Annotated in this window: 105 protein-coding genes (2 of these 105 cut by a window edge); 38 read left to right on the top strand and 67 right to left on the bottom strand. The window is 57.2% G+C overall.

Features of this window, described 5'->3' with window-relative positions:
* From B3X29_RS16610 to B3X29_RS16595, 4 genes are all read left to right on the top strand, one after another.
* Positions 1-1311, top strand: the 3' portion of a protein-coding gene (locus tag B3X29_RS16610; protein WP_159340226.1) for an ABC transporter ATP-binding protein. The gene continues 594 nt to the left of window position 1, outside the view; the window shows 1311 of its 1905 coding nt (coding positions 595-1905); its start codon lies beyond the left edge, outside the window; it ends in the stop codon at positions 1309-1311.
* Positions 1312-1425: 114 nt separating this feature from the next.
* Positions 1426-2442 (top strand): hydrolase, encoded by a 1017-nt coding sequence (locus tag B3X29_RS16605; protein WP_103177281.1) that lies wholly within the window; start codon positions 1426-1428, stop codon positions 2440-2442.
* Between the two features lie 2 nt (positions 2443-2444).
* Positions 2445-2663: a YheU family protein gene (locus tag B3X29_RS16600; protein ID WP_103177282.1), complete on the top strand. Its 219-nt coding sequence runs from the start codon at positions 2445-2447 to the stop codon at positions 2661-2663.
* A 30-nt stretch (positions 2664-2693) separates the two neighbouring features.
* Positions 2694-3563 carry a phosphoribulokinase gene (locus B3X29_RS16595; protein ID WP_103177283.1) on the top strand — a complete coding sequence of 290 codons (870 nt, stop codon included), beginning with the start codon at positions 2694-2696 and terminating at the stop codon, positions 3561-3563.
* Between the two features lie 49 nt (positions 3564-3612).
* On the opposite strand, the gene B3X29_RS16590 is transcribed toward B3X29_RS16595, so the two are convergent.
* Positions 3613-4017 carry an OsmC family protein gene (locus B3X29_RS16590; RefSeq protein WP_103824831.1) on the bottom strand — a complete coding sequence of 135 codons (405 nt, stop codon included), beginning with the start codon at positions 4015-4017 and terminating at the stop codon, positions 3613-3615.
* A gap of 310 nt (positions 4018-4327) precedes the next feature.
* On the opposite strand from B3X29_RS16590, the gene crp reads away from it, so the two are divergent.
* Together crp and B3X29_RS16580 are read left to right on the top strand one after the other, a co-directional pair.
* Positions 4328-4960, top strand: coding sequence for a cAMP-activated global transcriptional regulator CRP (crp, locus tag B3X29_RS16585; protein WP_000242758.1), 633 nt, complete (start codon positions 4328-4330; stop codon positions 4958-4960).
* A 57-nt stretch (positions 4961-5017) separates the two neighbouring features.
* Positions 5018-7105, top strand: coding sequence for a YccS/YhfK family putative transporter (locus tag B3X29_RS16580; protein ID WP_159340230.1), 2088 nt, complete (start codon positions 5018-5020; stop codon positions 7103-7105).
* A gap of 76 nt (positions 7106-7181) precedes the next feature.
* Here B3X29_RS16580 and argD read toward each other — a convergent pair whose 3' ends face one another.
* The 5 genes from argD to ppiA form a co-directional block, all read right to left on the bottom strand.
* Positions 7182-8402: a bifunctional acetylornithine/succinyldiaminopimelate transaminase gene (argD, locus tag B3X29_RS16575; RefSeq protein WP_159340225.1), complete on the bottom strand. Its 1221-nt coding sequence runs from the start codon at positions 8400-8402 to the stop codon at positions 7182-7184.
* Between the two features lie 87 nt (positions 8403-8489).
* Entirely contained in the window at positions 8490-9053 is a 564-nt protein-coding gene (pabA, locus tag B3X29_RS16570) for an aminodeoxychorismate synthase component 2 (protein ID WP_156655299.1), read from the bottom strand.
* A gap of 30 nt (positions 9054-9083) precedes the next feature.
* Positions 9084-9686, bottom strand: coding sequence for a putative adenosine monophosphate-protein transferase Fic (locus tag B3X29_RS16565; protein ID WP_159340224.1), 603 nt, complete (start codon positions 9684-9686; stop codon positions 9084-9086).
* Complete coding sequence (locus tag B3X29_RS16560; RefSeq protein WP_103177289.1) at positions 9676-9843, bottom strand: YhfG family protein; 168 nt, start codon at positions 9841-9843, stop codon at positions 9676-9678. Before B3X29_RS16560 ends, B3X29_RS16565 begins: the two co-directional genes overlap by 11 nt.
* 108 nt (positions 9844-9951) lie before the next feature.
* Positions 9952-10524, bottom strand: coding sequence for a peptidylprolyl isomerase A (ppiA, locus tag B3X29_RS16555; RefSeq protein ID WP_159340223.1), 573 nt, complete (start codon positions 10522-10524; stop codon positions 9952-9954).
* 278 nt (positions 10525-10802) lie between these two features.
* Between ppiA and tsgA the strand changes: the two genes are divergently transcribed.
* Entirely contained in the window at positions 10803-11987 is a 1185-nt protein-coding gene (tsgA, locus tag B3X29_RS16550) for an MFS transporter TsgA (protein ID WP_103177291.1), read from the top strand.
* A 3-nt stretch (positions 11988-11990) separates the two neighbouring features.
* Here tsgA and B3X29_RS16545 read toward each other — a convergent pair whose 3' ends face one another.
* The gene (locus B3X29_RS16545) at positions 11991-13307 is read right to left on the bottom strand and encodes a cytosine deaminase (protein ID WP_156655301.1); all 1317 of its coding nucleotides are present in this window, start codon (positions 13305-13307) and stop codon (positions 11991-11993) included.
* A 240-nt stretch (positions 13308-13547) separates the two neighbouring features.
* Between B3X29_RS16545 and nirB the strand changes: the two genes are divergently transcribed.
* From nirB to B3X29_RS16520, 5 genes are all read left to right on the top strand, one after another.
* Entirely contained in the window at positions 13548-16091 is a 2544-nt protein-coding gene (gene nirB, locus B3X29_RS16540; RefSeq protein ID WP_103177293.1) for a nitrite reductase large subunit NirB, read from the top strand.
* The gene (nirD, locus tag B3X29_RS16535) at positions 16088-16414 is read left to right on the top strand and encodes a nitrite reductase small subunit NirD (protein WP_103177294.1); all 327 of its coding nucleotides are present in this window, start codon (positions 16088-16090) and stop codon (positions 16412-16414) included. Before nirB ends, nirD begins: the two co-directional genes overlap by 4 nt.
* A 159-nt stretch (positions 16415-16573) precedes the next feature.
* Positions 16574-17383: a nitrite transporter NirC gene (gene nirC / locus B3X29_RS16530; protein WP_103177295.1), complete on the top strand. Its 810-nt coding sequence runs from the start codon at positions 16574-16576 to the stop codon at positions 17381-17383.
* A gap of 11 nt (positions 17384-17394) precedes the next feature.
* Positions 17395-18768, top strand: a complete 1374-nt coding sequence (cysG, locus tag B3X29_RS16525) for a siroheme synthase CysG (RefSeq protein WP_103177296.1) — start codon at positions 17395-17397, stop codon at positions 18766-18768.
* A gap of 134 nt (positions 18769-18902) precedes the next feature.
* Positions 18903-19073, top strand: coding sequence for a YhfL family protein (locus tag B3X29_RS16520; protein WP_032614785.1), 171 nt, complete (start codon positions 18903-18905; stop codon positions 19071-19073).
* A gap of 92 nt (positions 19074-19165) precedes the next feature.
* On the opposite strand, the gene trpS is transcribed toward B3X29_RS16520, so the two are convergent.
* From trpS to B3X29_RS16460, 12 genes are all read right to left on the bottom strand, one after another.
* Complete coding sequence (trpS, locus tag B3X29_RS16515) at positions 19166-20170, bottom strand: tryptophan--tRNA ligase (protein ID WP_103177297.1); 1005 nt, start codon at positions 20168-20170, stop codon at positions 19166-19168.
* Positions 20163-20924 (bottom strand): phosphoglycolate phosphatase, encoded by a 762-nt coding sequence (gene gph / locus B3X29_RS16510; RefSeq protein WP_103177298.1) that lies wholly within the window; start codon positions 20922-20924, stop codon positions 20163-20165. Before gph ends, trpS begins: the two co-directional genes overlap by 8 nt.
* Entirely contained in the window at positions 20917-21594 is a 678-nt protein-coding gene (rpe, locus tag B3X29_RS16505) for a ribulose-phosphate 3-epimerase (protein ID WP_103824819.1), read from the bottom strand. Before rpe ends, gph begins: the two co-directional genes overlap by 8 nt.
* Before the next feature lie 41 nt (positions 21595-21635).
* Positions 21636-22448, bottom strand: a complete 813-nt coding sequence (gene dam / locus B3X29_RS16500) for an adenine-specific DNA-methyltransferase (RefSeq protein WP_103177300.1) — start codon at positions 22446-22448, stop codon at positions 21636-21638.
* A 67-nt stretch (positions 22449-22515) separates the two neighbouring features.
* On the bottom strand, positions 22516-23784 hold the full coding sequence (damX, locus tag B3X29_RS16495) for a cell division protein DamX (protein WP_103177301.1): 1269 nt from the start codon (positions 23782-23784) through the stop codon (positions 22516-22518).
* Between the two features lie 92 nt (positions 23785-23876).
* On the bottom strand, positions 23877-24965 hold the full coding sequence (gene aroB / locus B3X29_RS16490; RefSeq protein WP_103177302.1) for a 3-dehydroquinate synthase: 1089 nt from the start codon (positions 24963-24965) through the stop codon (positions 23877-23879).
* 58 nt (positions 24966-25023) lie between these two features.
* Positions 25024-25545, bottom strand: coding sequence for a shikimate kinase AroK (gene aroK / locus B3X29_RS16485; protein WP_003861630.1), 522 nt, complete (start codon positions 25543-25545; stop codon positions 25024-25026).
* Between the two features lie 296 nt (positions 25546-25841).
* Positions 25842-27077: a DNA uptake porin HofQ gene (gene hofQ / locus B3X29_RS16480; protein WP_103177303.1), complete on the bottom strand. Its 1236-nt coding sequence runs from the start codon at positions 27075-27077 to the stop codon at positions 25842-25844.
* On the bottom strand, positions 26992-27387 hold the full coding sequence (locus tag B3X29_RS16475; RefSeq protein WP_103177304.1) for a HofP DNA utilization family protein: 396 nt from the start codon (positions 27385-27387) through the stop codon (positions 26992-26994). Before B3X29_RS16475 ends, hofQ begins: the two co-directional genes overlap by 86 nt.
* The gene (locus B3X29_RS16470) at positions 27377-27838 is read right to left on the bottom strand and encodes a HofO (protein WP_103177305.1); all 462 of its coding nucleotides are present in this window, start codon (positions 27836-27838) and stop codon (positions 27377-27379) included. The genes B3X29_RS16475 and B3X29_RS16470 overlap by 11 nt, the downstream gene beginning before the upstream one ends.
* Positions 27822-28361 (bottom strand): PilN domain-containing protein, encoded by a 540-nt coding sequence (locus B3X29_RS16465; RefSeq protein WP_156655303.1) that lies wholly within the window; start codon positions 28359-28361, stop codon positions 27822-27824. The genes B3X29_RS16470 and B3X29_RS16465 overlap by 17 nt, the downstream gene beginning before the upstream one ends.
* Positions 28358-29146: a DNA utilization protein HofM gene (locus tag B3X29_RS16460; RefSeq protein WP_180209769.1), complete on the bottom strand. Its 789-nt coding sequence runs from the start codon at positions 29144-29146 to the stop codon at positions 28358-28360. The genes B3X29_RS16465 and B3X29_RS16460 overlap by 4 nt, the downstream gene beginning before the upstream one ends.
* Positions 29147-29266: 120 nt before the next feature.
* Between B3X29_RS16460 and mrcA the strand changes: the two genes are divergently transcribed.
* Positions 29267-31819, top strand: coding sequence for a peptidoglycan glycosyltransferase/peptidoglycan DD-transpeptidase MrcA (mrcA, locus tag B3X29_RS16455; RefSeq protein WP_290557599.1), 2553 nt, complete (start codon positions 29267-29269; stop codon positions 31817-31819).
* 37 nt (positions 31820-31856) lie between these two features.
* On the opposite strand, the gene nudE is transcribed toward mrcA, so the two are convergent.
* Positions 31857-32417 (bottom strand): ADP compounds hydrolase NudE, encoded by a 561-nt coding sequence (gene nudE / locus B3X29_RS16450; protein WP_039031517.1) that lies wholly within the window; start codon positions 32415-32417, stop codon positions 31857-31859.
* Positions 32418-32740: 323 nt separating this feature from the next.
* Here nudE and B3X29_RS16445 point away from each other — a divergent pair, with 323 nt between their 5' ends.
* The 5 genes from B3X29_RS16445 (at position 32741) to pckA (ending at position 38918) form a co-directional block, all read left to right on the top strand.
* Positions 32741-34876 (top strand): intracellular growth attenuator family protein, encoded by a 2136-nt coding sequence (locus tag B3X29_RS16445; protein WP_290557598.1) that lies wholly within the window; start codon positions 32741-32743, stop codon positions 34874-34876.
* Between the two features lie 63 nt (positions 34877-34939).
* Positions 34940-35623: a GMP/IMP nucleotidase gene (gene yrfG, locus B3X29_RS16440; RefSeq protein WP_159340220.1), complete on the top strand. Its 684-nt coding sequence runs from the start codon at positions 34940-34942 to the stop codon at positions 35621-35623.
* Positions 35620-36021: a ribosome-associated heat shock protein Hsp15 gene (gene hslR, locus B3X29_RS16435; RefSeq protein ID WP_103177311.1), complete on the top strand. Its 402-nt coding sequence runs from the start codon at positions 35620-35622 to the stop codon at positions 36019-36021. Before yrfG ends, hslR begins: the two co-directional genes overlap by 4 nt.
* Positions 36022-36044: 23 nt before the next feature.
* Positions 36045-36923, top strand: a complete 879-nt coding sequence (hslO, locus tag B3X29_RS16430; RefSeq protein ID WP_103177312.1) for an Hsp33 family molecular chaperone HslO — start codon at positions 36045-36047, stop codon at positions 36921-36923.
* 375 nt (positions 36924-37298) lie between these two features.
* Positions 37299-38918 (top strand): phosphoenolpyruvate carboxykinase (ATP), encoded by a 1620-nt coding sequence (gene pckA / locus B3X29_RS16425; protein ID WP_159340219.1) that lies wholly within the window; start codon positions 37299-37301, stop codon positions 38916-38918.
* Between the two features lie 60 nt (positions 38919-38978).
* On the opposite strand, the gene envZ is transcribed toward pckA, so the two are convergent.
* Both envZ and ompR read right to left on the bottom strand, forming a co-directional pair.
* Positions 38979-40340, bottom strand: coding sequence for a two-component system sensor histidine kinase EnvZ (envZ, locus tag B3X29_RS16420; protein WP_103177314.1), 1362 nt, complete (start codon positions 40338-40340; stop codon positions 38979-38981).
* The gene (ompR, locus tag B3X29_RS16415) at positions 40337-41056 is read right to left on the bottom strand and encodes a two-component system response regulator OmpR (protein WP_201304750.1); all 720 of its coding nucleotides are present in this window, start codon (positions 41054-41056) and stop codon (positions 40337-40339) included. Before ompR ends, envZ begins: the two co-directional genes overlap by 4 nt.
* Before the next feature lie 227 nt (positions 41057-41283).
* On the opposite strand from ompR, the gene greB reads away from it, so the two are divergent.
* The 5 genes from greB (at position 41284) to feoC (ending at position 47310) form a co-directional block, all read left to right on the top strand.
* Positions 41284-41757 carry a transcription elongation factor GreB gene (gene greB, locus B3X29_RS16410; RefSeq protein WP_103177315.1) on the top strand — a complete coding sequence of 158 codons (474 nt, stop codon included), beginning with the start codon at positions 41284-41286 and terminating at the stop codon, positions 41755-41757.
* An 87-nt stretch (positions 41758-41844) separates the two neighbouring features.
* Complete coding sequence (locus B3X29_RS16405) at positions 41845-44166, top strand: Tex family protein (RefSeq protein WP_156655305.1); 2322 nt, start codon at positions 41845-41847, stop codon at positions 44164-44166.
* Positions 44167-44488: 322 nt separating this feature from the next.
* Positions 44489-44716, top strand: coding sequence for a ferrous iron transporter A (feoA, locus tag B3X29_RS16400; RefSeq protein ID WP_103177317.1), 228 nt, complete (start codon positions 44489-44491; stop codon positions 44714-44716).
* A gap of 30 nt (positions 44717-44746) precedes the next feature.
* Positions 44747-47065, top strand: a complete 2319-nt coding sequence (gene feoB, locus B3X29_RS16395) for a Fe(2+) transporter permease subunit FeoB (RefSeq protein WP_103177318.1) — start codon at positions 44747-44749, stop codon at positions 47063-47065.
* Between the two features lie 8 nt (positions 47066-47073).
* Positions 47074-47310, top strand: coding sequence for a [Fe-S]-dependent transcriptional repressor FeoC (gene feoC, locus B3X29_RS16390; RefSeq protein WP_103177319.1), 237 nt, complete (start codon positions 47074-47076; stop codon positions 47308-47310).
* Between the two features lie 40 nt (positions 47311-47350).
* On the opposite strand, the gene B3X29_RS16385 is transcribed toward feoC, so the two are convergent.
* Both B3X29_RS16385 and bioH read right to left on the bottom strand, forming a co-directional pair.
* Positions 47351-47620 (bottom strand): YdgH/BhsA/McbA-like domain containing protein, encoded by a 270-nt coding sequence (locus tag B3X29_RS16385; protein WP_103177320.1) that lies wholly within the window; start codon positions 47618-47620, stop codon positions 47351-47353.
* 113 nt (positions 47621-47733) lie between these two features.
* Positions 47734-48507 carry a pimeloyl-ACP methyl ester esterase BioH gene (gene bioH, locus B3X29_RS16380; protein ID WP_156655307.1) on the bottom strand — a complete coding sequence of 258 codons (774 nt, stop codon included), beginning with the start codon at positions 48505-48507 and terminating at the stop codon, positions 47734-47736.
* Positions 48508-48543: 36 nt separating this feature from the next.
* Here bioH and gntX point away from each other — a divergent pair, with 36 nt between their 5' ends.
* The 3 genes from gntX (at position 48544) to gntT (ending at position 51487) form a co-directional block, all read left to right on the top strand.
* Positions 48544-49227 carry a DNA utilization protein GntX gene (gene gntX, locus B3X29_RS16375; protein WP_159340217.1) on the top strand — a complete coding sequence of 228 codons (684 nt, stop codon included), beginning with the start codon at positions 48544-48546 and terminating at the stop codon, positions 49225-49227.
* Between the two features lie 58 nt (positions 49228-49285).
* Positions 49286-49861, top strand: a complete 576-nt coding sequence (nfuA, locus tag B3X29_RS16370) for a Fe-S biogenesis protein NfuA (RefSeq protein WP_103177323.1) — start codon at positions 49286-49288, stop codon at positions 49859-49861.
* A 309-nt stretch (positions 49862-50170) separates the two neighbouring features.
* The gene (gntT, locus tag B3X29_RS16365) at positions 50171-51487 is read left to right on the top strand and encodes a gluconate transporter (RefSeq protein ID WP_103177324.1); all 1317 of its coding nucleotides are present in this window, start codon (positions 50171-50173) and stop codon (positions 51485-51487) included.
* 126 nt (positions 51488-51613) lie between these two features.
* Here gntT and malQ read toward each other — a convergent pair whose 3' ends face one another.
* Together malQ and malP are read right to left on the bottom strand one after the other, a co-directional pair.
* Positions 51614-53698 carry a 4-alpha-glucanotransferase gene (gene malQ / locus B3X29_RS16360; protein ID WP_103177325.1) on the bottom strand — a complete coding sequence of 695 codons (2085 nt, stop codon included), beginning with the start codon at positions 53696-53698 and terminating at the stop codon, positions 51614-51616.
* A 9-nt stretch (positions 53699-53707) separates the two neighbouring features.
* On the bottom strand, positions 53708-56101 hold the full coding sequence (gene malP, locus B3X29_RS16355) for a maltodextrin phosphorylase (protein WP_159340216.1): 2394 nt from the start codon (positions 56099-56101) through the stop codon (positions 53708-53710).
* Between the two features lie 584 nt (positions 56102-56685).
* Between malP and malT the strand changes: the two genes are divergently transcribed.
* Positions 56686-59391 (top strand): HTH-type transcriptional regulator MalT, encoded by a 2706-nt coding sequence (gene malT / locus B3X29_RS16350; RefSeq protein WP_103177327.1) that lies wholly within the window; start codon positions 56686-56688, stop codon positions 59389-59391.
* Positions 59392-59522: 131 nt separating this feature from the next.
* On the opposite strand, the gene B3X29_RS16345 is transcribed toward malT, so the two are convergent.
* Genes B3X29_RS16345 through glpE form a run of 3 tightly spaced genes read right to left on the bottom strand, consistent with a single transcriptional unit; the run spans position 59523 to position 61504 of the window.
* Positions 59523-60281 (bottom strand): DeoR/GlpR family transcriptional regulator, encoded by a 759-nt coding sequence (locus B3X29_RS16345; protein ID WP_103177328.1) that lies wholly within the window; start codon positions 60279-60281, stop codon positions 59523-59525.
* A gap of 18 nt (positions 60282-60299) precedes the next feature.
* On the bottom strand, positions 60300-61130 hold the full coding sequence (gene glpG, locus B3X29_RS16340) for a rhomboid family intramembrane serine protease GlpG (RefSeq protein ID WP_159340215.1): 831 nt from the start codon (positions 61128-61130) through the stop codon (positions 60300-60302).
* A 44-nt stretch (positions 61131-61174) separates the two neighbouring features.
* A complete protein-coding gene (gene glpE / locus B3X29_RS16335) occupies positions 61175-61504 on the bottom strand; it encodes a thiosulfate sulfurtransferase GlpE (protein WP_103177330.1) in 330 nt (109 codons plus the stop codon).
* A 205-nt stretch (positions 61505-61709) separates the two neighbouring features.
* Here glpE and glpD point away from each other — a divergent pair, with 205 nt between their 5' ends.
* Positions 61710-63218 carry a glycerol-3-phosphate dehydrogenase gene (glpD, locus tag B3X29_RS16330; RefSeq protein WP_159340214.1) on the top strand — a complete coding sequence of 503 codons (1509 nt, stop codon included), beginning with the start codon at positions 61710-61712 and terminating at the stop codon, positions 63216-63218.
* A 141-nt stretch (positions 63219-63359) separates the two neighbouring features.
* Here the strand turns inward: glpD and glgP are convergent, their stop codons facing one another.
* The 6 genes from glgP to asd form a co-directional block, all read right to left on the bottom strand.
* Positions 63360-65807 (bottom strand): glycogen phosphorylase, encoded by a 2448-nt coding sequence (gene glgP, locus B3X29_RS16325; protein WP_103177332.1) that lies wholly within the window; start codon positions 65805-65807, stop codon positions 63360-63362.
* Positions 65808-65826: 19 nt separating this feature from the next.
* Positions 65827-67260 carry a glycogen synthase GlgA gene (glgA, locus tag B3X29_RS16320; protein ID WP_103177333.1) on the bottom strand — a complete coding sequence of 478 codons (1434 nt, stop codon included), beginning with the start codon at positions 67258-67260 and terminating at the stop codon, positions 65827-65829.
* The gene (gene glgC, locus B3X29_RS16315; RefSeq protein WP_103177334.1) at positions 67260-68555 is read right to left on the bottom strand and encodes a glucose-1-phosphate adenylyltransferase; all 1296 of its coding nucleotides are present in this window, start codon (positions 68553-68555) and stop codon (positions 67260-67262) included. The genes glgA and glgC overlap by 1 nt, the downstream gene beginning before the upstream one ends.
* A gap of 18 nt (positions 68556-68573) precedes the next feature.
* On the bottom strand, positions 68574-70547 hold the full coding sequence (glgX, locus tag B3X29_RS16310; protein ID WP_159340213.1) for a glycogen debranching protein GlgX: 1974 nt from the start codon (positions 70545-70547) through the stop codon (positions 68574-68576).
* A complete protein-coding gene (glgB, locus tag B3X29_RS16305; protein WP_103177336.1) occupies positions 70544-72730 on the bottom strand; it encodes a 1,4-alpha-glucan branching enzyme in 2187 nt (728 codons plus the stop codon). Before glgB ends, glgX begins: the two co-directional genes overlap by 4 nt.
* 250 nt (positions 72731-72980) lie before the next feature.
* Positions 72981-74084, bottom strand: a complete 1104-nt coding sequence (asd, locus tag B3X29_RS16300; RefSeq protein ID WP_103177337.1) for an aspartate-semialdehyde dehydrogenase — start codon at positions 74082-74084, stop codon at positions 72981-72983.
* 177 nt (positions 74085-74261) lie between these two features.
* Here asd and yhgN point away from each other — a divergent pair, with 177 nt between their 5' ends.
* Complete coding sequence (gene yhgN, locus B3X29_RS16295) at positions 74262-74855, top strand: NAAT family transporter YhgN (RefSeq protein ID WP_103177338.1); 594 nt, start codon at positions 74262-74264, stop codon at positions 74853-74855.
* Positions 74856-75041: 186 nt separating this feature from the next.
* On the opposite strand, the gene B3X29_RS16290 is transcribed toward yhgN, so the two are convergent.
* From B3X29_RS16290 to B3X29_RS16265, 6 genes are all read right to left on the bottom strand, one after another.
* Positions 75042-75488: a hypothetical protein gene (locus B3X29_RS16290; protein WP_159340212.1), complete on the bottom strand. Its 447-nt coding sequence runs from the start codon at positions 75486-75488 to the stop codon at positions 75042-75044.
* Positions 75489-76617: 1129 nt separating this feature from the next.
* Positions 76618-77958, bottom strand: a complete 1341-nt coding sequence (gene gntU / locus B3X29_RS16285; protein ID WP_290557597.1) for a gluconate transporter — start codon at positions 77956-77958, stop codon at positions 76618-76620.
* A gap of 3 nt (positions 77959-77961) precedes the next feature.
* Positions 77962-78489 (bottom strand): gluconokinase, encoded by a 528-nt coding sequence (gene gntK / locus B3X29_RS16280; protein WP_103177341.1) that lies wholly within the window; start codon positions 78487-78489, stop codon positions 77962-77964.
* A gap of 126 nt (positions 78490-78615) precedes the next feature.
* Entirely contained in the window at positions 78616-79611 is a 996-nt protein-coding gene (gene gntR / locus B3X29_RS16275) for a gluconate operon transcriptional repressor GntR (RefSeq protein ID WP_103177342.1), read from the bottom strand.
* Positions 79612-79701: 90 nt separating this feature from the next.
* Entirely contained in the window at positions 79702-80397 is a 696-nt protein-coding gene (locus tag B3X29_RS16270; protein WP_103177343.1) for a pirin family protein, read from the bottom strand.
* Positions 80398-80520: 123 nt separating this feature from the next.
* The gene (locus B3X29_RS16265) at positions 80521-81558 is read right to left on the bottom strand and encodes an oxidoreductase (protein ID WP_159340211.1); all 1038 of its coding nucleotides are present in this window, start codon (positions 81556-81558) and stop codon (positions 80521-80523) included.
* A gap of 225 nt (positions 81559-81783) precedes the next feature.
* On the opposite strand from B3X29_RS16265, the gene B3X29_RS16260 reads away from it, so the two are divergent.
* Entirely contained in the window at positions 81784-82431 is a 648-nt protein-coding gene (locus B3X29_RS16260) for a bactofilin family protein (RefSeq protein WP_159340210.1), read from the top strand.
* 217 nt (positions 82432-82648) lie between these two features.
* Entirely contained in the window at positions 82649-83137 is a 489-nt protein-coding gene (gene yhhY / locus B3X29_RS16255) for an N-acetyltransferase (RefSeq protein ID WP_156655315.1), read from the top strand.
* A gap of 82 nt (positions 83138-83219) precedes the next feature.
* Here the strand turns inward: yhhY and ggt are convergent, their stop codons facing one another.
* Positions 83220-84965 carry a gamma-glutamyltransferase gene (gene ggt / locus B3X29_RS16250; RefSeq protein ID WP_197431827.1) on the bottom strand — a complete coding sequence of 582 codons (1746 nt, stop codon included), beginning with the start codon at positions 84963-84965 and terminating at the stop codon, positions 83220-83222.
* A gap of 122 nt (positions 84966-85087) precedes the next feature.
* On the opposite strand from ggt, the gene B3X29_RS16245 reads away from it, so the two are divergent.
* Positions 85088-85468, top strand: coding sequence for a DUF2756 family protein (locus B3X29_RS16245; protein ID WP_103180999.1), 381 nt, complete (start codon positions 85088-85090; stop codon positions 85466-85468).
* Here the strand turns inward: B3X29_RS16245 and ugpQ are convergent.
* The 10 genes from ugpQ to livK form a co-directional block, all read right to left on the bottom strand.
* A complete protein-coding gene (gene ugpQ / locus B3X29_RS16240) occupies positions 85465-86205 on the bottom strand; it encodes a glycerophosphodiester phosphodiesterase (RefSeq protein ID WP_156655317.1) in 741 nt (246 codons plus the stop codon). The genes B3X29_RS16245 and ugpQ overlap by 4 nt on opposite strands.
* On the bottom strand, positions 86202-87272 hold the full coding sequence (locus B3X29_RS16235) for a sn-glycerol-3-phosphate import ATP-binding protein UgpC (protein WP_103177348.1): 1071 nt from the start codon (positions 87270-87272) through the stop codon (positions 86202-86204). The genes ugpQ and B3X29_RS16235 overlap by 4 nt, the downstream gene beginning before the upstream one ends.
* Before the next feature lies 1 nt (position 87273).
* Positions 87274-88119 (bottom strand): sn-glycerol-3-phosphate ABC transporter permease UgpE, encoded by an 846-nt coding sequence (ugpE, locus tag B3X29_RS16230; protein ID WP_159340209.1) that lies wholly within the window; start codon positions 88117-88119, stop codon positions 87274-87276.
* The gene (ugpA, locus tag B3X29_RS16225; protein ID WP_103177350.1) at positions 88116-89003 is read right to left on the bottom strand and encodes a sn-glycerol-3-phosphate ABC transporter permease UgpA; all 888 of its coding nucleotides are present in this window, start codon (positions 89001-89003) and stop codon (positions 88116-88118) included. The genes ugpE and ugpA overlap by 4 nt, the downstream gene beginning before the upstream one ends.
* 98 nt (positions 89004-89101) lie before the next feature.
* On the bottom strand, positions 89102-90418 hold the full coding sequence (ugpB, locus tag B3X29_RS16220) for a sn-glycerol-3-phosphate ABC transporter substrate-binding protein UgpB (RefSeq protein WP_103177351.1): 1317 nt from the start codon (positions 90416-90418) through the stop codon (positions 89102-89104).
* A 244-nt stretch (positions 90419-90662) separates the two neighbouring features.
* The gene (gene livF / locus B3X29_RS16215) at positions 90663-91376 is read right to left on the bottom strand and encodes a high-affinity branched-chain amino acid ABC transporter ATP-binding protein LivF (RefSeq protein ID WP_103177352.1); all 714 of its coding nucleotides are present in this window, start codon (positions 91374-91376) and stop codon (positions 90663-90665) included.
* Position 91377: 1 nt separating this feature from the next.
* Positions 91378-92145 carry a high-affinity branched-chain amino acid ABC transporter ATP-binding protein LivG gene (gene livG, locus B3X29_RS16210; protein ID WP_039032512.1) on the bottom strand — a complete coding sequence of 256 codons (768 nt, stop codon included), beginning with the start codon at positions 92143-92145 and terminating at the stop codon, positions 91378-91380.
* On the bottom strand, positions 92142-93419 hold the full coding sequence (gene livM, locus B3X29_RS16205) for a branched chain amino acid ABC transporter permease LivM (protein WP_103177354.1): 1278 nt from the start codon (positions 93417-93419) through the stop codon (positions 92142-92144). The genes livG and livM overlap by 4 nt, the downstream gene beginning before the upstream one ends.
* A complete protein-coding gene (gene livH / locus B3X29_RS16200) occupies positions 93416-94342 on the bottom strand; it encodes a high-affinity branched-chain amino acid ABC transporter permease LivH (protein WP_013099131.1) in 927 nt (308 codons plus the stop codon). Before livH ends, livM begins: the two co-directional genes overlap by 4 nt.
* 47 nt (positions 94343-94389) lie before the next feature.
* Positions 94390-95499 (bottom strand): high-affinity branched-chain amino acid ABC transporter substrate-binding protein LivK, encoded by a 1110-nt coding sequence (gene livK, locus B3X29_RS16195; RefSeq protein ID WP_103177355.1) that lies wholly within the window; start codon positions 95497-95499, stop codon positions 94390-94392.
* Between the two features lie 423 nt (positions 95500-95922).
* Between livK and panM the strand changes: the two genes are divergently transcribed.
* Complete coding sequence (gene panM / locus B3X29_RS16190; RefSeq protein ID WP_103177356.1) at positions 95923-96315, top strand: aspartate 1-decarboxylase autocleavage activator PanM; 393 nt, start codon at positions 95923-95925, stop codon at positions 96313-96315.
* Between the two features lie 8 nt (positions 96316-96323).
* Here panM and B3X29_RS16185 read toward each other — a convergent pair whose 3' ends face one another.
* From B3X29_RS16185 to ftsY, 10 genes are all read right to left on the bottom strand, one after another.
* Positions 96324-97034: a GntR family transcriptional regulator gene (locus B3X29_RS16185; RefSeq protein ID WP_103177357.1), complete on the bottom strand. Its 711-nt coding sequence runs from the start codon at positions 97032-97034 to the stop codon at positions 96324-96326.
* 65 nt (positions 97035-97099) lie between these two features.
* Positions 97100-97951, bottom strand: coding sequence for a hypothetical protein (locus tag B3X29_RS16180; RefSeq protein ID WP_159340208.1), 852 nt, complete (start codon positions 97949-97951; stop codon positions 97100-97102).
* A gap of 4 nt (positions 97952-97955) precedes the next feature.
* Positions 97956-98990 carry an oxidoreductase gene (locus B3X29_RS16175; protein ID WP_103177359.1) on the bottom strand — a complete coding sequence of 345 codons (1035 nt, stop codon included), beginning with the start codon at positions 98988-98990 and terminating at the stop codon, positions 97956-97958.
* Positions 98991-98999: 9 nt separating this feature from the next.
* Complete coding sequence (locus B3X29_RS16170) at positions 99000-100700, bottom strand: PTS transporter subunit EIIC (protein ID WP_159340207.1); 1701 nt, start codon at positions 100698-100700, stop codon at positions 99000-99002.
* On the bottom strand, positions 100697-100870 hold the full coding sequence (locus tag B3X29_RS16165; protein WP_139156308.1) for a PTS lactose/cellobiose transporter subunit IIA: 174 nt from the start codon (positions 100868-100870) through the stop codon (positions 100697-100699). The genes B3X29_RS16170 and B3X29_RS16165 overlap by 4 nt, the downstream gene beginning before the upstream one ends.
* Positions 100871-101368: 498 nt before the next feature.
* Complete coding sequence (locus B3X29_RS16160; RefSeq protein ID WP_103791337.1) at positions 101369-102466, bottom strand: branched-chain amino acid ABC transporter substrate-binding protein; 1098 nt, start codon at positions 102464-102466, stop codon at positions 101369-101371.
* Between the two features lie 297 nt (positions 102467-102763).
* A complete protein-coding gene (gene rpoH / locus B3X29_RS16155; RefSeq protein ID WP_032614938.1) occupies positions 102764-103621 on the bottom strand; it encodes an RNA polymerase sigma factor RpoH in 858 nt (285 codons plus the stop codon).
* A 253-nt stretch (positions 103622-103874) separates the two neighbouring features.
* The gene (gene ftsX / locus B3X29_RS16150) at positions 103875-104933 is read right to left on the bottom strand and encodes a permease-like cell division protein FtsX (RefSeq protein ID WP_103177362.1); all 1059 of its coding nucleotides are present in this window, start codon (positions 104931-104933) and stop codon (positions 103875-103877) included.
* The gene (ftsE, locus tag B3X29_RS16145; RefSeq protein WP_103177363.1) at positions 104926-105591 is read right to left on the bottom strand and encodes a cell division ATP-binding protein FtsE; all 666 of its coding nucleotides are present in this window, start codon (positions 105589-105591) and stop codon (positions 104926-104928) included. The genes ftsX and ftsE overlap by 8 nt, the downstream gene beginning before the upstream one ends.
* A 2-nt stretch (positions 105592-105593) precedes the next feature.
* A complete protein-coding gene (gene ftsY / locus B3X29_RS16140; protein WP_156655322.1) occupies positions 105594-107090 on the bottom strand; it encodes a signal recognition particle-docking protein FtsY in 1497 nt (498 codons plus the stop codon).
* Positions 107091-107227: 137 nt separating this feature from the next.
* Between ftsY and rsmD the strand changes: the two genes are divergently transcribed.
* Both rsmD and B3X29_RS16130 read left to right on the top strand, forming a co-directional pair.
* Positions 107228-107830 (top strand): 16S rRNA (guanine(966)-N(2))-methyltransferase, encoded by a 603-nt coding sequence (rsmD, locus tag B3X29_RS16135; RefSeq protein WP_103177365.1) that lies wholly within the window; start codon positions 107228-107230, stop codon positions 107828-107830.
* Positions 107814-108095 (top strand): DUF1145 family protein, encoded by a 282-nt coding sequence (locus B3X29_RS16130; RefSeq protein ID WP_103177366.1) that lies wholly within the window; start codon positions 107814-107816, stop codon positions 108093-108095. The genes rsmD and B3X29_RS16130 overlap by 17 nt, the downstream gene beginning before the upstream one ends.
* A gap of 63 nt (positions 108096-108158) precedes the next feature.
* Here B3X29_RS16130 and B3X29_RS16125 read toward each other — a convergent pair whose 3' ends face one another.
* Complete coding sequence (locus B3X29_RS16125) at positions 108159-108518, bottom strand: DUF2500 domain-containing protein (protein ID WP_103177367.1); 360 nt, start codon at positions 108516-108518, stop codon at positions 108159-108161.
* Positions 108519-108645: 127 nt separating this feature from the next.
* Between B3X29_RS16125 and B3X29_RS16120 the strand changes: the two genes are divergently transcribed.
* Together B3X29_RS16120 and zntA are read left to right on the top strand one after the other, a co-directional pair.
* Positions 108646-109272, top strand: a complete 627-nt coding sequence (locus B3X29_RS16120) for a lysoplasmalogenase (protein WP_103177368.1) — start codon at positions 108646-108648, stop codon at positions 109270-109272.
* 72 nt (positions 109273-109344) lie between these two features.
* Positions 109345-111531, top strand: a complete 2187-nt coding sequence (gene zntA, locus B3X29_RS16115) for a Zn(II)/Cd(II)/Pb(II) translocating P-type ATPase ZntA (protein WP_159340206.1) — start codon at positions 109345-109347, stop codon at positions 111529-111531.
* A gap of 81 nt (positions 111532-111612) precedes the next feature.
* On the opposite strand, the gene B3X29_RS16110 is transcribed toward zntA, so the two are convergent.
* The 4 genes from B3X29_RS16110 to tusA form a co-directional block, all read right to left on the bottom strand.
* The gene (locus tag B3X29_RS16110; RefSeq protein WP_103177370.1) at positions 111613-112899 is read right to left on the bottom strand and encodes a TRAP transporter large permease; all 1287 of its coding nucleotides are present in this window, start codon (positions 112897-112899) and stop codon (positions 111613-111615) included.
* Between the two features lie 10 nt (positions 112900-112909).
* Complete coding sequence (locus B3X29_RS16105; protein WP_103177371.1) at positions 112910-113419, bottom strand: TRAP transporter small permease; 510 nt, start codon at positions 113417-113419, stop codon at positions 112910-112912.
* A gap of 12 nt (positions 113420-113431) precedes the next feature.
* Complete coding sequence (locus tag B3X29_RS16100) at positions 113432-114403, bottom strand: TRAP transporter substrate-binding protein (protein ID WP_159340205.1); 972 nt, start codon at positions 114401-114403, stop codon at positions 113432-113434.
* A 259-nt stretch (positions 114404-114662) separates the two neighbouring features.
* Positions 114663-114905, bottom strand: a complete 243-nt coding sequence (tusA, locus tag B3X29_RS16095; RefSeq protein ID WP_103177373.1) for a sulfurtransferase TusA — start codon at positions 114903-114905, stop codon at positions 114663-114665.
* Between the two features lie 315 nt (positions 114906-115220).
* Between tusA and B3X29_RS16090 the strand changes: the two genes are divergently transcribed.
* A protein-coding gene (locus B3X29_RS16090) for a 7-cyano-7-deazaguanine/7-aminomethyl-7-deazaguanine transporter (protein ID WP_103177374.1) crosses the window boundary here: on the top strand, positions 115221-115343 show its 5' portion. It continues 543 nt past the right edge of the window; only the first 123 of its 666 coding nucleotides appear in the window; it begins with the start codon at positions 115221-115223; its stop codon lies beyond the right edge, outside the window.

The raw sequence follows: 115343 nt of genomic DNA, 5'->3' as shown, positions 1-115343 counted from the left end.
CTGATCCTGATCTCCCACGACCGTGACTTCCTTGACCCGGTGGTGGATAAAATTATTCATATCGAACAGGAAACGATGTTCGAGTACACCGGCAACTACAGTTCGTTTGAGCGCCAGCGCGCGGTACGCCTCTCCCAGCAGCAGGCGATGTACGAAAGCCAGCAGCAGCGCGTGGCGCACCTGCAGAGCTTTGTCGATCGCTTCAAGGCGAAAGCATCAAAAGCCAAACAGGCCCAGAGCCGCATTAAGATGCTGGAACGCATGGAGATGATCGCCCCGGCGCACGTCGACAACCCGTTCCACTTTAGCTTCCGCGCGCCGGAAAGCCTGCCCAACCCGCTGCTGAAAATGGAAAAGGTCAGCGCGGGCTATGGCGAGCGCATCATCCTGGACTCCATCAAACTCAACCTGGTGCCGGGTTCCCGCATCGGTCTGCTCGGGCGCAATGGCGCCGGTAAATCGACGCTGATTAAGCTGCTGGCGGGCGAGCTTACGCCGGTACGTGGCGATATTGGTCTGGCGAAGGGCATCAAGCTTGGCTACTTCGCTCAGCATCAGCTGGAATTTTTGCGCGCGGACGAATCGCCACTACAGCACCTGGCGCGTCTGGCCCCGCAGGAGATGGAGCAGAAGCTGCGGGATTATCTGGGCGGCTTCGGCTTCCAGGGCGATAAAGTGACCGAGAATACTGAGCGCTTCTCCGGCGGCGAAAAAGCGCGTCTGGTGCTGGCCCTCATCGTCTGGCAGCGCCCTAACCTGCTGCTGCTCGATGAACCGACTAACCACCTGGATCTGGACATGCGCCAGGCGCTGACCGAGGCGCTGATTGAGTTCGAAGGCGCGCTGGTGGTCGTTTCGCACGATCGTCACCTGATCCGCTCCACCACCGACGATCTCTACCTGGTGCACGACAGTAAAGTAGAGCCTTTCGACGGCGATCTGGAAGATTATCAGCAATGGCTGACGGACGTACAGAAGCAGGAAAACCAGCCGGAAGAAGCTGCGAAAGAGAACGCCAACAGCGCCCAGGCCCGTAAGGATCAGAAGCGTCGCGAAGCTGAACTGCGCACCCAAACCCAGCCGCTGCGTAAAGAGATCACCCGTCTGGAAAAAGAGATGGAGAAGCTCAACGCCACGCTGGCCACCGTGGAAGAGAAGCTGGGCGACAGCGGCCTGTATGACCAGACTCGTAAAGCCGAGCTAACCGAGTGCCTGCAGGTGCAGGCTAAAACCAAATCCAGCCTTGAGGAGTGCGAAATGGCCTGGCTGGAGGCGCAGGAGCAGCTCGAAGAGATGCTGCAGGCGGACTAATCCTTCCTGGCTTAGCAGGCGGCAACTCAACCGCCTGATAAGCCGCGATTAAACAAATGTAAAAAGTATCAGGCTGTATAGTAAAAGCAGACCACACAAATACTTCACAACCCTATGACACAAACAATCCCATCCGAATTTAACTTTACGCCCGACGAGAGCGCGACCTTTGTCCCCATGCGGGGCCTGTCGAATCGACACCTGCAGACCATGCTGCCGCGTCTTATCCGTCGTAAAGTGCGTTTTACCCCTTTCTGGCAGCGCCTTGACCTGCCGGATGATGACTTCGTTGACTTAGCCTGGAGCGAAGATCCGCTTCAGGCACAGCACAAACCCCGGCTGGTGGTCTTTCACGGTCTGGAGGGCAGCCTGCACAGCCCCTATGCTCATGGTCTGATTGAGGCGGCGAAAGCGCGCGGTTGGCTGGGCGTGGTAATGCATTTCAGAGGCTGTAGCGGCGAACCCAATCGCCAGAAACGCATCTATCACTCTGGCGAAACAGAAGATGGTACCTGGTTCCTGCGCTGGCTGGCAGAGACTCACGGCCCTGCCCCCACCGCTGCGGTAGGCTATTCGCTGGGGGGAAACATGCTGGCCTGCCTGCTGGCAAAAGAGGGGGACGCTATTCCGCTGGACGCCGCCGTTATCGTTTCTGCTCCGTTTATGCTGGAACAGTGCAGCTATCATATGGATAAGGGCTTTTCGCGCGTCTATCAGCACTACCTGCTTAACCTGCTGAAAGGCAACGCCTCACGTAAACTGAAAGCCTATCCGGGCTCGCTGCCGGTCAACCTGGAGCAGCTCAAGCGCATGCGACGCATTCGTGAATTTGACGATCTGATCACCGCGAAAATCCATGGCTTTGCCGATGCGATTGACTACTATCGCCAGTGCAGCGCCATGCCGTTGCTGAATCAAATCACCCGGCCTACGCTGATTATTCACGCGAAAGACGATCCGTTTATGGATCATCACTCGATTCCGGCGCCGGAACATTTACCGGCAAACGTAGAGTATCAACTGACCGAACATGGTGGGCACGTGGGCTTTATCAGCGGAACGCTGCGTAGACCGCAGATGTGGCTGGAGACACGTATCCCGGACTGGCTAACCCCCTATCTGGAAAAATAGACATGATCATTCCCTGGCAGGATCTGGCTCCCGAAACGCTGGATAATCTGATTGAAAGCTTTGTGTTACGCGAAGGCACCGATTATGGTGAAGAGGAACGTTCGCTTGAGCAGAAGGTCGCTGATATCAGGCGCCAGCTGCAAAGCGGTGAGGTGCTGGTCGTATGGTCCGAGTTGCACGAAACTGTCAACATCATGCCTCGCAATCAATTTCGCGGTTAACCGCGACATCTTTCCACTCAGGGAGTTGCTATGTCCGCCAGACATCCGGTTATCGCCGTCACAGGGTCGAGTGGTGCAGGTACCACCACCACCAGCCTCGCCTTTCGTAAGATCTTCTCGCAACTGCATCTGCGTGCCGCGGAGGTCGAAGGCGACAGCTTTCACCGCTACACCCGCCCTGAGATGGATATGGCCATCCGCAAGGCCCGTGATTTAGGCAAACATATCAGCTACTTTGGCCCCGATGCTAACGACTTTGGCCTGCTGGAGCAGACCTTCGCAGAGTACGGGCGAAGCGGCACGGGCCAGTCGCGCAAATACCTGCATACCTATGACGAAGCGGTACCGTGGAACCAGGTTCCGGGCACCTTTACGCCCTGGCAGCCGCTGCCAGAACCCACCGACGTGCTGTTTTATGAAGGTCTGCACGGCGGGGTCGTCACGCCGCACCATGACGTGGCGCGCCATGTCGATCTGCTGGTGGGCGTCGTACCCATTGTAAACCTGGAGTGGATCCAGAAGCTGACGCGGGATACCAGCGAACGCGGCCATTCCCGAGAAGCGGTGATGGATTCGGTGGTTCGCTCCATGGAAGATTACATTAACTTCCTCACGCCGCAGTTTTCCCGCACCCATATTAATTTCCAGCGCGTCCCGACTGTGGACACCTCTAACCCCTTTGCCGCAAAAGCGATCCCGTCGCTGGATGAGAGCTTTGTGGTGATCCATTTCCGCAATCTGGACAATATCGATTACCCCTGGCTGCTGGCGATGCTGCAGGGCTCGTTTATCTCGCACATGAATACGCTGGTGGTCCCGGGCGGGAAGATGGGACTGGCGATGGAGTTGATCATGACGCCGCTGGTACAGCGGTTAATGGAAGGGAAGAAGATCGATTGAGGCTTGTAGGCCGGGCAAACGAAGTGCCGCCCGGCGTTTGATCCGGGACTTACGCCTCGATCACTTCATACGAATGGGTAATATTGACCGCTTTTTCCAGCATCAGCGCCACGGAGCAGTACTTCTCCGCAGAGAGATCCACCGCGCGGGAGACCGCAGCATCTTTCAACGCTTTGCCAGTGACCACGAAATGAAGGTTGATATGGGTAAAGAGACGCGGCGCTTCATCCCGGCGCTCTGAGGTCAGTTTCACTTCGCAGTCGGTCACATCGTGACGCCCTTTTTGCAGAATCGAGACCACGTCGATAGCGCTGCATCCCCCTGCCGCCATCAGAACCACTTCCATCGGGCTGGGTGCTTTATCACCGGAGTTGCCATCCATCAGAATCTGGTGCCCCGAGGCGGACTCACCGAGGAACGTTAACCCTTCAACCCATTTCACACGTGCTTGCATTTTAACTCACTCCAGGCTTGCATTTTTTCTGTCAGATTACGCGCCAGTAACAATTCTGGCAAAGGAAGTCGACCTGCATCAAGCTGAAGCGAGACACCAGGAGACACGCGGCAAAACCTATGCTAAAACAGTCGTGATGCTACAGTAATACATTGACGTTGCACATGTATGCAGAGGACATCACACATTACAGGCTGCTAATTATTGTGACAGCCAGATCCCCAGGTAAGGGGAAGAATTCGATTGCAACCCCAGAGCGAAGGTAGAAAGCCTGACTCTGGAGACAGCTTATAACAGAGGATAACAGCGCATGGTGCTTGGCAAACCGCAAACAGACCCGACTCTCGAATGGTTCTTGTCTCATTGCCACATTCATAAGTACCCATCGAAGAGCACGCTGATTCACCAGGGTGAAAAAGCGGAAACGTTGTATTACATCGTCAAAGGCTCAGTGGCAGTGCTGATCAAAGATGAAGAAGGCAAAGAGATGATCCTCTCTTACCTGAATCAGGGAGACTTTATCGGTGAACTGGGCCTGTTTGAAGAAGGTCAGGAGCGTAGCGCCTGGGTCCGGGCAAAAACTGCGTGTGAAGTGGCTGAGATCTCTTATAAGAAATTCCGCCAGCTGATCCAGGTTAACCCGGATATCCTGATGCGCCTCTCTTCGCAGATGGCTCGCCGTCTGCAGGTCACCTCTGAGAAAGTGGGTAACCTCGCCTTCCTGGACGTGACGGGCCGTATCGCTCAGACGCTGCTGAACCTGGCGAAACAGCCAGACGCCATGACCCACCCGGACGGTATGCAAATTAAAATTACCCGTCAGGAGATCGGTCAGATCGTCGGTTGTTCCCGTGAGACAGTGGGTCGTATTCTGAAAATGCTGGAAGATCAGAACCTGATTTCCGCCCACGGTAAAACCATCGTGGTTTACGGAACACGTTAATTCCGCTCAGACGGCGTGGCATCGCATGATGACACGCCGTTTTTGTCTCTCTCACCCATGTGGCGCAGGCTCATTTATCACCCGGAAGTTAACTACGCACTACGGCAAACCCTGGTGTTGTGTCTCCCTGTGGCTGTGGGGTTAGTACTCGGTTATCTGCAATACGGCCTTCTGTTTTCTCTTGTTCCCGCCTGCTGCAACATTGCGGGTCTCGACACGCCCCATAAACGCTTTTTTAAACGCCTGATAATTGGCGGCTGCCTGTTTGCTGGCTGTAGTCTGGCGGTACAATTGCTGCTGGCGCGTGATATTCCGCTGCCCCTCATTCTGACCGCACTGGCGATGACGTTAGGGGTCACGGCGGAGATCAGCGCCCTCCACGCCCGCCTGCTGCCCGCCTCGCTGATTGCGGCCATCTTTACCCTGAGCCTGGCGGGGAATTTACCGATCTGGGCGCCGCTGCTGATCTACGCCCTGGGGACACTCTGGTACGGGCTGTTTAACTGGTTCTGGTTCTGGCTGTGGCGGGAGCAGCCGCTGCGTGAATCCCTGAGCGTACTCTACCGCCAGCTGGCTGATTACTGTGAAGCCAAATATACCCTGCTGACCCAGCACACCGACCCGGAAAAATCGCTGCCGCCGCTGCTGGCGCGCCAGCAGAAGGTGGTGGACCTGATTAGTCAGTGTTACCAGCAACTGCATATGCTGGCGGCGAACAGGAATCATGAATACAAGCGGCTGCTGCGTATCTTCCAGGTGGGGCTGGATCTGCAGGAGCATATCTCCGTTAGCCTGCATCATCCGCAAGAGGTGCAAAAGCTGGTCGAGCGCAGCCACGCTGAAGCGGTGATCCGCTGGAACGCGCAGACCGTCGCCGCCCGGCTGCGGGTACTGGCCGACGATATTCTCTATCACCGCTATCCCACCCGCTTTAACATGGACAAACAGCTCGGCGCGCTGGAGAAAATTGCCCGCCAGCATGCGGATAACCCGGTCGGCCAGTTCGCCGCCTGGCACTTCAGCCGTATTGCCCGCGTGCTTCGCACCCAACGCCCGCTCTACCCGCGTGACCTGATGGCGGATAAGCAGAAGCGCCTGCCGCTGATCCCCGCCCTGAGAAGCTATCTGTCGCTAAAGTCTGCCGCCCTGCGTAATGCGGCACGTATCAGCGTCATGCTGAGTATCGCCAGCCTGATGGGTATGGCGCTGCACCTGCCTAAGCCTTACTGGATCTTAATGACCGTTCTGCTGGTGACGCAAAACGGCTACAGCGCCACGCGGGTGCGCATCCTCCACCGGGCAGGCGGCACGATGGCGGGGCTGATTATTGCGGGGATCACCCTGCACCTTCACGTCCCGGAAGGCTATACCCTGACGGGTATGCTGCTGGTAACGCTGGTGAGTTACCTCATCATCCGTAAGAACTACGGCTGGGCGACGGTGGGCTTTACGCTGACCGCGGTCTACACCCTGCAACTGATTACGCTCAATGGTGAGCAGTTTATTATCGCCCGGCTGGCAGATACGCTGATTGGCTGCCTGATTGCCTTTGGCGGCATGGTGTGGCTGTGGCCGCAGTGGCAGAGCGGATTGCTGCGACAGAACGCCCACGACGCGCTGGAGGCCGACCAGGAGGCCATCCGCCTGATCCTCAGCGACGATCCGCAACCCACGCCGCTGGCCTGGCAGCGCATGAAGGTCAACCAGGCGCATAATGCCCTGTTCAACTCCCTCAACCAGGCGATGCAGGAGCCGGGCTTCAATTCGGCCTATCTGGCGGATATGAAACTGTGGGTGACGCACAGCCAGTTTATCGTCGAGCATATCAACGCAATGACGACCCTGGCGCGGGAGCATACGATGCTGACGCCAGACCTGGCGCAGCGTTATTTGCAGTCGTGTGAAATCGGCCTTCAGCGCTGCCAGCAGCGCCTGGAGTATGATGAGCCGGGTGAGAGTGGGGACAGCAATATTCTGGAAGCGCCAGAGACGCTGACGCACGGCCCGATGAGCACGCTGGAACAGCATCTGCAGCGCATTCTGGGGCATCTGAATACTATGCACACCATTTCGTCGGTGGCCTGGCGCCAGCGTCCACATCATGGCATCTGGTTGATCCGGCGTTTGAAACGCACACCGTATTAAACGCCGGGTGGCGCTGCGCTTACCCGGCCTACGGTCTTGTAGGCCCGTGCAAGCGTAGCGCCGCCGGGCTACACAGCTACTGCTGAACCACCCGCTTCACCGCCTGCGCAAAGCGGGTCATCCCCTCTTCGATATCCTGGCTTTCCACCAGCAGCGACGGCGCAAAGCGCATCACGTCCGGCCCGGCGTTGAGCACCATCGTCCCTTCGCTGGCGGCGGCGTAGAGAAAATCGCGCGCCCGGCCTTTGTACTGCGGCTTCAGTTCGGCACCAATCAACAGTCCCATGCCACGGATATCACTGAAGACATCGTACTGCGCATCGATCTGCTGGAGATGCTTCACAAACTGCTCGCGCTTCGTATTGACGCCGCTCAGCACTTCCGGGGTATTGATGATATCGAACGCCGCTCCGGCAACCGCGCACGCCAGCGGGTTGCCGCCATAGGTCGAGCCGTGAGAGCCCACGTGGAATGCCGATGCGATATCCTGCGTGGTGAGCACGGCGCTCACCGGGAAGCCACCCCCGAGCGCTTTGGCGCTGGTCAGGATGTCCGGCGTCACGCCGTAGTGCATATAAGCAAAGAGATCCCCAGTACGGCCCATGCCGCTCTGCACTTCGTCAAAGACCAGCAGGGCCTGGTGCTGATCGCACAGATCGCGTAGCCCCTGCAGGAATTCTGGCGTTGCCGCCATCACGCCGCCTTCACCCTGGATCGGCTCAACCACCACCGCGCAGGTGTGATCGTCCATCACCGCTTTTACCGCATGCAGATCGTTAAACGGCACGTGGATGATGTCGGCCGGTTTCGGGCCAAAACCATCGGAATATTTTGGCTGACCGCCCACGGTCACGGTAAACAGCGAACGGCCATGAAACGCATTGTGGAAGGCGATGATTTTGGTTTTAAACGGGCTGTGGCGGGTGGAGGCGTAATAACGGGCCAGCTTGAAAGCGGTTTCGTTGGCTTCGGTGCCGGAGTTCATAAACAGCACACGCTCGGCAAAGGTAGCCTCGATGATTTTGCGCCCGAGACGTAGCGCAGGTTCGTTGGTAAAGACGTTGCTGGTGTGCCACAGGGTTTCGCCCTGGGTTTTCAGCGCCTCGACCAGCGCCGGGTGGCAGTGACCTAACGCCGTCACCGCAATGCCGCCCGCAAAATCAATGTACTCTTTGCCCTGCTGATCCCAGACGCGGCTGCCTTTCCCCTTCACCGGGATAAACTCAGCCGGTGCATAAACTGGCAGTATCACTTCATCGAATGTTGCGCGCGTAATTGCAGATTGTTCAGTTGCCATGTAACCCCACCCTTTTTTAAGTACAAAGCAGAAGTGAAAATATAATCACGAAATATGCTTAAAAAATCACTTTATGGCAACTAAAAATCAACGATTGAGGAAATTAGCCAGCAGCTGGTGGCCCTGTTCGCTGAGAATGCTTTCGGGGTGGAACTGCACCCCTTCCAGATCCCATTCACGGTGACGGATACCCATGATCTCCTGCGTTTCGCTCCAGGCGGTGACCTCAAAGCAGTCGGGTAAGGTGGGCGGATCGATAATCAGTGAGTGATAGCGGGTGACGGTAAGGGGGTTGTTCAGACCGCAGAAAACTCCGACGCCGTTGTGCGTCACCGGGGAGGTTTTGCCATGCATCACTTTCGCTGCCCGCACAATGGTGGCGCCAAAGACCTGGGCGATGGCCTGATGCCCGAGGCAGACGCCCAGAATCGGCACTTCACCGGCATAGCGCTGGATCACCGCCAGCGAGATGCCAGACTCATCCGGCGTGCAGGGGCCGGGGGAGATAACGATTTTTTGCGGATTGAGCGTGGCGACATCCTCCAGCGAGAGTGCGTCGTTGCGCCGGACCACCACCTCCGCCCCCAGCTCGCAAAAATACTGGTACAGGTTCCAGGTGAAGGAATCGTAGTTATCAATCAGCAGAATCATGGCGGCTCCTGAAAAAATGGCCGCCCTATTCTACTCAATTTCCCCGGCTTCGCTTACCACTTTACTGAAGATTGCGTTCAACGCGCTCAGATCCCCCATCGCACCGCTCTGGTTGGCCTGCGCCCACTCTTCCGGATCGATATCGCGCCAGTCAAGCTGGTAGCCCGCATGGATCGCCAGCTGCTCAAAGAAGATGCGCTGAACAATACCGTTGCCGATGCGGAACGGATGCAGAACGTTGATCTCGCAATAGTAGTGGCTGAGGCGGTTAATGAACTCCTCTCTCTCCAGCCCAACGAGATAGCCCTCCTCCTCCAGATCCTGCATCAGGGCGTTGCCCTCTTTTTCGATGTAGGCGAAGTGGCAGAAGCGGGTATCGCCCTGGTAAATATCCATCTCACGAATATCACCCGCCCAGTCAAAGATATCCTGATAGATATGCTGATGAATGGCGCACAGATGTGGGAGGCCGCGCAGCAGCGGCCCCAGCCCCAGGGTTGCCGCTCGCAGTGCGGTAAATTCATACGCCGCCTGCGCCAGACGCTCCGCCTGGCGGATGCCCAGCCGGTTACGCATGACATTCAGGCCGGGATAGAGATAGGGATCGCGATCGTTGCCGTATTTATCGCTCATACTGCCTCCTGAGCTCCTCAAGACGCAGTTCTGCCTCGTCGGCATTGAGCGTGACTAAGGGACTATCGACGCCTTCAAGACGGCGACTGGCCTGAAAATTCGCGTTTCGCTGTTGTTCCCAAAGACGGGATTTTTGCTTATCAGTGAGTTTTTTCACCCTTTTCCTCCCTGCTTGTGCCCGTGTTGCCACAAGTATAAGCAGCAAACTGCGGTTTCGCAGGGAGGTAAAGGCAACGCGGGCAAAACCTGCCCGCGCCATTACGGATTAAGGCAGGACTTTCGCAGAGAGGATAACTATCGGTTTTGACGGCACATTCTGGTAAGGGCCGACGTCGTGCGTCTGCACCTGAGAAATTTTATCGGCTACATCCATGCCTTTCACAATTTTACCAAATACCGCATAGCCAAAGTCACGCTGGCCGTGGTCAAGGAAGGCGTTGTCCGCCACGTTGAGGAAAAACTGGCTGGTTGCGCTGTCTTTATCGGCGGTACGCGCCATAGAGATGGTGCCGCGGGTGTTACGCAGGCCGTTATCCGCTTCGTTCTTGATTGGCGGGTTTGGCTGCTTCTGCTGCATCTGATCGTTGAAGCCGCCGCCCTGCACCATAAAGCCCGGGATCACACGGTGGAACGTAGTGCCGTTATAAAAACCGCTGTTGACATAATCGAGGAAGTTTTTCACAGAAACGGGAGCTTTCTGACTGTTCAGTTCCAGCTCAATGTTGCCGGCAGAGGTGGTCAACAGAACGTGCGGGTCTCCTTTCGCTGCCAGCGCAGCAGGAGAGAGGGCTGAAAGAGCGAATACAGCCGCGACAGCCGCCAGAGTTGATTTGAGCATGAGAATTCCTTAACAAAGCGCAGTAAAGAAAGCGAATGGCTTGATTCTAAAGAGCAGTATGAATCCAGGCCAGCCCTTTACCTAATTTTACCTATTTGAAACAGATGTAACCGCCCGGCAAAGTCGTGCCAGCACCATTAACGTGATTAATATCACTATTTATAATGCAATGAATGATTAATTTGACCTAAAAGATTTAATTAGATCACATTCACGATTAAAATCTGGCCGCTCGCAGCGCAGCCAATGCGCTTTACACTTCTCTTCACAGGCCAGTCATGACTAACAGCAATCGTATCAAGCTCACATGGATCAGCTTCTTCTCCTACGCCCTCACCGGTGCGTTGGTAATTGTCACCGGGATGGTGATGGGAAATATCGCAGACTATTTCAACCTGCCCGTTTCCAGCATGAGTAACACCTTCACCTTTCTTAACGCCGGGATCCTGATCTCCATTTTTCTCAATGCCTGGCTGATGGAAATCGTCCCACTGAAAACCCAGCTGCGTTTTGGCTTTGTGCTGATGGTGCTTGCCGTGGCGGGTCTGATGCTCAGCCATAGCATCGCATTGTTCTCCGCCGCCATGTTTGTGCTGGGTCTGGTCAGCGGCATCACCATGTCGATTGGTACCTTCCTCATTACCCACATGTATGAAGGCCGTCAGCGCGGCGCGCGACTGCTCTTCACCGACTCCTTCTTCAGCATGGCAGGGATGATCTTCCCGATTGTGGCCGCCGCGCTGCTGGCCCGCAGCATTGAGTGGTACTGGGTTTACGCCTGCATTGGTCTGGTCTACGTGGCGATCTTTATTCTGACCTTCGGCTGTGACTTCCCGGTCCTGGGCAAAAAAGCGCAGACCACCAGCGAGCCGGTGGTGAAAGAAAAATGGGGGATTGGTGTCCTGTTCCTCTCCATCGCCGCCCTCTGCTACATCCTGGGTCAACTGGGCTTTATCTCTTGGGTGCCGGAGTATGCCAAAGGTCTGGGGATGAGCCTGAACGATGCCGGTAAGCTGGTGAGTGACTTCTGGATGTCCTACATGTTCGGCATGTGGGCGTTCAGCTTTATCCTGCGCTTCTTCGATCTGCAGCGGATCCTCACCGTGCTGGCGGGCGCCGCCACCGTGCTGATGTACCTGTTTATCAACGGCTCTCCGGAGCAGATGCCGTGGTTTATCCTGACGCTCGGCTTCTTCTCCAGCGCCATTTACACCTCGATCATCACTCTGGGCTCCCTGCAGACCAAAGTGGCTTCGCCGAAGCTGGTTAACTTCGTGCTGACCTGCGGCACCATCGGCACCATGCTGACCTTCGTGGTAACCGGCCCGATTGTGGCGCACAGCGGCCCGCTGGCAGCGTTACACACCGCCAATGGTCTTTATGCCGTGGTATTTGTAATGTGCCTGGTGCTGGGCTTCGTCACCCGCCACCGCCAGCATAACGCGGCGGCAGCGACGCACTAATCCTTATGCCCCTTTGCGCTCAGTAAAGGGGCTGTTTTTGGTAAAGCATACCTCTTCCCCACCGCTGTCCATCTGAACCCATGTCTGGGCTAACTGCGTGGCGGCAATGACCCTGCCCTGACGAATCGACCAGCGCACAGGCACCTGACAACGCACCGCCTCAAAGCCACTTTCCGCGGGCAGAATCACCAGATTCGCCGGATTCCCCGTCTCAATACCGTAATCGCTCAGCCCAAACGTTCTGGCGCTGTTATAGGTGATCAAGTTAAGTCCGCTATCAATTTGCTGATACCCCATCATCTGACAGACATGCAGCCCCATATGCAGCACCTGCAACATATTGCCGGTGCCCAGCGGATACCACGGATCAAACACGTCGTCATGGCCGAAGCAGACGTTGACGCCCGCCTCAAACAGCTCCTTCACGCGGGTAATGCCGCGCCGCTTCGGATAATCATCAAAGCGCCCCTGCAGATGGATATTCACCAGCGGATTGGCCACAAAGTTAATCCCGGAGAGCTTCAGCAGACGAAACAGCCGCGAAGTGTAAGCCCCGTTATAAGAGTGCATGGCGGTGGTATGGCTGGCAGTGACGCGCGGGCCGATCCCGGCCTCATACGCCAGCGTCGCCACCGTTTCGACAAACCGTGACTGTTCATCGTCGATCTCATCGCAGTGAATATCCAGCGGCCGGTCGTACTTCTTCGCCAGTTCAAAGGCGATATGCAGGGACTGGACGCCATACTCCCGGGTGAATTCGAAGTGCGGGATGGCGCCCACCACATCCGCCCCGAGCTTTAAGGCCTCTTCCAGCAGCGCCGCGCCATTCGGGTAAGAGAGAATCCCTTCCTGCGGGAAGGCCACAATCTGCAGCGTCACCCACGGGGCGACCTCCTGCTTCACCTCCAGCATCGCTTTCAGGGCGGTCAGCGTCGGGTCGGAGACATCCACATGGGTGCGCACAAACTGGATGCCGTTGGCGATCTGCCACTTCAGGGTTTTCCAGGCCCGGGCTTTGACATCCTCATGGCTGAGCAGCGCTTTGCGCTCTGCCCAACGCTCTATGCCTTCAAACAGCGTCCCGGACTGGTTCCAGTTCGGCTCACCTGCGGTCTGGGTGGTATCCAGGTGGATATGCGGTTCGATAAAAGGCGGGATGGCTAACCCTCCGCGGGCATTCAACACTTCATAGCTCTCACCCTGCTTTTCGCCCGTCGGGGTGATTTCGCCAAAACGACCGTTCTCAATAGCCAGTTGCCAAAAGCCTTCACGGCCCGGTAAACGGACGTTCTGAATAAGCCAAAGCGGTGCTGTAGACATCATATTCTCCCTAAGATGGGGGCTGAAATTCAGGAGTAGCTGAAATTAAAAATTAGCCTCCTGATTTGTACACATAATCATCGATTATGAAAAGCCTGCGATTTCCACGACTTATAAAAAACCTGACAAATCAGGCATCTACCCACTAAGGAGTAGTTGAAGGCGTATTTGATTTGCATCAATAAGCGCCGTTGCTGAATCGTTAAGGTAGGCAGTAATAGAAAAGAAATCGAGGCAAAAATGAGCAAAGTCAGACTCGCTATTATCGGTAACGGCATGGTCGGTCACCGCTTTATTGAGGATCTACTCGATAAAGCCGATGCCGCCCAGTTCGACATTACCGTGTTCTGTGAAGAACCCCGTAAGGCGTACGACCGCGTGCACCTCTCCTCCTATTTCTCTCACCACACCGCCGAGGAGCTCTCTCTGGTGCGCGAAGGTTTTTACGAGAAACATGGCGTGAAGGTGCTGGTGGGCGAGCGCGCTATCACCATCAACCGTCAGGAAAAAGTGATTCATTCCAGTGCGGGACGCACGGTTTTTTACGACAAGCTGATCATGGCGACTGGCTCCTATCCGTGGATCCCGCCGATCAAAGGCTCGGAAACCCAGGACTGCTTCGTCTATCGCACCATTGAAGATCTCAACGCCATCGAATCCTGCGCCCGTCGCAGTAAACGCGGCGCGGTGGTCGGCGGCGGCCTGCTCGGCCTCGAAGCCGCTGGCGCACTGAAGAACTTAGGCGTTGAAACCCACGTCATCGAATTTGCCCCGATGCTGATGGCAGAGCAGCTTGACCACATGGGTGGCGAGCAGCTCAAACGCAAAATTGAGAGCATGGGTGTGAAAGTTCACACCAGCAAAAATACCAAAGAGATCGTGCAGGAAGGCACCGAGGCGCGTAAAACCATGCGCTTTGCCGACGGCAGCGAGCTGGAAGTCGACTTTATCGTCTTCTCCACCGGTATTCGCCCGCGCGACAAGCTGGCCACCCAGTGCGGCCTGGCGGTTGCCCAGCGCGGCGGGATCATGATCAACTCTACCTGCCAGACCTCCGATCCGGATATCTACGCCATCGGCGAGTGCGCCAGCTGGGAAAACCACGTCTACGGTCTGGTCGCCCCTGGCTACAAAATGGCGCAGGTCGCCGTTGACCATATCCTCGGCAATGAAAACGCCTTCGAAGGCGCGGACATGAGCGCCAAGCTGAAACTGCTGGGCGTGGACGTAGGCGGTATCGGCGATGCGCATGGCCGTACGCCAAACTCCCGCAGCTACGTCTATCTCGACGAAAGCAAAGAGGTCTATAAACGTCTTATCGTCAGCGAAGATAACAAAACCCTGCTCGGCGCGGTGCTGGTGGGTGACACCAGCGATTTCGGCAACCTGCTGCAGCTGGTGCTGAACGCTATCGAACTGCCGGAGAACCCGGATGCGCTGATCCTGCCTGCTCATGCGGCCAGCGGCAAACCCTCTATCGGTGTCGATAAGCTGCCGGACAGCGCGCAGATCTGCTCCTGCTTCGATGTCACCAAAGGCATGCTGATTTCTGCCATCAACAAAGGCTGCCACACCGTGGCGGCGCTGAAAGCGGAAACCAAAGCCGGTACCGGCTGCGGCGGCTGTATCCCACTGGTGACCCAGGTGCTCAACGCCGAGCTGGCGAAACAGGGTATCGAAGTGAACAACAACCTGTGCGAGCACTTCGCTTACTCTCGCCAGGAGCTGTACCACCTGATCCGCGTGGAAGGCATCAAATCCTTCGACGAGCTGCTGCAAAAACATGGCCAGGGTTATGGCTGTGAAGTGTGTAAACCGACCGTCGGTTCTCTGCTGGCCTCCTGCTGGAATGAGTATGTGCTCAAACCACAGCACACGCCGCTGCAGGACACCAACGACAACTTCCTGGCGAACATCCAGAAAGATGGCACCTACTCGGTGATCCCACGCTCTGCCGGCGGCGAAATCACCCCGGAAGGGCTGGTGGCGGTCGGCCGCATCGCCCGCGAATTTAACCTCTACACCAAAATCACCGGCTCCCAGCGTATCGGCCTGTTCGGTGCGCAGAAAGATGACCTGCCGGAAATCTGGCGTCAGCTGATTGAAGCGGGCTTCGAAACCGGTCACGCCTATGCCAAAGCGCTGCGTATGGCGAAAACCTGCGTCGGCAGCACCTGGTGCCGTTACGGCGTGGGCGACAGCGTCGGCTTCGGCGTCGAGCTGGAAAACCGCTACAAAGGTATTCGTACCCCGCACAAAATGAAGTTCGGCGTCTCCGGCTGTACCCGTGAATGTGCCGAAGCGCAGGGTAAAGATGTGGGCATCATCGCCACTGAGAAAGGCTGGAACCTGTACGTCTGCGGTAACGGCGGGATGAAACCACGCCATGCAGATCTGCTGGCGGCGGATATCGACCGTGAAACGCTGATCAAATACCTCGACCGCTTCATGATGTTCTACATCCGTACCGCGGACAAACTGACCCGTACCGCGCCGTGGCTGGATAACCTGGAAGGCGGCATCGACTACCTGAAGTCCGTCATCATCGACGACAAGCTCGGCCTGAACGCGACGCTGGAAGAAGAGATGGCTCGCCTTCGCGACGCCGTGATTTGCGAATGGACAGAAACCGTCAACACCCCGTCGGCGCAGGTTCGCTTCAAACACTTTATCAACAGCAACCAGCGCGATCCGAGCGTGCAGGTCGTGCCTGAGCGCGAGCAGCATCGCCCGGCAACGCCGTATGAACGTATTCCGGTGATGCTGGTGGAGGAAAACGTATGAGCCAGTGGGTAAACATCTGCAACATCGACGAGATCCTGCCTGCCACCGGCGTATGCGCGCTGTTAGGTCATGAGCAGGTTGCCATTTTCCGTCCGCGCCACGACGAACAGGTTTTTGCCATCAGCAATATCGACCCGTTCTTTGAGGCCAGCGTGCTTTCCCGTGGGATTATCGCTGAGCATCAGGGGGAGCTGTGGGTTGCCAGCCCGCTGAAAAAGCAGCGCTTCCGCCTGAGCGACGGCCACTGTATGGAAGACGAAACCCGCTCCGTTAAACACTATGACGTTCGCGTGAAGGACGGCAAGGTGCAGCTGAGAGGCTGATTGAAACGGGGGCGCAATGCCCCCGCTATTTGTTTTGATTTTGATGTTGTAGGCCCGGCAAGCGCTGCGCCGCCGGGCAGTTGCCGGGTGGCGGAGCAGGCTCCTTATCCGGCCTACAACGTATTTATTCTTTCTTTCATTACTATTCTGGATAATCAAATGTTTACAGACACCATCAATAAGTGTGCGGCTAACGCTGCCCGGATTGCACGCCTCAGTAAAAACAGTCCTCTCGGCTTCTGGATCAGCTCCGCCATGGCGGGCGCCTATGTCGGCCTGGGGATCATTTTAATTTTCACTCTTGGTAACCTCGTCGACCCGTCTGTGCGTCCGCTGGTGATGGGCGCCACCTTCGGGATCGCTTTAACCCTGGTCATCATCGCCGGTTCTGAACTGTTCACCGGTCACACCATGTTCCTGACGCTGGGTGTCAAAGCGGGCACCATCACTCAGGGCCAGATGTGGGGCATTCTGCCGCAGACCTGGCTCGGTAACCTGGTGGGCTCGGTGTTTGTCGCGCTGCTGTATAGCTGGGGCGGCGGAAGCCTGTTGCCGGTCGATACCAGCCTCGTGCACACCGTCGCGCTGGCAAAAACTACCGCCCCGGCGATGGTGCTCTTCTTTAAAGGCGCGCTCTGTAACTGGCTGGTTTGCCTGGCTATCTGGATGGCAATCCGTACTGACGGCGCCGCGAAGTTCATCGCTATCTGGTGGTGTCTGCTGGCCTTTATCGCCTCTGGCTACGAACACTCCATCGCCAACATGACGCTGTTTGCCCTCTCCTGGTTCGGTCACCACAGCGAAGCGTATACCCTGTCAGGTATCGGCCATAACCTGTTGTGGGTAACGCTTGGCAATACCCTTTCCGGGGTTGTATTTATGGGTTGGGGTTACTGGTATGCTACCCCTAAAGCGGAGCGTCCGACTCCTGCAACCATCGCAACCGTTCAGGCGAAAGCCAACCAGTAAGAGGTAATGTCGTGGATCACCTGCCAATATTCTGTCAATTACGCAATCGTGACTGCCTGCTCGTAGGTGGTGGCGATGTGGCTGAACGCAAAGCCCGCCTGCTGTTAGACGCAGGTGCCCGACTTACCGTCAACGCCCTCGACTTCGCCCCGCAATTCACCGTGTGGGCGCAGGAAGGGATGCTCACCCTCGTTGAGGGTGAGTTCAACGAAACGCTGCTCGATACTTGCTGGCTGACCATCGCCGCCACCGACGACGATGCGGTTAACCAGCGCGTTAGCGATGCCTGTGAAGCACGGCGGATCTTCTGCAACGTGGTGGATGCGCCGAAAGAGGCGAGCTTTATCATGCCGTCGATTATCGACCGCTCGCCGTTGATGGTCGCTGTCTCCTCCGGTGGCACCTCGCCGGTACTGGCGCGCCTGCTGCGTGAAAAGCTGGAAGCCATTCTGCCGCAGCATTTAGGCCAGGTGGCCCAGTATGCGGGGCAGCTGCGAAGCCGTGTGAAAAAGCAGTTTGCCACCGTGGGCGAACGCCGTCGTTTCTGGGAAAAATTCTTTGTGAACGACCGGCTGGCGCAGTCGCTGGCGAATCAGGATCAAAAGGCCGTGGATGAAACCACCGAGCAACTGATCAATGCCCCGCTCGATCACCGGGGCGAAGTGGTGCTGGTGGGTGCCGGTCCGGGTGATGCCGGCCTGTTAACCCTGAAAGGGCTACAGCAGATCCAGCAGGCGGATATCGTGGTCTATGACCGCCTGGTCTCTGACGACATTATGAACCTGGTGCGCCGGGATGCCGACCGGGTGTTTGTCGGCAAGCGCGCAGGTTATCACTGCGTTCCGCAGGAAGAGATTAACCAGATCCTGCTGCGTGAAGCCCAGAAGGGTAAACGCGTGGTGCGGCTGAAAGGCGGCGATCCGTTTATCTTCGGGCGCGGCGGCGAGGAGCTGGAGACGCTATGCGAAGCGGGCATTCCCTTCTCGGTGGTGCCGGGCATTACCGCAGCCTCCGGTTGCTCCGCCTATTCCGGCATTCCGCTGACCCATCGCGATTACGCCCAGAGCGTACGTCTGGTTACCGGCCATCTGAAAACCGGCAGCGAGCTGGACTGGCATAACCTGGCCGCAGAAAAACAGACTCTGGTCTTCTATATGGGGCTGAACCAGGCGGCGACGATACAGGCGAAACTGCTTGAACATGGCATGGATGCAGAAATGCCGGTTGCGCTGGTAGAGAACGGCACATCGATTAAACAGCGCGTGGTCAGCGGCGTGTTAACCCAGTTGGGCGAGCTGGCGCAGCAGGTTGAAAGCCCGGCGCTGATCGTGGTGGGTCGCGTGGTGGCGCTGCGTGACAAACTCAACTGGTTTTCAAACCATTAAGCTAGGCTGAACATATTCCCCGCTAAATGAGTAGTCCTGTAATGGACTACTCCTCTCCTGACGCTGCCGATAACATACCTTCCGCGAAAGCACATTTTCTATATATTCCCTCACGTTACAGACAAGGAAGCGTTATGTTTAAACTGGCAAAGATTGCCCTGGTTGCAGGCATCTTAACAACCCTGACGGCGTGCACTGGCCACGTGCAAAACACCAAAAATAACTGCAGCTACGATTACCTGCTCCACCCGGCGATCTCCATCTCTAAGATCATCGGTGGCTGCGGCCCGGCAGCGAATCAGTAACCGTTTCGCAGGCAATAAAAAAACCGGGAAATTCCCGGTTTTTTTATATCCCGTAGGCCGGGTAAGGCGAAGCCGCCACCCGGCAAACAAGCTTAAGGCTTCGCCACAAACCCAATCGCTTCGTAGACCGCTTTCAGGGTTTCTGAGGCGCGTGCGCTGGCCTTCTCGGCGCCCTCTTTCATCACCTTCTGCAGGTAAGCTTCGTCATTGCGGAACTGGTGATAGCGCGCCTGCAGCTCGGTGAGCATGCCGGAAACCGCTTCAGCCACTTCACCTTTCAGATGGCCATACATCTTACCTTCGAAGTGCTGCTCCAGCTCCGGAATGGTACGGCCCGTCACGCCAGAGAGAATATCCAGTAGGTTAGAGACGCCCGCTTTGTTCTGCACGTCGTAACGCACCACAGGCGGCTCGTCCGAATCGGTCACCGCACGCTTGAGCTTTTTCACCACCGCTTTCGGATCTTCCAGCAGGCCGATAACGTTGTTGCGGTTATCGTCCGACTTGGACATCTTTTTGGTCGGCTCCAGCAGGGACATCACGCGGGCGCCGGACTTCGGAATAAACGGCTCCGGCACTTTGAAGACATCACCATACAGCGCGTTAAAGCGCTGGGCGATATCGCGGCTCAGCTCCAGATGCTGCTTCTGATCTTCACCCACCGGCACCTGGTTGGTCTGGTAGAGCAGAATGTCAGCGGCCATCAGCACCGGGTAATCAAACAGACCGGCGTTGATGTTTTCCGAATAGCGGGCCGATTTGTCCTTGAACTGGGTCATGCGGCTCAGTTCGCCAAAGTAGGTGTAGCAGTTCAGCGCCCAGCCCAGCTGCGCATGCTCCGGCACGTGAGACTGAACGAAAATGGTGCTTTTCTCCGGGTCGATACCACAGGCCAGATAGAGCGCAAGCGTATCCAGCGTGGCCTTACGCAGTTTCTCAGGATCCTGACGCGCGGTGATAGCGTGCAAATCCACGATGCAATAAATGCAGTGGTAATCATCCTGCATGCCAACCCACTGACGCAGCGCACCCATATAGTTGCCAATGGTCAGTTCACCTGAGGGCTGTGCGCCACTAAATACGATGGGCTTAGTCATTTTTCAATTCCTGATTTTCACTGTGCGAAAGCCCGAGAACGGGCAACAAATCTTTGAAGTGGTCGAAGACAAAATCCGGCTCACTCAGCGTAATGGATTCACCGTAGTTATAGCCATAAGTCAGGCCAACGGACGGGCAGCCTGCGGCCCTGGCAGCCAGAATATCATTGCGCGAATCACCCACAAAGAGCAGCGCTTCAGGCGGTAAGGATAATTTTCCTGCCACCAGCAGTAGCGGTTCGGGATGCGGCTTCTTGTTCTGCACATCGTCGCCGCCGACAATAACCGAGAAATAGTGAGCGATATCGAGCGCTTCCAGCAGCGGGGCGACGAACGCCGTCGGCTTGTTGGTCACCAGCCCTAGCGGCAGACCCTGAGCATGCAGCGCGCTCAGCGTAGCGGCCACATCCGGGAACAGGAAGCTACCCTCTTCCACCGTCTCTTCATAAAAACGGTTAAACAGCTTACGCAGGATACGCACCTGCTCTTCCTGAGGGATGTCTGCATGATCGACACCCGGCTTGCCCTGCGCCGCACGTTGAACAGCACGCTCCTGGCGCGCCCAGGTCAGCGCGCGCTCCATCAGCACGTCAGCCCCGTTACCGATCCACGTCACCACACGTTCTTCGCCCGCCACCGGCAGCTCCAGCGCGTACAGCGCCTGATCGACCGCCGCGGTTAAACCCGGTGCGCTGTCCACCAGCGTACCGTCGAGGTCAAATGCAACACCCCGAATTGCCTGCAAATTATCCATGACTTACCTTCGCCAGTTCACTGCGCATTTCATCAATGACTTTTTTGTAGTCCGGCTGATCGAAAATAGCCGAACCCGCGACAAACATATCTGCCCCCGCCGCCGCGATTTCGCCGATGTTGCTGACCTTCACGCCGCCATCCACTTCGAGGCGGATATCAAAGCCAGACTCGTCGATACGGCGACGTACTTCCCGCAGTTTATCCAGCGTATGCGGAATGAAAGACTGCCCGCCAAAGCCCGGGTTAACGGACATCAGCAGGATCACGTCCAGCTTGTCCATGACGTAATCCAGGTAGCTCAGCGGCGTGGCCGGATTGAAGACCAGGCCCGCCTTACAGCCGTGCTCTTTGATCAGCTGTAGCGTACGGTCAACGTGTTCGGAGGCTTCAGGATGGAAGGTGATGATGCTGGCACCCGCGGCGGCAAAATCTGGCACGATGCGATCGACCGGTTTTACCATCAGGTGCACGTCAATCGGTGCGGTCACGCCATAATTGCGCAGCGCCTTCAGGACCATCGGGCCGATGGTCAGGTTAGGCACGTAGTGGTTATCCATAACGTCGAAATGAACGACATCCGCACCGGCAGCCAGTGCTTTCGCGGTATCTTCGCCCAGCCGGGCAAAATCAGCCGAAAGAATTGAGGGTGCAATCAAATACTGTTTCATCCGCATCTCCTTGAACTTTGTTTAACGGCGGGCGAAACGGCTCAGGGCAGATAGAGTGCCAGCAGTTCGTCCACCTTTTTACGTGTGCCGCCGTTGCTGCTGATGCTGCGCCGGACTTTGACCTGAAAATGCTCCGCGGCCTTGTACCATTCGCGCGTATCGGGCGTATCGTGATTCGAAATTAACACCGGGATACTTTTGCTGACCAGCTTTTCCGCCATCCCCGCCAGATGCGCCTGCTCGGCAGGGCTAAAGCTGTTGGTGTGATAAGCGGTAAAGTTCGCCGTAGCAGACAGCGGTGCGTACGGGGGGTCACAGTAAACCACCGAATTGACGTCAGCAAGGTTCATACACTCTTCATACGAGAGGCAATAAAACTCTGCATTCTGCGCTTTTTCAGCAAAGTGATACAGCTCGGCCTGAGGGAAATAGGGACGCTTGTAGCGGCCAAACGGCACATTGAATTCACCACGCAGATTATACCGGCACAGGCCGTTGTAACCGTGGCGATTAAGATAGAGGAACAGCAGCGCACGGCGGAACTTATCCTGGCACTGATTAAACTCAGCGCGGTGCTGATAGTAAACGTCCGGGGTGTTGTTCTCTGGCGTAAACAGCTTGCGCGCCTCATCGACGTACTCATCGGTACGCTCTTTTACGATGTTGTAAAGACTGATCAGGTCGCTGTTGATATCCGCAAGGATATAGCGGGAGTAGTTGGTATTGAGAAATACCGAGCCCGCACCAACAAAGGGTTCGACAAGACACTCGCCGTCTGGCAGGTGTTTTTGAATATCATCGAGCAGGGGGTATTTCCCCCCTGCCCATTTCAAAAAAGCGCGATTTTTTTTCATGCTGACTAACTGATTACACCTTCTCCGGCTGTGGAGAAAGCTCCGACAGCATCCTGCGCTTCACAGATTACTTCAAATCGGACTGAACCTGACGGATCGGCTTCGCCCACGGATTTTTCGCCTGAACGTCGGCTGGCAGTGTGGCAACCGCGCGTTTTGCTTCGTCTTTCGATGAGTACACACCGCTTACCAGCACATACCATGGCTGACCGTTACGGGTGGTCTCATAGACAACAAAGTTTTTCAGGTTCGATTTTTTCGCCCAGCCGTTGAGGTTGTCATAGCTGGAAGAGCTGCTCAGCTGCAACGTGTAGTTGGTGGACGGCGCAGACTTCAGTGAACTCACGTTCCCTGTCGATTTACCGGTGCTGGCAGAAGCCGCCGGGGCGCTCGCCGCTGGCGTCGATGCTGTTGCGGTCGGCGCTGGCGTTGCTTTCGGTGCCGTCGCGGTTGTCGCAGGCGCTTTCGCCGGGGCGCTGGTTGCCGTCTCAGTGTGCTTCGGCTGCGCGGCTGCTTTAGGCGCTTCTGCTTTCGCAACAGGCTGCGGCTTCGCTTCACGCTTCGGCTCAATTACCGCCTGCTTACGCTCCTGATGCTGCGCAGGTTTAGTCTGACGTGGCGCAGATTCTGCCGCCGCCGTCTGCTGTTGCCCGGTAGCACCACGGATTGGCGCTACGGTCGCAGGCTCGGTCGGCAGGGTGGAGTTCACCACTACATTGTTAACCTGCTGCTCGCTCTGCGGCTGCGTCAGGGCGTTATTCAGATTGCCCTGAACCTCAACGCGCTGCTGGCCTTCAGGAGTAGCCGGAGACTGGCCCTGAGTCGGCGTGGAGGCAACAGGCGGCAGAGAGATCTCCTGCTGCGTATTCTCTGCGGAGGTAGCGCCTGGCGCTGGCTGCGAGCCATTTGCCTGGTCGGCAGCGCTGCCGGAAAGATCGATACTCTTCTCGCCGGAAGCAGTTTGTTCAGCAGGCGAGGTGGACGGGGCTTTCAGTGCGGAGCCGACGCCGATAATCAGCAGCAGCAGGACCAGCACCCCCAGGCCCATCATAATATACTGGCGGGAAGCGGGTTTCGCCGCAGCGGCCTTACGCTTGCGCGGGCGACGCTGTACGGGCGCTTCGTCCATTGAATCATCTTCGGACTCATAATCCTCTTCTTCACGCTCCTCGCGGGCGGCGCGGCCACGCGAAGGACGAGGATCGTCATTGTCCAGATCGACCTCATCAAAGTTGATTTGCGGCTCGTTATCGCGTTCTGAAGATTGGCGAGTACGACCAGTACGACGATCGCTGGGATCGGGTTTCAGCTCGTCTTCTGGTTTGAATTCATCCATTTAACACCCCACTAAAAGGCTTATGCCTACGACTTTGCACATCACCTGAAGCAAAATGGCTACGTATTACCGCAGCCGGACCTTTCTAATAGTTACGCTTGCTGGCAATCAGCAATAGCGCCAAGAACGACATCGTGCGGCACACCGCCACGAACTTCACTCTTTCCGATTGCAAGCGGGAGTACCAGACGCATCTCGCCTGCTAATACTTTTTTATCACGCATCATGTGCGGCAAGTAGGCCTGCGCTGACATTTCGCGCGGTCCCGTCACCGGTAACCCGGCACGCTCAAGCAACGTGATAATGCGTTGTGTATCCGCCTTGCTGAACTGACCCAGACGCTCCGAGGTGCGAGCGGCCATCACCATCCCTGCCGCCACGGCCTCGCCATGCAGCCAGTTACCGTAGCCCATTTCGGCTTCGATAGCATGGCCATAGGTGTGCCCCAGATTCAGTAAAGCACGTAAGCCTGTTTCGCGCTCGTCTGCGGCAACCACTTCTGCTTTCAGCTCACAACAACGGCGAATACAGTACGCCATCGCCTGACCATCCAGGCGCAATAAGGCGTCCATATTCTCTTCAAGCCAGCTAAAGAACTCGCCATCCAGAATAATGCCGTACTTGATCACTTCCGCCAGGCCAGATGCCAGCTCGCGCTTCGGCAGCGTTTGCAGGCAGTCGAGATCCACCACCACCGACGCGGGCTGATAGAACGCGCCAATCATGTTTTTGCCAAGCGGATGGTTTACGGCGGTTTTGCCGCCAACAGAAGAGTCAACCTGCGACAACAGCGTGGTCGGGATCTGAATAAAACGGACGCCACGCTGATAGCTTGCTGCCGCAAACCCGGTCAGATCGCCAACAACACCGCCGCCTAATGCCAGCAGTGTTGTGTCGCGACCGTGCGGTTTTTGCAGTAATGCGGTGAAGACGGTATCAAGTACCGTCAGGCTTTTATACTGCTCGCCATCAGGCAGAATCACACTGTCGACCTTCACGCCAGCCTGTTCAAGCAGCTGACGTACGCGGTCGAGATAAAGCGGAGCCAGCGTCTCATTGGTGACCAGCATTGCCTGATCACCCGCTTTCAGTGGTAAGAAGGAAGCTGGGTCGTTAAACAAACCAGCCGCGATAGTGATAGGGTAACTCCGTTCACCGAGAGTGACTGTAATCCTCTCCATAGCGCGACATCCACCTTAAATACTTTTTACCCGAAGGCGAGTATATATAAAGCCAGAATCAGTTGCTTTCCAGCATATGAATAATCTGGTTTGCGACCACTTTAGCGCTCTGATCGTCTGTGCGAATGGTGACGTCAGCAATCTCTTCGTACAGGGGATTGCGTTCATCTGCCAGCGCTTCCAGAACTTCACGTGGAGGCGTCTCAACCTGCAGCAACGGGCGTTTTTTATCACGCTGCGTACGCGCCAGTTGTTTTTCGATGGTCGTTTCGAGATAGACCACGACACCGCGGGCGGAGAGACGGTTGCGAGTTTCGCGAGATTTTACAGAGCCGCCGCCAGTAGCCAGCACAATGCCCTGTTTTTCCGTAAGTTCATTGATGACTTTTTCTTCTCGGTCACGGAAACCCTCTTCGCCTTCTACATCGAAGACCCAGCCCACATCAGCTCCGGTTCGTTTCTCAATCTCTTGATCAGAATCGTAAAATTCCATATTGAGTTGTTGAGCTAACTGGCGCCCAATAGTGCTTTTGCCGGCACCCATAGGCCCAACCAGAAAGATATTGCGTTTCTCTGCCATTTTTTCGGTACTACTAAGACTATTCGTTAATGGTAAACCCGCTTCGCCGATACCTGGCGTAACAGGACATGAACTGAAACCTCATATGCGATAGAGCGAGAGTCAGACTAAAAATTATCTCAATACTCCAGCTTGTTTGGCAACAGAATAAATCACCCTGCCTGCCGCTTAAGTTGTTAAGGTGTGAGATTGAGTAGGCTGATTCTCAAATCGGTACTCCTTGTATGCTAATTAATGCCCCACGTCAAACATCTGCAACAAACAGAATGCAAAATCAGGTGGGGCGTTACCGCTTATCAGGGTGTCGCAACCAGACGAGGGGTAATAAAAACCACTAATTCCCGGCGCTCGTTGTCTTTACCCTGATGGCGAAAAAACTGCCCCAGGATGGGGATACGGCTCAAGCCTGGCACATTTTCACTCCCGCTTTTATGTCTCTGAGAAAAAATTCCACCTAAGGCCAGCGTTTCACCACTTTTGACCTCTACCTGGGTTTCGATCTCCTGCTTGTCTATCGTCATGGTTTCACTGTCGGCCTGCTTCAGCACCTGGCCCGGGCTGTTCTCGCTGATGCGCAGCTTCAGGCGTACACGTCCATTGGCCAGCACCACCGGGGTCACCTCCATGCCCAGTACCGCCTCTTTAAATTCCACCGACGTCGCGCCGCTCTCTCCGCTGGAGACCTGATAGGGAATTTCACTCCCCTGTTTAATGCTGGCAGGCTGCATGTGCGACGCCAGCAGACGCGGGCTGGCGATAATATCCACCTGCTGTTTTTGTTCCAGGGCGGAGAGCTCAATGTCCAGCAACCGGCCATTAATCCGGCCGATAGTGAAACCCACCTGCGTCGTGGCGTTGGTCACCGCAAGATCGCTGTTGAGTATCGTCAGCTCTCCGGGCTTACCGGGCTGCTGCGCCTGCGCCAGACTCCACTTTACGCCCAGCTCCCGCAGGCTTTTTTCACTCATGCTGACAATGTGTGCCGCCAACTCGACCTGGGCTACCGGCAGATCCATCTGCCCCACCCAGTGCTGTAACGCATCCAGCGCAGCCCGGCTGTCGCGCACCAGCAGACGGTTGGTGCGTTTGTCCACCGCAAGGCTGCCTTTTGGGCTGAGGAGCTTTTCGGCAGCCTGCCTGAGATCGCCCGCATCCGCATAGGAGAGAGAAAAACTGCGCGCCTCCAGCGGCACACTGAGCTGACGCTTAGCGCGCTCCGCCTCTTTTCTGGCCTGCTGCTGTTGTTGCCAGGCGGCGCTGTGGATATAAAAGATGCCCTCCTGCTGGCGCATCACCAGCCCGGCGCTGGTCACCACCGTCTGTATCGCCTGTAACCAGGGAACCTTTTGCAGACGCAGAGAGACATTGCCGCTCACGTCCGGTGCGATAATCATATTGCGGTTCTCCTGCTCCGCCAGGGCCTGCAGAAGCTGGGCGACCGGCACATCATCCACGACCAGATTCACGGCCAACGGTTCCGCTGCCAGCGTCTGGCCGCCGATCAGCAGCAATGCCACCATCCCTCTTTTCATCCTGTTTCGTTCCTTGTCGTTGCCATCGCCATAACGGCGGTTCACACGCCTCAGACGTGTCGATGACCAACTCCTTTTCATCCAGCACCCTTACCCGCCAGCCCTGAGGCAACGTGTCGCCGCGACGCACCCGCAACCAGCGGGACTTTTCATCCCTGACGATGCCCACCGGCACCGCGCCGGATACCAGCCCGGCATAATGCCACTGGCTCAGGGCTGCATCGGGGCAGCGTGACACCGGAGCCTGAAACGGATCGCGCATGCCGAGAAGAAGCGGCAGCAGAAGCAGTACGCCACCGCTAACCCGCATTCTGGCGCTCCAGGTGCAGGGTGAGGCGCAGCTTTTGCTGTTCTGGCTGGAGCGTAAAACGCGCCACCGCCACGTCGCGTTGGGCGAGAGTGGCAAACAGCCCGGGGATCTGCCCCCAGACCGCCTCGACCACCAGTTCGCCTCCAGCACTGACGGGTTGCCAGCGCACCATGCGTAGCTCACCGGTATCGAACTCCAGCGGCGAAAAGGGCCGTGACGCCACGGACGATGGCGCCTCCTCAACGGGCGAGAGCTTACGCACCGCGGTCCATAAGCGGCCGTTGATCGCCGCGTCACGCGCGTGCTGAGCCTGATGCGTGGCAAGCTGTTGCTGCTGCATGCCTAGCTGCCCCCCGATCACGCAGAGCAGCATCAACCCTGAGCTGAGACCCCAGCACAGCCAGCGCCAGCGCGGGGACAACGCGTACCAGATGTCAGGAGGGATCCGCATCAGCCTGCTCCTTGCGGGTCAGCGCCCAGCTAAATTGCCAGCGCCCCTGCGCGTCCTGGCGCATCTCGCCGGGCGCGGTGGGGGTAAACCCCGGCAGCTGGCGTAGCGCTCTCTCCAGCGCCGCAAGCGCCGGTAACGTGGCGGCGTAGCCACTCAGGGAGAGGGTAGAGTGCTGGAAACGGAGCTGCGCCAGCCATGCCTGCTCCGGCAGGGCGCGGGCCAGGGCGATGAGGATCGTCTGCCATGCCTCCGTCTGCGCTTTTTTTTGCGCCCAGCGCTGCTGTTGCTGGCGCTGAACAATACGCGCCGTCCACTGCGTTTGCCGCTGCGCCAGCGCCTGCCTCAGCGCCACATCGCTGGCCTGTCGCTGCGCGAAAACCTGCGCTTGCAGCGGGGCGTCGGCCCGCCGGGCGGTCCAGAGCCCCAGCGTTACCAGCAGCGAGCCGGTGAACAGCAAGCCCCAGAAGCGCAGGCAGTGGCGTTTTTGTTGCTGACGCCACGGCAGCAGATTGGCCGCGCTCATCGCGCATAGCCTCCCGTCGCCAGCGCTAACGCCAGTGCGACGCTAAAATCCGCGCCATTTTCAGGCAGCGGCGGTTGCCGGTGGGACAACACGTTCCAGGGGTCGAAACTGCGCATATCGCAGCAGGCGATCTCCTCAACCCTTAGCGCCAGCAGGGCTGCAAGGCTTTCAACATCGGGCGCCTCCGCCAGCCCACGCCTGCCCCACTGGTGACGCATCGCCCATAGCCATTGATCCCGATCGCGCCAGGCAACGCACTGGGCAGGCGCGTCTACAAAAGGCAGAAAATGGGCCAGCGCCCCGGCATCGGGTGTGATCGCGGTCAGCCGCAGACGCAACACCCGGGCCAGCTCCAGCAGCGTGGCGATCTCTTTATTTTGTGCCGCGGTAACCTGATACCCCTGGCTGAACGTATCTTCCGCATAATCAAAACGCAGGGCATCGGGTGCCATCTCCAGCTCGCGGCTCAAGGCCGCGCCAATCCAGGCCGTCTCTTCGCTGTCGCGCAGGGTTATCGCCGGGCGCGGAAAGGTGCGTTGCAGGGTGCGGGCGGCCGGAAAGGCGAGAAGTACCTGATGCTGGTAAGGCAGCCACTGTCGCCACTCGCGCAGCGCTGCAGCCAGTTGTTCGGGCTGAAGAATTTGCCCGTCGCGGATAACACCCTCCGCGAGGGGGAGCTGCCACCAGCGGCGCAGCCCCCAGCCCGACTTTCTGCGTACCAGCGCGACGGCCAGCACCTTATCCTGTTGAATATGAACGCCTGTTCGCCATGTTTTAAATACCATGTTTCACGATCTCCTTATCGTCCGGGGGGATAACGGCTATATCAATGCTACAGGCTTGCCTTTATACTACCGCGCGATTGTTTAGAAACTGCCCAGTTCAAACTAAATGGGAAATCTCCAGTGAAGTTCGTAAAGTATTTATTGATCCTTGCAGTCTGTTGCATTCTGCTTGGAGCAGGCTCGATTTTTGGTTTGTACAAATATATTGAGCCGCAACTACCTGATGTCGCTACGCTTCGTGACGTACGCCTTCAGATCCCGATGCAGGTTTATAGCGCCGATGGCGAGCTGATTGCCCAGTACGGCGAAAAGCGGCGTATCCCGCTGACGCTGAATCAAATTCCGCCAGAAATGGTGAAAGCCTTTATTGCCACAGAAGATAGCCGCTTTTATGAGCACCACGGCGTCGACCCGGTGGGGATTTTCCGTGCCGCAAGCGTGGCGCTCTTCTCCGGCCATGCTTCGCAGGGGGCGAGTACCATCACCCAGCAGCTGGCGCGTAACTTCTTCCTGAGCCCTGAAAAAACGCTGATGCGTAAGATTAAGGAAGTCTTCCTGGCGATCCGCATTGAGCAGCTGCTGAATAAAGATGAGATCCTTGAGCTTTACCTCAACAAGATCTATCTCGGCTACCGTGCCTATGGCGTGGGCGCGGCGGCGCAGGTCTATTTCGGTAAATCCATCGAACAGCTGACCCTGAGTGAAATGGCGACCATCGCCGGTTTGCCGAAGGCGCCTTCTACCTTCAACCCGCTCTACTCGCTGGATCGCGCGACAGCACGTCGCAATGTGGTGCTGTCGCGTATGCTGAGCGAGGGCTATATCAGCCAGACGCAGTACGATCAGGCGCGCAGTGAGGTGATTGATGCCAACTATCACGCGCCGGAAAATGCCTTCTCCGCTCCCTATCTGAGTGAAATGGTTCGTCAGGAGATGGTCTCCCGCTACGGCGAACAAGCCTACGAGGATGGCTACCGCGTCTACACCACCATCAGCCGCAACATCCAGCAGGGCGCGCAGCAGGCGGTGCGTAACAACGTCATTGATTACGATATGCGCCACGGCTACCGCGGCCCGTCAAACGTGCTGTGGAAGGTGGGTGAATCCGCCTGGAGCAGTAAAAAAATTACCGACACCCTGAAGCCGCTGCCGGGCTATGGGCCCTTCGTGGCGGCGGTGGTGACCCAGGCCAATCCGCAGGAAGCCACGGCGATGCTCGCCGACGGCACCTCCGTGTCGCTGCGGATGGAAGGGGTACGCTGGGCACGTCCGTATCGCTCTGATACACAGCAGGGCGCGACGCCACGCAAAGTGACCGACGTAGTACAGGTGGGCCAGCAAATCTGGGTCCGCCAGGTTAATGACGCCTGGTGGCTGGGACAGATCCCGGACGTTAACTCGGCGCTGGTCTCTATCGACCCGCATAACGGCGCGGTCCTGGCGCTGGTGGGCGGCTTCGACTTCAATCAGAGCAAGTTTAACCGTGCCACTCAGGCGCTGCGTCAGGTCGGTTCCAATATCAAGCCGTTCCTCTACACCGCGGCAATGGACAAGGGTCTAACCCTCGCCAGTATTCTCAATGACGTGCCGATCTCCCGCTGGGATGCCGGGGCCGGTTCCGACTGGCGGCCAAAAAACTCACCGGCAGAGTACGCGGGTCCGATTCGCCTGCGTCAGGGACTGGGGCAGTCGAAAAACGTAGTGATGGTGCGCGCCATGCGTGCCATGGGCGTCGATTATGCGGCGGAGTACCTGCAGCGCTTCGGCTTCCCGGCGCAGAATATTGTGCATACCGAGTCGCTGGCGCTGGGCTCCGCGTCGTTTACCCCGCTACAGGTCGCCCGCGGTTATGCGGTGATGGCCAACGGCGGCTTCCTGGTCGATCCGTTCTTCATCAGCAAAATCGAGAACGACCAGGGCGGCGTGCTGTTCGAGGCCAAGCCGAAGATCGCCTGCGCCGAGTGTGACATTCCCGTCATCTATGGCGATACGCCTAAGTCAGACGCACTGAACAACCAGGACATGGAGGATGTGGCGATTTCACAGGAGCGGCAAAATGCGGCGGTGCCGATGCCGCAGCTCCAGCAGGCGAACCAGGCGCTGGTCGCCCAGACCGGTGCTCAGGAGTACGCCCCGCACGTGATTAACACTCCGCTGGCGTTCCTGATCAAGAGCGCGCTGAACAGCAACATCTTTGGTGAACCGGGCTGGCAGGGTACAGGCTGGCGTGCCGGTCGTGATTTGCAGCGCAAGGATATCGGCGGCAAAACCGGCACCACCAACAGCTCCAAAGATGCCTGGTTCTCAGGTTATGGCCCGGGCGCGGTCACTTCGGTGTGGATCGGCTTTGACGATCACCGTCGCGATTTAGGTCGTACCACGGCTTCCGGGGCGATTAAAGATCAGATCTCCGGTTACGAGGGCGGAGCCAAAAGCGCGCAGCCCGCGTGGGATGCCTTTATGAAGATCGTTCTTGATGGCGTACCGGAAGAGCCGCTCACGCCACCGCCGGGCATCGTAACGGTCAATATCGATCGCAGCAGCGGTCAGCTGGCTAACGGGGGTAACAGTCGTGAGGAGTATTTCATCGAAGGTACGCAGCCAACGCATCAGGTGGTGCATGAGGTGGGTACAACGTTGATAGATAACGGCGAAACGCAAGAACTCTTCTGATCTATCTCCCCCTTCCCTGTGGAGGGGGGACTTTCCGCTACAGCCTTCCCTGCCCTTTCAGCCACTCCCGCACCAGAAACAGTGCGCTCACGTTTCGGGCTTCGTTAAAATCGGGCTCTTCAAGCAGATCCATCAGATGCGCCAGCGGCCAGCGTACCTGCGGCAGCGGTTCAGGTTCATCGCCTTCCAGCGATTCAGGATAGAGATCTTCCGCCAGCACGATATTCATCTTGCTGGAGAAATAGGAGGGCGCCATGCTGAGTTTTTTCAGGAAGGTAAGCTCCTTTGCGCCAAAACCTACCTCTTCTTTCAGTTCACGGTTCGCAGCTTCATAAACCGACTCGCCGGGATCGATAAGTCCTTTGGAGAAGCCCAGCTCATAAGATTCCGTTCCCACCGCGTATTCGCGGATCAGGATCAGATGCTCGTCGACAATAGGCACAATCATGACGGCTTCGCGCGTGGAGGGACGCATACGCTCGTAGACGCGGCGCACGCCGTTACTGAACTCCAGGTCCACGCTCTCAACGTTAAACAGCCGCGATTTGGCGACGGTCTCCACATTCAGGATAGTGGGCTTTTGTAAGGGTTTGCTCATTTTGACGGGTCTTTGCTGGGTGAACTGGCCTCATTGTGCGATACGCCGCACGGTTTCGGCAATGTCATTCGCGCTTTATTTACATTTGTGCAACCTAATCAGATTCATTACGCATTTCAACACAAAAGTCAATAGGTTGAAATTATTCCAGGAATTTGCTGATATTCCGCCACGGTTGCCTTTGCTATCATCAGCGAACACTGGGATGCGCTTCAAATTGCTCAAGTTCAACGCCTTACATGCCGATAGCCAACCACAGACACGCATTCACTGTTATAAGGTGCTACTGACTACACCTGTAAGAAAAGTAAGATGGGGAAAGCATGAGCACCATTTTAATAATTATCGCTGCTATGCTGGCCTGCGCATTGATTGCAGGGTGGTTGTTCAGACGTCGTTCGCAGCGTCGATATCGCCTGCCTTATCTCAACGCCTTTACCGGGGCGAGCACACGTAAACTCGCCGCCGAAGAGCGCAGCGCGATTGAGCAATATCTCGAGTCGTTTAACCGCATTCAGCAGATGCCTGCGACAGGTGCCAGCGCGGCCCCGGTCTCGTTAAGCCTGAACGCTGAGAGCAATACCGTGCTCTGCCTGACGCGCTCCATTACCCGCTATGGCATTACCACAGACGATCCCAATAAATGGCGCTACTACCTCGACTCCATCGAAGTGCACCTGCCGCCGTTCTGGGAGCAGTACATCAATGATGAAAACAGCGTTGAGCTGATCCACACCGACACTATCCCGCTGGTGATTGTCCTGAACGGCCACTCCATCGCCGAGTATGTCCAGGAAGCGCCGCATCTGGCGCTGGAACATGTCAGCTCAACCCAGGCGTCGATTCGTGGCGAAGAGACAGAGCAGATCGAGCTGCTGAACATTCGTCAGGAGACTCACGAAGAGTATGCCCTCAGCCGCCCGGATGGCATTAGTGAAGCGCTGCTGATTGTCGCCGCCTTCCTGCTGTTCTTCTTCTGCCTGCTGAGCCCGGATGTGTTTGCTCCGTGGCTTGCCGGTGGCGGCGTGCTGCTGCTGGCGGCGGGCTTATGGGGATTATTTGCCCCGCCAGCGAAAAACGCGCTGCGTGAGATCCACTGCCTGCGCGGAACGCCAAAGCGCTGGGGTCTGTTTGGCGAAAACGATCAGGATCACGTCAACAACATCTCGATGGGCATTATTGACCTGATCTACCCGCGCCACTGGCAGCCGTGGCTGGCCCAGGATTTAGGGCAAAAGACCGACGTTGATATCTATCTGGACAGGCATGTGGTGCGCCAGGGACGTTACTTATCCCTGCATGACGAAGTGAAAAACTTCCCGCTGCAGCACTGGTTGCGCAGCACGGTGATTGCCTGTGGCGCAGCGCTGGTGCTGGCGATGCTGATTTTCCTCGTGCCGCTGGATATGCCGATTAAATTTACCCTGTCGTGGATCAAAGGCGCCCAGACCATCGAGGCCACCAGCGTCGAGCAGCTTGAAAACGCCGGCGTGCGTGTCGGCGATACGCTGAATCTGAAGGGAACGGGAATGTGTAATATCCACGCGCCGGGCAACTGGAACGCCCGCCAGAGTTCGCCTTTTGCGCCTTTTGACTGCTCGCAGCTGATCTGGAATGACGCGGCCCCGCTGCCGCTGCCGGAATCGGACACGGTTAACAAAGCCACGGCGCTGACCCAGGCCCTGAGCCGACAGCTCCATCCAAAACCGGAAGATATAACGCGAGTCAGCCCGGCGTTGCGCTCCGCCATTCAGAAATCGGGCATGATCCTGCTGGATGATTTTGGCGATATCGTACTGAAGACCCAGGATCTGTGCGCAGAGGCGGATGAGTGCATCCGGCTGAAGAACGCGCTGGTGAACCTCGGCAACAGCAAAGACTGGGAAGCGCTGGTGAAACGTGCCACGAATGGCCGTCTTGATGGTGTTAACGTCCTGCTGCGTCCGGTGAGCGCCGAGTCGCTGGAAAACCTGGTCGCCACCTCTACCGCGCCATTCGTTATGCGCGAAACTTCACGTGCCGCGCAGGCGCTTAACAGCCCGGCACCCGGCGGCTTTGTGATTGTCAGCGATGAAGGCAGCGATCTGGTCGATCAGCCCTACCCGCCGGTAGCGCTGTATGACTACCCTGCGCAGGAGCAGTGGGAAGAGTTTCAACGACTGGCGCAGATGCTGATGCGTACGCCGTTCAGCGCCGAAGGGATTGTCACCGGCATCTTTACCGATGCCAATGGCACCCGTCATATCGAGCTGCACCGGATACCGGATAGCGCCGTTTTATGGCGCTACATTGCCACTTCGCTGCTGATGCTGGCGATGGTGGTCTGCATTATCTGGAACGGCGTGATGGCGTTACGCCGCTACCAGCGCTCGCGCACCCGCCTGGCGGAGATCCAGCAGTACTACGAAAATTGCCTCAATCCGAAGCTTGTTCCTACCCCTGAGAGCCTGATCGGATAACCTCTGTGCGCGAGCAGATATGCTACCCTGTCGCGCACGATTCTTCTGGCTGGAGTATTCCCTATGCATCTTGATATCGCCTGGCAGGACGTTGATACCGTTCTGCTGGATATGGACGGCACGCTGCTGGACCTCGCGTTTGATAACTACTTCTGGCAAAAACTGGTGCCGGAAACCTACGGCGAGCAGCAAGGGATCACCCCGCTGGAGGCGCAGGAATTCATACGCCAGCAATATACCGCCGTACAACATACGCTAAACTGGTACTGTCTGGACTACTGGAGCGAACGCCTTGGTCTGGATATTTGTGCCATGACCACTGCTCAGGGCCCGCGCGCCGTTTTGCGTGAAGATACCGTCCCCTTTCTGGAGGCACTCAAAGCCAGCGGCAAGCGGCGCATTTTGCTGACCAACGCGCACCCGCATAATCTGGCGGTGAAGCTGGAATATACCGGGCTGGGTTCACACCTTGATTTATTACTTTCCACCCACACATTTGGTTATCCGAAAGAGGATCAGCGATTGTGGCAGGCGGTGGCAGAAGAGACCGGCCTGCAGCCAGAAAGAACGTTGTTCATTGATGACAGCGAACCCATTCTGGATGCGGCGGCAAAATTTGGCATTCGTTATTGCCTTGGCGTGACCAATCCTGATTCTGGCCTGGCTGAAAAAAGCTATCTGCGACATCCGGGGATGAACGACTATCGCCGGATGATCCCCTCACTCACCGTGAAGGAGACGCCATGAAAGAGAAACCCTCTGAAGGGGTAAGACTGGATAAATGGTTATGGGCTGCCCGCTTTTACAAAACGCGCGCCCTCGCCCGCGAAATGATTGAAGGCGGCAAGGTGCATTACAACGGGCAGCGCAGCAAGCCGAGCAAGCTCGTGGAGCTGAACGCCACCCTGACCCTGCGTCAGGGCAACGACGAGCGGACGGTGATCGTGAAGAACGTGACCGAACAACGTCGCCCGGCAGTGGAAGCCAGCACCCTGTACGAAGAGACGGCAGAAAGCGTGGAGAAGCGCGAAAAGATGGCGCAGGCGCGAAAGCTGAATGCCCTGACCATGCCGCATCCCGACAGACGCCCTGACAAGAAAGAACGTCGCGATCTGATTAAATTTAAAAATGGCGAGAATGAGTGATTCTTGCTGAACGAGAGATGACTATGGCCCAACACGACCAATTACACCGCTATCTGTTTGAACAATTTGCCGTTCGCGGCGAGCTGGTTACCGTATCCGAAACCTGGAAACAGATCCTGGAAAACCACAACTACCCGCTGCCGGTGAAAACCGTGCTGGGCGAGCTGCTGGTCGCGACCAGCCTGCTGACTGCGACCCTGAAATTTGCCGGTGATATCACCGTGCAGCTGCAGGGTGATGGCCCGATGAGCCTGGCGGTGATCAACGGCAACAACCAGCAGCAGATGCGCGGCGTGGCGCGCGTACAGGGCGATATCCCTGAAAACGCAGACCTGAAAACGCTGGTGGGCAATGGCTACCTGGTGATCACCATCTCCCCGGAAGAGGGCGAGCGCTATCAGGGGGTCGTCGGTCTGGAAGGCGATACGCTGGCAGCCTGCCTGGAAGACTACTTCCTGCGCTCCGAACAGCTGCCGACGCGCCTGTTTATCCGTACCGGCGAAGTCGACGGCCAGCCGTGTGCCGGCGGGATGCTGCTCCAGGTACTGCCAGCCCAGAACGCGCAGGCAGATGATTTCGATCACCTGGCCACCCTGACTGAAACCATCAAAGCCGAAGAGCTGTTCACCTTACCGGCGAACGAAGTACTGTGGCGTCTGTATCACGAAGAAGAGGTGACGCTCTACGATCCGCAGGATGTCGAGTTCAAGTGCACCTGTTCCCGTGAACGCTGCGCGGGTGCGCTGAAAACATTGCCGGATGAAGAGATTGACAGCATCCTGGCAGAAGATGGCGAAATCGACATGAACTGCGATTACTGCGGCTCTCACTACGTCTTTAACGCAATGGACATTGCCGAGATCCGCAACAACGCCTCCCCGGCCGATCCGCAGCTGCACTAAGTCCTGCCGTTAACTGCCCTCTTGAGGGGGCAGTTAACCTTTCCCCCTCCCCTACTCATTAATTTCATTCACTATTTACCCCAATCTGCTGAATCGTTATCAGTGATGTAAGACTTTCGTAATTTTCTTTCATGTATGCGCTTACATTCACATTCTCGCAGTTTAATTTATCGCTCATTAACCTTTTCGGAACATTTTCCCCAACCGAAAAGTGATTCCTGCCATAATCTGCACCGCAAAGTGACAGGAGTCACAGCGTTTTCCGTCATAAAGGGTTTTTGTCCAGATACGCAAATCTATGAGCCCGGTCGCGGTTAACATTCGAAGAAAACCCCTACAATTTCAGGCAGTATAAATTGGCTAAGGAGCAGTGATATGCGTGTTAATGGTTTAACCCCGCAAGATCTCAAGGCTTATGGTATCAACGACGCTCGCGATATCGTCTATAACCCTGATTACGATACGCTTTATCAGGAAGAGCTCAATCCAGCACTCGAAGGATACGAGCGCGGTATATTGACGACGACCGGCGCTATCGCTGTCGACACCGGTATCTTTACCGGCCGTTCGCCGAAAGATAAGTACATTGTCCGTGACGATACCACCCGCGACACCTTTTGGTGGGCGGATAAGGGCAAAGGGAAGAACGACAACAAAGCGATCTCCCCTGAAATCTGGCAGCATCTGAAATCCCTCGTCACCCAACAACTTTCCGGTAAACGTCTGTTCATTATCGACGCTTACTGCGGTGCCAACGCCGATACCCGCCTTTCCGTTCGTTTTATCACTGAGGTCGCCTGGCAGGCCCATTTCGTGAAGAACATGTTCATTCGCCCGACCGAGGAAGAGTTACAGAGCTTCGAGCCTGACTTTGTGGTGATGAACGGTGCGAAATGCACCAACCCGCAGTGGAAAGAGCAGGGGCTGAACTCGGAAAACTTTGTCGCCTTTAACCTGACGGAGCGTATCCAGCTTATCGGCGGCACCTGGTACGGCGGCGAAATGAAGAAAGGGATGTTCTCGGTGATGAACTACCTGCTGCCGTTAAAAGGTATTGCCTCCATGCACTGCTCGGCGAACGTGGGCGAGAAAGGCGACGTGGCGGTCTTCTTTGGCCTCTCCGGCACCGGTAAAACTACCCTCTCCACCGATCCGAAACGCCGCCTGATTGGCGATGACGAGCACGGCTGGGATGACGACGGCGTGTTTAACTTCGAAGGCGGCTGTTACGCCAAGACTATTCGTCTGTCGGCTGAGGCGGAGCCGGATATCTTCCAGGCGATCCGCCGTGATGCGCTGCTGGAGAACGTGACGGTGCGTGCTGACGGCACGGTCGATTTTGACGATGCGTCAAAAACGGAAAACACCCGCGTCAGCTACCCTATCTACCACATCGACAATATCGTTAAGCCTGTTTCAAAAGCGGGCCACGCGACCAAGGTGATCTTCCTCACCGCCGACGCGTTTGGTGTGCTGCCGCCGGTTTCACGCCTTACCGCCAGCCAGACGCAGTATCACTTCCTCTCCGGGTTTACCGCCAAGCTGGCCGGTACCGAACGGGGTGTGACTGAGCCGACGCCTACCTTCTCCGCCTGCTTTGGCGCAGCCTTCCTGTCGCTGCACCCGACGCAGTACGCCGAAGTGCTGGTAAAACGCATGCAGGCCTCGGGTGCCCAGGCGTATCTGGTCAACACCGGCTGGAACGGCACTGGCAAACGTATCTCCATCAAAGATACCCGCGCCATTATCGACGCCATTCTGAATGGTTCGCTGGATGATGCGGAAACCTTCACCCTGCCGATGTTCGATCTGGCAATCCCGACCGAACTGCCGGGCGTGGACAGCCATATCCTCGACCCACGCAACACCTACGCGTCGCCGGAGCAGTGGCAGGAAAAAGCCACCACGCTTGCGAAGCTGTTTGTGCAAAACTTTGAGAAGTACACCGATACGCCAGCGGGTGCGGCGTTGGTGAGTGCGGGACCGAAGCTGTAAAAATTGTGCCGGGTAGCGCTGCGCTTACCCGGCATGCCCATAAAAACGGTAACCTGCGGGTTACCGTTTTGCTGTTAACTCTCTTTCGCCTGCCCCGCGCGGAAATGGAACCGGCAGCCAGGCGCGGATACTCAACCCACCCCGTTCGCTGGTGCCAATCTCCAGCAGACCGTTATGGTTATCCACAATACGCTGCACAATCGCCAGACCTAAACCGGTGCCGCTGGTGCTGCGCGCGCTGTCGCCGCGCACAAACGGCTGGAACAGGTGTTTACGCTGCTCCGGTTTGATCCCCGGGCCGTCATCTTCCACCTGGAACCAGGCGCGGCTCAGCTCGGAGCCGCTGCTGACCTTGATCCAGCCGTTGCCGTACCGGGCGGCATTGACCACCATATTCGCCACGGCGCGCTTAATGGAGAGCGGGTGCATCCGCACGGTGATATCGCCCGGCTGCAGATCGGTTTCGATCTCACGCTCGTAGCCGCTTTCGGCCGCCACCACTTCACCCAGCACCGCGTTCAGATCCGCCATCTCCATCGGCATCTCCTGCCCGGTGCGCAGGTAGTCGATGAACTGCTCGATAATGGCGTTGCACTCTTCGATGTCCTTGTTAATGGACTCCGCCAGGTAGCCATCTTCCTCGCCCATCATTTCGGTCGCCAGACGGATACGCGTTAACGGGGTGCGCAGGTCATGGCTGACGCCAGCCATCAGCAGGGTACGGTCATCGGCCAGTTGTTTCACCCCCGCCGCCATATGGTTGAACGCGCGGGTAACGGAACGCACTTCCGACGCACCATATTCGCGCAGCGGAGGAGGAATAATCCCTTTACCGACCTGGAGCGCCGCATGCTCCAGGTCGACCAGAGGTCGGTTCTGGATGCGGATAAACAGCCACGCGCCGCCTATCGCCAGCAGCATGATCGCCAGGGTGTAGCGGAACAGCGGCGAGAAGTCGCCCTGATGGATTTCGGTGAGGGGCACGCGTACCCAGATGTTGGGTGAGAGCCAGGTTTTTAGCCAGACCACCGGCGAGCTTTTGTTGACCTCAACGCGTACTTCCGTTGGGCCGCCCAGCTGCTGCGCCATCTGCTGGCTTAAAAATTCATAATGTTGCGCCCAGCGCAGACCTGCGTCTTCCGCCGCTTCGTTAGAGTAGAGCGATATCCCCAGCTCACGGTAGATTTCACGGCGAAACGCAGGGGGAACCACCAGCTGCGTGCCATCTTCCAGCTGCAGTTTATCGGTCATCAGCATACGCACTTCGTAGGCCAGGACCTTATTAAACTGCTGAAGGCTCGGTAGGATCGCAAAGTTCAGCACCACCAGATAGGTCGTCACCAGGCTGACAAACAGCAGGGTGACGATCAGTAACAGGGTGCGGGCAAACGAGCTTCGCGGCGAAAAACGCATTCGCCTCATGCTTTAGAGCCGTCCGGGACAAACACGTAGCCCAGACCCCAGACGGTCTGGATATAGCGCGGATGCGCCGGATCCTCTTCCACCATGCGGCGCAGGCGGGAGATCTGTACGTCGATGGAACGCTCCATCGCGGAGTACTCACGGCCACGGGCCAGATTCATCAGCTTATCGCGCGACAGCGGCTCGCGCGGGTGGCTGACCAGCGCTTTCAGCACCGCGAACTCACCGCTGGTGAGCGGCATCGGCTCATCTTCGCGGAACATCTCGCGGGTGCCGAGATTCAGCTTGAACTTACCGAAGGCGATTACCGCCTCTTCCTGCGACGGTGCGCCAGGCAGTTCGTTCGCCTGACGGCGCAGTACGGCACGGATACGCGCCAGCAGCTCACGCGGGTTAAACGGTTTTGGAATGTAGTCGTCGGCGCCAATTTCCAGCCCCACGATACGGTCAACCTCTTCCCCTTTCGCCGTCACCATAATGATCGGCATTGGGTTGCTTTGGCTGCGCAGACGGCGGCAGATAGAGAGGCCATCTTCGCCCGGCAGCATCAGATCCAGCACCATCAGGTGGAAGGATTCGCGGGTCAGCAGGCGATCCATCTGTTCGGCGTTAGCCACGCTACGAACCTGGAAGCCCTGCTCGTTCAGATAACGCTCAAGGAGCGCACGCAGGCGCATGTCGTCATCCACCACCAGAATCTTATAATTCTCTTGCATTGTCAGTACTCCCAAAGGTTCGGATAATCTTGCAGATGCGTATTCTAAAAAAGTGCGCGTCTACGACCAGCTAATTCTGGTATAAATTCTAGTCGAAATTGTTACAAAGCATATTTAACAGCAGCTTATATATACATTCCATCACATAACTCATTATTAATCCTGTCTGTTAAGATAAGTGATACGTAATGTGCGCAAGGTAAGCAACCTCGTCGTAAGGCAAAAGAATGAAAACGCCCCTGATCACCCGCGAAGGGTATGAAAACCTGAAGAAAGAGCTGGACACCCTGTGGCGGGAAGAGCGCCCGGAAGTGACGAAAAAAGTGACCTGGGCAGCAAGTCTCGGCGATCGCAGTGAGAATGCCGACTACCAGTACAACAAAAAGCGGCTGCGCGAAATCGACCGCCGGGTGCGTTATCTGACCAAATGCCTTGAGAACCTGAAAATCGTCGACTATTCCCCGCAGCAGGAGGGCAAAGTCTTCTTCGGCGCATGGGTCGAAATTGAAAACGACGATGGCGATCTCAAGCGCTTTCGTATCGTCGGTTACGATGAAATTTTTGGTCGTAAGGATTACATCTCCATCGATTCGCCAATGGCCCGCGCGCTGCTGAAAAAAGAGGTGGGCGATCTGGCTATCGTCCAGACCCCGGCGGGAGAAGCCAGCTGGTATGTAAATGAAATTGAGTACGTAAAATAGTCCTGGAGCGCCCCCCGCGACTGGCATTTTGCTGTGCCAGTCCGTATAACTATCCCCTGATTTTTTGACCCACAAGATGAAATAGCCATGATGAAAGATTCGCTCTGCCGCATTATTGCGGGTGAACTTCAGGCAAGGGCTGAACAGGTAGAAGCTGCCGTTCGCCTGCTTGATGAAGGGAACACCGTGCCGTTTATTGCACGTTATCGTAAGGAAGTCACCGGCGGTCTGGATGATACGCAGCTGCGTAACCTGGAGACCCGCCTTGGCTATCTCCGTGAGCTGGAAGAGAGGCGCCAGGCGATTCTGAAATCCATCGGCGAACAGGGCAAGCTGACCAGCGATCTGGAAAAAGCCATTAATGGCACCCTGAGCAAAACCGAGCTGGAAGACCTCTATCTTCCCTATAAACCCAAGCGCCGTACCCGCGGGCAGATTGCCATCGAAGCCGGCCTGGAGCCGCTGGCCGATCTGCTGTGGAACGAACCCGCACACGACCCGGAAACCGAAGCCGCGAAATTTATCGATGCCGATAAAGGCGTGGCCGATACCAAAGCCGCCCTTGATGGCGCTCGCTACATCCTGATGGAGCGCTTCGCCGAAGATGCAGCCCTGCTGGCAAAAGTGCGTGATTATCTGTGGAAGAATGCCCATATCGTCTCCACCATGGTCAGCGGCAAAGAGGAAGAAGGGGCGAAGTTCCGCGACTACTTCGATCACCATGAACCGATTTCAACCGTGCCCTCTCACCGTGCGCTGGCGATGTTCCGCGGTCGCAACGAGGGCATTTTGCAGCTCTCCCTGAACGCCGACCCGCAGTTCGACGAGCCGCCGAAAGAGAGCCACGGCGAGCAGATCATCACCGATCATCTCGGTCTGCGCCTGAACAACGCCCCGGCAGACAGCTGGCGCAAAGGGGTGGTGAGCTGGACCTGGCGTATCAAGGTGCTGATGCATCTCGAAACCGAACTGATGGGCACCGTGCGCGAGCGCGCCGAGGACGAAGCGATCAACGTCTTTGCCCGTAACCTGCACGACCTGCTGATGGCTGCCCCTGCCGGCCTGCGCGCCACCATGGGCCTCGATCCGGGTCTGCGTACCGGCGTGAAGGTCGCCGTGGTGGATGGCACCGGCAAGTTGGTGGCCACCGATACCATTTATCCGCATACCGGCCAGGCGGCAAAAGCTGCGGTCGCGGTTGCGGCGCTGTGCGAGAAGCACAACGTCGAGCTGGTGGCGATCGGTAACGGCACCGCCTCCCGCGAAACCGAGCGTTTCTTCCTCGATCTGCAAAAGCAGTTCCCGAAAGTGACCGCCCAGAAGGTGATTGTCAGCGAAGCGGGGGCCTCGGTCTACTCGGCATCCGAACTGGCTGCGCAGGAGTTCCCGGATCTCGATGTTTCCCTGCGCGGCGCGGTCTCTATCGCCCGCCGCCTGCAGGATCCGCTGGCGGAGCTGGTGAAGATCGACCCGAAATCCATCGGCGTGGGCCAGTACCAGCATGACGTCAGCCAGACCCAGCTGGCGCGTAAGCTGGACGCGGTGGTGGAAGACTGCGTGAACGCCGTGGGCGTTGACCTGAATACCGCCTCCGTTCCCCTGCTGACCCGCGTGGCGGGCTTAACCCGCATGATGGCGCAGAACATCGTCGCCTGGCGTGATGAGAACGGTCAGTTCCAGAACCGCCAGCAGCTGCTGAAGGTAAGCCGTCTCGGGCCGAAAGCGTTTGAGCAGTGCGCGGGCTTCCTGCGCATCAACCACGGCGATAACCCGCTGGACGCCTCCACCGTTCACCCGGAAGCCTACCCGGTGGTCGAGCGCATTCTGGCCGCTACCCAGCAGGCGCTGAAGACGCTGATGGGCAACAGCAGCGAGCTGCGTAACCTGAAAGCCGTTGACTTCACCGACGAGAAATTCGGTGTGCCGACCGTGACCGACATCATCAAAGAGCTGGAAAAACCTGGCCGCGACCCGCGTCCGGAGTTCAAAACCGCGCAGTTTGCGGAAGGCGTCGAGACGATGAACGACCTGCTGCCGGGTATGGTGCTGGAAGGCGCGGTCACTAACGTCACCAACTTTGGCGCGTTTGTGGATATCGGCGTGCATCAGGATGGCCTGGTGCATATCTCCTCTCTGGCCGACAAGTTCGTGGAAGATCCACATACCGTGGTGAAAGCTGGCGACATCGTAAAAGTGAAAGTGCTGGAGGTGGATCTGCAGCGCAAGCGTATCGCCCTCACCATGCGTCTGGACGAGCAGCCTGGCGAGACCAACGCCCGTCGTGGCGGCGGTAACAGCGAGGCACGTCAGCAGCGTCCGGCGGCGAAACCGCGCGGGCGTGAAGCACAACCCGCCGGCAACAGCGCGATGATGGATGCGCTGGCGGCGGCGATGGGTAAGAAACGCTAGCTTACGTAATGCCCGGTGGCGCTTCGCTTACCGGGCCTACGGTTTTGTCGCCCAACGCACGAATTACATTAAAATGTACTCACTCATTTCTTTATCAATATGTAACCTATTGCACATCCATATTTAAACCGATAATTATCACTCCGTTAACAATAAATCTTTTTATCTCTTCCCTTCAGCGCCGTAAATATTGAGCAAGGTCAACCAGGCTGCAAATTAATAGCGCCATGCACATTCCGTCACATATTTAATATTGATGATAGAAACCATTCTCATTACCATTGTGTCTGTTGATTATTTAACCTTCCGTTAAGTAGGCACTATGCAATTTACTCCAGACAGCGCGTGGAAGATCACCGGCTTCACCCGCGAAATCAGCCCGGCCTATCGCCAGAAGCTGCTCTCTTTGGGGATGCTTCCCGGCTCCTCATTCCACGTTGTACGTGTGGCCCCGCTGGGCGATCCGGTCCATATCGAAACCCGACGTGTGAATCTGGTTCTGCGTAAGAAAGATCTCGCCTTAATAGAAGTTGAAGCTCTGTCACAATAAAACGCCAGCTCTCGTAGCGAGTCTGAAAAAATGAAAAAATTAACCATTGGCTTAATTGGCAACCCCAATTCCGGCAAGACAACGTTATTTAACCAGCTTACCGGCGCCCGTCAGCGCGTCGGTAACTGGGCGGGCGTCACGGTCGAGCGTAAAGAGGGCCAGTTTACGACCACCGACAATCAGGTCACCCTCGTCGATCTGCCCGGCACCTACTCGTTAACCACCATCTCCTCCCAGACCTCGCTCGATGAGCAGATCGCCTGCCACTATATTCTGAGCGGCGACGCCGACCTGCTGATCAATGTGGTGGACGCCTCAAACCTTGAGCGAAACCTCTACCTCACGTTGCAGCTTCTGGAGCTGGGTATCCCCTGCGTGGTGGCGCTGAACATGCTCGATATTGCGGAAAAACAGCAGATCCGCATCGATGTCGACGCGCTTTCCGCCCGTCTCGGTTGCCCGGTGGTGCCGCTGGTCTCAACCCGCGCCCGCGGTATCGACGCCCTGAAGCTTGCCATTGACCGCCACAGCCGCAATGCTGAGGTGGAGCTGGTGCACTATGCCCAGCCCCTGCTGAGTGAAGCCGGGATCCTCGCAAAGGCAATGGCGCACAGCATGCCGTTCAGACAGCGCCACTGGCTCGGCCTGCAAATGCTGGAAGGCGATATCTACAGTCGTGCCTATGCCGGTGATGCCGCCCACCAGCTGGATGCCTCCCTTGCGCGACTGAATGACGAGCTGGACGACCCTGCCCTGCACATTGCCGATGCCCGCTATCAAAGCATCGCTGCCATTTGCGACGTGGTCAGCAATGCCCTTACCGCCGAGCCGAGCCGTTTTACCCAGGCGATGGACACGGTCATCCTCAACCGTTTCCTCGGTCTGCCGGTCTTTCTGCTGGTGATGTACGTGATGTTCCTGCTGGCCATCAACATTGGCGGCGCGCTGCAGCCGCTGTTTGACGTCGGCTCCGTCGCCCTCTTTATTCACGGCATTCAGTGGCTGGGTTATACGCTGCATCTGCCGGAATGGCTGACTATCTTCCTCGCTCAGGGGCTGGGCGGCGGGATCAACACCGTCCTGCCGCTGGTGCCGCAGATCGGCATGATGTATCTGTTCCTCTCTTTCCTGGAGGACTCCGGCTACATGGCCCGCGCCGCCTTCGTGATGGATCGTCTGATGCAGGCCCTTGGCCTGCCGGGCAAATCGTTCGTGCCGCTGATTGTCGGCTTCGGCTGCAACGTGCCGTCGGTGATGGGGGCGCGCACGCTGGATGCGCCCCGCGAGCGCCTGATGACCATCATGATGGCGCCGTTTATGTCCTGCGGCGCACGGCTGGCGATCTTCGCGGTGTTTGCCGCCGCCTTCTTTGGCCAGGAGGGGGCCCTGGCGGTCTTCTCGCTCTACGTGCTGGGGATCGTGATGGCGATCCTTACCGGTCTGATGCTCAAGCACACCATCATGCGTGGTGAGGCGACCCCGTTTGTGATGGAGCTGCCGGTTTACCACGTTCCACACCTGAAAAGCCTGCTGATCCAGACCTGGCAGCGGCTTAAAGGCTTTGTGCTGCGGGCGGGTAAAGTGATTGTGGTGGTCAGCATCTTCCTCAGCGCGCTCAACAGCTTCTCCCTGAACGGCAAGGCGGTAGACAACATTGACGACTCCGCCCTGGCCTCCGTCAGCCGCGTTATCACCCCGCTGTTCAAACCCATTGGCGTGCATGAAGACAACTGGCAGGCTACCGTCGGGCTGTTCACCGGCGCAATGGCGAAAGAGGTGGTGGTGGGTACGCTTAACACCCTCTATACCGCCGAGAATATTCAGGAAGCCGCGTTTAACCCGGCCGATTTCCACCTCGGCGACGAGCTGGTCAGCGCCGTGGATGAAACCTGGCAGAGCCTGAAAGCGACCTTCAGCCTGAGCGTTCTTGCAAACCCGATTGAAGCCAGCAAAGGCGACGGCGAGATGGCGACGGGCGCAATGGGCGTGATGAGCGAGAAGTTTGGCAGCGCCTCAGCGGCCTACAGCTACCTGATCTTCGTTCTGCTCTACATTCCCTGCATCTCGGTCATGGGAGCCATCGCCCGCGAATCGAGCCGCGGCTGGATGGGCTTTTCGGTGCTGTGGGGGCTGAACATCGCCTACTCGCTGGCGACGGTCTACTACCAGACGGTCAATTTTACTCAGCATCCGCAGTACAGCCTGGTCTGCATCCTGGCAGTGGTACTGTTTAACGTGGTGGTGATCGGGCTGTTACGCCGGGCCCGCAGCCGTGTGGACGTTAATCTGCTGGCGAAAGGCAGAACCGCGGCGGCCTGCTGTGAAAGTCCGGTAAGCGACTGTCATTAGGAGGCGGCATGGCATCGTTAATTGAAGTACGTGATTTACTGGCGCTACAGGGAAGAATGGAGGCCACCCAGCTTAGCCAGATGCTGCATACCCCGCAGGCGATGATCGAGGCCATGCTGCAACGTCTTGAGGCGATGGGCAAAGCGAAGCGGATTCAGGAAGATGCCGACGGCTGCTTAACCGGCAGCTGTAAAAGCTGCCCCGAAGGAAAAGCCTGCCTCAGGGAGTGGTGGGCGCTGCGTTAAGTGTGAATAAAGCCGGGCAACTCTGCCCGGCTTTGTGCAATTATTTGTAGACTTCTGCGGTCGCGCGGATGTCTTTCGAATCTTTGTTGGCGCTGGTGACGACAAAGTACTTACCGCCCATCTCATCAGCTTTCTGTGAAAGCTCTTTTCGCGCATCCATTGGCGCGGTGGTGTCAGACGTAGAGATATGGCCAACTTTCGTCAAATTCATCTCTTTCACTTTGTCTTTCTGGATCTCTTCCGCCGCCATAACACCGAAAGAGAGTGATCCAATAACCAGAGAAGCAACAATACCTGTGACAAGTTTCATAGTCATGACTCCCAAAGATGATTGTAATTTTGATTATCGAACGCGGGATAACCGCAACGATATATTGAGTATTGTTGCGGTACGTCACTTTTTCCAGCTGAAATGAAAAATAATCAGTTTAAACGACGACTTAAGGCGATCAACGCCGCGCAAAATTCGTCGGAGTGAGAGATAAAGGGCGCATGCGCCGCTTTAGCGATGATCAGGGCTTCACTCTGCGGCCATTGCTCATCCAGCAGCGGCACGATTTTGCGCGGCACCAGCCCGTCGAGATAGCCATAAATTCGCAGATGCGGCAGCGAAAGCGTCGCCAGCGGCGCGCGGAGATCGACCGTTTTCAGGATCTCCAGCCCGCCATTCAGCACCGCCACCTCCGGCATCGGCAATGACAGCACCGTGGTTTTCAGCGTGCGGGCATCCTGGCGCGCCGTTTCTGTGCCCATGGTTTGCAGGGCGAGGAAGCGCTCCACCGTGCGCTGGAAGTCATTGCTCAGCTGCTGCTGGAAGCCGGCCAGCACCTCAGGTTTGATCCCCGGCCACTCCTCCTGGGCGCTAAAACAGGGGGAAGAGGCGACGGTCACCAGAGCATGCACCCGCTCAGGGTGCGTCAGGGCAATCTGGCTCGCCACCAGCCCGCCCAGGCTCCAGCCTAGCCAGATCGCCCGATCCGGAGCCTGAGCCAGCACCTGCTCTGCCATCTCCTCAAGCGTCATTGCGCCAAAATCCCGGCTGCGGCCAAAGCCCGGCAGATCCACCAGGTGCAGCGTAAAATGCGAGGCCAGTTCCTCACTGACGCAACGCCATACTTCGGCATTCAGCCCCCATCCGTGCAGCAGCACAAGATGACAATTTCCTGTCCCGACGGTCTGCCACCAAAGGTTGTTCATCGATTACTGTTCTCTTTTTTCACAAGGAGGTTGTCTATGCTAACAGTGCCCGGCTTGTGCTGGCTATGCCGGATGCCGCTGACCCTCGGCCATTGGGGAGTCTGTTCCGTATGTGAAAGGGGAATAGCCCCTCGGGGGAGCTGTTGCCCCCGGTGCGGCTTGCCGGCCATTCACCCTCACCTGCCCTGTGGGCGCTGCCTCTGTAAACCGCCGCCGTGGCAGGCACTGGTGGCGGTGTGCGGTTACAGGCCGCCGGTGAGCCTGCTTGTCCATCAGCTAAAATTTTCCCGCCGCAGCCAGCTGGCCCAGCCGCTGGCGAGGCTGTTACTGTTGGCGCTGTTGCGGGCCAGGCGCAGCCACGGTTTACCGCGTGTCGATATGATGGTCAGCGTGCCGCTCTGGTCCCGGCGGCACTGGCGGCGCGGTTTTAACCAGAGTGACCTGCTCTGTCGCCCGCTGGCCCGCTGGCTAAACTGCCGCTATGTTCCCGACGCGCTTCGCCGCATCCGCGCGACCCCGGCCCAGCATCGGCTCAGCGCGCGACTGCGTAAACGCAACCTGCGGCACGCCTTTGCGCTTGAATTTCCGGTGGCAGGGCGCCATATCGCTCTGGTGGATGATGTCGTGACAACAGGTGCTACCGTTGCGGAGCTCTCCCGCCTGCTTTTGCGAAGCGGCGCGGCGTCGGTTCAGGTATGGTGTCTGTGTCGAACCTTGTAGCGCCCTCAGGTTGGGCGTATTATACCCAGGTAATTTAGTCAACTATTAGGCCAATTCTATGATCCGTATTTCCGATGCTGCACAAGCGCACTTTGCCAAACTGCTGGCAAATCAGGAAGAAGGGACCCAGATCCGCGTTTTCGTGATCAACCCTGGCACCCCGAATGCAGAATGCGGCGTCTCTTATTGCCCACCGGATGCTGTGGAAGCAACTGACACCGCCCTGAAATTTGAGCAGCTCACTGCCTATGTCGATGAGCTGAGCGCCCCGTATCTGGAAGATGCGGAAATCGATTTTGTCACCGACCAGCTGGGCTCGCAGTTAACGCTGAAAGCGCCAAACGCCAAAATGCGTAAAGTAGGCGATGACGCTCCGCTGATGGAGCGCGTGGAGTATCTGCTGCAGTCCCAGATCAACCCGCAGCTGGCGGGCCACGGCGGTCGTGTTTCCCTGATGGAGATCACCGACGAAGGCTTCGCCATTCTGCAGTTTGGCGGCGGCTGTAACGGCTGTTCAATGGTCGACGTAACCCTGAAAGAGGGGATCGAGAAGCAGCTGCTGAACGAGTTCCCGGAGCTGAAAGGCGTACGCGATCTTACCGAACACCAGCGCGGCGAACACTCTTACTACTGATTGCCCGTTTGCTTGCCCGGTGGCGCTACGCTTACCGGGCCTACAAACGCACATCCCCTCTTCCCTTGCCTCATAACATGACCTGCGTCTCAGAATTCACATTTTGACCGCGGGGGTCATTCTCAAGCCGCACATGTTACCCGTATCATTCTCACGGGCACTAAAACAGCTTTACGCCGACCGACTAAACTAAAGATTTAGAAGGCAGCCTCTCTGTGTGCCATCAGTTAGCCGTTCCCAGTTGGGGCAACATTAGTATGTCGTTGAAATAATGACGTTACCCATAACAATTTTTAAGGCCAGATAATCATGCCATTAGTCATTGTCGCTATCGGTGTAATCCTGTTACTGCTCTTGATGATCCGTTTCAAAATGAACGGTTTTATCGCCCTTGTTCTGGTGGCACTTGCTGTCGGCCTGATGCAGGGTATGCCGCTGGTAAAAGTTATCAGCTCCATTAAAGCTGGCGTGGGCGGTACGCTCGGTAGCCTCGCGCTGATCATGGGCTTCGGTGCCATGCTCGGTAAAATGCTGGCTGACTGCGGTGGCGCACAGCGCATCGCAACCACGCTGATTGCTAAATTCGGCAAAAACAACATTCAGTGGGCTGTGGTTTTAACCGGCTTCACCGTTGGTTTCGCGCTGTTCTACGAAGTGGGCTTCGTGCTGATGCTGCCGCTGGTGTTCACCATCGCCGCTTCTGCCAGCATCCCGCTGCTCTATGTCGGTGTGCCGATGGCTGCTGCACTGTCAGTGACCCACGGCTTCTTGCCGCCGCACCCGGGCCCGACCGCTATCGCCACCATCTTCCATGCGGACATGGGTAAAACCCTGCTGTTCGGTACTATCCTTGCGATCCCGACCGTTATCCTGGCAGGCCCGGTGTTTGCGCGCTGCCTGAAAGGAATCGACAAGCCGATCCCGGAAGGGTTGTATAACGCCAAAACCTTTACTGAAGCCGAAATGCCAAGCTTTGCCGTCAGCGTCTGGACCTCTCTGGTACCGGTTGTGCTGATGGCCCTGCGCGCCGTCTGTGAAATGGTGCTGCCGAAAGGCCATCCGGTTCTGGGCGTGGCGGAGTTCCTGGGCGACCCGGTAATGGCGACGCTGATCGCGGTTCTGATTGCGCTCTTCACCTTTGGTCTGAACCGTGGCCGCTCCATGGATCAGATTAACGACACCCTGGGCTCCTCGATCAAAATCATCGCCATGATGCTGCTGATCATCGGTGGTGGCGGTGCGTTCAAACAGGTTCTGGTGGATAGCGGCGTGGACAAGTACATCGCCTCCATGATGCATGAAACCAACATCTCTCCTATCCTGATGGCCTGGTCTATCGCGGCGGTTCTGCGTATCGCGCTGGGTTCTGCCACCGTGGCCGCTATCACTGCGGGCGGTATCGTGGCGCCACTGATTGCGACGACGGGTGTCAGCCCTGAGCTGATGGTTATCGCGGTGGGTTCCGGTAGCGTGATCTTCTCTCACGTCAACGATCCGGGCTTCTGGCTGTTCAAGGAGTACTTCAACCTGACCATCGGTGAGACCATCAAGTCCTGGTCGATGCTGGAGACCATCATCTCCGTCTGCGGCCTGATTGGGTGTCTGCTGCTGGGTATGGTGGTGTGATGTGATAGTGCCGGGTGGCGGCTGCGCCTTTCCCGGCCTACATAAACAGAACATGCACATTCCGTAGGCCCGGATCGCTACGCGTCACCGGGCAATAAAAAACCCGCCATCCGGCGGGTTTTTTTATCACTTCTTCGCAGCCGCTTTTCGCCGCTTATCCAAATCCTTAATCAGCTTGTTCACGCCGTCATCGGCAAACATCGCCTCAAGGGAGGTGGAGAGCTTGCGACGCCAGTTCTTGTACTGGTAGCTGGTGCCCGGGATGTTAACCGGCTCCGCCATACCCAGCCAGTCTTCCGGCTGCAATCCCAGCAGCGCACTGTTGCTGTCGGCAATGTAGCGCTGCAAACCGCGGTTGAGCGTGGCGGTCATCGACATCAACGACGCCTTATGCCCGGTGCGTTTTGGCAGGCAGCCGTGCTCATGCAACGCATCCAGCAGCCCCTGCTTCGACAGCTCACGATCCTGATAGAGCCCGTGGAGCATCACTTCGTCAGGGTAGAGACCCAGCGTCTTGCCCAGGGTAAGGTCGCCGCTGTCCCACCAGCCACGAAGCGTAGGAAGGTCATGCGTCGTCGCGACTGCCATTGATTGTTCTGGATACGCCTCCGGCGCGCGGAAGTTCTTTTCAAGGTCGTTTTCAAAATAGAGCACCTTGTAGGAGTACACGCCGCTGTCACGCAGCTTGCTGACAATTTCTACCGGTACGGTACCGAGATCTTCGCCGATCACCATACAGTTATGGCGCTTACTCTCCAGCGCAAGGATAGAGAGCAGATCGTCCACCGGATAGTGAACGTAGGCGCCGTGGTCGGCGGTTTCGCCGTAGGGGATCCACCACAGACGCAACACCGACATCACATGGTCGATACGCAGCGCACCGCAGTTCTGCATGTTGGCGCGCAATAGTTCGATAAAGGGCTCATAGGCGCGAGCCGCAATCACGTGCGGGTCCATCGGCGGCAGACCCCAGTTCTGACCGAGCGGGCCCAGAATATCCGGTGGCGCGCCGACCGAGGCTTTCAGGCAGTAGAGCTCGCGATCGCACCAGGTTTCCGCCCCGCCTTCAGCCACGCCAACCGCCAGGTCACGGTAGAGACCAATCGGCATGTCGTAACCCTGGCTCTCCTGCCAGCAGGCTGCGAACTGGCTGTAGGCCAGCCACTGCAGCCAGAGGTAAAAATCGACCTCGTCGGCATGTTCGTCGCAAAACGCTTTCACCGCCGGGGACTCGACGGACTGATACTGCTCAGGCCAGACCGGCCAGCCCCAGCGCATTTCATCCTCTTGCACCTGATGCGCATGCAGGGCGTCGAACGCCGCCTGCCAGTAGAGGCTCTCCCCTTCGCGGGCAACAAACGCCCGGAAGGCCGCCATCTGGTCGTCGTCACGCTGCGCAAAGCCTTTCCACGCCATACGCAGCGCGGCCATCTTCAGCGCGGTGACGGAGGCATAATCGACCCACTCGGCATCGCGGGCGCGTTGCAGCGTCTGCCGGGTAGTCTCCATCTTCCACCACGCCTGCGCCTCGTCGCTGTTGCGAAAATCCTCCACGGCGTTCACGTCGATATAAATCACGTTCAGCCAGCGACGGGACGACGGGCTGTACGGGCTGGCGCTCTCCGGGTTGGCCGGATAGAGCGCATGGATCGGGTTAAGGCCGATAAAGGCCCCGCCGCGCTTGCCAACGTCCGCCAGCATCTTTTTCAGATCGCCAAAATCGCCGATCCCCCAGTTAGCCTCCGAGCGCAGCGTGTAGAGCTGCACACAGGCGCCCCACAGCTTTTTGCCCTCTTTCAGCGCCTGCGGCTCGTAGCAGCGTTTTGGCGCCACAATCACCCGGCAGTGCCAGCGCTGGCCGTCCTGGGTGAGCGTCAGCGTGTGGTAGCCCTCCGGCAGTTTTGCCGGAAGGTTGAGGTTTTTGCCGCCCGTGGCGTGGCCCTTGTGCTGATGTCCCTCTTCGGTGGTCAGTAGCCAGCTAAAGTCGCCGCTGCCTTCGATCGTCAGCGGCATCTTTTTCCCGGCGGTGTAGACCATCACGTTCGGGACGGGGGTGACCGCCGCTTTCGCGACGGGTTTGGCTTTATGCATGGCATCCAGCAAACGCCTCTTGGTTTCAGCACCAATAGACTGCGGTTTACCATGAGCATTGATGTAGCTGGGGCTGATGCCCGCCGCCAGTGCGGCATTATCGAGACGTTTACTTTCCATCGCGCTTCCTTAGCGTTTTGCCTGCCAGATGCGGGCCTGGTAGTCGCGGATTGAACGGTCAGAGCTGAACATGCCACAGCGCGCGGTGTTCAGAATGCACGCCCGGGTCCAGGCTTCCTGGTCGCGGTACAGAACATCGACCTGTTTCTGCGCCTCAACGTAGCCGGCAAAGTCCGCCATCAGCAGGTACGGGTCGCCGCCCTCTTTGCCGATGCTGTGCAGCATCTGGTCGAACGCATGCTTGTCGCCATCGCTGTATTTGCCGCTCTCCAGCTCTTTCAGTACCGCATCCAGCAGTTTGTCTTTTTTACGCCATTTCACCGGGTCGTAACCTTTGGCTTTAATGGCTTTCACCTCTTCCACAGTATGGCCGAAGATAAAGATGTTCTCGTCGCCCACCTGCTCGGCAATCTCAACGTTCGCCCCGTCCAGAGTACCCACCGTCAGCGCGCCGTTCAGGGCCAGCTTCATGTTGCCGGTGCCGGAGGCCTCTTTACCGGCAGTAGAAATCTGCTCAGAAACGTCCGCTGCCGGGATTAACAGCTCGGCCGCCGAGACGCAGTAATCCGGCAGGAAGACCACTTTCAGCTTGTCGCCCACTTTCGGATCGTTGTTCACCGCGTCGGCCACTTTATTGATAGCGAAGATGATGTTTTTTGCCAGGTAGTAGCCCGGCGCCGCTTTCGCGCCAAACAGGAACACGCGCGGCACGCGATCGGCCTGCGGGTTCTCGCGGATCTCTTTGTACAGCGCCAGAATGTGCAGCAGGTTCAGGTGCTGACGCTTGTACTCGTGCAGACGTTTAATCTGAATATCAAACAGCGCGTTCGGGTTGATCTCAATCCCGGTACGGGCTTTGACGTACGCCGCCAGGCGCACTTTGTTGTCCTGCTTGATGGTGCGGTAAGACTCGCGGAATGCCGCATCGTCGGCATATTTCTCCAGGTTGATCAGCTGATCGAGATCGTTGGCCCACTCTTTATCCAGCGAAGAATCCAGCAGCGCGGAGAGTGCCGGGTTGCACTGCTTGATCCAGCGACGCGGGGTGATGCCGTTGGTCACGTTGTGGAACTTGTTCGGCCACAGCTGGTGATATTCCGGGAACAGATCTTTCACCACCAGGTCGGAGTGCAGCGCAGCCACGCCGTTTACCGCAAAACCGCTCACCACGCAGAGGTTAGCCATGCGCACCTGTTTGTCGAACACCACTGCCAGCTTCGCCCATACCGCTTTATCGCCCGGCCAGGTTTTCTCGACCCGCTTTTTGAAGCGGTTGTTGATCTCGGTGATGATCTGCATATGGCGAGGCAGCAGGGTTTTAATCAGCTTCTCGTCCCAGCATTCCAGCGCCTCTGGCATCAGGGTGTGGTTGGTGTAGGCGAAGGTCTTGCTGGTGATCGCCCAGGCGTCGTCCCAGGTCAGCTGATGCTCGTCGATCAGCACGCGCAGCAGTTCCGGAATGGCGATGGTTGGGTGGGTGTCGTTCAGCTGGATCACTTCGTAATCCGCCAGCTCCGCCAGTTTGCGGCCCGCCTGGTGGTGGCGACGGAGAATGTCGGCCACGGAGCAGGCGCACTGGAAGTACTGCTGCATCAGGCGCAGCTTTTTGCCCGCCAGATGGTTGTCGTTCGGGTAGAGAACCTTGGTCAGCTTGTCGGCGTCGATCCCCTGCTGCTCGGCACGCAGGAAATCGCCGTCGTTGAATTTGGTCAGGTTGAACGGATGGGCATGGGTCGCCTGCCACAGACGCAGCGGCTGCGCCACGCCGTTACGGTAGCCCAGCACCGGCAGATCCCAGGCCTGGCCGGTGATGGTGAAGCCCGGCTCCCACTGGCCCGCTTTGGTCACTTTACCGCCAATACCCACCTGCACATCCAGCGCTTCGTTGTGGCGGAACCACGGGTAGCTGCCACGATGCCAGTCATCCGGGGCTTCCATCTGCTGGCCGTCGGCAAAGGACTGACGGAACAGGCCGTACTGATAGTTCAGACCATAGCCGATCGCCGACTGGCCTACCGTCGCCATGGAGTCCAGGAAGCAGGCCGCCAGACGCCCCAGGCCGCCGTTGCCAAGCGCCGGGTCGATCTCCTCTTCCAGCAGGTCGGTCAGGTTAACGTTGTGCGCGTTCAGCACATCGCTCACCTCCTGATACCAGCCCAGGTTAAGCAGATTGTTGCCGGTCAGACGGCCAATCAGGAATTCCATTGAGATGTAGTTAACGTGGCGCTGATCTTTCGCCGGTTCTACTGCGGGTTGGGCGCTCAGTAACTCGGCGAGCGCTCCACTGACGGCCTGCCACCACTGGCGGGAGGTCATCTCTTCAGCGGCATGTAAACCAAAACGCTGCCACTGACGCGTCAGGGCAGCCTGGAATTGAGCTTTGTTGAAAGTAGGCTGTGACATAGGGAATCTGCATCCTGTAGAGAGAAAATAAAACGTTGGCGCTAGTGTGCCTGGCTACTTATGGCTCTTCCTCCTCCTGCCGGGGATTAGGCGGGGAGGAGTAGCGGGGATGAGCGATAAAGTGTGATCGCGGCCACTTTCCACAGCCAGAGTGTGGGGCATTGCAGACGAGATTACCGGGAAGAGTGTCAAAAAATGAAACAGGTTTTCAGAAGAAATATATGAGCGCAGTAATAATTACTTACCTGAAATAATAACTGTAGGATTTTACTGTATCGCAGAGGGTTATTTTACCAGGGTAACCATCCCGAGACTTTATTAACTTTTCACAGCCTTTACGATTCTATATTCCTTTTTATGCTTAACCTTCCGCATGCTCGCCAAACCAGTATCCATGCGCTTTCGAGGCCCATCGGAAAAGTTCCCGCACCCCAGCATATATTTTTGTGACCGAGTGCAAATTAAGGGATATAAAACCCGGACATAACTTGCAATAAAGAGGTTTCTGACCGACCTTATATGCATTAATTACGAAGCGCAAAAAAAATCAAAAATCTCGATTTCCACACAGTGAAGTGAAAACTATGTTGATTCCGTCCAAATTAAGTCGCCCGGTTCGTCTTGACCATACTGTGGTCCGCGAACGCTTGCTGGCGAAACTTTCCGGCGCGAACAATTTTCGACTGGCGCTGGTAACGAGCCCTGCCGGCTACGGCAAAACCACGCTCATTTCGCAGTGGGCATCCGGCAAGACCGATCTTGGCTGGTACTCCCTTGATGAGGGCGATAACCAGCAGGAGCGCTTCGCCAGTTATCTGATCGCCGCCATTCAGCAGGCGACCAACGGACACTGCGTAACCAGCGAAAGCATGGTGCAAAAGCGGCAGTACGCCAGCCTCTCCTCACTGTTTTCCCAACTGTTTATCGAGCTGGCCGAATGGCATCGCCCGCTCTATCTGGTCATTGACGATTATCATCTGATCACCAACCCGGTGATCCATGAGTCGATGCGCTTCTTCCTGCGCCATCAGCCGGAAAACCTGACCCTGGTGGTACTGTCGCGCAACCTGCCGCAGCTGGGCATTGCTAACCTGCGCGTGCGCGATCAGCTGCTGGAAATCGGCAGCCAGCAGCTCTCCTTTACCCATCAGGAGGCGAAGCAGTTCTTTGACTGCCGCCTGAAATCCCCTATCGAGGTGGCGGAAAGCAGCCGCCTGTGCGACGACGTAGCAGGCTGGGCGACCGCCCTGCAGCTTATTGCGCTGTCGGCGCGGCATAACAATAGCCCGACGCAGCAGTCCGCCCGTCGTCTGTCGGGGATCAATGCCAGCCACCTCTCCGATTACCTGGTGGATGAAGTGCTCAACAGCGTCGATCAAACCACCCGTCAGTTTCTGCTGAAAAGCTCCCTGCTGCGCTCGATGAACGATGCCCTGATTGTGCGCGTCACCGGCGAAGACAACGGCCAGATGCGCCTGGAAGAGATTGAGCGTCAGGGGTTGTTCCTGCAGCGTATGGACGACTCCGGCGAATGGTTCAGCTACCATCCGCTGTTTGGCAGCTTCCTGCGCCAGCGCTGTCAGTGGGAGCTGGCGACCGAACTGCCGGAAATCCACCGCGCCGCGGCAGAAAGCTGGATGGCGCAGGGGTTCCCGAGCGAGGCGATTCATCACGCGCTGGCAGCGGGCGATGCCCATATGCTGCGCGATATCCTGCTCAACCACGCCTGGAGCCTGTTTAATCACAGCGAGCTGGCCCTGCTGGAAGAGTCGCTGCGCGCCCTGCCGTGGGAGAGCCTGCTGGAAAATCCACGCCTGGTGCTGCTCCAGGCCTGGCTGATGCAAAGCCAGCATCGCTACAGCGAAGTAAACACCCTGCTGGCCCGCGCCGAGCAGGAGATGAAGGGCGAGATGGATGCCGCCCTGCACGGCGAGTTTAACGCCCTGCGCGCGCAGGTGGCGATCAATGACGGCGACCAGGAAGAGGCCCAGCGCCTGTCGATGGTCGCGCTGGAAGAGCTGCCCCTGGCGAACTTCTACAGCCGTATCGTTGCCACCTCGGTGCATGGGGAAGTGCTGCACTGTAAAGGCGATCTCACCCGCTCCCTGTCGCTGATGCAGCAGACCGAACAGATGGCACGCCGTCACGATGTCTGGCACTACGCGCTGTGGAGCCTGATCCAGCAGAGCGAAATTTTGTTTGCCCAGGGCTTCCTGCAGGCCGCCTGGGAGACGCAGGAAAAAGCATTCAACCTGATCCGCGATCAGCATCTGGAACAGCTGCCAATGCACGAGTTCCTGCTGCGCATTCGCGCCCAGCTTCTGTGGGCGTGGGCACGTCTGGACGAAGCCGAAAGCACCGCCCGTCTTGGGGTCAATGTGCTCTCCACCTATCAGCCGCAGCAGCAGTTGCAGTGTCTGGGCCTGCTGGTGCAGTGCTCCCTGGCGCGCGGCGATCTCGACAACGCCCGGAACCATCTCAACCGCCTGGAAAACCTGCTCGGCAACGGTCAGTACCACAGCGACTGGGTATCGAACGCCGATAAGGTGCGGGTGATCTACTGGCAGATGACCGGCGACAAGAAATCGGCGGCCAACTGGCTGCGCCAGACGCCGAAGCCGGCGTTCGCCAATAACCACTTCCTGCAGAGCCAGTGGCGCAACATTGCCCGGGCGCAGATCCTGTTAGGCGAATTTGAACCGGCCGAGATGGTGCTGGAAGAGCTGAACGAAAATGCCCGCAGCCTGCGTCTGATGAGCGATCTCAACCGCAACCTGCTGCTGCAAAACCAGCTTTACTGGCAGTCAGGCCGTAAGAATGACGCCCAACGCGTGCTGCTGGAAGCGTTGCAGCTGGCGAACCGCACCGGCTTTATCAGCCACTTTGTGATTGAAGGCGAGACTATGGCGCAGCAGCTGCGCCAGTTGATTCAGCTCAACACGCTGCCGGAGCTGGATCAGCACCGTGCCCAGCGCATTCTGCGTGAGATTAACCAGCATCATCGCCACAAGTTTGCCCACTTCGACGAGACCTTTGTGGAGCGTCTGCTGAATCACCCGGAAGTGCCGGAGCTGATCCGCACCAGTCCGCTGACCCAGCGCGAGTGGCAGGTTCTGGGGCTGATTTACTCAGGCTACAGCAACGAGCAGATTGCCGGTGAGCTGGCGGTGGCGGCCACCACCATTAAAACGCATATCCGTAACCTGTATCAGAAGCTGGGCGTCGCCCACCGTCAGGATGCGGTGCAGCATGCGCAGCAGCTGTTGAAGATGATGGGGTACGGCGTGTAGGGCATTGCCCGGCGGCGCTGCGCTTGCGCGGGTCTACGGTTTTGTTGCCATTTATTGCCCGGCGACGCTACGCTTGCACGGGCCTACGGTTTTGTAGGCCGGGTAAGGCGAAGCCGCCACCCGGCACAAACTCAGCACAGTTCTAACTGCAACTTATGATCGCGAATCACTTTTAACACCCCTTCCGGCGGCATCACATCCGTATAGACCGCATTCACCATACTTATGCTGCCCATATTCACCATCGCGTTACGGCCAAACTTGGAGTGATCCACCACCAGCATGACATGGCGCGAGTTCTCAATGATCGCCCGTTTGGTGCGCACTTCGTGGTAGTCAAACTCCAGCAGCGAGCCGTCCGTATCGATACCGCTGATGCCGAGAATGCCAAAGTCGAGGCGGAACTGGGAGATGAAGTCGAGGGTCGCCTCGCCAATAATGCCGCCGTCACGGCTGCGCAGCTCGCCGCCCGCCAGAATGATGCGAAAGTCCTCTTTCTGCATCAGGGTGGTGGCGACGTTGAGGTTGTTGGTCACGATACGCAGGTTTTCATGGCCGAGCAGGGCATGCGCCACCGCCTCCGGCGTGGTGCCGATGTCGATAAACAGCGTCGCGCCGTTGGGGATCTGACTGGCGACCTTACGGGCGATACGCTCCTTTTCCGAGGTCTGCGTCGCCTTGCGGTCATGCCAGGGGGTGTTGACCGAACTGGAGGGCAGCGCCGCGCCGCCGTGGTGGCGCAGGATACGGTTCTGATCGGCCAGGTCGTTGAGGTCGCGGCGGATGGTCTGCGGGCTGACGGCAAACTGCTCCACCAGCTCTTCGGTACTGACGTATCCCTGCTTTTTCACCAGGTCAATAATGGCATCATGACGTTGTGTTTGTTTCATCGGAGTTCCCTGCCAGATTTATGTTCGTTTTCGCGCATTGAGCGTATCGGCAAACGCCATCGCCAGCCCGACCGCCAGCCCGGCAAAGTGAGCACCGTTGGCAATCGCCATACCAAACAGATCAAACCATCCGGCAATAATCCAGATTAACGCGAAAGTCATTAACCCGCGCTGCAGGTAGATACCGCTCTCTGGATCGCGCTCGCCGCGCAGCCAGACATAGCCCATCAGCGCGTAGACCACGCCAGAAAGCCCGCCAAACCACGGGCCGCTGAATTTATGCTGAATAAAGCCGCTAAGCAGCGCGCTGATGAGGGTGAGCACGATGAGCTTGCCGCTGCCGAGCCGTTTCTCCACCGCCCCGCCGAGATACCACCACCACAGCAGGTTAAAGAGGATATGCAGGAACGAGAAGTGCATCAGCGCGTGGGTGAAGTAGCGCCAGAATTCGAACTCTAACGAGGCGTCATAGGGCCAGGCCAGCAGCAGCATGATCTGCTGATCGCCCACCACGCTCATCATAATGAAGACCAGAATGCAGGCCGCCATTAACCCCAGGGTAAACGGCCCCGCGCGTTCGCGCACGGTCGCAAGGAAAGGAAAGCGCTGATAACGCAGGCCGCTACCGGTATGGCCGGACTGCCAGCTCGCCGCCAGATAGCGCGCATCGCCGGGATTTTCCAGAAAACGCGCCAGCTCTGCCTCAACCCGGGCAGCCTGGCTCTCATCCGCCAGCCAGACGTCGGTTTGCGTATGTTGTTGAATGGTAAGAATGACACCCTGCGTCGCCATGTAGTCGACAAACGCCTGGGCGACGCGCGGGTTGTTAAAAGAGGTGATCAGTAGCATCGGCGGCAGTCGCTTATTCCACACAAAAGGGGACAGTATATACCCTAAATGCCCGCGTGCTCGACTTCTGCCGGGAAATGACGGTGCCAGGCATCGAAGCCGCCGTCCACGCTGTAAACCGAGTCATAGCCCTGTTGCAGCAGATATTGCGCCGCCCCCTTACTGCTGTTGCCGTGATAGCACATCACCATCACCGGGGTGTCGAAATCGTTGTCACGCATAAACTCGGCGAGCGAGGCATTGGTCAGATGGAATGCGCCCGGGGTGTGGCCCATCGCAAAACTTTGCGGATCGCGAATATCCACCAGCACTGCGGTGCCCTGGTGCATCTTCTGATGGGCTTCTTCTACGTTAATACATTCAAATTGTTCCATGGTGCTCTCTGTTGTCTGTTCACGTGCCGTGCGGCCTGGGACCGCACTATTTTAACGGTTAGTGTACGTCGTGGCGGCGGGTAAACGCCATTATGTTAGCTCTATCACTCAAAAATGTTTTTTTGATGTTACTAAAATCCATTTCCTTTGCTAATATGAGCGATATCGAACATTTTTGAGCTTTAACGAAAGTGCTGAGGGTACAATGGAAACTAAAGATCTGATTGTAATAGGTGGCGGTATCAACGGTGCAGGCATTGCGGCTGATGCGGCCGGGCGCGGGTTATCTGTCCTGATGCTGGAAGCGCAGGATCTCGCCTGTGCCACCTCCTCCGCCAGCTCCAAACTGATCCACGGTGGCCTGCGTTACCTGGAACACTACGAGTTCCGCCTGGTGAGTGAAGCCCTGGCGGAACGTGAAGTGCTGCTGAAAATGGCTCCCCATATCGCCACGCCGATGCGTTTTCGTCTGCCGCACCGCCCGCATCTGCGCCCGGCATGGATGATCCGCATTGGTCTGTTTATGTACGATCACCTGGGCAAACGCACCAGCCTGCCCGCCTCTGCCGGTGTGCGTTTTGGCGCAGACTCGGTGCTGAAGCCTGAGATTGTGCGCGGATTCGAATATTCCGACTGCTGGGTGGACGATGCCCGCCTGGTACTGGCCAACGCGCAAATGGTTGAACGTAAAGGCGGCGAGGTGAAAACCCGCACCCGCGCGGTCTCGGCGCGCCGGGAAAAAGGGGTGTGGATCGTCGAAGCGGAAGATATCGATACCGGCGAGCGCTTCAGCTGGCAGGCACGCGGGCTGGTGAACGCAACCGGCCCCTGGGTGAAGCAGTTCTTTGACCAGGGGATGCAGCTGCCGTCGCCGTATGGCATCCGCCTGATCAAAGGCAGTCACATTGTAGTGCCGCGCGTCCATACCCAGAAGCAGGCCTATATTCTGCAAAACGAAGACAAGCGCATCGTGTTTGTCATCCCGTGGATGGATGAGTTCTCCATCATCGGCACCACCGACGTGGAGTACAAAGGCGATCCGAAGAACGTTGAGATCGACGAGAGCGAAGTCAGCTATCTGCTGGAGGTCTATAACGCGCACTTTAAAAAGACGCTGGCGCGCGAGGATGTGGTCTGGAGTTACTCTGGCGTACGTCCGCTGTGCGACGACGAATCCGATTCACCGCAGGCTATTACTCGCGACTACACGCTCGATATTCACGACGATCACGGCAAAGCGCCGCTGCTGTCGGTGTTTGGCGGCAAGCTCACCACCTACCGTAAGCTGGCGGAACATGCGATGGAAAAACTGGCCCCCTTCTACCAGGGTATCGGCCCGGCATGGACCAAAGGCGCGGTGCTGCCCGGCGGTGATATCGGCGGCAACCGCGATGACTATGCGGCAAAACTGCGCCGTCGCTATCCGTTTATCAGCGAATCCATGGCCCGCCACTTTGCCCGCACCTACGGCAGCAATAGCGAGCTGATCCTGAACGGGGCGAAGGATCTGACCGATCTGGGCGAACATTTTGGCCATGAGTTTTACGAGGCGGAACTGCGCTACTTAGCCGACCACGAGTGGGTACGCCGCGCGGACGATGCGCTCTGGCGTCGCACCAAAGAGGGGATGTGGCTTAATGCGGAACAACAGTCGCGCGTGGCGCTGTGGCTGGCGCAGCGTATGGGAAAGCGTGAGCTGTCGTTAGCATCATAAAAAATGCCCGGTGGCGCTAACGCTTACCGGGCCTACAGGTTTCATGCGGGCTTCGTGCCCGGTGGCGCTGGCGCTTACCGGGCCTACAAAAGACAAATGAACGTAGGCCGGGTAAGGCGCAGCCGCCACCCGGCGTTTTTTTTACAACCGCACCGGTTTGATATGCCAGATGTTCTCGGCATACTCCTGAATGGTGCGATCCGACGAGAAGTAGCCCATATTGGCGATGTTGTGCATCGCTTTGGTGGCCCACTCTTCCGGCTTACGGTACAGCTCGTCCACCCGGTCCTGACAATCCACATAGCTGCGGTAGTCCGCCAGCACCTGGTAGTGGTCACCGAAGTTAATCAGCGAATCCACCAGGTCGCGATAGCGGCCAGGCTCATCCGGGTTAAATACCCCGGTGCCGATCTGGGTCAGCACCTGACGCAGCTCTTCATCCTGCTCGTAATAATCACGCGGTGAGTAGCCCTTAGCACGCAGCGCCTCCACCTCTTCTGTGGTGTTACCGAAGATAAAGATGTTCTCTTCACCCACGTGCTCCAGCATCTCAACATTGGCGCCATCCAGCGTGCCGATGGTCAGCGCGCCGTTGAGGGCAAACTTCATGTTACTGGTGCCCGACGCCTCGGTGCCTGCGGTGGAGATCTGCTCCGAGAGATCGGCGGCCGGAATGATCAGCTGGGCCAGACTCACGCTGTAGTTCGGGATGAAGACGACCTTCAGCTTGTCGCCAATCTGCGGATCGTTATTGATCACCTTCGCCACATCGTTGATCAGATGAATAATGTGCTTCGCCATGTAGTAGGCCGACGCCGCTTTCCCGGCGAAAATGTTCACGCGTGGCACCCAGTCCGCATCAGGGTCGGCCTTGATGCGGTTGTAGCGGGTGATCACGTGCAGCACGTTCATCAGCTGACGCTTGTACTCGTGGATACGTTTGATCTGGACGTCGAACAGCGCTTTCGGGTTAGCGACTACGTTCAGATGCAGCGCCATCCACACCGCCAGCCGCTTTTTATTGAGCAGCTTGGCATCACGCACCGCTTTATTCACCGTCGGGAAGTCAGCATGCTGCTCAAGCTCGCTCAGCTGGCTTAAATCGGTCCGCCAGGTGCGACCGATGTTCTCGTCGAGCACATCGGAGAGCGGCTGGTTCGCCAGCGCCAGCCAGCGGCGCGGCGTTACCCCGTTGGTGACGTTGCAGAAACGCATCGGGAAGATTTTCGCAAAGTCTGCGAACAGCGACTGCACCATCAGGTTCGAGTGCAGCTCAGACACGCCATTGACCTTGTGGCTGATCACCACCGCCAGCCACGCCATGCGCACCCGGCGGCCATTGGATTCATCAATGATCGAGGTGCGGCTCAGCAGGCCGGTGTCGTGCGGATACTGCTCCTGCAACGTTCTCAGGAAGAAGTCGTTAATCTCAAAGATAATCTGCAGGTGGCGCGGCAGGATTTTGCCCAGCATATCCACCGGCCAGGTTTCCAGCGCTTCGCTCATCAACGTGTGGTTGGTGTAGGAGAAGACCTGGCAGGTCACCTCAAACGCCTCGTCCCAGCTGAACTTATGCTCGTCAATCAGCAGGCGCATCAGCTCAGGGATCGACAACACCGGGTGGGTATCATTCAGGTGAATCGCGATCTTATCCGCCAGATTGGCGTAGGTTTTGTGCAGCTGGTAGTGACGGCTCAGGATATCCTGAATGGTCGCGGAGACCAGGAAGTACTCCTGACGCAGGCGCAGCTCGCGCCCGGAGTAGGTGGAATCATCCGGATAGAGCACCCGGGAGACGTTCTCGGAGTGGTTTTTATCTTCCACCGCCGCGAAGTAGTCGCCCTGGTTGAACTTACCGAGGTTAATCTCGCTACTGGCCTGGGCGTTCCACAGGCGCAGCGTGTTGGTGGCGTCAGTGTCGTAGCCGGGAATGATCTGATCGTAAGCCACGGCCAGGATCTCTTCGGTCTCGACCCAGCGGCTCTTCTTGCCTTCCTGCTGAATACGGCCACCGAAGCGGACTTTATAACGGGTATTGTGGCGCTTGAACTCCCACGGGTTGCCGTACTCCAGCCAGTAGTCCGGAGACTCTTTCTGTCGGCCATCGACAATGTTCTGTTTGAACATGCCGTAATCGTAGCGGATACCGTAGCCACGCCCTGGCAGGGCGAGGGTCGCCAGCGAATCGAGGAAGCAGGCTGCCAGACGACCCAGACCACCGTTGCCGAGGCCAGGGTCGTTCTCTTCGTCAATCAGCTCTTCTAAATCTAACCCCATCTCTTCCAGCGCGGTTTTGACGTCGTCATAGATACCCAGCGACAGCAGCGCGTTGGAAAGGGTGCGGCCAATCAAAAACTCCATCGACAGATAGTAAACCTGGCGAGTCTCCTGTGAGAGCTGAGCGCGGTTGGAGCGCAGCCAGCGCTCAACCAGCCGGTCACGCACCGCAAACAGGGTGGCGTTGAGCCATTCATGTTTGTTGGCGATGACCGGGTCTTTGCCAATGGTGAACATCAGCTTGTAAGCAATGGAGTGCTTTAACGCCTCAATGCTTACCGTGGGAGACGCATAGGAAAAGGGTGCATTCATATCTCTGATTCCAGCATTGTTACATCAAGCGTTGATAAAGATCGCGGTAGGACTGCGCCGCAACTTGCCAGCTAAAATCCATGGCCATCGCCTGACGTTGAACAAAACGCCATAAAGAAGGACGTGACCACAACACGAAAGCACGACGAATCGCGCGTAACAGCGACCAGGCATTACTGTCTTCAAAGACAAATCCGGTGGCGATCCCATCCGCCAGATTCTCCAGCGAGGTGTCGGATACGGTATCCGCCAGCCCGCCAGTACGCCGCACCAGTGGCAGTGTGCCGTACTTCAGACCATACAGCTGGGTTAAGCCGCAGGGCTCAAAACGGCTCGGCACCAGAATAACGTCTGCGCCCGCCATGATGCGGTGCGAAAACGCTTCGTGATAGCCAATCTGCACACCCACCTGTCCCGGATGTTCGGCGGCGGCGGCGAGGAAGCCCTCCTGCAGTACCGGATCGCCCGCCCCCAGCAGCGCCAGTTGTCCGCCCTGCTCCAGCAGGCCCGGCAGCGCCTCGAGCACGAGATCGAGTCCTTTCTGGCTGGTCAGACGGCTTACCACCGCAAACAGCGGCACCTTGTCGTTGACCTTCAGTCCCATGGCAACCTGCAGCTGACGTTTGTTCTCGGCCTTATCTTCCACGGAGTCGCGGTTATAGCGCGCGCCCAGCAGCAGATCGGTTTCCGGACTCCAGATTTTTTCATCCACGCCGTTGAGAATGCCCGACAGTCGGCCTTCGCGATGGCGCTGGCTGAGCAGCCCCTCCATCCCATAGCCAAACTGCGCTTCGGTGATCTCCCGCGCGTAGGTTGGACTGACGGCGGTAATGTGATCGGCGTAGTAAAGCCCGGCCTTGAGGAAGGAGATCTGCCCCTTAAACTCCAGCCCGTGCATATTAAAGAATGACCATGGCAAATCGATGTCATCCATATGTTTGGCGAAATACATGCCCTGGTATGCCAGGTTATGCACGGTAAAGACCGACTTCGCCGGATGGCCGCGTGCCGCCAGATAGGCTGGCGCTAACCCGGCGTGCCAGTCGTGGGCATGCACCACGTCCGGACGCCAGAACGGATCCAGCCCACAGGCCATCTCCGCCCCTACCCAGCCGAGCAGCGCGAAACGCAGCACGTTATCGGTATAGGCAAACAGGTTAGTGTCGTGGTACGGGCTCCCTGGGCGGTCATAAAGATGCGGCGCGTCAATCAGGTAGATGCCCACGCCGTTGTAATGGCCAAACAGTAATGTGATGCGCCCGGCAAAGGTCTCGCGGCGGCTGACGATCTGCGCGTCAGGCACGCCGCGACGAATATCTGGAAAAGCGGGTAACAGCACGCGGGTATCAACCCCACCTGCAATTTGCGCCGCCGGTAACGCCCCTATCACATCCGCCAACCCGCCGGTTTTGAGCAACGGGAACATTTCAGAACAAACGTGTAAAACCTGCATCATCGCTCCTGTTTGATCTGCAGTTTACGCAGCATTTCACGCGTAACCAGCACGATACCTTCTTCTGAGCGGTAGAAACGGCGCGCGTCCTCTTCCGCATTTTCTCCAATTACCATGCCTTCCGGAATCACGCAGGCACGGTCGATAACGCAACGACGCAGGCGGCACGAGCGGCCCACCCAGACGTCGGGTAACAGCACTGATGAATCAATATTGCAGAAGGAGTTCACCCGCACGCGCGGGAACAACACCGACTGCACCACCACCGAGCCGGAGATAATGCACCCGCCGGAAACCAGCGAGTTCAGGGTCATGCCGTGGCTGCCCGAACGGTCCTGGACAAATTTTGCCGGCGGCAGAGACTCCATATGAGTACGAATCGGCCAGTTATGGTCGTACATATCCAGTTCCGGCGTGACAGAGGCCAGATCGAGGTTAGCCTTCCAGTACGCCTCCAGGGTTCCTACATCGCGCCAGTACGGTTCTGAATTCGGATCGGACTGCACGCAGGAGAGCGGGAAAGGATGTGCATAGGCCATGCCAGATTTGGTGATTTTCGGGATGATGTCTTTGCCGAAGTCGTGGCTGGATTTTTCATCCTTGTCGTCCTCTTCCAGCAGCTGGTAAAGGTAATCTGCATCAAAGACATAGATACCCATGCTGGCAAGCGCTTTAGTGTCATCGCCCGGCATTGAAGGTGGGTTTGCCGGTTTTTCCACGAAATCGATCACCTTGTCGTTTTCGTCCACCGCCATGACGCCAAACGCCGTCGCCTCGGCAACGGGCACCGGCAAACAGGCTACGGTGCAGCGCGCCCCTTTTTCGACATGGTCGATAAGCATGCGCGAGTAGTCCTGCTTGTAGATATGGTCCCCGGCAAGGATCACCACATACTCGGCGTTATAACGGCGGATGATATCGAGGTTCTGCGTGACCGCATCGGCGGTGCCGCGGTACCAGTTTTCGCCATGTACGCGCTGTTGGGCAGGCAACAGATCGACAAACTCGTTCATCTCCTCACTGAAGAACGACCAGCCGCGCTGAATGTGCTGCACCAGAGTGTGTGACTGATACTGGGTAATGACGCCAATACGGCGAATGCCTGAGTTGAGGCAATTGGACAGAGCAAAATCGATAATACGGAATTTACCGCCGAAGTGGACGGCGGGTTTGGCGCGCTTGATCGTTAAATCTTTTAATCGGGTACCGCGGCCGCCAGCAAGAATCAGGGCAACAGACTTCAATGGCAGCTGACGCGCCAACATTAGAGGGTCGTTCTTATCTAACCTAACCATGATCAACTCCTTTTATTATCATCTCTGGAATACACATACACCGTGCGCAGGCCCATGCCAGACAGTCATAACGACCGGATTATCCTCTCCGGCAAATGGGGGGATAGCCCGCCACTCCCCTTCAGGTAAAATAATTTCTGCGACCTCATCTGTGGCATTGAGGGTGATGAGCCAGCAATCCGAAAGCAGGATTTGCAGGCGCGGCACACCGTTCTGCCACTCGTGCGCACCTAACGGTTGCGCCATTTTATTTAACCAGCGAACGTTGCCGTCGCCCTCTTCCCACCACCGATCCTCGGTGAGCGCCGGGAGCTGCTTACGCAGATGGACCAACGCGGCAGTAAAGGCGACGAGTCCCTCGTTTGCCTGCTGCCAGTCAAGCCAGGTTAACGCGTTATCCTGGCAATAAGCATTGTTGTTGCCGTGCTGACTGTGGCCATGTTCATCGCCCGCCAGCAGCATCGGCGTACCCTGTGACAGTAAAAGCGTCGTCAGCAGCGCATGCACGCTGGCGCGGCGCCGCTCGATCACATCCAGATTGCCACTTAACCCTTCAACGCCATGGTTAAAACTGTGGTTACTGGAGGTGCCGTCACGGTTCTCTTCACCGTTTGCTTCATTGTGTTTCTGATTGAAACAAACGCAGTCGCGCAAGGTGAAACCGTCGTGCGCCGTCAACAGGTTGATCGACGCGGAAGGCAAGCGCCCGTTGCGTTTAAACAGATCGCTGGAAGCGGCGAAACGTCCGGCAAATGTTCCCAAAGAGAGATCGCGCGCCAACCAGAAGCGGCGCGCCGCATCACGATAGTGATCGTTCCACTCCGCAAACGGCGGCGGGAAATTTCCCACCTGGTAGCCGCCCGGGCCGATATCCCAGGGTTCTGCAATCAGCTTCACACCTGAGAGCAGCGGGCAGTTTTTTATCGCCTCAAACAGCGGCGACTGCTGGCTGAATTCCGGCGTGCGTCCCATCACCGACGCAAGATCAAAACGAAAACCGTCGACATGGAAGGTTTCAACCCAGTACTTCAGGCAGGCATACGCATAGTCTGTCACTGCCGGATGGCTGAGATTGAGAGTGTTACCGCAACCGGTCCAGTTGTGATAATCACCATCCTCTCTTAACCAATAATAGCTAGGGTTATCAATTCCGCGCAGGGAGAACGTCGGCCCCTCAAGATCCAGCTCGGCGCTGTGATTGAGGACGATATCCAGAATGACCTCGATACCCGCTTCGTGCAGCGCCTTCACCGCGTCACGAAACTCATCTCTTGCCCGGTCGGGATGCGAGGCATAGCGCGGTTCAAGGGCGAACATCGCCATTGGGTTATAGCCCCAGTAGTTACTGAGACCGAGGCGTTGCAGGCGCGGCTCGCTGGCGAAATGGGCCACCGGCAATAATTCCAGCGCAGTGATGCCGAGGTGCTTAAAATAAGCAATCATCACCGGGTGGCTGAGCGCTTTGTAGGTGCCGCGGATATCTTCGGGGAGGTCAGGGTGCAGCCAGGTCAGCCCTTTGACATGGGCTTCATAGATAACCGTTTTGCCCCACGGTATGTTGGGCGGGGCGTCCTCTTCCCAGTCGTAGTGATCGCTGACCACGACGCTTTTTGGCGCAACGGCCGCACTGTCACGGTGATCCGGGGTATCTTTGCCGCTGTGCAGCAGGGGATCATCATTCAGCGTGCCTTCGACCTGATACGCGCGCGGGTCAAGCAGCAGTTTTGCCGGGTTAAAGCGCAGCCCCTTTGCCGGATCCCACGGGCCATAAACCCGAAAGCCATAGCGCATGCCGGGGCGGGCATGTTCCAGATAGCCATGCCAGATATCGCCGCTGCGCGCCACCATATCGTACCGATGTTCAATGCCTTTGCCGTCAAACACGCAGAGTTCAACCCGATCAGCGTGGGCGGAAAAGAGAGTGAAATTCACTCCTTTTCCGTCATAGCATGCGCCAAGCGGAGCGGGTTTACCTGCGGCGAGTTGCGTCATTCCCCCTCCCGGACCAGCCAGATAGTGGCTAACGGCGGCAACGTAATGCTCAGGGATTGTGGACGACCGTGGCTCTCCTGCTCATCGCTCTGTACCAGCCCCCCGTTACCCGCGTTGCTGCCGTGATAGTGCATGGAGTCGGTATTCAGCACTTCACGCCATTTGCCTGGCTGATTGATGCCGAAACGGTAGTGATGGCGCGTCACCGGGGTGAAGTTACTGGCGACGATAATTTCGTTACCCGCCTTGTCGCGACGGACAAAGATCAGCACCGAGCGCTCGTGGTCATCCACCACCAGCCACTCAAAGCCGTAATCATCAAAGTCGAGTTCGTGCAGGGCTTTGTGGTGACGGTAGGTATGGTTGAGGTCGCGCACCAGGCGCTGAACGCCGTGGTGCCAGTTGTCGCCCCCTTCCAGCAGATGCCAGTCGAGGCTCGCATCGTGGTTCCACTCGCGGCCCTGGGCGAACTCGTTGCCCATAAACAGCAGCTTTTTCCCCGGGAAGGCGAACATCCAGCCGTAGTAAGCGCGCAGATTGGCAAATTTCTGCCACGCGTCTCCTGGCATACGGTCGAGAATCGATTTTTTGCCGTGCACCACTTCATCGTGGGAGAGCGGCAGGACAAAGTTCTCGGTGCCGTTATAGAGCATGCCGAAGGTCAGTTTGTCGTGATGATACTGACGATGCACCGGATCCAGCTTCATGTAATCCAGGGTGTCATGCATCCAGCCCAGGTTCCACTTGTACCAGAAGCCCAGCCCGCCCATTGACGGCGGACGGGAGACGCCCGGGAAGTCGGTGGACTCTTCAGCCATCGTGACCGCCCCTGGCGCCTGTTCGCCAAGAATGCGGTTGGTGCTGCGCAGAAACTCAATCGCTTCCAGGTTTTCACGGCCCCCGAACTCGTTCGGGATCCACTCGCCCTCTTTGCGGCTGTAGTCGCGGTAGATCATCGAGGCGACGGCGTCCACGCGCAGGGCATCAATGCCGAAACGCTCGATCCAGTAGAGGGCGTTGCCCACCAGGTAGTTGGTCACTTCCCGACGGCCATAGTTATAGATCAGGGTATTCCAGTCCTGGTGATAGCCTTCCCGCGGGTCGCTGTGCTCATACAGGCTGGTGCCGTCAAATTGCGCGAGGCCAAAATCATCGGACGGGAAGTGGCCTGGCACCCAGTCGAGGATCACGTTCAGCCCGGCGGCGTGCGCGGCGTTGATAAAATAGCGGAAGTCGTCGCGGGTGCCGAAACGGCGGGTCGGGGCATACATCCCGGTTGGCTGGTAGCCCCAGCTGCCGTCAAACGGATGCTCGTTAATGGGCAGCAGTTCCAGATGGGTAAAGCCCATCCACTTCACATAGGGGATCAGTTGGTCGGCCAGCTCCCGGTAGCTGAGCCAGAAGTTGTTGTCGGTATGACGACGCCAGGAGCCAAGATGGACTTCATAAATAGAGATCGGCATATCGAACTGGTTCGCCCGAATACGCTCTTCGCTCTGGGCGACTTTCTCCGGCAGGCCGCAAATGAGTGACGCCGTTTCCGGGCGCATCTGCGCTTCGAAGGCATACGGATCAGCCTTGATGCGCAGCTTGCCCTGCGCATCGATCAGCTCATATTTGTAGAGCTGGCCGTTCAGGGCTCCGGGGATAAATAGCTCCCAGATGCCGGTTTCACGCCGCAGACGCATCGGATGGCGACGGCCATCCCAGTAGTTGAACTGCCCCACTACGGAGACGCGCTGGGCATTCGGCGCCCAGACGGTAAAACGGGTGCCGGTGACGCCATCCATGGTGTCGGCATGGGCGCCAAGCGTTTCATAAGGACGCAGGTGCGTACCTTCAGACAGTAGCCAGGCATCCATCTCCTGCAACAGTGGACCAAAGCGATAGGGATCGTCGATCAGATTCTGTTGTCCATGCCAGATCACAGCGAGCTGGTAGCGGAAGAAATTTTTACGGCGGGCCATCACGCCAGCGAAAAAGCCGCGTGAATCGAGACATTCGAGTTTCCCGACCTTGCGGCCGGTTTTAGGTTCAATCACCCACACTTCCGTTGCGTCAGGTAACAGTGCCCGGACTTCCAGGCCGGCATCAGTGCGGTGCATGCCAAGTACAGAAAACGGATCCGCAAAGTGACCCGTAATAAGCGCATTAATCACGTCTCTATCAATACGAACGGACATGGTATTCATCCTGTTTTTTTAGTTGCCGCCCCTTTCGCGCGCCGGGTACGACCTTGATGTGACCTGAACGGAACCGCACATTGTGCATCCTCTCTGTTCCGTTCAACCTCCAGGCGGAATATGTGACATCCCGCATAAAGCATAGCCAACGCTTTATATGACTCCTGAAAAATTATGGACCATTTGGCGTTTACTCCATGTAGTACGCAAAAAAAGGGGTGATAAATCACCCCTTAGTATTAAGTATTTATTACGCGAGCTGGCGCAGCATTCTGCGCAGCGGTTCGGCAGCACCCCACAACAGCTGGTCGCCGACGGTAAAGGCGGAGAGGTACTCCGGCCCCATATTTAGTTTACGCAGACGGCCTACCGGGGTAGATAATGTGCCGGTGACGGCCGCAGGGGTCAGTTCGCGCATGGTGATGTCGCGGTCGTTTGGCACCACTTTCGCCCACGCATTGTGTGATGCGAGCAGTTCTTCCACGGTTGGGATAGACACATCTTTTTTCAGTTTAATGGTGAATGCCTGGCTGTGGCAGCGCAGTGCACCGATGCGCACGCACAGGCCATCAACTGGGATCGCGGAAGCGGTACGCAGGATTTTGTTGGTCTCAGCCTGGCCTTTCCACTCTTCGCGGGTCTGGCCATTATCCAACTGTTTGTCGATCCACGGGATCAGGCCACCGGCCAGCGGTACGCCGAAGTTATCCACCGGCAGCTCGCCGCTGCGGGTCAGCTGAGTCACTCTGCGTTCGATATCGAGGATAGCGGACGCCGGGTTTGCCAGCTCATCAGCAACACTGTGGTGCAGTTGGCCCATCTGGGTCAGCAGTTCGCGCATATGGCGCGCGCCGCCGCCGGAGGCCGCCTGGTAGGTCGCCACAGAGACCCACTCCACCAGATCCTGAGCAAACAGGCCACCCAGCGACATCAGCATCAGGCTGACGGTGCAGTTGCCGCCCACGAAGGTCTTCACGCCCTTGTTCAGGCCGTCGGTAATGACATCTTGGTTAACCGGGTCAAGAATAATGATGGCGTCGTCTTTCATGCGCAGCGAAGAGGCCGCGTCAATCCAGTAGCCCTGCCAGCCGCTTTCACGAAGCTTTGGATAAATTTCGTTGGTATAATCGCCGCCCTGGCAGGTGACAATAATATCCAGCGCCTTCAACGCTTCCAGATCGTAAGCATCCTGCAATGTGCCTGTGGTACCCCCAAAGGACGGTGCAGCCTGGCCGAGCTGGGAAGTGGAGAAGAAGACCGGACGGATAGCGTCGAAATCGCGCTCTTCAACCATGCGTTGCATGAGTACAGAGCCGACCATACCGCGCCAGCCGATAAAACCAACGTTTTTCATAGCATTTTTTTCCTGCAGAGGGTGTGTGCTGTTTGTGCAAGCCAGTATTGAACTGGGATATGCTTCACATTACAAAATGCTGCCAAAGTCGCAAGCGAAATTAATCGATGATTGCCCGGCTATCAGAAAAAGAGCTAATCATCGGGGAAACCATACAAGTATCAGGGATAATTTACGATGAGTGAAATCATTTCCGCAGCTGTTTTATTGATCCTAATTATGGATCCACTCGGAAACTTGCCTATTTTCATGTCGGTGTTGAAGCACACCGAGCCGAAGCGCCGTCGGGCCATCATGATCCGCGAGCTGCTCATCGCTCTGCTGGTGATGTTTATCTTCCTGTTTGCCGGCGAGAAAATTCTCGCATTCCTGAACTTACGCGCTGAAACGGTCTCCATTTCCGGCGGGATCATTCTGTTCCTGATTGCCATCAAAATGATTTTCCCGAGCACCGAAGGCAACAGCAGCGGCCTGCCTGCGGGTGAAGAGCCGTTTATTGTGCCGCTGGCGATCCCGCTGGTCGCCGGGCCGACCATCCTGGCGACGCTGATGCTGCTGTCGCATCAGTATCCGAACCAGATGAGCCATCTGGTGATTGCCCTGCTGATTGCCTGGGGCGGAACGTTCATCATTCTGCTGCAGTCGTCGCTGTTTTTGCGCCTGCTGGGGGAGAAAGGGGTAAATGCGCTGGAGCGGCTGATGGGGCTGATTCTGGTGATGATGGCGACACAGATGTTCCTGGATGGGATTCGGGCGTGGATGAAGGGGTGAGGGTTTATGGGGTGATGGGGTGAGAATATGCGGCGGGGGTGGTAGTTCCGTTCACTTTACTGCCAGTACTTCTCTGTTACACCCGCGCCGGTAGCCCGGGTGTCGCTGTAGCTTTTTTACTTTCCTGTAATTTGGACATCGCGTTAAGAAATGTAGGCCGGGTAAGCACAAGCGCCACCCGGCGTTTTACAGCAGCACGACACCTTCATCTGTGCGCAGCCAGCGCGGTGCTTTTAGCGTATCGCTATAAAAACTGACCAGTTCCTGGAGTAAATCTTCTGCCACTCTTTCATCACTTTTTGACAGGGATTGATTGAGAAGTAGCTGTGTTAATAGCTGGCAGTAACGCCCAAGCTGATCTGCTTCCGGCTCAAAGACCGGCACGTCCAGCGGCAAGTCATCCACCGTCAGGCTCGCTTTTAAATGCTCGGGTACAGGTTCAAGCAGGGTTGGCTGAAGCAGAGCAAGACAAGCTGAAAGCCGCCCGCACAGCGCCATCTTTTGCGCCGGATCGTCGCACTCGGCCAGTACATCAACAAAGCGCGCACAGTTATCCGCCAGCGCGGTGAAATCCGTGTTGTGATCGAAGGGTGTGGTGAATAAAGAGTGAGAAAAGCTAAGGGTAGTAGTCATAAGACAGCCTCTGATGAGTTAATTTGACCACCACAGAAGGGACCAACCTTACTGGTGATGGACTGAACGGAGTTGGTCCTACCGGCCTCATCAGCTACCGGCGCACCTTGCGGTGCCACCGTCCAGCCCACCATTGAGGTGTAACGGGCTGCGCGATAAAAACGAGCTTTATCACGGATGAGAATAACAGGGGACCAACCCTGACGCCCGATTTTGCAGGCGTGGCGAGAAGATACCGCTTTGCTGAGGGTGTATCAAGCGAGGCTCTGGAAGGCTGCTCGCATAACCCGAAATTAAATCTCCAGCGGCAAAAGTAGTCAGATAAGCACAACACCCGCAGCGGCTCCCTGTTCCGGCTGAAAATCGCCGAAGCGTTGACGGGAGGCCGGGGCGAGGCGCAGGGATGCGCCGAGAGGGGGCGACCTACAGGGATGTAGGATCGCCCCCGACCCGATAGCCGGAAGGAATAAGCTGAGGGCACCGCGAAGCGGCGATTTTCCTGGCCGGGAGCCGGGGTGGTCAGGGGGGCGGCGGCGAGCCCCCCTGACACGTTCACGGGTTCTGGCGCCCCAGAGAAGCATTGAACGTAAAGTGAACGGAACCGCCAACGGAGCCGCATGTTCTCCTGCACGCACAAAAAAGCCGGGTGGCGGCTACGCCTTACCCGGCCTACGTCCCTGTCCGCATAACCCGAAATTAAATCTCCAGCGGCGAAAGTAGTCAGATAAGCACAACACCCGCAGCGGCTCCCTGGTCCGGCTGAAAATCGCCGAAGCGTTGACGGGAGGCCGGGGCGAGGCGCAGGGACGCGCCGAGAGGGGGCGACCTACAGGGATGTAGGATCGCCCCCGACCCGATAGCCGGAAGGAATAAGCTGAGGGCACCGCGAAGCGGCGATTTTCCTGGCCGGGAGCCGGGGTGGTCAGGGGGGCGGCGGCGAGCCCCCCTGACACGTTCACGGGTTCTGGCGCCCCAGAGAAGCTTTGAACGTAAAGTGAACGGAACCACCGCCATTGCCACATGTTCACCGCCGGGTGGCGGCTATGCCTTACCCGGCCTACGTTTCCTGCACGCACAAAAAAGCCGGGTGGCGGCTACGCCTTACCCGGCCTACGGTTTACGGTAGCCGCTAGTTCAACAACGTAAACGCAATCATCCCGACAATCGCCCCGGTCGTCCCGAGGATAGTTTCCATCATCGTCCAGGTCTTCAGCGTCTGCGCTTCCGTCGCCCCGGTAAATTTACCGAACAACCAGAATCCCGCGTCGTTCACATGAGAGACCACAATAGATCCCCCCGCGATACAGATAGAGAGCGCCGCCATCTGCGCGCCGGAGTAGTTCAGCTGTTCAATCACCGGCATCACCAGCCCGACGGCGGTCAAACAGGCCACGGTAGCGGAGCCCTGAATGATACGCACCGCCGCAGCCAGCACGAAGCAGGTCACCGCAATCGGCAGACCCATACCGGTAAGCGCCCCACCTAACGCCGGGCCAACGCCGGAATCCACCAGCACCTGCTTGAACACCCCACCCGCACCGATCACCAGCAGAATAATACCCGCCGGTTGCAGCGCTGCACCGCAGATCTCCATCACGCGGTCTTTCGCCATGCCCTGGCGCATTGCCAGACCATAAATCGCCACCAGACAGGCCACCAGGATCGCCGTGAACGGGTGACCGATAAACTCAAACCATTCGTAGGCGGTAGAGCCTTCCGGCACAAAGCGCGCGGCGATGGTTTTGAGCCCGACCAGCACCAGCGGCAGCAGGATCAGGGCGAGGCTAAAGCCGAAGGAGGGCATTTTGTTTTCGCCCAGATGCGGCTCGGTGATCTCGTCAGGAATGTGCAACTCAACGTAACGGCTGATAAAGTTACCCCACAGCGGACCGGCAATGAGCATGCCCGGGATTGCCGCGCACAGGCCGATGAGGATCATCCAGCCAAAATCAGCGTGCATCTGCGAGGCCAGCAGCATCGGCGCGGGGCCAGGCAGCAGGAACGCGGCGGCGGCGGCGACACCGGCAAACAGCGGAATAACAAGCTTCACAAGGTTGGTGCCGGTGTGGCGCGCCATCGAAAACGCCACGCTAATCAGCAGCACTACCGCCACTTCAAAAAACAGCGGCAGGGCGCAAATCAGACCGGCCAGACCGATGGCGTAATGCGCCCGGCTGTGACCGAAAGATTTCAGCATCTTGACGGCGATCTGATCGACCGCGCCGGTTTCATGCAGGATTTTGCCAAACATCGCGCCAAGCGCGACCACAATCGCCAGGAAGCCCAGCGTGCCTCCCATCCCTTTTTCCATGGTCGCAGCGATTTTGTCGAGCGGCATGCCGGAAAAGAGACCTGCACCAATAGAGACCACCATCAAAGCCACGAAGGCGTGCATACGGGCCTTCATGACCAAAAACAGCAGTAGCAGCACGGAGCCTACTGCTGTTAAAACAAGCGTTAACGTACTCAAAACTTACTGCCTTTTGTTGATGACCTCAATGGTGCTTGCCACAACACCGTCTAACGGTTGATCGATATCGACCACCAGCACATCGCTTTCATCTGCGCCCGGCTCTTGCAGGGTTTCAAACTGCGTCACCAGCATCTGGGTCTTAAAGAAGTGCCCTTTGCGCGCTTTCAGACGGCTTTCGATCACCTCAAAGTCGCCCTTCAGGTAGATGAAAGAGAGGTTGGCGTTACCTTCGCGCAGCTGGTCGCGGTAGGCTTTTTTCAACGCAGAGCAGACGATCAGCGAGACTTTGTTGGTGCGCTGCATGGCAAACGCCGCATCGTTCAGGGCCTGCAGCCATGGTTTACGATCGTCGTCGTTCAGCGGCTCACCTGAGGCCATTTTGTTGATGTTGCTGCGCGGATGGAGAAAATCACCATCAAGAAACGCAGCATGGATTTGATGTGCCACTTCGCTGGCAACGGCGGACTTACCGCTACCGGAAACGCCCATCAGGACATAAACGTGGTGATCTGGATTTGTGGTGCTCAAAGTATGTCCCTCAGTCGATTGTTACGGGTAACAGTTATCGGTAACATTGTCCTGCCGGGGCTGAAGAGAAGCAATATCCAAACGTGCGCGAAGTGAATAAGTGTGAGCTAGTTCAAACTTGTCACGCTAAATAGATCCGCCTGGTGACAGGGTGAAACCTAAATCTAACATTTTAGGCGACACCGCTTCACCACGAATGCGCGCCAGCAGGCGTTCCGCACCGATACGGCCCATGCGTTCACGCGGCGTCAGGACGCTCGCCAGACGCGGCTCCATGACCTGGCCGATGTCGTGACCGTGGAAACCGGCAATCGCCATATCCTGCGGGATTTTCAGGCCCAGACGCTGGCATTCAAAAGCGGCGCCCACCGCGAGGTCATCGTTAGTACAGAAGATGCCATCAAGCTGCGGATATTCACGACGCGCCTGACGCATCAGCTCAATGCCGGAGGTGTAGGAAGAGGACTGCTCTACCATCACACTGTAGGGCGTTAAGTTCGCGTCGAGCATCGCCTGCTCGTACCCCTTCTGTTTGATGATAGTACGTTCGTCCAGACGTGCGCCAAGATAGGCGACATGGCGATGGCCGCGGGCGATGATCGCCGCCGTCATCTGCCGGGCCGCTTCAAAGTTATCGAACCCGACCGCGATATCCAGGCACGGCGACTGGCTGTCCATCAGTTCCACCACCGGAATACCCGCCACTTCGATCATCTTCAGCGTGCGTGGGGTGTGGGTGCGTTCGGTCAGGATCAGGCCGTCAATGTTCCAGGAAAGCATAGATTCGAGACGCTCCTCTTCCAGCTCCGGCTTGTAGCCGTAGTGGGCGAGCATGGTCTGATAGCCAAAGGCGTCGGTGACGCTTTCGATGCCGCGAAGCACCTCGGCGAAAACCTGGTTGGTTAAGGAGGGAAGCAGGACGCCCACCGCACGGCTGGTCGCATTCGAGAGAATGTCGGGTGCACGGTTGGGGATATAACCCAGTTCATCGAGAGCAGCAGCAATCTTGCCACGTAAGGCCACGGAAACCTGTTCCGGGTTACGTAAAAAACGGCTGACCGTCATTTTGGTCACACCGACGCGATCGGCGACATCCTGAAGTACGGGGCGTTTCTTTTTCATCGTCCTGAGAAATCATGAGTGAGAGATTTTCTCAGTTTATCACGGACAAAGCGCAACCTTCCCCGTTTAAAGGGAAGGTTGCGTAATTATTTAGACCGGCGGCAGGTCGAACAGCAGGATTTCAGCGGCGCTGTCAGCATGGACAGAGATCGCCTGCTCATCCCAGATGGCCAGACCGTCGCTGGTGGTCGCTTTAGTGCCGTTGATGGTCACGTCGCCTTTCACCACCTGGATCCACACTTTACGGTTGGCGGCAATCTGGTGCACAGACTGCTCATCTTTCGCCAGCGCCCAGCGGTACAGCTCCATATCCTGATGCACTTTCAGCGAACCTTCACGCGCATCCGGTGACAGGACCAGCTGTTTACCCTGCTGCGCGTCAAAGCGGCGTTGCTCGTAGCGCGGGGTGATGCCTTTCGCTTCTGGAATGATCCAGATTTGATAGAGGTGCAGTTTTTCCGTTTTGCTCGGGTTGTATTCAGAGTGACGCACTCCGGTACCCGCACTCATAATCTGGAACTCACCCGCTGGCACCTGCTCTTTATTACCCATGCTGTCCTGGTGCTCCACCGCCCCTTCCAGCACGTAAGTCAGGATTTCCATATCTTTGTGCGGGTGGGTACCGAAGCCCTGGCCTGCGTCAATCACGTCATCGTTAATCACGCGCAGTGCCGAGAAGCCCATAAAATTCGGGTCGTAATAATCGGCGAACGAGAAGCTGTGCCATGAGTCCAGCCAGCCATGATTTGCGTGTCCACGGTCGTTTGCTTTGCGTAAGAAGATCATTGTTTTTACCCTCAGTTCGTTTCGATGGAGTAAGTGTGGACGCAATCGACCTGGGATCATAGAGGGTGAAAATTGACTCCTCTGTTCAAAATATCTGAACAAGCACAGAGGAGTCATTCAGGCTTATCGGGCAAGGGTTATCGTGGCAGGTGATGCCTGTTCGAAGGCGCGTTCAAGGATTTCCAGGTTGGTCATCACTTCAATTTCCTTGACGTAATTTGGCGCGCCGCAGGTGAGGGTCTGGTACAGCGCATCGTAGACCTGGCCATAGTCGCCGGTGCCCGGTTTGATCTCCTCTTTCACCGTCACACCCGCGTCGTTAACGTACTCCAGCACGCCCACGGAATCGTCCGCCGCAAACCCTGGTTCACCCGGCATGATATTAGCCTTCAGGCTGGTCTCCTGCTGGTCGATACCGTATTTGATAAACGAGCCTTTGGTGCCGTGAACGATAAATTTCGGGTAATCGGTCTTTACCAGATGGCTGGTTTTGACAATCGCTTTCAGGTCGCCGTAGAAGAGCTGTGCTTCAAAGGTATCGTCCGGGTTGGCTTTATTACGCAGGCTGCGGATGTCATAGGCCACGTGATCCGGGCGGCCAAACAGGCTGATTATCTGGTCCATGGTATGGACGCCAAGGCCATAGAAGGAGCCATCCTGCGGCAGGCCGGGTTTGGTCTCCGCCACCGGGCGGTAGTAATCGAAGTGGCTTTCGATTTCGACAATCTCGCCCAGCTTGCCGCTCTCAATCGCCTGCTTCGCGGTAAGGAAGCAGGTGTCAAAGCGACGGTTCTGATAGGGCGTGACGGTCAGCCCTTTGCTGCGCGCCAGCTCGAACAGCGTTTTCGCCTCGGCCATCGTCGGGGTAAATGGCTTCTCCACCAGCACGTTTTTACCCGCTTCCAGCGCGCGTTTCGCATACTCAAAATGGCTGTCGGCATGGGTACAGACGATCACCAGCTTCACCTCGGGATCGTTCAATACCTCGTCGAGATCGCTGGTGAAGTGAATATGGGAGTACTGCGGAGACTGCTCTTCCGGTTTCGGGTGGCGGCGGAAGATATGCGCCACATGCCAGCTGGCTTTACGGGTAAGTACATAGGGAAGGTGATAGCGGGTGGTGCTTTTGCCAAATCCAATAAATGCGCAGTGTAGTGTCATGATGTTGTTCCTGGCTAAGGTCTCTGCCTTCAACCATAGCGCAACCTGCTGGCGAATTTAACCCCATCAATCTTTTAGGCTTATTCCGGGGGGAAAACCGCGCGGTGAATATATTGCTATATCGAATCCGAAAATAAGGGGCATAACCTTGACCCTGCTGCTGAATCCCAGGATAAGAAGGCAGTCAAATTAACATGCTCGCGAAAGGAGTCGCGCTCATTTTCTATGGACAGAAAATACCTCGCGTTAAATAGCGCACTTCTCTTCTGGCTGCTCGCCCTGGTCGCCTGGGGCTTCAACGCCCGCTCCCTGACGTGGCTGTTCGCGGCATTAACCCTAATGGCTTTTAGTCTCCCTCTCCTATCTAATCAGGTTAACCTCATGTTTAAAAAACAAAAAAAGATCGAAACTGACAAGCAAGAAATCCTCCCTCAGGCACCGGTCATTGAAAAAGAACCTACTGCGGTGGAGAAGTACGGCACCACCGTCATAGCCAGCGATGTGCAATTTGAAGGCAATATCGTTTCCGGCGGGCACGTCTATGTTCACGGCACACTGAACGGCAATATCGACTCTAACGAGAGCCTGATAAAAATTATGCGTGGCGGCCAGGTGGAGGGAAACATCACCTGCCGGGAGCTGATCGTGGACGGTAAGGTCATCGGTCAGTGCAGCAGCGATACTATTGAAATCTGCGAAAATGGTCAGATTACCGGCACCCTGCTCTACCGGACCTTGGCGATCAAAAAAGGCGGCATCTTTTCCGGGCAGGCGGAGGTCTTACCGACTGTGACGGAGAAGAACAACGTGGTGGGTATGATAAAAGAGAACCTATCTGATATGCCGGATCGCCTGCATTCACAAAAGCTTTAAACAAAAAAAAGCCAGCGAGACGCTGGCTAAAATAATACTGGAAGCAATGTGAGCAATGTCGTGCTTTCAGGTTTCCGTCGTGGACTCCCTGAACGCAAGACAATAATAATCATTCTCATTCGCACTTGTCCAATACTTTTTTGCAAAAAATGGCGGTTGACGCACATTTCAAACTCATGGATGTTGGAAAGGAACCTAACTGACTGAGGAAGAAGGAATGAGTGAGATAGTGATACGCCACGTTGAAGCCGCCGATGCCGAAGCTTTACGCCTGCTTAATACCCATCCGGGGGTGTATCACCAGACACTACAGCTTCCTCATCCATCGATGGAGATGTGGCAGGAACGGGTAATGAAAAAGTCGGGCAGACGCCATCTGGTGGCCTGCCTGGACGATAAGGTTGTCGGTCATCTGGCGCTGGACGTGATGGAAAACCCCCGACGCAGCCACGTGGCGACCTTTGGCATCAGTGTCTCTGCCGAGGTGCAGGGGCGCGGGGCGGGCAGCGCATTGATGCGGGAGATGATCAACCTGTGCGATAACTGGCTGCGCATCGAGCGCATTGAATTGACGGTGTTTGCCGACAACGCGCCTGCCATTGCCTTGTACCGCAAGTATGGATTTGAGGTGGAAGGCACCGGGAAGAGATTCGCCCTGCGTGACGGCGAATTTGTGGATGCGCTCTATATGGCGCGGGTTAAGTGAGTATTGCCCGGTGACGCGTAGCGATCCGGGCCTACGAAACCTTGTAGGCCCGGTAAGGCGGAGTCGCCACCCGGCAAACCGTTTAATACCCCGCCGTCAAATCCCCTGGCGAGCGCGGATCCGATGCCCCATACAGCGCGCCATCGGGCCCGACCATAATGCTTTGGGTGCTGCCCATCGCCTCTTTCACCGCCACTTTTTGTCCGCGCTGCTCCAGCAGCTTCAGCGTATCCGGGCTAAAGCCCTTCTCCACCCGCAATTCATCCGGCAGCCACTGGTGATGGAAGCGCGGGGCGTTGGTCGCCTCGGCCACGTTCATCCCGAAATCGATGCTGTTTACCACCATCTGCAGTACGGTGGTGATAATCCGGCTGCCGCCCGGGCTGCCGGTCACCAGCCAGGTTTTGCCATCTTTCACCACAATCGTCGGCGACATTGACGACAGCGGACGCTTCTTCGGCCCCACGGCGTTGGCATCCCCGCCCACCAGCCCGTAGACGTTCGGCACGCCCGGCTTGGCAGAGAAGTCATCCATCTCGTTGTTGAGCAGAATGCCGCTGTTGCCCGCCACGATCCCGGTCCCAAAGGTGGTATTGAGGGTATAGGTCACCGCCACCGCGTTACCATCTTTATCCACCACCGAGAAGTGGGTGGTCTGGTTGCTCTCATACGGCGCCAGCTTGCCGGGGCGGATCTCGCTCGACGGTCTGGCCTTGTTGATATCAATCTGATCGGCCAGGGTTTTGGCGTAGGCTTTATTGGTCAACGCCTGCCACGGCACCTTAACGAAGTCCGGGTCGCCCAGATACTCCGAGCGGTCGGCATAGGCATATTTCTCCGCCTCGGCCATCACCTGCAATGTGTCGGCACTGCCGAAGCCAAACTTATGCAGATCAAAGTTTTCGAGGATGTTGAGGATCTGCACGATGTGGATCCCGCCGGACGACGGAGGCGGCATGGAATAAACCTGGTACCCGCGGTAGTCGCCGCTAATCGGCGTGCGCTCCACCGCCTTGTACTCCGCCAGATCCGCTTTGGTGATCAGCCCGCCGTTCTTACTCATCTCTTCGGCAATCTGGTCGGCAATCGCCCCTTTATAGAAGGCGTCCGGGCCGTTCTCCGCGATCATCTCCAGGCTTTTGGCGAGGTTCTTCTGCACCAGCTTATCGCCCTTCTTCAGCGGCTCGCCCTCCTTCCAGAAGATCGCTTTGCTGTTCTCATGGTTGGGGATCACTTCGCTGCCGTAGGTTTTCAGGTCGTCGGCCAGCGCGTCGTTGACCTCAAAGCCGTCCCGCGCCAGTTTGATGGCGGGCTGCACCACCTTGTTCAGCGGCAGGGTGCCATATTTATCCAGCGCCAGCGAGAAGCCCGCTACGGTGCCCGGCGTACCGGTCGCCAGATGGGAGGTAAGCGATTTTTTACTGTCGGCATTGCCCTGGTCATCGAGGAACATGTCCCGCGTGGCCTGGTTCGGCGCCATTTCGCGGAAGTCGATCGCCGTGGTGGTGCCATCTTTGGTACGCAGCATCATAAAGCCGCCACCGCCGAGGTTGCCCGCCTGCGGGTGGGTCACCGCCAGCGCATAGCCCACCGCCACCGCCGCATCCACCGCATTACCGCCCTGTTTGAGGATATCCACCCCCACCTGAGTAGCGAGGGCGTCTACTGAGGAGACCATCCCCTTCTGCGCCCGCACGGGATGGAACACATCCTCTTCCACACCATAGGAGACCGGCGGTGCCGCCGGCGGATTCGCTGCCACGCAAAACGTACCGCCTGCCGTCAGGGCAGCAATCGCCACCCAGCGTAAAAACGTTGGTTTCATCATTGTTATTCTCCAGGTACAGGGACTCATGCTCCCGCTTAAGCCTGGTTCATAACTCTTAAAAAATCATCGTAATGGCGGATTCGAGATAAACTTACAGAAGGCTTCAGATGGAGGGAATGACCATGAAACGTCTCATTCTTGTGGCGGCATTACTGCCGTTTGCCGTATTCGCGCAGCCTATCAACACCCTGAATAACCCCAATCAGCCGGGCTATCAGAACCCCAGCCAGCAGCGAATGCAAAATCAGATGATGATGCAGCAGCAACAGCAAACAGGGATGCTAAACCAGCAGCTGCAAACGCAAACCCGCGTTCAGCAGCAGCACCTGCAAACGCAGATGGATAACAACACCCAGCGGATTCAGCAGAGCCAGCCGGGGGGGCAGGTACTGCCTAATACCAGCGGCGGGATGCTCAGCGGCGGCAGTGTCGACTCTGGCGGCGTGCAGCAGCAACATATGCTGCCGCAGCGGCAGAATGGCGACATGCTCAATAACCCTTAGGGCTGAAAGTCCGGGCCGATAAGGGCAATCGCATCGGTACAGATACAATCGACGCCCCAGCGCAGCAGTTCCGCTGCTCGCTGGGGCTGATTGACGGTGTAAACCAGGATACGTAATCCGGCGTTTTTCAGTGTGCTTACCCGCGCTTCATCCAGCAGGCGATGGTTCAGGTGAATGGATACGCACGCCAGTCGAGTGGTCAGCTCGCGCCAGTCATCACGCCAGGCATCCAGCAGTAACCCACGCGGCAATTCAGGCGCAGCAGCCTGCGCGGCTTCCAGCGCGTCAATCTCAAACGACGACAGCAGCGGTGGAGTCATTCCTGCCCATAGCTCACGCGCCGCCAGCGCAATCACCTTGCCGGTTAACGGCCCCGTACCGGTGGTCGGTTTAATTTCGATGTTGGCCATCATCCCGTGTTGACGACAGCGGTCGGCCACCTCAGTCAGCAGCGGCAGCGGCTCGCCTTTAAACTCGCCGCTAAACCAGCTTCCGGCGTCCACCTTCAGCAGATCGCGCCACGGCAGGTGACCCGCCACGCCCCAGCCGTTGCTGGTGCGCTCAAGATTGTCGTCATGCAGGAGGAAAATCTCCCCGTCTTTCGACAGCTTGGCATCGAACTCAATCATGGTATGACCGTAACGCGCGCCAACGTCGATGGCCGCCAGGGTATTTTCCGGTGCCAGTTTACCGCCGCCCCGGTGGGCGACGATGCGGGGATAAGGCCAGTTACTCATATGCGTTGTCCTGTTTCACCATCAAATAAGTGCAGATGATTTTCCGGCAGATGCAGCCATAGCGTGCTGCCCGCTTTCGGGCGCTCCTCGTGCGACATACGCACCACCAGCTTCTGCTCGCCCCAGCGTCCGTGCGCCAGGTTATCGGCCCCCAGCATCTCCAGGGTGTCCATCACCAGCGGTACGCCGCCTTCCGCCTGCGAGCTTAGCGCAATATGTTCCGGGCGGATACCCAGGGTCATCTTACGCCCGGCGTAGCCGCGATAGTACCAGTTGATCGGCAGCGCCATGCCGCTCTCCAGTTCGAAATGGGTGCCCGCAGTGCTGATGCGCCCTTCCAGCAGGTTCATCGCCGGGCTGCCGATAAAGCTCGCCACAAAGCGGCTGGCGGGCTTTTCATACACCTCCACCGGGGTGCCAATCTGCTCGGCCACCCCTTTGTTCATCACCATCACCCGCTGGGCGAGGGTCATCGCCTCCACCTGATCGTGGGTAACGTACAGAGAGGTGGTGTTCAGTCGTCGGTGCAGCTGCTGTAACTCAAGGCGCATCTGCACGCGCAGCTTGGCATCGAGGTTGGAGAGCGGTTCATCGAACAGGAATACCGCCGGGTCACGCACGATAGCGCGGCCCATCGCCACGCGCTGGCGCTGGCCGCCGGAGAGCTCGCGCGGGCGGCGCTTCAGCAGGCCATCCAGCTCCAGAATGCGCGCCGCCTCTTTGACGCGCTCGTCGATGTGGCTTTTACCCATCCCACGAATTTTCAGCCCCCAGGCCATGTTCTCTTCCACGCTCATGTGCGGATAGAGGGCATAGTTCTGAAACACCATCGCGATGCCGCGATCTTTGGGTTCCATCTCGGTCACGCGCTGGCGGTCAATCCAGATATCGCCCGAGGTGACGCGCTCGAGCCCCGCCACCATGCGCAGCAGGGTGGATTTGCCGCAGCCCGACGGGCCAACCATCACAATAAATTCGCCGTCCGCCACGTCGAGGGTCAGCGGCTGAATCACCTGGGTCTTGCCATCCCAGCTTTTGGTTACTGCCTGTAATTTAAGTCCTGCCATCTTATTTCTCGCTATCGACCAGGCCGCGGACAAAGGCACGCTGCATGGCTAAAACAATGACTACGGGTGGGATAAGGGTGAGCAGCATCGCCGCCATCACCTGGTTCCAGAGGGTGGTGCCTTCGCCGGTTGAAATCATGCCCTTGATGCCCGCCACGGCGGTGCCGAGGTTGACGTCCTGGATAATCAGCAGCGGCCACAGGTACTGGTTCCAGCCGTAGATAAAGGTGATGACAAAGAGCGCCGCGAGGTTGGTTCTCGACAGCGGCAGCACGATGTCGCGGAAAAAGCGCATCGGCGAGGCGCCGTCGATCCGCGCGGCCTCAATCAGCTCGTCCGGCAGGGTCATAAAGAACTGGCGGAACAGGAAGGTGGCGGTGGCCGAGGCCATCAGCGGCAGGGTTAAGCCCGCATAGCTGTCGAGCATGCCGAGATTGGCGATCACCTCCACCGTCGGGAAGATACGCACTTCCACCGGCAGCATCAGGGTGATGAAGATCATCCAGAAGAAGAGGTTACGCAGCGGAAAGCGGAACCAGACGATGGCGAAGGCCGAGAGCATCGACACCGTAATTTTGCCCACTGTAATACCGAACGCCATGATGAAGCTGTTGAGCATCATCAGCCAGAACGGGGCGCTGTTAACCCCCACACCCTGGGTCCAGATGGTCGCCATGTTTTCGAAGAGATGCGAACCCGGCACCAGGGTCATTGGGGTTTCAAAGATGGCGTTTTTGTCCAGCGTGGCGGCGACAAAGGCGACGTACAGCGGGAACAGGATAACGACGATCCCCAGGATCAGCATGGTATGGCTGAAAATCGTCAGCCCGCGACGGTTCTCAATCATTGGTAGCGCACCTTACTTTCAACATAGCGGAACTGCACCACCGTGAGGATGATGACGAGGAACATCAGCACCACCGACTGGGCGGCAGAGGCCGAGAGATCCAGACCGGCAAAGCCTTCGCGGTAGATCTTATAGATCAGCGTGGTGGTGGCCTGCACCGGGCCGCCTGCGGTGGCGGCGTCGATCACCGGGAAGGTGTCGAAGAAGGCGTAGACCAGGTTGACCACCAGCAGGAAAAAACTCACCGGGGCGATCAGCGGCAGCGACAGCCGGAAGAAGCGGCGGATCGGGCCTGCGCCGTCAATCGCCGCAGCTTCTACCAGCGAACGCGGAATGGACTGTAGCGCGGCAAAGAAGAAGAGGAAGTTGTAGCTGATCTGCTTCCACACCGAGGCGAAAACCACCAGGAACATCGCCTGGCCGCTGTGCTGGGCGTGGTTCCAGTCATAGCCCAGCTCGGCCAGGAAGTGGGTAATCAACCCGCGCCCGGGGTTAAAGAGGAAGATCCACAGCACCGCGGCGACGGCGGGGGCCACGGCATAAGGCAGCAGCATCAGGGTCTGGTAAAGACGGCTGCCGCGCACCACGTAATCCACCAGCGCGGCAAAGAAGAGCGAGGCGAGAAGACCGCTCACCGTCACCAGGGTGCTGAATTTGATCGTCGTCCAGAAGGCGTCGATGTAGTAGCTGTCGTGCCACAGGGCAGCGAAGTTATCCAGGCCAACAAACTGGCTGGAGAGCCCGAACGGATCGACGCTTTGCACCGAGTACCACAGCGCTTCGCCCGCAGGCCAGATAAAGAAGATAACGGTGATGACCAGTTGCGGCGCGACCAGCAGGTACGGCAGCCAACGGGAGCGAAACACCGGACGGGATGAGGACATGAGGGTTGTGTTCCTGAACAGCGCCGGGTGGCGGCTACGCCTTACCCGGCCTACGGTCTTCCAGGCCCGGATCGCTACGCGTCACCGGGCATTTCACATTACGATTTGGTCGACTGCTCAAAGCGGCGCAGCAGCTGGTTTCCGCGCTCGACTGCCGCATCCAGCGCCTGCTGAGGGGTTTTCTTGCCGGTCCAGACGCTTTCCAGCTCTTCATCCACGACGGTACGGATCTGCGGCATGTTGCCCAGACGCAGCCCTTTGGTGTACGGCAACGGTGGTTTGTTCAGCATCTGACGCGTGGCGATGTCTGCCCCCGGGTTCTTGTCATAGAAGCCCTGTTCGCGGGTCAGGTCATAAGCGGCTTTGGTGATCGGCAGGTAGCCAGTCTTCTGGTGCCATTCGGCGGCGTTTTCCGGCTTCGCCAGGAAGTCGAGGAACTCCGCCACGCCCTTGTAAGTGTCCTTGTCTTTACCCTGCATTACCCACAGGCTGGCCCCGCCGATGATGGCGTTCTGCGGCGCGCCTTTTGAGTCGGCGTCGTATGGCATCATCCCCACGCCGTAGTTAAATTTGGCGTAGTGACGGATATCCGCCAGCGAGCCGGACGAGGCGGTGGTGATGGCGCAGTCGCCGCTGTAGAACTTCTCGGTGGATTCGTCTTTACGTCCGAAGTAGCTGAAATCGCCCTTCTTGTTCAGATCGGCCAGCAGGGCAATGTGCTTCACCTGCTCCGGCTTGTTGAACTCCAGGACCGCGTTGGTGCCGTTGAAACCGTTGTTCTCGGTGGCTACCGGCTGGCCGTGCCAGGCGCTGAAGTTTTCGATCTGGATCCAGCCCTGCCAGCCGCTGGCGTAGCCGCACTTCATGCCGGCCGCTTTTAGTTTGGCGGTGTACTCCGCCAGATCCTGCCAGGTTTTCGGCGGCTGCTCCGGATCTAAACCGGCTTTCTTAAAGGCGTCTTTGTTGTAGTACAGCACCGGGGTGGAGCTGTTAAACGGCTGGGAGAGCAGATGGCCGGATTTGGAATCGGTGTAATAGCCTGCGACGGTTGGCACGAACTGCGATTCGTCGAAGTTAATGCCCGCCTCGTTAAACACCTCATAGACCGGCTTGATGGCTTTGGAGGCCATCATGGTGGCCGTACCCACTTCATAGACCTGCAACAGCGCCGGGGCGTTACCGGTACGGAACGCGGCAATGCCCGCGCTCAGGCTCTGCTCGTAGTTGCCTTTGTACACCGGCACAATTTTATAATCCGGGTGGCTGTCGTTGAAACGCTGCGCCAGGGAGTCAACCTCTTTACCCAACTCCCCTTCCATGGAATGCCAGAACGGAATAGTGGTGACGGCCATTGCGTTAGCCGCAAAAGCCAGACCCATTGCCAGACCCAAAGCTGTGTGTCGTAACGATGTCATTGTCATCTCTCTTATTGTGCCGGATGCGCGATATCACGCGTTTTGTGCTCGCGAGGTAACATGACATGCTCGAATGACAGAAAAATAACCGTTTGTTTACAGAGATATGACAACAGGGCGTCAGGGGGATGATGGTTGTGTGAAGGGGTTTATGTGAAAAAGCCGGGTGGCGGCTTCGCCTTACCCGGCCTGGACGATCCCGTAGGCCCGGTAAGCGTAAGCGCCACCGGGCAATAGAGACGGCTCAGCCGCCTAAATACGCGCTCCGCACCGCCTCGTTCGCCAGCAGCGCGTCGCCGGTGTCTTCCAGCACCACCCGACCATTCTCCAGCACGTAGCCGCGATCCGCGAGCTTCAGCGCCTGGTTGGCGTTCTGCTCCACGAGGAAGATGGTCATCCCCTCGCTGCGCAACTGCTCGATGGTGTCGAAGATCTGCTGAATGATGATCGGTGCCAGCCCGAGCGAGGGTTCGTCGAGCAGCAGCAGGCGCGGCTGGCTCATCAGCGCACGGCCAATCGCCAGCATCTGCTGTTCCCCGCCGGACATGGTGCCCGCCCGCTGAATACGGCGTTCAAACAGGCGCGGGAAGAGGTCATACACGCGCTTGATGCGGGTCTGGAACTGTTCGCGCTCGGCAAAGAAGCCGCCCATCGCCAGGTTCTCTTCTACCGTCATGCGGGAGAAGACGCGCCGCCCTTCCGGGACAATCGCCACCGCTTCACGCATGATTTTTGCGGTCTGCCAGTCGGTGATGTCTTTACCGTCAAAGACGATACGCCCGCTGGTGGCGCGCGGGTCGCCGCACAGGGTGCCGAGCAGGGTGGTTTTCCCCGCGCCGTTGGCGCCAATCAGGGTGACGATTTCGCCCTGATTGATGTGCAGACTGACGTCGTGCAGGGCCTGGATCTTGCCGTAGTGGGCATTAACCTTGTCAAAAGATAACATCGCTTTTTCCATCTTATGCCTCACCCAGGTAAGCGCGGATCACGTCCGGATTGTTGCGGATCTCTTCCGGCGTGCCGTTCGCCAGCGGCGTCCCCTGGTTCACCACGTAAATACGATCCGAAATGCCCATCACCAGCTTCATATCGTGCTCAATCAGCAGGATGGTGGTGTCGTGATGGTTACGCAGCTCGACAATCAGTTCGTCCAGCTCTTTGGTCTCTTTCGGGTTAAGCCCTGCCGCCGGTTCGTCGAGCATCAGGATCTCCGGCTGGGTCACCATGCAGCGGATAATCTCCAGACGACGCTGATCGCCGTAAGCGAGGTTGCTCGCCTGGCGGTTGGCATGCTGAAGCAGGCCGATACGATCGAGCCAGGTGGCGGCGCGATCTAATGCTTCGTCCTGGGCACGGCGAAACGCCGGGGTTTTCAGCAGGCCGGAGAAGAGCCCGGTTTTCAGCTGCTGATGCTGGGCTACCAGCAGGTTTTCAATTACCGTCATCTCGCGGAACAGACGCACGTGCTGGAAGGTACGCACCACGCCCATGCGGGCAATCTGCTGGCCCGGCAGCCCTTCCAGGTGCTGGTCGCGCAGCATGATAGTGCCACCCGTCGGCTTGTAGAAACCGGTCAGGCAGTTAAAGACCGTGGTCTTACCGGCACCGTTCGGGCCGATCAGCGACACAATCTCTTTTTGATGCAGATCCAAAGAGACATTGTTGACCGCCAGCAGGCCGCCAAAACGCATCATCAGGCCGTTAACGGATAATAATGGCTGACTCATGCCTGCTCTCCTTTTGTCTGCCCGTTCTTCAGCTTCAGCTGCGGACGGGTCATCGGCAGCAGACCCTGCGGACGCCAGATCATCATCAGCACCATCAAACCACCCAGCATCAGCATGCTGTATTCGTTAAAGTCGCGCATCAATTCACGGGAGACCACCAGCAGGATCGCCGCAAGAATAACCGCGAACTGCGAGCCCATCCCACCCAGCACCACAATCGCCAGCACGAAGGCGGATTCCGCAAAGGTGAACGACTCCGGGCTGACGAAGCCCTGACGCGCGGCAAACAGCGTTCCGGCAAAACCGGCAAACGCGGCGCTGATGGTAAAGGCAGTCAGCTTGATGCGGGTCGGGTTCAGGCCCAGGGAGCGGCAGGCGATCTCATCTTCACGCAGCGCTTCCCATGCACGCCCCAGCGGCATACGCAGCAGGCGGTTAATCACGAACAGGGTGAGAACCACCAGCAGCAGCGCCACCAGATAGAGCCAGATCACGCGGTCGGACGGGTCGTACTTCACGCCGAAGAAGTTGCTGAAGGTGTCCCAGCCGCCTTCACGGGCGGAACGGCTGAACTCCAGGCCGAAGAAGGTCGGTTTCGGGATCTGGCTAATGCCGTTCGGGCCGCCGGTCACTTCGGTATTGTTGAGCAGCAGGATACGGACGATTTCGCCGAAGCCTAAGGTCACAATCGCCAGATAGTCACCGCGCAGGCGTAGCACCGGGAAGCCGAGCAGGAAACCGGCGGCAGCAGAGACCAGCCCCGCCAGCGGCAGACAGGTCCAGAAGCCAAGACCGTAATAGTGGTTCAGCAGGGCGAAGGTGTAGGCGCCGATGGCATAGAAACCGCCGTAGCCCAATACCAGCAGGCCAGAGAGCCCCACCACTACGTTCAGGCCGAGGCCGAGGATCACGTAAATCATGGTCAGGGTGGCGATATCCACCGTCCCACGCGAAACCACGAAGGGCCACGCCACGGCCGCCACCAGCAGCGCCACGAGGAACAGCTTCTGTTTAACGGTTGAGCCGTCGATAGCCGGCAGAACGAACTTCGGCCCGGAGACGCTTTTCAACGTCTTCTGGAAAACCGGACGCAGCAGCTGGAAGAAGAAGACCACTGCGGTGCCAACAAAGACCCACTGCCAGCGGATATCCGACGCGGAATCCACCACCAGCTTAGTGCCGCTCAGCTCCAGCTGAACGCCCATAAAGACCGCCGCCAGCACGAAGAACATCGCCGCAGAGAGCAGTGCCATAGCAAAATGCATCGGTTTCATACTTTCTCTACCTCCGGACGACCCAGAATACCGGTAGGCATGACCAGCAGAACCAGAATCAGCAGGGCAAACGACACCACATCTTTATATTCGGTACTCAGATAGGCCGAGGAGAGCGCTTCGGCCACGCCCAGAATCAGGCCGCCGATCATCGCGCCCGGAATACTGCCGATACCGCCCAGTACCGCCGCGGTGAAGGCTTTCATCCCGGCCATAAAGCCGATGTACGGGTTAATCACGCCGTAGAACTGACCGAGCAGAACACCGGCCACCGCCGCCATCGCCGCACCAATCACGAAGGTCAGGGCAATCACGCGGTCGGTGTTGATACCGAGCAGGCTCGCCATTTTCAGATCTTCTGCACAGGCGCGGCAGGCGCGACCCATGCGGGAGTAGCGGATAAACAGCGTCAGGGCCAGCATCGCAATAAAGGTCACAACCCAGATCACCAGCTGCATGGTGGTGATGGAGGCAGAGAAGTTCTCGCTGGCGCCCACTATCCACTGGCCATTAAACAGGCTTGGCAGCGCCACGTCGCGCGACCCTTCGGTGAGGCTAACGTAGTTTTGCAGGAAGATGGACATACCAATCGCGGAGATCAGCGCAATCAGACGCTTGGAGCTACGCACCGGGCGGTAGGCCACCCGTTCGATACTCCAGCCGTAGGCGCTGGCAATGACAATCGCCCCGACAAATCCGGCGGCCACCAGCAGCCAGCTACTGTCGATGCCCATCATCATCAGCGCGGCGATAATCATAAAGGAGACATAGCTGCCGATCATATAGACCTCGCCGTGGGCGAAGTTGATCATGCCGATAATGCCGTACACCATCGTGTAACCGATGGCGATCAGTGCATAGGTGCTTCCCAGCGTGACGCCGTTAAACATCTGCTGCAGAAAATAGAGAAACTGCTCGGACATAAGGTAACCTTTCTATTCCCGCCCGGTCCTGCCGGGCGGTGGGATAATTATTTGGCGGCCGAGGATGAACCGTCGGCGTGCCACTTAAAGACACCAAACTCAAATCCCTTCAGATCGCCTTTCTCATCCCAGTTCAGCGGCCCAATCACGGTGTTAGCCCCGTGTGCTTTTAAATCTTTAATCAGATCCTGCGGCGCTTTGCTGCCGGTACGATCCATGGCGGTAGCCAGAGACTGTACGGCGGCATAGGTGATCCAGACGTACGGACCACTCGCATCTTTCTTCTCCGCTTTCAGGGCGTTAACGATAGCGCTGTTCGCCGGATCCTGGTCATAGCGTTTTGGCATCGTCACCAGCATGCCTTCGCCCGCATCGCCTGCAATGTTCGACAGGGAGGCGTTACCTACCCCTTCCGGCCCCATAAACTGGGTTTTCAGGCCGATAGCGCGCGCCTGGCGCAGCATCTGCCCCATCTCCGGGTAGTAGCCGCCGTAGTAGACGAAATCGATGTTCTCTTTTTGCAGACGCGCCAGCAGTGCGGAGAAGTCTTTTTCGCCTGCGGTGATGCCGTCGAAGAAGACCACATTGGCACCGCCTTTTTTCAGGCCATCCTGTACAGAGCGGGCCAGCCCTTCGCCGTACTGCTGCTTATCATGAATGATGGCAATACGCTGCGGCTTCACGCTCTCGAGAATGTACTTCGCCGCGGTCGGCCCCTGTGAAGAGTCGAGCCCTGCGGTACGCATGATGTACTGATAGCCGCGCTGGGTCAGCTCAGGGTTAGTGGCGCCCGGCGTGATCATCAGAATGCCTTCATCCTCGTAGATATCGGAGGCAGGCTGGGTGGAGGAAGAGCAGAGATGGCCAATCACATACTGAATGCCATCGTTCACAATTTTGTTGGCAACGGCCACGGCCTGTTTCGGGTCGCAGGCATCGTCATATTCCACACCGACCAGTTTGTCGCCTTTTATGCCGCCTTTGGCGTTGATGTCTTTAATTGCCTGGCGCGCGCCGTTGAACTCCATATCACCCCACTGGGCAACCGGACCGGACAACGCACCTACCACAGCAACTTTAATATCCTCCGCCATGGCCGCCTGCGAAACTGCCAGTGCAACCATTCCCGCGATCAATGTCTTCGCGTTCCTTTTCATTGGTGAATCCCCATTCGTGACGTGATGTATATATTTTGTTTTATTATGGTTAAAAAGCATTCTGTACTTTTATTAAACAACGCAACTTTTGCTATTGCCTTTAATGGTTTAGCACAGTTTTTTCACAAAAATCAGAGTAAAATCTCTATATTTCAGGTGATTAAGCAAAGATAATATTCTGAAATCAGGCAGAGATAAACAACTAAAAGTACAAATTGCAGCATAAAATAACGGTACAAAGAGCGGAATAAAACGCTGCCTTTTAGGTTAATATTCTGCTTATTTTTCGATCCCTGCGTTTTCTGGCTGCACATTTGGCTGCTAAAAAAGTAATCACCTGGAGAATGGATTGAAAAAGGAGAAGCCGCCAGCAGGATAAATTGAGTACACTGCCTGTACTTTTTTTACGTGGATAAGCTGCTAATGAAACTGACTATCGTTCGTCTGGTGACCTTTAGCGACCAGGATCTTATCGATCTTGGCAAAATCTGGCCGGAATACTCCCCCGCCTCCCTCACCGTTGATGATACCCATCGAATTTATGCTGCGCGCTTTAACGAGCGGCTGTTAGGCGCGGTGCGCGTCACGCTGAGCGGGACGGAAGGCGCGCTGGACTCCCTGCGCGTGCGTGAAGTCACGCGTCGTCGCGGCGTAGGGCAATATCTGGTTGAAGAGGTGGTGCGCGATAACCCGAGCGTAGCCTCGTGGTGGATGGCGGACGTGGGCGTCGAAGACCGCGGCGTGATGGCGGCCTTTATGCAGGCGCTGGGGTTCGTGGCGCAGCAGGATGGATGGGTCCATCACGGGCAGGAATAAACCCGGCCTTAATTGTATTTAATAAACTCGGTGGCGAATTTAAACCGGTTATAGCGGTGAGTAGCGACCGAGTATTCAAACAGCTTGCCGTTATCTAAATAGGCGGTCTGCTCAACGTGAATAACCACCTCCGGCTCTGCCAGCTGCAATAGCTGGCTTTGCTGCTCATCAGCTATGGAGGCGGTGATCATCATATGGCTGCTGTGGATCTGATAGCCCAGCGCGTCGGTAATATAGCTATATATGGAGTCCGCCACGTTGGCATAGTTGAGGCCTGGAATAACGTTCACCGGCATAAAGGTTTTTTCGATAATGGCCGGCACGTCGTTAATAACCCTGACGCGAAGGATCGAATAGACCATCTCATCGCCGCCAAGCTGGAGCTTTTCCTGCACGTCGGCCGGGGCGGGAATGGCGGAAAAAGCAATTACTCGCGTTGTTATTGTCTCGCCTGATTCATCACAGCGCGCTTTGGTGCCCTTCAGATGGCTATTAATTGACGAGGTATTAAACGGTAATTTAACAAAAGAGCCGAGACCTCTTTTTCTGACGACCAGCCCCTCTTTAACCAGAATATCCAGCGCCTTGGTAATAGTCAGTTCGCTGCAATCAAAAAGCAGCGCGAATTTCTTTCCTTCCGGCAGCTGGCTATTCTGTGCGTAATAGCCAGAAAGTATTCTTTTTTTAATCTCTTTATATATTGCAAGATACTTCGGCATTCTGACCACAATACAGACCTATAAACATAGGCCTGTTATACTATAAATACAGGCAGATAGAAATCTCAACGCCTTATAGATGAGGCCATTCGAACCCAGGTGTGCCTCTTTCCTCTTACGGCAATCGACAGGCGGTAAATCGCTTCCGGGTCGGCTATTCCCGCGCAGCCAGCATCCCCAAAGCTATGGATGTCGCTGCCGCAGCGCTTGCTGGCAAGACCAATCTGGCTCACCGTTGCGCCGTCTGCCCCCTCCTGACTGGTACTGATGGTGGTGATAGCCAGCGCACCCGCCAGGTGTACGGCATCAACGATCGCGCTCACCTCCCCCTCACGGCTCCCCTGACAGGTTCCTGGTGCGGGGATCACTACCGCGTGGGCGCCCGCCGCCGCGTACTCCGCATATTCCGCCGCAGCCATCAGCCCCCGGGCGCTGAACTTTGCCACCATGATAAAGCCAGGGAAGTGCGCCTTCGCAAGGCTTATCGCCTGAAGCATGCTGTACCGATCCACCCCCGGCTTGTCGTAGCCGGTCAGGCAGAGGAAATCCGCACCCTGCACCTGTTCAAGCGCGTGCCGCGACAGGCTGCGCGGGTTATCGGCGTCGTTTTCGGGCGTCACCTCAAGGCTGACGCCCACCAGCCTGCCGGTAAGGGCTTTGACCTGCTCAATTCCCCCCGCCACGGGCGCTCCGGCGACCACATGGGTGGCGGTATTGTATCCCTTGAGCAGAACCATATCGGCACCAAACGCCGCCACCAGCTCGGCATTGGTGACGTCCGGGTAGAGTGGCGGGGTTTCCGCCGCCACTTCGGCGAGCACGACCCGCCCCTCAGAGGCACGAATAGCCGCCACTAACTCTTCTGCTTCAGACTGACGCTGAAAATCGGATGCCCGACAATTTAATATCCGTTTCATAGTATTAATCCAAATCGATAACGAAAGGCGTGGCGCGGCTAAAACCGCCCTCAAGTATTTCCAGGTTGGTCAACATATCCTGCTCGCTGACGTAATTGGCGGCACCGTTCATTATGGTGTCGTAGAGCGCGTCATACACCCGGCCATAATCGCCGCGCACCGCAGGCACCTCGCGCTTAACCGTCTGCTGCTCCTCATTCAGATATTCAATAATGCCCGGCTGGTTATTGGCACAAAATGTCGGGTGGTCCGGCATGATATTCTCTTTCAGGTAACTCTCCTGCTGGTCGATCTGCATCTGAATAAAGGAGCCGCGGGTGCCGTGAACGATAAATCGCGGATAGGGCGTCATCACCAGATGGCTGGTTTTAATGATCGCCTTCAGGTCGTCGTAATAGAGCTGGGCTTCAAAGGTATCGTCGGGATTTTGCTTCAGCCGCAGGCTACGGATGTCATAGGCTACCTGGCGCGGCCGGCCAAACAGCGCCAGCATCTGGTCAAGGGTGTGGATCCCAAGGCCATAAAATGCACCGTTGAAGGGGTGGTTAACCTGCGGCTGCGCCTCGGGGCGGAAATAGTCGAAGTGGCTCTCAATTTCCACGATATCCCCGAGCAGGCCGCTCTTAATTACCTGCTGCACGGTCAGGAAACAGGAGTCGAAGCGGCGGTTCTGAAACGGCGTGACGGTGACGCCGTGCTGCTTCGCCAGCGCCAGCAGCGTCTTCGCCTCGTCCAGCGTGGTGGTGAACGGCTTCTCGACCATGACGTTTTTGCCGTGCTCGATACAGGCCTTTGCCCAGGAATAGTGGCTGTCCGGGTGGGTGCAGATAACCACCAGGCGGATGGTGTCATCCGTAAGGATCTCGTTAACGTCACGGGTAAAAGTAATTCCGCGGTATTGCGGCCGGGACTCAATCTCCGGCTTAGCGACAATATCGTAAATCGTTTTCACACGATATTTATCGTTGCGGATCAGGACGTAGGGCAAATGGTAGCGGGTAGCACTTTTACCAAAGCCAATAAATGCGCAATTAATCATATAACTTCCTTATTTTAACAACGTGACGGCATGCTCAATGAGCGCCTGACCATCCATATTTGAAAAATGCTGCGGGTTAACCCGCGCCACGCGGCAGCGATCTCCTGCCGTTTCCCGAACGTTGCTTTCCATATAGGTAAGCTGCGGCGAGAGGAGTATCAGGTCAGCTTTTTGCACGGTTTCTTCGAGGTTGCCGATATGGGTGGCGCTAATCGACGCGGTACAGTGGATGCTCTCTGCATATTGCCGCATCTTTTTTGCCACCAGCGAGGTGGACATGCCCTCGTTACACACCAGCACGATGGTTTTATTGTCCAGCGGGTGGGCCTCGCCCTCGCGCAGCGGCTGCGCGATTGCCGGTTCTGTCTGAGGATCTGTTGGCGGCGTCGTGGCGATGGTCTCGATGACCTGCTGCGCTTTTTTCGCGCTGATTGAGCGCTCATAGGCCAGCAGGAAGGGAAGGTAAATCACGACCCCAACCCCAATCAGGATAATTTGCAGCACCACGTTGCGCAGATCGCCCCCCGATCCCAGCCAGCCGGAGAGCAAAGGCGGTACCGACCAGGGCACGTAGGCGACAATATGCGATACCCAGCCCCAGGCGGTGGCGTAATAGGCGATGATAAAGTTTATCTGCGGGTAGAAAATAAACGGGATCATCATCAGCGGGTTGAGGATCACCGGCAGGCCAAAAATCACCGGCTCGTTGATATTAAACACCCCAGGAGCAATCACCGTTCTGGCGAACTTTTTATGGCTGCTCATGCGGCTGCGCAGCAGGATCGCCAGCAACAGCGCCAGCGTTGAACCCGTTCCGCCCATGTGACCATACAGGTCGCGAAACGGCAGCACAATAATGTGCGGCGGCGGCAGGCCAGCGGCGAAGGCGGCCATGTTCTCCTGCATGGCGACCAGCAGCGGCGGCTCTAGTACCGGGTTGATAATACCTGAGGGATGAATACCCAGCGAAAACAGCAAGTTCGTCAGGGTGGTTAAGGTAATAAAGCCCGGCAGGCTGGTGGTCAGATGGACCAGCGGCTTTTGCACCAGGGTCTGGATCAGCGCAAACAGCTCGGTATGCGTCAGGCTGGTAATGGCAAAGGTGGCGACGGAGAAGAAAGCCACGGTGATCATGATGGCAGACAGGGCGTTAAACGACTGCTGCACCATAGGAGGCACCTCCTCTCCCAGCGAGATCCGCAGCGCCGGAGAGCCGGAGATCTTCAGAAAAATGCTGGTAGAGAGAAAGGCGCACAGAATCGCCAGAAATACTCCACCCGCGTTGGTCTGCGCGTAGGGCACCACGCCCGTCACACTCACCGTCTCGCCGGTGGCAGCGGTAACGGAGGCGGTGACCGGCATCAGCACAAAAAAGCAGGCCAGCGAAACCATCGCGGCAATGATCGGGCTTTCGAACTTACGCTTGCTGGCCAGCGAATAGGCCACCAGCACCGCCAGCATAATGGACAAAATGTTCATGGTGCCGTTCAGCGCCCGCTCGCCGATCCCCCGCCACTGCACCATGGTGTCGGCAGAGAGCACGTGGCGCATAAAGCCGTTGGTATCAAGAAAGACGTAGTTGACCATAATAAAAAGCCCGGCCAACACTAAAAACGGGATAGCGATAATAAAGCTGTCGCGCAGGCTGCGCAGATGCACCTGGCCAGCCAGTTTTTGCGAAAAACCGGCTATCGTATCTAAAACCGTCATGATCTGCCTTCCGCTCTGTTCTGGTGGACCTTTTTCGCCCCGGCTAACAGACGCTGCACCTGATCATGATCCTGTCGTTTCGCCCCCTGAAGCGCAGCGAAAGCCAGGCTGTTGCAGCTGCCGGCATGGGTAATCAGCCCCGTAATCATTCCTTCGTAATTTTCTGGCATAGGTATTCTCCCTTTATGCAAAACCCCTGTTTTTGTGCAGAGCGGCAATAAGTTATTCGCGGATAAATGCCATTTGGGCGCAGGCGGGCCAAACGCTATCGGCAAAGCGATATTGTCTATTATCCTCAGCAATTATTTATTGTCGTAATAAGCGGCAAATATAAGGCTTTAACAGAAAAATATTTAAAGCGCAGTTGCACGCCGTAGCGGTCGTCGGAATCATTGCCGTCGCGCTGCAAGTTATATACATCCCATTGTATTAACGAGCTGTATATATCAAAATAAATTTTTAAAGTTATCCATATATAAAACGTTATCCATCAGCCTGCAATAGCGACATATTAAAACTATATAGTTTTAAAAAATAAGGTATATGATCACATTTTATGAGATTAGAAAGAGGGAATAGCAGCGAGCGCTAAGCGGCGGGGATGATGCCAGAGGAGAGAATTCGAGAAGATAAGAAAAGGGCGAGCGTTTCATCGCTCGCCCTGAGGATTATTTGGCGTCGGTCGCCGTACCGTTGGCATGCCAGTCAAACACGCCGAATTCAAAGCCTTTCAGGTCGCCTTTCTCATCCCAGGAGAGCGGCCCCATTACGGTTTCAACGGAGTTCGCTTTCAGCCAGGTAGCGATGTCAGCCGGTTCAGCGGACTGATTCAGGCCCGCCTGCAGGGTTTGCAGCGCAGCGTAGGTGGTCCAGACGAAGGCACCGCTTGGATCCTGTTTCTTCGCCTTGATGGCGTCTACGATCGGTTTGTTGGCAGGAACCTGGTCGTAGTTCTTCGGCTTGGTCACCAGCAGGCCTTCAGCAGATTCACCGGCGATGTTAGACAGGGAGACGTTCGCCACCCCTTCCGGCCCCATGAACTGCGTTTTCAGACCGGCAGCGCGAGACTGACGCAGGATCTGGCCCATCTCCGGGTGATAACCCCCGTAGTAAACGAAATCGATGTTCTCTTTCTTCAGGCGCGCCACCAGAGTAGAGAAATCTTTCTCACCGGCAGTGATACCGTCGAAGAAGACCACGTTAGCGTTCGCTTTTTTCAGGTTGTCCTGCACGGAACGCGCCAGGCCTTCACCGTACTGCTGCTTGTCATGGACAATGGCGATACGCTTCGGCTTCACTTTCTCAACGATATATTTCGCTGCGGTTGGGCCCTGGTCAGAGTCCAGCCCGGTGGTACGCATGACCATCTTATAGCCACGGGAGGTCAGCTCCGGCGCGGTAGCCGCTGGGGTGATCATCAGAATGCCTTCGTCTTCGTAGATGTCAGACGCGGGCTGCGTGGAAGAGGAGCAGAGGTGGCCGATAACGTATTTGATGCCGTCATTCACCACTTTGTTGGCAACCGCAACCGCTTGTTTCGGGTCGCAGGCATCATCATATTTTACGATCTGCAGTTTTTCGCCTTTGATGCCGCCCTTGGCATTAATGTCGGCAACTGCCTGCTCTGCACCAGTGAATTCCTGGTCGCCGTACTGGGCTACCGGACCGGACATTGCGCCGACAACGGCCACTTTGATATCAGCCTGAGCGGTGCCGAAAGCCAACGCGATACATCCTGCCAGTAAGGCTTTACCCTTCATATTCATCCTGAGAATCCCCATTGTGATGGTTATTGTGTTTGTTGTGATGTTGTTTTTTGGCGCTTTATTTCAATTATGCGTCTGCCGTGCGCGCCTTTTCAGCATACTCTGCTAAAACATACCCCATTTTTATCGAATTGGAATAGCTATTTTGTAATGTATATAAGGTAAGCGAGGCTTTAACGAGTCAGCACACGGCATCAGGTAACTGTTTGCCAGGAGGGGAGTATTTGCCAGTACGGGCGCTAAAAAAACAAAACCCCCGAATTTGCATTCGAGGGTTATCGGGGAACTTCGCGAGGATTACGCTTCGATAGCGGCGCGAAGTTTTTTCATGGCGTTCTTTTCCAGCTGACGCACACGTTCAGCGGAGACACCATAGCGGTCGGCCAGCTCCTGCAGGGTGGACTTGTTGTCTTCGTCCAGCCAGCGGGCACGGATGATATCCTGGCTACGCTCGTCAAGGCCTTCCATTGCATAGGTCAGCTTGTTGGCGGCCTGCTCTTCCCAGTTATCATCTTCAATGCCGTCGGCAAAGTTAGATGACTTATCCTGCAGATAGAGGACCGGGGCCATCGGCTGGCTGTCGGAGGCATCGTCGTCAGAGGACATATCAAAGGTCATGTCCTGCGCGGCCATCCGCGATTCCATCTCACGCACGTCTTTGCTGGAGACGCCCAGCTCGCGGGCAACCATTTCCACTTCGTCCTGGTTGAACCAGCCCAGACGCTGCTTGGTTTTACGCAGGTTAAAGAACAGTTTACGCTGTGCTTTGGTGGTGGCGACCTTCACGATACGCCAGTTACGCAGCACGTATTCGTGGATTTCCGCTTTGATCCAGTGCACAGCAAAGGAGACCAGACGCACACCCACTTCCGGGTTGAAGCGACGCACCGCCTTCATCAGGCCAATGTTACCTTCCTGGATCAGGTCTGCCTGCGGCAGGCCGTAGCCCGCGTAATTACGAGCAACGTGAACAACAAAGCGCAGGTGAGACAGGATCAGCGTCTTAGCTGCTTCCAGATCGCCCTGGTAATGCAGCTTTTCAGCAAGCTCCTTTTCTTCCTCGGCCGTCAACATCGGCCAGGTGTTAGCGGCCCGGATGTAAGATTCCAGGTTACCAACAGGGGCTAAAGCTAAAGTTTGCATTTCTTTGGTCATTCATTCCTCTCAATCAATTTTTCTGGCGGCGGTTAGTCCCCATCAGGCAACGAACATGCCAGAATTAATGAGCAACGAGAATATCACTCACTCTTTTATCAGACAGTGATTTTATCCACAAGTTCCGAGTGAAACTGTGAATAAATTACGCACAAAATGTGACGTGAAGATGATGATGCGGGTCAGAGTCAACGAAAGGCTCTTTCCCTGCACGGTGATTCTCAATGCAGGGAAAGATTATACCAGAGATTTTTTAGTCAGGGGTAAAGTGACGTAAATGTTGCACGGTTGCTAACCAGGCCGCTATCCAGCCGATCATCGAGCAAACCAGCAGCAATAAGAGGCACTCGTCAAAGGATAAACCGCTGATATTAAACTTAGTTCCAAAAACCTGCGCCACTTCGGTTACCGCGGCGGAAAGTCGCATCACCAAAATTTCTGACAAAATCAGTGAAAGAAATGCACCGGCAAAACCGAGCAGTGCGCCGCCATACAGGAACGGACGCAGGATGAAGCCATCGGTGGCGCCGATCAGCTTCTGTACGTTAATGGTGTCGCGACGGGCAAAGATGCTCAGGCGCACGCTGTTGCCGATAACGAGGAACACCGCCGCTACCATCAGCACGCCGATCATCGCCGCAACGCGCCCCACAAGGCCCGTCAGCGCCGTCAGACGGGCGAACCAGCTGTCGTCCATCCGCACCTCATCAATGCCGTGAATACGGGAGACGCGATCGCGCAGGGTGTTTAGCGACTCGGTGCCCTGGAAATCGAGTTTTGGGATCACCACCGCCACCGCAGGCAGAGGGTTCTCTTCCAGCATATCCAGCGCGCCGCCAAACCCGGACCAGTTACGGAACTCGCCCAGCGCGTCTTCCCGCGACAGGTAGTTCACCTTCTCAACCCCCTGCTCGGCCTGTAGCTGACCCACAACCTGGGCAGCGGCGTTATCGTCGAGGGATTTATCGAGATAAACGGTGATCTGCGGAGAAGGATAGTACTGCGACGCCGCCTGATTAACGTTTTTATAGACCATGTAGCAGACGCTGGGCAGGGTCAGGGAGATGGCGATCACCATGACCGTCAGGAAGGTGGCGAACGGTTTGCTTTTCAGATCCTGCAGCGCGCCCTGGAAGGCGTAACGCACCTGCTCGTTAAACACGTTGGTTTTGCGCGAGTTGGGTCTTGGCGCGGATTTGCTGCGCTTCGGCGCATTGCGGTTGCCCTCTCCCGGGCCGCCTGCCGATTTACGAAAACGGTCAAGTTTGCTGCCAAACTGCCGCATCTGGTTCATTGCGTCACGCTTATTCACCGAGGCCTCCGTGCAAATGACCGTCGCTGAGCGTCAGCATGCGGTACGAACGACGAGCAATCAGCCCCATGTCGTGCGTCGCCATCAGTACTGTCACCCCCACGCGGTTAAACTCCTCAAACAGACGCAGGATCCCTTCGGAAAGGGCGTCGTCCAGGTTACCGGTCGGTTCATCCGCCAGCAGCACCGCCGGTTTATTCACCACCGCGCGGGCAATGCCCACGCGCTGCTGTTCACCGCCGGAAAGCTGGATAGGGAAGTTCTTCGCTTTGTCCAGCAGCCCGACCTTATCCAGCGCCGCCGATACGCGACGACGAATATCATCCCCGCTGGCGCCCGCGATAATCAGCGGGATCGCCACGTTGTCGAAGACCGTGCGGTCCATCAGCAGATGGTGATCCTGGAAAATCATGCCGATCTGCCGACGCAGAAACGGCACTTCGCGGTTTTTCAGGCGGCTGATGTCGTGGCCGCTGAACCAGATTTTCCCGGCGCTTGGCCGTTCGATCCCACAGATAAGCTTGAGCAGGGTACTTTTCCCCGCGCCGGAGTGGCCGGTCAGAAATGCCATCTCGCCCGGCTGCAGGTGGAATGTCACTCCCTGCAGCGCTTGTCTCCCACCAAGATAGGCCTTGCTGACGTGTTCAAAGCGAATCATTGTTAATCCTCTCGGGCAAAAAGTGCCTCAATAAAGTCGCCCGATTTAAACGGACGTAAATCTTCGATACGTTCGCCAACACCGATGTAGCGGATAGGAATACCAAACTGATCCGCTACCGAGAAGATCACCCCGCCTTTCGCGGTGCCATCCAGCTTGGTCAGCGTGATCCCGGTCAGCCCTACCGCTTCATGGAACAGCTTCGCCTGGCTGATGGCGTTCTGTCCGGTGCTGGCATCAATAGTCAGCATAATTTCATGCGGTGCATCTTCGTCCAGCTTTTTCATCACGCGGACGATCTTCTTCAGCTCTTCCATCAGGTGCGATTTATTCTGCAGACGCCCTGCGGTATCGGCAATCAGGACATCAACATTGCGCGCTTTCGCCGCCTGAATCGCATCGAAAATTACCGATGCGGAGTCTGCGCCGGTGTGCTGGGCAATCACCGGAATATTGTTGCGCTGGCCCCACACCTGCAGCTGCTCAACGGCGGCGGCACGGAAGGTATCCCCCGCGGCCAGCATCACCGATTTACCTTGCTGTTCAAACTGACGCGCCAGCTTGCCGATAGTGGTGGTTTTACCCACGCCGTTAACGCCCACCATCAGAATAACAAAAGGCATTTTGCCTTCAATATTAAGCGGTTCGTCAACTTTTGCGAGGATTTCACCCATCTCTTCTTTCAGCAGGCCGTAGAGCGCTTCGGCATCGCGCAGCTGTTTACGGCTGGCGCTCTCCGTCAGGCTGCTGATGATTTTGCGGGTGGTTTCCACGCCAACATCGGCAATCAGGAGCTGTTCTTCCAGCTCTTCAAAGAGATCATCATCGATTTTCTTGCCGCGGAACAGACTGATAAATCCGGAACCGAGGTTCTCTTTGGTTTTGATCAGGCTGCGTTTCAGGCGCGCAAAGAAACCTTCTTTGGTCGGCTTTTCCTGCTCCTGAACAATCTCTTCAACCGGCTCGTTCTCGTCGGCGACCGGGACAACCATCACCGCCTCTTCTGCCGCCTCAGCCGCCAGCGCCTGCGCTTCGAGCTCTTCGTCGCTGATCGTCTCTTCTTCGGTTTCTGGCAAATACTCTTCCGGGATCGCCTCTTTACTCTCTTCAGCGATCTCTTCCGGCAGCGGTAATTCTTCATGCTCGACAGCCTGCGGCGGGACCGCCTCCGCGACCGGCTCGACAATCTCCTCGACCGCGACAGGTTCTGGCTCAACGGCGACAGGCTCCGGTTCAACCGGCTGCGGTTTTTCACGCTCCTGAACCTGCTCTGTGACCTCAACCACCTCTTCAGCAAAGGCTTCAGTCTCTTGCGGGCTGTGGGTGCGCGCTTCTGCTTCTACGTCAGCGACGGTTTCAACAGGGGTTTCAGGCTGCGGCTGTTCAACCGCTGCGGGCTGTTCTGCGCTCTGTTGTTCTTCGTTCTGCTGCTCGGTTTCCTGCTCTTTTTGACCAAATCCCAGCCAGGAAAAGAAGCCACGTTTTTTCTCTTTTGCCATCTGCGACTACACCCCTCGCGGTTAATTACTGGCGCTATATACATGGAAGCTAAAAAAATGATGAAATAGTTTATCACTTAACTTAACGCACATCACCGCCTGCAAACGCAGGCCGTACGAGTGACCTGAGCAACAATATGAAGAAACCCAACCGTGCTGCCGCGGGCCAAATTCGCATTATCGGTGGTCAGTGGCGTGGCCGTAAACTTCCCGTCCCGGACAGCCCCGGCCTGCGCCCGACCACCGACCGCGTCCGTGAGACGCTGTTTAACTGGCTGGCACCTTCAATGGTAGATGCCCGTTGCCTGGACTGCTTCGCCGGAAGCGGCGCGCTCGGCCTTGAAGCCCTTTCACGCTACGCCGCCAGCGCCACGCTGCTGGAGATGGATCGCAGCGTCGCCCAGCAGTTGCAGCAAAACCTGGTGACGCTGAAAGCGGCGCACGCCCGCGTCGTTAACACCAACACCCTCGCGTTTCTGGCCCAGGCAGGCACCCCGCACGATGTAGTATTTGTCGATCCGCCGTTTCGCAAAGGGCTGCTGGAAGAGACGCTGTCGCTGCTGGAAAACAACGGCTGGCTGGCGGATGATGCGCTAATCTACGTCGAGAGCGAGGTAGAAAACGGTTTACCGCCGGTGCCCGCCCACTGGGATCTGCACCGGGAGAAAGTAGCCGGACAGGTCGCCTATCGTCTTTATCACCGTCAATCACAAGGAGAGACTGATGCCGGTACTGATTAATCTGGGTCGTTTGCTGATGCTGGGGGTCTGGGCATTTTTGCTCCTCAACCTCGTCCACCCGTTCCCACGCCCGATGAACATTTTTGTTAACGTGGCGCTGATTTTTACCTCGTTTATGCATGCCCTGCAGATGGTGATGCTAAAAAACGGCTTACCGAAAGACGGTCCGCAGATGACCGGCTGGCAGCAGGCCCGCGTCTTTATCTTCGGCGTGTTTGAGCTGCTGGTGTGGATGAAGAAATTTAAAGCGCAGGCGAAGAAGTAACCTGCGGCCTTCTGCCCGGTGGCGCTGCGCTTACCGGGCCTACGTTTCGTGCGGGCTGGCTGACTACGGCGCCGGATCAAACCCCTCAAACCGTGACCCCTTGTAACGCAACGTTCCTTTATCCCCCACCGTCAGCTGATGGTACTGCTTCTCGTCGAGGCGAAAGGTCATCTCCAGACCGCCGCTTTCCGGCTTAAAGCTCGCTTCATAGCGCATGCTGGTGCCGGCAGGCGTAACCTGCTGCTGACGCGATCGACGATCGTTTAGCGCTTTTTCCCGTTTATTGCTCACCACCACCCGCTTTTGCAGCAGCGGCGCGGCGTCGTTATCGGCCTTTTCCCGACGCTGCTGCACAAAGCGAAATGACGCGGCAACGACGATAATTGCCAGAACGATAATAAAAAAGAGCGGCATCTTGCTCATTAGACAATCCTTAAGACCAGGCTGAAATCAGGATAGCGTGCCACGCTGTGCATTGCTATTGGCCCGTCTGCACCACTACACTGAAGTGAAACTGTTTATTCAACAATAACAGATACAGGGACTTAATATGCTTTGGTCATTTATCGCTGTCTGTTTCTCCGCATGGCTGTATGTCGATGCGTCCTACCGCGGCCCTGCCTGGCAGCGCTGGCTGTTTAAACCCGTCACCCTCCTGCTGCTACTGCTGCTGGCCTGGCAGGCGCCGATGTTCAACGCCATCAGCTACCTGGTGCTCGCAGGGCTCTGCGCATCGCTGGTGGGCGATGCCCTGACCCTGCTGCCGCGCCAGCGCCTGCTCTATGCCGTGGGGGCGTTTTTCTTATCGCATCTGCTCTACACCATCTATTTCGCCAGCCAGATGACGCTCTCCTTCTTCTGGCCGCTGCCGCTGGCGCTGCTGGTCGTTGGCGCGGTGCTGATAGCGGTGGTCTGGACGCGTCTGGAGGAGATGCGCTGGCCAATCTGTACGTTTATCGCCATGACGCTGGTGATGGTGTGGCTGGCAGGTGAGCTGTGGTTCTTCCGTCCGACGGCCCCGGCGCTGTCGGCTTTCGTGGGGGCCACGCTCCTGCTGCTGAGCAATATTGTCTGGCTGGGCAGTCATTACCGTCGCCGTTTCCGCGCCGATAATGCCATTGCCGCCGCCTGCTATTTTGCCGGGCACTTCCTGATCGTGCGTTCGCTCTATATTTAACGCTTGACTCTGGAGTCGACTCCAGAGTGTATGCTGCGGTTAATGAGAAAATTATCATTGCCGGAGAGTGCCATGTCGACTCCAGAAACACCGAAAAAAGTGCCGCAGTTCGCGGCGCTTAAACTCGCCCCCCTTCCTGCTAAAGAGGCCTGTTGTAGCGTGGATCACACTCCACCGCAGGCCGAAACCGTGCTGCCTGCCGAGGGCGAGCGTTACAGCTGGGTGGTCAATGGCATGGACTGCGCCGCCTGCGCGCGCAAAGTGGAAAACGCCGTTCGCCAGGTGGCGGGGGTGAACCATGTCCAGGTGCTGTTTGCCACGCAAAAGCTGCTGGTTGATGCCGCAAGCAACGTCAGCGGCCAGGTCGAGGCCGCGGTAGTGAAGGCAGGCTACACGCTGCGCAATGAAAACGCGCCGGTCGAAAAATCCTCCATGCTGCGCGATAACCTCCCGCTCCTCACGCTGATAGTGTTGATGGCCCTGAGCTGGGGTCTGGCGCAGGTTAACCCTCCCCTCGGCAATATCGCCTTTATCGCCACCACGCTGGTCGGGCTCTGGCCGGTGGCCCGTCAGGCGCTGCGTCTGATGAAGAGCGGCAGTTGGTTCGCCATTGAGACGCTGATGAGCGTCGCCGCCATCGGGGCGCTGTTTATCGGTGCCACGGCGGAAGCGGCGATGGTGCTGCTGCTGTTTTTAACCGGCGAACGGCTGGAGGGCTGGGCGGCGAGCCGGGCGCGCAAAGGGGTGAGCGCGCTGATGGCGCTGAAACCGGAAACCGCCACGCAGATAATCAACGGCGAGCGCAAAACGGTGCCCATTGCCGGGCTGCGCCCGGGGGATGTGATCGAAGTCGCCGCTGGTGGACGCCTGCCCGCCGACGGGACGCTGCTTACCGCCGCCGCCAGCTTTGATGAAAGCGCCCTCACCGGCGAGTCCATCCCGGTCGATCGCACCGCGGGCGAAAAGGTGCTAGCGGGAGCCACCAGCGTCGATCGTCTGGTCGAGCTGACGGTCTTGTCGGAGCCGGGCGAGAGCGCCATCGACCGCATCCTGAAGCTGATTGAAGAGGCGGAAGCGCGCCGCGCCCCGGTGGAGCGCTTTATCGACCGCTTCAGCCGCCTCTATACCCCGGTGATTATGCTCATCGCCCTGCTGGTTGCTGTAGTGCCACCGCTGCTGTTCAGCGCGCCCTGGGAGGGCTGGATCTACAAGGGGCTGACCCTGCTGCTGATTGGCTGTCCATGTGCGCTGGTGATCTCGACGCCAGCGGCGATCACCTCCGGGCTGGCAGCCGCAGCGCGACGTGGCGCGTTGATTAAGGGCGGCGCGGCGCTGGAGCAGCTGGCGCAGGTGCAGCGGGTGGCCTTCGATAAAACCGGTACCCTGACGGTCGGCAAACCTCAGGTGACGGGCATTTATCCGCTCGACAGCGGCGAAAACGCCCTGCTGGCGCTGGCGGCGGCGGTAGAGCAGGGTTCCACCCACCCGCTGGCGCAGGCGATTGTGCGTGAAGCAAAAGCTCGCGGGCTGACGATTGCGGCGGCGACCGCGCAGCGGGCGCTAATGGGCTCCGGGATTGAAGCCGAGGTCGCGGGCAGTAAAGTGCTGATTTGCGCCGCGGATAAATTCCCTGCCCCGCACCTGGCGGTGCAAATCACTACCCTGGAGCAGGCCGGACAGACGGTGGTGATGGTGGTTCAGGAGGGCGTGGCCAAGGGACTTATTACGCTGCGCGACACCCTACGGGATGATGCGAAAGAGGCCGTGCAGGCCCTGCATCAGCTGGGGATCAAAGGTGTGATTCTCACCGGGGATAACCCGCGCGCCGCCGCGGCCATTGCCGGCGAACTGGGGCTGGATTTCCGGGCGGGGCTGCTGCCCGCCGATAAAGTGCAGGCGGTGACGGCGCTGAATGACACCGCGCCGCTGGCGATGGTAGGAGACGGTATTAACGACGCCCCGGCAATGAAGGCGGCAACCCTTGGCATTGCAATGGGCAGTGGCACCGATGTGGCGCTGGAGACCGCCGACGCGGCCCTCACCCACAACCGCCTGAGCGGGCTGGCGCAGATGATCAGCCTCGCGCGCGCCACCCGCGCCAATATCCGGCAGAATATTACTATCGCGCTGGGGTTGAAGGGAATTTTCCTGCTGACCACCCTGCTGGGCATGACGGGATTATGGCTGGCGGTGCTGGCGGATACCGGGGCGACGGTGCTGGTGACGGCCAACGCGCTGCGGTTATTGCGCCAGAGGTAAGAAAAAGCCCGGTGGCGGCTGCGCCTTACCGGGCCTACGATTTTCCAGGCCGGGCAAGCGCAGCGCCGCCCGGCCCCATCGTTACTGCATTCCCAACGTGTGCGGCAACCACAGCGATATTGCCGGAATGTAGGTCACCATCCCTAACACTATCAGCAGCATGGCATAGAACGGCAGCATCTCCTTCACTACGGCTTCGATCTTCTGCTTGCTCACCGCGCTGGCGACAAACAGCACCGAGCCTACCGGCGGGGTAATCAGGCCGATCCCGAGGTTAACCATCATGATCATGCCGAAGTGCACCGGATCGATACCCAGGGCGTTGGTCACCGGCAGCAGGACCGGCGTCAGGATCAGGATGATCGGCGCCATGTCCATCAGGGTGCCAATCAGCAGCAGCATGATGTTGAGGTACATCAGAATGACGTACTTGTTATCCGACAGCGACGTAAAGAATGCGGTGATGCGCATCGGCAGCTGCATGTAGGTCATCACCGCGCCAAAGGCCGCGGCAAAGCCAATCAGGATCATCACGATGGTGACCGTTTTGACCGTGCGGCACATCAGCTTCGGCAGCTCGTTCCACTTATAGTCGCGATAGATAAACATGGTGACAAAGAAGGCCCACAGGCAGGCGACCGCCGCAGACTCCGTTGCGGTAAAGATACCCGACAGGATCCCGCCGAGAATAATCACCACCGTCATCAGGCCCCACAGCGCATCCAGCATGGTTTTTAACGCCTGCTTGAACGGAATGCGCTCCCCTTTCGGGTAGCCGCGCTTGCGCGCGAAGCATAAACAGAGCGCCATCAGCCCCATGCCCAGCAGCAGACCCGGCAGTACGCCCGCGATAAACAGCGTGGCGATAGAGACCGTGCCGCCTGCCGCCAGGGAGTAGATCACCGAGTTGTGGCTCGGCGGGATCAGAATCGCCTGCACCGAGCCGCTGGCGGTGACCGCCGCCGCATATTCGCGCGGATAGCCCTTCTTCTCCATCTCCGGGATCATCACGGTCCCGATGGAGGCGGTATCCGCCACCGAGGAGCCGGAAATAGCGCCGAAAAAGGTCGAAGCGACGATATTCACCAGCGACAGCCCGCCGCGAATAAAGCCGACAAAGATATAGGCGAAGTTAACCAGCCGCCGGGCAATGCCCCCTTCCGCCATGATCGCCCCCGCGAGGATAAAGAACGGGATCGCCAGCAGGGTAAATTTGTTCACCCCGCTGGTGATTTGGATCATTAATGCTTCCAGCGGCAGATCAATCCACAGCGCGCCAGCCACGGCGCTTAAGCCGACGGCAAAGGCCACCGGCATCCCCAGCGCCAGCAGAATGGCGAGGGTGAATAACAAAACAAAGGCATCCATTGTTCACCCCTTAACTGTGGTTGCCGATCAGCACGACCGGGCGACTTTCCTGAGAGCCAAACAGCAGGCGCTCAAGCACAAACAGGATCAAAATCGCCGACCCCACCGGCAGCGGCAGATAACTTTCGCCGGAGGTCAGGATCGGAAACTCCGCGACCGGCTGGTCCCAGAGTTCAATGCACAGCAGGTAGCTGTACCAGAACATGATGCCGGAGATGACCAGCATCAGCAGATCCACCACCCGTGCGCAGACCGTTTTCAGTGAGTCTGGCAATCTGTCTGTGAGCATGTTCACCGCAATATGTGAGCCGGCGCGGTAGCTCACCGCCGCGCCGATAAAGGTGAACGTCACCATGCAGATAATGGCAATCGGCTCCGGCCACGACTCACCGCGGTTGAGTACGTAGCGCGAAAAGATGCCAATCGGGATAACGATGGTCATCACCAGCAGCGACAGCCCGGCAATGGCCATCGCCAGCAGGTAGAGACGGTCCATCCATTTCAGATAGAGTTCGGACATAAATACTCCGGCTTACTTAACGTCAGCGATGGCTTTCATCAGATCCTGATGTTTTTCACCATACTGGGCGCGCACCGGCTCGGTCGCTTTGACGAACACCGCCTTATCGATGTCATGGAACTGCACGCCGCCCGCCTTCATCTTCGCCAGCGCTTCGTCGTTGTAGGCCTGCCACAGCTTACGCTGCTCCATCTGCGCTTCACGGGCCAGGGTCTTAATTTTTTCCTGCTCGTCGGCGCTCAGCTTGTCCCACTTCATTTTGGAGTAGAGCAGCATTTCCGGAGTGATAAAGTGGCCGCTCAGGGTGTAGTTTTTGGCCACCGGCATGTAGTTGTGGGCGATATAGGTCGGTGGGTTATTCTCAGCGCCGTCGATAACGCCGGTCTGCATGCCGCTGTAGACTTCACTTACCCCCATCGCCACCGAGTTGGCGCCCATATCTTTCAACGTCGCCAGCGCCACCGGGCTGCCCTGAACGCGGATTTTCTTACCTTTCAAATCTTCCGGTTTAACAATCGGATCTTTGGTGATCAGGTTACGGGTGCCGGAGTCCATCCAGCCGAGGAAGACCAGCTTCGATTTCGGGTTCGCCGTCAGTTTTTCGCCGATCTGCTTACCGATGTCGCCGTCGATCACTTTGTGCATATGGTCTTCATCGCGGAATACATACGGCAGGGTAAAGACTTCGATATCCGGCAGGATGGCCGCAACCGGCGCCATGGAGACGCGGATCATATCGATGGCGCCCATCTGCGCCTGCTCAATCATCTGCTTTTCATCACCCAGTACGCCGCCAGGGAAGACTTTGATCTCCAGCTTGCCGTCGGTTTGTTGTTTAAGTTTTTCACCCATATGCTCCACCGCCACCACGTTCGGGTAGCCTTCAGGATGCACATCAGCAGCTTTAATGGTTTGAGCAGAGACAGAGGCAGCAAAAGCAGACAGACACAGAGCGGCCAGCAACGGCTTGATGGTCGTTTTCATTGAGTCAACTCCAGGGTATGAGGTAAGCGTTGGAACGGCGTTTTAGTTTTCAGCTTCAAAACTAGCCTAAGGCCTGGAAAACGAGGGTGAAGCGCCTCACAAAAAAGCGCTAAAATTTGAAACAATGGTTCAAATTGGTGATGGAGTTCAAACGAATGGCCTTTCAGGCCCGTGCAGGAGGGCGTGCCGGAGGGCGGCTACGCCTTACCCGGCCTACGCGTAGGCCCGTGCAAGCGCAGCGCCGCCGGGCAAAATGGCATTAGCCTTTGCGGATCAGATAGCGATAGGGCAGCGAGGCGGTTTCCTGTGCCAGCAGCTCATGTTCCATAAAGGTACAAAAGCCGGGAATATCGCGGGTGGTGGCCGGATCGTCGGCAATAATTAATAGCGTCTCGCCGGTTTGCATCGTGCGCACGGTTTTGCGCACCATCATCACCGGTTCCGGGCAGCGCAGGCCCTGGGCGTCAAGAGTATGGTCTGGGCTGGAAAACAGATCGGTCATCGTCGTCTCGTTCAGATAAAAAACGGCAGTAGTTTACGCCCCAGACCGGGCAAAGCAAACCAGGTTAACGATTGCGTAAAAATTAGCCGTTGCAAAGCACAATGAAAGCAGTATGATGCGGCCGGTTTTCAGAATCTGTTCCAACAGGCGTTATTGTTGAAGCCAGTCTGGAGACGGACAGCGCGCAAAAACCGGAGCGTACATAGAGTACGTGAGGATTTTGAGCACTGCCCGGATTCAGAATGGCGAATAAAATAGCCTGATGGCCAGATTCATATTGGGTTCCCTCACCCCAACTTATAAAAAGGTCACAATATGACGCAGTTCTCTCAATCGCAGCGCGTAAAAGCGTTGTTCTGGCTTTCGCTTTTCCATCTGCTGGTGATTACCTCCAGTAACTACCTGGTACAGCTGCCGATCTCCATTTTTGGTTTTCAT

The organism is Leclercia sp. UBA5076, assembly GCF_002416465.1.
Taxonomy (GTDB): domain Bacteria; phylum Pseudomonadota; class Gammaproteobacteria; order Enterobacterales; family Enterobacteriaceae; genus Enterobacter.
This window is presented reverse-complemented; position numbering and strand designations above follow the sequence as displayed.

What these genes read in the sequence shown, in the direction of transcription:
- B3X29_RS16605 (WP_103177281.1), top strand. Translation starts at nt 1,426, where the DNA reads ATGACACAAACAATCCCATCCGAATTTAACTTTACGCCCGACGAGAGC.
- B3X29_RS16600 (WP_103177282.1), top strand. Translation starts at nt 2,445, where the DNA reads ATGATCATTCCCTGGCAGGATCTGGCTCCCGAAACGCTGGATAATCTG.
- B3X29_RS16595 (WP_103177283.1), top strand. Translation starts at nt 2,694, where the DNA reads ATGTCCGCCAGACATCCGGTTATCGCCGTCACAGGGTCGAGTGGTGCA.
- B3X29_RS16590 (WP_103824831.1), bottom strand. Translation starts at nt 4,017, where the DNA reads ATGCAAGCACGTGTGAAATGGGTTGAAGGGTTAACGTTCCTCGGTGAG.
- crp (WP_000242758.1), top strand. Translation starts at nt 4,328, where the DNA reads ATGGTGCTTGGCAAACCGCAAACAGACCCGACTCTCGAATGGTTCTTG.
- B3X29_RS16580 (WP_159340230.1), top strand. Translation starts at nt 5,018, where the DNA reads ATGTGGCGCAGGCTCATTTATCACCCGGAAGTTAACTACGCACTACGG.
- argD (WP_159340225.1), bottom strand. Translation starts at nt 8,402, where the DNA reads ATGGCAACTGAACAATCTGCAATTACGCGCGCAACATTCGATGAAGTG.
- pabA (WP_156655299.1), bottom strand. Translation starts at nt 9,053, where the DNA reads ATGATTCTGCTGATTGATAACTACGATTCCTTCACCTGGAACCTGTAC.
- B3X29_RS16565 (WP_159340224.1), bottom strand. Translation starts at nt 9,686, where the DNA reads ATGAGCGATAAATACGGCAACGATCGCGATCCCTATCTCTATCCCGGC.
- ppiA (WP_159340223.1), bottom strand. Translation starts at nt 10,524, where the DNA reads ATGCTCAAATCAACTCTGGCGGCTGTCGCGGCTGTATTCGCTCTTTCA.
- tsgA (WP_103177291.1), top strand. Translation starts at nt 10,803, where the DNA reads ATGACTAACAGCAATCGTATCAAGCTCACATGGATCAGCTTCTTCTCC.
- B3X29_RS16545 (WP_156655301.1), bottom strand. Translation starts at nt 13,307, where the DNA reads ATGTCTACAGCACCGCTTTGGCTTATTCAGAACGTCCGTTTACCGGGC.
- nirB (WP_103177293.1), top strand. Translation starts at nt 13,548, where the DNA reads ATGAGCAAAGTCAGACTCGCTATTATCGGTAACGGCATGGTCGGTCAC.
- nirD (WP_103177294.1), top strand. Translation starts at nt 16,088, where the DNA reads ATGAGCCAGTGGGTAAACATCTGCAACATCGACGAGATCCTGCCTGCC.
- nirC (WP_103177295.1), top strand. Translation starts at nt 16,574, where the DNA reads ATGTTTACAGACACCATCAATAAGTGTGCGGCTAACGCTGCCCGGATT.
- B3X29_RS16520 (WP_032614785.1), top strand. Translation starts at nt 18,903, where the DNA reads ATGTTTAAACTGGCAAAGATTGCCCTGGTTGCAGGCATCTTAACAACC.
- trpS (WP_103177297.1), bottom strand. Translation starts at nt 20,170, where the DNA reads ATGACTAAGCCCATCGTATTTAGTGGCGCACAGCCCTCAGGTGAACTG.
- gph (WP_103177298.1), bottom strand. Translation starts at nt 20,924, where the DNA reads ATGGATAATTTGCAGGCAATTCGGGGTGTTGCATTTGACCTCGACGGT.
- rpe (WP_103824819.1), bottom strand. Translation starts at nt 21,594, where the DNA reads ATGAAACAGTATTTGATTGCACCCTCAATTCTTTCGGCTGATTTTGCC.
- dam (WP_103177300.1), bottom strand. Translation starts at nt 22,448, where the DNA reads ATGAAAAAAAATCGCGCTTTTTTGAAATGGGCAGGGGGGAAATACCCC.
- damX (WP_103177301.1), bottom strand. Translation starts at nt 23,784, where the DNA reads ATGGATGAATTCAAACCAGAAGACGAGCTGAAACCCGATCCCAGCGAT.
- aroB (WP_103177302.1), bottom strand. Translation starts at nt 24,965, where the DNA reads ATGGAGAGGATTACAGTCACTCTCGGTGAACGGAGTTACCCTATCACT.
- aroK (WP_003861630.1), bottom strand. Translation starts at nt 25,545, where the DNA reads ATGGCAGAGAAACGCAATATCTTTCTGGTTGGGCCTATGGGTGCCGGC.
- hofQ (WP_103177303.1), bottom strand. Translation starts at nt 27,077, where the DNA reads ATGAAAAGAGGGATGGTGGCATTGCTGCTGATCGGCGGCCAGACGCTG.
- B3X29_RS16475 (WP_103177304.1), bottom strand. Translation starts at nt 27,387, where the DNA reads ATGCGGGTTAGCGGTGGCGTACTGCTTCTGCTGCCGCTTCTTCTCGGC.
- B3X29_RS16470 (WP_103177305.1), bottom strand. Translation starts at nt 27,838, where the DNA reads ATGCGGATCCCTCCTGACATCTGGTACGCGTTGTCCCCGCGCTGGCGC.
- B3X29_RS16465 (WP_156655303.1), bottom strand. Translation starts at nt 28,361, where the DNA reads ATGAGCGCGGCCAATCTGCTGCCGTGGCGTCAGCAACAAAAACGCCAC.
- B3X29_RS16460 (WP_180209769.1), bottom strand. Translation starts at nt 29,146, where the DNA reads ATGGTATTTAAAACATGGCGAACAGGCGTTCATATTCAACAGGATAAG.
- nudE (WP_039031517.1), bottom strand. Translation starts at nt 32,417, where the DNA reads ATGAGCAAACCCTTACAAAAGCCCACTATCCTGAATGTGGAGACCGTC.
- B3X29_RS16445 (WP_290557598.1), top strand. Translation starts at nt 32,741, where the DNA reads ATGAGCACCATTTTAATAATTATCGCTGCTATGCTGGCCTGCGCATTG.
- yrfG (WP_159340220.1), top strand. Translation starts at nt 34,940, where the DNA reads ATGCATCTTGATATCGCCTGGCAGGACGTTGATACCGTTCTGCTGGAT.
- hslR (WP_103177311.1), top strand. Translation starts at nt 35,620, where the DNA reads ATGAAAGAGAAACCCTCTGAAGGGGTAAGACTGGATAAATGGTTATGG.
- hslO (WP_103177312.1), top strand. Translation starts at nt 36,045, where the DNA reads ATGGCCCAACACGACCAATTACACCGCTATCTGTTTGAACAATTTGCC.
- pckA (WP_159340219.1), top strand. Translation starts at nt 37,299, where the DNA reads ATGCGTGTTAATGGTTTAACCCCGCAAGATCTCAAGGCTTATGGTATC.
- envZ (WP_103177314.1), bottom strand. Translation starts at nt 40,340, where the DNA reads ATGAGGCGAATGCGTTTTTCGCCGCGAAGCTCGTTTGCCCGCACCCTG.
- ompR (WP_201304750.1), bottom strand. Translation starts at nt 41,056, where the DNA reads ATGCAAGAGAATTATAAGATTCTGGTGGTGGATGACGACATGCGCCTG.
- greB (WP_103177315.1), top strand. Translation starts at nt 41,284, where the DNA reads ATGAAAACGCCCCTGATCACCCGCGAAGGGTATGAAAACCTGAAGAAA.
- B3X29_RS16405 (WP_156655305.1), top strand. Translation starts at nt 41,845, where the DNA reads ATGATGAAAGATTCGCTCTGCCGCATTATTGCGGGTGAACTTCAGGCA.
- feoA (WP_103177317.1), top strand. Translation starts at nt 44,489, where the DNA reads ATGCAATTTACTCCAGACAGCGCGTGGAAGATCACCGGCTTCACCCGC.
- feoB (WP_103177318.1), top strand. Translation starts at nt 44,747, where the DNA reads ATGAAAAAATTAACCATTGGCTTAATTGGCAACCCCAATTCCGGCAAG.
- feoC (WP_103177319.1), top strand. Translation starts at nt 47,074, where the DNA reads ATGGCATCGTTAATTGAAGTACGTGATTTACTGGCGCTACAGGGAAGA.
- B3X29_RS16385 (WP_103177320.1), bottom strand. Translation starts at nt 47,620, where the DNA reads ATGAAACTTGTCACAGGTATTGTTGCTTCTCTGGTTATTGGATCACTC.
- bioH (WP_156655307.1), bottom strand. Translation starts at nt 48,507, where the DNA reads ATGAACAACCTTTGGTGGCAGACCGTCGGGACAGGAAATTGTCATCTT.
- gntX (WP_159340217.1), top strand. Translation starts at nt 48,544, where the DNA reads ATGCTAACAGTGCCCGGCTTGTGCTGGCTATGCCGGATGCCGCTGACC.
- nfuA (WP_103177323.1), top strand. Translation starts at nt 49,286, where the DNA reads ATGATCCGTATTTCCGATGCTGCACAAGCGCACTTTGCCAAACTGCTG.
- gntT (WP_103177324.1), top strand. Translation starts at nt 50,171, where the DNA reads ATGCCATTAGTCATTGTCGCTATCGGTGTAATCCTGTTACTGCTCTTG.
- malQ (WP_103177325.1), bottom strand. Translation starts at nt 53,698, where the DNA reads ATGGAAAGTAAACGTCTCGATAATGCCGCACTGGCGGCGGGCATCAGC.
- malP (WP_159340216.1), bottom strand. Translation starts at nt 56,101, where the DNA reads ATGTCACAGCCTACTTTCAACAAAGCTCAATTCCAGGCTGCCCTGACG.
- malT (WP_103177327.1), top strand. Translation starts at nt 56,686, where the DNA reads ATGTTGATTCCGTCCAAATTAAGTCGCCCGGTTCGTCTTGACCATACT.
- B3X29_RS16345 (WP_103177328.1), bottom strand. Translation starts at nt 60,281, where the DNA reads ATGAAACAAACACAACGTCATGATGCCATTATTGACCTGGTGAAAAAG.
- glpG (WP_159340215.1), bottom strand. Translation starts at nt 61,130, where the DNA reads ATGCTACTGATCACCTCTTTTAACAACCCGCGCGTCGCCCAGGCGTTT.
- glpE (WP_103177330.1), bottom strand. Translation starts at nt 61,504, where the DNA reads ATGGAACAATTTGAATGTATTAACGTAGAAGAAGCCCATCAGAAGATG.
- glpD (WP_159340214.1), top strand. Translation starts at nt 61,710, where the DNA reads ATGGAAACTAAAGATCTGATTGTAATAGGTGGCGGTATCAACGGTGCA.
- glgP (WP_103177332.1), bottom strand. Translation starts at nt 65,807, where the DNA reads ATGAATGCACCCTTTTCCTATGCGTCTCCCACGGTAAGCATTGAGGCG.
- glgA (WP_103177333.1), bottom strand. Translation starts at nt 67,260, where the DNA reads ATGCAGGTTTTACACGTTTGTTCTGAAATGTTCCCGTTGCTCAAAACC.
- glgC (WP_103177334.1), bottom strand. Translation starts at nt 68,555, where the DNA reads ATGGTTAGGTTAGATAAGAACGACCCTCTAATGTTGGCGCGTCAGCTG.
- glgX (WP_159340213.1), bottom strand. Translation starts at nt 70,547, where the DNA reads ATGACGCAACTCGCCGCAGGTAAACCCGCTCCGCTTGGCGCATGCTAT.
- glgB (WP_103177336.1), bottom strand. Translation starts at nt 72,730, where the DNA reads ATGTCCGTTCGTATTGATAGAGACGTGATTAATGCGCTTATTACGGGT.
- asd (WP_103177337.1), bottom strand. Translation starts at nt 74,084, where the DNA reads ATGAAAAACGTTGGTTTTATCGGCTGGCGCGGTATGGTCGGCTCTGTA.
- yhgN (WP_103177338.1), top strand. Translation starts at nt 74,262, where the DNA reads ATGAGTGAAATCATTTCCGCAGCTGTTTTATTGATCCTAATTATGGAT.
- B3X29_RS16290 (WP_159340212.1), bottom strand. Translation starts at nt 75,488, where the DNA reads ATGACTACTACCCTTAGCTTTTCTCACTCTTTATTCACCACACCCTTC.
- gntR (WP_103177342.1), bottom strand. Translation starts at nt 79,611, where the DNA reads ATGAAAAAGAAACGCCCCGTACTTCAGGATGTCGCCGATCGCGTCGGT.
- B3X29_RS16270 (WP_103177343.1), bottom strand. Translation starts at nt 80,397, where the DNA reads ATGATCTTCTTACGCAAAGCAAACGACCGTGGACACGCAAATCATGGC.
- B3X29_RS16265 (WP_159340211.1), bottom strand. Translation starts at nt 81,558, where the DNA reads ATGACACTACACTGCGCATTTATTGGATTTGGCAAAAGCACCACCCGC.
- B3X29_RS16260 (WP_159340210.1), top strand. Translation starts at nt 81,784, where the DNA reads ATGGACAGAAAATACCTCGCGTTAAATAGCGCACTTCTCTTCTGGCTG.
- yhhY (WP_156655315.1), top strand. Translation starts at nt 82,649, where the DNA reads ATGAGTGAGATAGTGATACGCCACGTTGAAGCCGCCGATGCCGAAGCT.
- ggt (WP_197431827.1), bottom strand. Translation starts at nt 84,965, where the DNA reads ATGATGAAACCAACGTTTTTACGCTGGGTGGCGATTGCTGCCCTGACG.
- B3X29_RS16245 (WP_103180999.1), top strand. Translation starts at nt 85,088, where the DNA reads ATGAAACGTCTCATTCTTGTGGCGGCATTACTGCCGTTTGCCGTATTC.
- ugpQ (WP_156655317.1), bottom strand. Translation starts at nt 86,205, where the DNA reads ATGAGTAACTGGCCTTATCCCCGCATCGTCGCCCACCGGGGCGGCGGT.
- B3X29_RS16235 (WP_103177348.1), bottom strand. Translation starts at nt 87,272, where the DNA reads ATGGCAGGACTTAAATTACAGGCAGTAACCAAAAGCTGGGATGGCAAG.
- ugpE (WP_159340209.1), bottom strand. Translation starts at nt 88,119, where the DNA reads ATGATTGAGAACCGTCGCGGGCTGACGATTTTCAGCCATACCATGCTG.
- ugpA (WP_103177350.1), bottom strand. Translation starts at nt 89,003, where the DNA reads ATGTCCTCATCCCGTCCGGTGTTTCGCTCCCGTTGGCTGCCGTACCTG.
- ugpB (WP_103177351.1), bottom strand. Translation starts at nt 90,418, where the DNA reads ATGACATCGTTACGACACACAGCTTTGGGTCTGGCAATGGGTCTGGCT.
- livF (WP_103177352.1), bottom strand. Translation starts at nt 91,376, where the DNA reads ATGGAAAAAGCGATGTTATCTTTTGACAAGGTTAATGCCCACTACGGC.
- livG (WP_039032512.1), bottom strand. Translation starts at nt 92,145, where the DNA reads ATGAGTCAGCCATTATTATCCGTTAACGGCCTGATGATGCGTTTTGGC.
- livM (WP_103177354.1), bottom strand. Translation starts at nt 93,419, where the DNA reads ATGAAACCGATGCATTTTGCTATGGCACTGCTCTCTGCGGCGATGTTC.
- livH (WP_013099131.1), bottom strand. Translation starts at nt 94,342, where the DNA reads ATGTCCGAGCAGTTTCTCTATTTTCTGCAGCAGATGTTTAACGGCGTC.
- livK (WP_103177355.1), bottom strand. Translation starts at nt 95,499, where the DNA reads ATGAAAAGGAACGCGAAGACATTGATCGCGGGAATGGTTGCACTGGCA.
- panM (WP_103177356.1), top strand. Translation starts at nt 95,923, where the DNA reads ATGAAACTGACTATCGTTCGTCTGGTGACCTTTAGCGACCAGGATCTT.
- B3X29_RS16185 (WP_103177357.1), bottom strand. Translation starts at nt 97,034, where the DNA reads ATGCCGAAGTATCTTGCAATATATAAAGAGATTAAAAAAAGAATACTT.
- B3X29_RS16180 (WP_159340208.1), bottom strand. Translation starts at nt 97,951, where the DNA reads ATGAAACGGATATTAAATTGTCGGGCATCCGATTTTCAGCGTCAGTCT.
- B3X29_RS16175 (WP_103177359.1), bottom strand. Translation starts at nt 98,990, where the DNA reads ATGATTAATTGCGCATTTATTGGCTTTGGTAAAAGTGCTACCCGCTAC.
- B3X29_RS16170 (WP_159340207.1), bottom strand. Translation starts at nt 100,700, where the DNA reads ATGACGGTTTTAGATACGATAGCCGGTTTTTCGCAAAAACTGGCTGGC.
- B3X29_RS16165 (WP_139156308.1), bottom strand. Translation starts at nt 100,870, where the DNA reads ATGCCAGAAAATTACGAAGGAATGATTACGGGGCTGATTACCCATGCC.
- B3X29_RS16160 (WP_103791337.1), bottom strand. Translation starts at nt 102,466, where the DNA reads ATGAATATGAAGGGTAAAGCCTTACTGGCAGGATGTATCGCGTTGGCT.
- rpoH (WP_032614938.1), bottom strand. Translation starts at nt 103,621, where the DNA reads ATGACCAAAGAAATGCAAACTTTAGCTTTAGCCCCTGTTGGTAACCTG.
- ftsE (WP_103177363.1), bottom strand. Translation starts at nt 105,591, where the DNA reads ATGATTCGCTTTGAACACGTCAGCAAGGCCTATCTTGGTGGGAGACAA.
- ftsY (WP_156655322.1), bottom strand. Translation starts at nt 107,090, where the DNA reads ATGGCAAAAGAGAAAAAACGTGGCTTCTTTTCCTGGCTGGGATTTGGT.
- rsmD (WP_103177365.1), top strand. Translation starts at nt 107,228, where the DNA reads ATGAAGAAACCCAACCGTGCTGCCGCGGGCCAAATTCGCATTATCGGT.
- B3X29_RS16130 (WP_103177366.1), top strand. Translation starts at nt 107,814, where the DNA reads ATGCCGGTACTGATTAATCTGGGTCGTTTGCTGATGCTGGGGGTCTGG.
- B3X29_RS16125 (WP_103177367.1), bottom strand. Translation starts at nt 108,518, where the DNA reads ATGAGCAAGATGCCGCTCTTTTTTATTATCGTTCTGGCAATTATCGTC.
- B3X29_RS16120 (WP_103177368.1), top strand. Translation starts at nt 108,646, where the DNA reads ATGCTTTGGTCATTTATCGCTGTCTGTTTCTCCGCATGGCTGTATGTC.
- zntA (WP_159340206.1), top strand. Translation starts at nt 109,345, where the DNA reads ATGTCGACTCCAGAAACACCGAAAAAAGTGCCGCAGTTCGCGGCGCTT.
- B3X29_RS16110 (WP_103177370.1), bottom strand. Translation starts at nt 112,899, where the DNA reads ATGGATGCCTTTGTTTTGTTATTCACCCTCGCCATTCTGCTGGCGCTG.
- B3X29_RS16105 (WP_103177371.1), bottom strand. Translation starts at nt 113,419, where the DNA reads ATGTCCGAACTCTATCTGAAATGGATGGACCGTCTCTACCTGCTGGCG.
- B3X29_RS16100 (WP_159340205.1), bottom strand. Translation starts at nt 114,403, where the DNA reads ATGAAAACGACCATCAAGCCGTTGCTGGCCGCTCTGTGTCTGTCTGCT.
- tusA (WP_103177373.1), bottom strand. Translation starts at nt 114,905, where the DNA reads ATGACCGATCTGTTTTCCAGCCCAGACCATACTCTTGACGCCCAGGGC.